The sequence below is a fragment of the Levilactobacillus brevis ATCC 14869 = DSM 20054 genome (genome assembly GCF_001433855.1).
GTDB lineage: Bacteria > Bacillota > Bacilli > Lactobacillales > Lactobacillaceae > Levilactobacillus > Levilactobacillus brevis.
On sequence record NZ_AZCP01000001.1, the window covers coordinates 494,858 to 610,200 of the forward strand.

Annotated in this window: 126 protein-coding genes and 1 other annotated feature (2 of these 127 running past the window's edge); of the genes, 14 read left to right on the forward strand and 112 right to left on the reverse strand. The window is 46.1% G+C overall.

From position 1 onward, the window contains the following. Both FC61_RS02600 and FC61_RS02605 read left to right on the forward strand, forming a co-directional pair. On the forward strand, positions 1 to 4 hold the final stretch of the coding sequence (locus tag FC61_RS02600) for a hypothetical protein (RefSeq protein ID WP_021742604.1). Its footprint begins 227 nt before the window's first position; 4 of the gene's 231 nt are visible here — the last part of the coding sequence; its start codon lies beyond the left edge, outside the window; its stop codon occupies positions 2 to 4. 377 nt (positions 5 to 381) lie between these two features. Beyond that, positions 382 to 1,344, forward strand: coding sequence for a CAP domain-containing protein (locus tag FC61_RS02605; RefSeq protein ID WP_233995618.1), 963 nt, complete (start codon positions 382 to 384; stop codon positions 1,342 to 1,344). Positions 1,345 to 1,445: 101 nt separating this feature from the next. Here FC61_RS02605 and FC61_RS02610 read toward each other — a convergent pair whose 3' ends face one another. The 3 genes from FC61_RS02610 to FC61_RS02620 all read right to left on the reverse strand — a co-directional run bounded on the left by FC61_RS02610 (position 1,446) and on the right by FC61_RS02620 (position 5,418). Beyond that, a complete protein-coding gene (locus FC61_RS02610; RefSeq protein ID WP_021742601.1) occupies positions 1,446 to 3,230 on the reverse strand; it encodes a VaFE repeat-containing surface-anchored protein in 1,785 nt (594 codons plus the stop codon). A gap of 307 nt (positions 3,231 to 3,537) precedes the next feature. Then, positions 3,538 to 3,849 carry a type II toxin-antitoxin system HicB family antitoxin gene (locus FC61_RS02615; protein ID WP_021742599.1) on the reverse strand — a complete coding sequence of 104 codons (312 nt, stop codon included), beginning with the start codon at positions 3,847 to 3,849 and terminating at the stop codon, positions 3,538 to 3,540. Between the two features lie 129 nt (positions 3,850 to 3,978). After that, on the reverse strand, positions 3,979 to 5,418 hold the full coding sequence (locus FC61_RS02620; RefSeq protein WP_021742598.1) for an MDR family MFS transporter: 1,440 nt from the start codon (positions 5,416 to 5,418) through the stop codon (positions 3,979 to 3,981). A gap of 121 nt (positions 5,419 to 5,539) precedes the next feature. Here FC61_RS02620 and FC61_RS02625 point away from each other — a divergent pair, with 121 nt between their 5' ends. From FC61_RS02625 to FC61_RS02635, 3 genes are all read left to right on the forward strand, one after another. Then, complete coding sequence (locus FC61_RS02625) at positions 5,540 to 5,992, forward strand: MerR family transcriptional regulator (protein WP_021742597.1); 453 nt, start codon at positions 5,540 to 5,542, stop codon at positions 5,990 to 5,992. 161 nt (positions 5,993 to 6,153) lie between these two features. Then, complete coding sequence (locus FC61_RS02630) at positions 6,154 to 6,600, forward strand: LytTR family DNA-binding domain-containing protein (protein WP_052471877.1); 447 nt, start codon at positions 6,154 to 6,156, stop codon at positions 6,598 to 6,600. Further along, positions 6,597 to 7,043, forward strand: a complete 447-nt coding sequence (locus tag FC61_RS02635; protein ID WP_021742595.1) for a DUF3021 domain-containing protein — start codon at positions 6,597 to 6,599, stop codon at positions 7,041 to 7,043. Before FC61_RS02630 ends, FC61_RS02635 begins: the two co-directional genes overlap by 4 nt. A gap of 60 nt (positions 7,044 to 7,103) precedes the next feature. On the opposite strand, the gene FC61_RS02640 is transcribed toward FC61_RS02635, so the two are convergent. Both FC61_RS02640 and FC61_RS02645 read right to left on the reverse strand, forming a co-directional pair. Next, on the reverse strand, positions 7,104 to 7,697 hold the full coding sequence (locus FC61_RS02640) for an NADPH-dependent FMN reductase (RefSeq protein WP_021742594.1): 594 nt from the start codon (positions 7,695 to 7,697) through the stop codon (positions 7,104 to 7,106). Beyond that, positions 7,684 to 9,117 carry an MFS transporter gene (locus FC61_RS02645; protein ID WP_021742593.1) on the reverse strand — a complete coding sequence of 478 codons (1,434 nt, stop codon included), beginning with the start codon at positions 9,115 to 9,117 and terminating at the stop codon, positions 7,684 to 7,686. The genes FC61_RS02640 and FC61_RS02645 overlap by 14 nt, the downstream gene beginning before the upstream one ends. Positions 9,118 to 9,225: 108 nt before the next feature. Between FC61_RS02645 and FC61_RS02650 the strand changes: the two genes are divergently transcribed. Beyond that, entirely contained in the window at positions 9,226 to 9,711 is a 486-nt protein-coding gene (locus tag FC61_RS02650; RefSeq protein ID WP_021742592.1) for a MarR family winged helix-turn-helix transcriptional regulator, read from the forward strand. Between the two features lie 89 nt (positions 9,712 to 9,800). Next, on the forward strand, positions 9,801 to 10,205 hold the full coding sequence (locus FC61_RS02655) for a MerR family transcriptional regulator (RefSeq protein WP_021742591.1): 405 nt from the start codon (positions 9,801 to 9,803) through the stop codon (positions 10,203 to 10,205). An 8-nt stretch (positions 10,206 to 10,213) separates the two neighbouring features. On the opposite strand, the gene FC61_RS02660 is transcribed toward FC61_RS02655, so the two are convergent. The 38 genes from FC61_RS02660 to FC61_RS02845 all read right to left on the reverse strand — a co-directional run bounded on the left by FC61_RS02660 (position 10,214) and on the right by FC61_RS02845 (position 47,637). After that, positions 10,214 to 11,050, reverse strand: a complete 837-nt coding sequence (locus FC61_RS02660) for an SDR family NAD(P)-dependent oxidoreductase (protein ID WP_021742590.1) — start codon at positions 11,048 to 11,050, stop codon at positions 10,214 to 10,216. A 323-nt stretch (positions 11,051 to 11,373) separates the two neighbouring features. Next, positions 11,374 to 11,889, reverse strand: coding sequence for an isochorismatase family protein (locus FC61_RS02665; RefSeq protein ID WP_021742589.1), 516 nt, complete (start codon positions 11,887 to 11,889; stop codon positions 11,374 to 11,376). A 311-nt stretch (positions 11,890 to 12,200) separates the two neighbouring features. Further along, complete coding sequence (locus tag FC61_RS02670; RefSeq protein WP_021742588.1) at positions 12,201 to 12,521, reverse strand: MazG nucleotide pyrophosphohydrolase domain-containing protein; 321 nt, start codon at positions 12,519 to 12,521, stop codon at positions 12,201 to 12,203. 246 nt (positions 12,522 to 12,767) lie between these two features. Then, entirely contained in the window at positions 12,768 to 13,289 is a 522-nt protein-coding gene (locus FC61_RS02675; protein ID WP_011667648.1) for a biotin transporter BioY, read from the reverse strand. A gap of 10 nt (positions 13,290 to 13,299) precedes the next feature. Next, the gene (locus tag FC61_RS02680; protein ID WP_021742587.1) at positions 13,300 to 14,091 is read right to left on the reverse strand and encodes a biotin--[acetyl-CoA-carboxylase] ligase; all 792 of its coding nucleotides are present in this window, start codon (positions 14,089 to 14,091) and stop codon (positions 13,300 to 13,302) included. 12 nt (positions 14,092 to 14,103) lie between these two features. Beyond that, complete coding sequence (fabI, locus tag FC61_RS02685; RefSeq protein WP_035464976.1) at positions 14,104 to 14,862, reverse strand: enoyl-ACP reductase FabI; 759 nt, start codon at positions 14,860 to 14,862, stop codon at positions 14,104 to 14,106. Positions 14,863 to 14,892: 30 nt separating this feature from the next. Further along, positions 14,893 to 15,660 (reverse strand): carboxyltransferase subunit alpha, encoded by a 768-nt coding sequence (accA, locus tag FC61_RS02690; RefSeq protein WP_021742585.1) that lies wholly within the window; start codon positions 15,658 to 15,660, stop codon positions 14,893 to 14,895. Further along, the gene (locus FC61_RS02695; protein WP_035464975.1) at positions 15,660 to 16,493 is read right to left on the reverse strand and encodes an acetyl-CoA carboxylase carboxyltransferase subunit beta; all 834 of its coding nucleotides are present in this window, start codon (positions 16,491 to 16,493) and stop codon (positions 15,660 to 15,662) included. Before FC61_RS02695 ends, accA begins: the two co-directional genes overlap by 1 nt. Further along, positions 16,450 to 17,850, reverse strand: a complete 1,401-nt coding sequence (locus tag FC61_RS02700) for an acetyl-CoA carboxylase biotin carboxylase subunit (protein WP_042516774.1) — start codon at positions 17,848 to 17,850, stop codon at positions 16,450 to 16,452. The genes FC61_RS02695 and FC61_RS02700 overlap by 44 nt, the downstream gene beginning before the upstream one ends. 17 nt (positions 17,851 to 17,867) lie before the next feature. Further along, entirely contained in the window at positions 17,868 to 18,278 is a 411-nt protein-coding gene (locus FC61_RS02705; RefSeq protein ID WP_021742582.1) for a 3-hydroxyacyl-ACP dehydratase FabZ family protein, read from the reverse strand. A gap of 14 nt (positions 18,279 to 18,292) precedes the next feature. Then, positions 18,293 to 18,718 carry an acetyl-CoA carboxylase biotin carboxyl carrier protein gene (locus tag FC61_RS02710; RefSeq protein ID WP_021742581.1) on the reverse strand — a complete coding sequence of 142 codons (426 nt, stop codon included), beginning with the start codon at positions 18,716 to 18,718 and terminating at the stop codon, positions 18,293 to 18,295. A 5-nt stretch (positions 18,719 to 18,723) separates the two neighbouring features. Continuing rightward, the gene (fabF, locus tag FC61_RS02715) at positions 18,724 to 19,950 is read right to left on the reverse strand and encodes a beta-ketoacyl-ACP synthase II (RefSeq protein WP_021742580.1); all 1,227 of its coding nucleotides are present in this window, start codon (positions 19,948 to 19,950) and stop codon (positions 18,724 to 18,726) included. Positions 19,951 to 19,966: 16 nt separating this feature from the next. Further along, the gene (locus FC61_RS02720; RefSeq protein ID WP_011667657.1) at positions 19,967 to 20,692 is read right to left on the reverse strand and encodes a 3-oxoacyl-ACP reductase family protein; all 726 of its coding nucleotides are present in this window, start codon (positions 20,690 to 20,692) and stop codon (positions 19,967 to 19,969) included. Further along, on the reverse strand, positions 20,692 to 21,606 hold the full coding sequence (locus FC61_RS02725; RefSeq protein WP_021742579.1) for an ACP S-malonyltransferase: 915 nt from the start codon (positions 21,604 to 21,606) through the stop codon (positions 20,692 to 20,694). The genes FC61_RS02720 and FC61_RS02725 overlap by 1 nt, the downstream gene beginning before the upstream one ends. A gap of 9 nt (positions 21,607 to 21,615) precedes the next feature. Beyond that, positions 21,616 to 21,864: an acyl carrier protein gene (locus FC61_RS02730; RefSeq protein ID WP_011667659.1), complete on the reverse strand. Its 249-nt coding sequence runs from the start codon at positions 21,862 to 21,864 to the stop codon at positions 21,616 to 21,618. A gap of 22 nt (positions 21,865 to 21,886) precedes the next feature. Continuing rightward, the gene (locus FC61_RS02735; protein ID WP_021742578.1) at positions 21,887 to 22,870 is read right to left on the reverse strand and encodes a beta-ketoacyl-ACP synthase III; all 984 of its coding nucleotides are present in this window, start codon (positions 22,868 to 22,870) and stop codon (positions 21,887 to 21,889) included. Then, a complete protein-coding gene (locus FC61_RS02740) occupies positions 22,867 to 23,334 on the reverse strand; it encodes a MarR family winged helix-turn-helix transcriptional regulator (protein WP_015473661.1) in 468 nt (155 codons plus the stop codon). The genes FC61_RS02735 and FC61_RS02740 overlap by 4 nt, the downstream gene beginning before the upstream one ends. A 24-nt stretch (positions 23,335 to 23,358) precedes the next feature. Next, complete coding sequence (gene fabZ / locus FC61_RS02745; RefSeq protein WP_024525322.1) at positions 23,359 to 23,805, reverse strand: 3-hydroxyacyl-ACP dehydratase FabZ; 447 nt, start codon at positions 23,803 to 23,805, stop codon at positions 23,359 to 23,361. 377 nt (positions 23,806 to 24,182) lie between these two features. Further along, entirely contained in the window at positions 24,183 to 25,775 is a 1,593-nt protein-coding gene (locus tag FC61_RS02750; RefSeq protein ID WP_021742576.1) for a TIGR03766 family XrtG-associated glycosyltransferase, read from the reverse strand. A gap of 200 nt (positions 25,776 to 25,975) precedes the next feature. After that, on the reverse strand, positions 25,976 to 26,332 hold the full coding sequence (gene rplS, locus FC61_RS02755) for a 50S ribosomal protein L19 (protein WP_011667664.1): 357 nt from the start codon (positions 26,330 to 26,332) through the stop codon (positions 25,976 to 25,978). Positions 26,333 to 26,445: 113 nt separating this feature from the next. Beyond that, a complete protein-coding gene (gene trmD / locus FC61_RS02760) occupies positions 26,446 to 27,210 on the reverse strand; it encodes a tRNA (guanosine(37)-N1)-methyltransferase TrmD (RefSeq protein ID WP_021742575.1) in 765 nt (254 codons plus the stop codon). Beyond that, positions 27,210 to 27,728, reverse strand: a complete 519-nt coding sequence (rimM, locus tag FC61_RS02765; protein ID WP_021742574.1) for a ribosome maturation factor RimM — start codon at positions 27,726 to 27,728, stop codon at positions 27,210 to 27,212. The genes trmD and rimM overlap by 1 nt, the downstream gene beginning before the upstream one ends. Positions 27,729 to 27,821: 93 nt before the next feature. After that, entirely contained in the window at positions 27,822 to 28,082 is a 261-nt protein-coding gene (locus FC61_RS02770) for a KH domain-containing protein (RefSeq protein ID WP_011667667.1), read from the reverse strand. A 9-nt stretch (positions 28,083 to 28,091) separates the two neighbouring features. Then, entirely contained in the window at positions 28,092 to 28,367 is a 276-nt protein-coding gene (gene rpsP / locus FC61_RS02775; protein ID WP_011667668.1) for a 30S ribosomal protein S16, read from the reverse strand. 87 nt (positions 28,368 to 28,454) lie between these two features. Further along, entirely contained in the window at positions 28,455 to 28,748 is a 294-nt protein-coding gene (locus FC61_RS02780; protein WP_021742573.1) for a hypothetical protein, read from the reverse strand. Continuing rightward, positions 28,745 to 30,058, reverse strand: a complete 1,314-nt coding sequence (locus FC61_RS02785) for a vWA domain-containing protein (protein WP_039104741.1) — start codon at positions 30,056 to 30,058, stop codon at positions 28,745 to 28,747. The genes FC61_RS02780 and FC61_RS02785 overlap by 4 nt, the downstream gene beginning before the upstream one ends. A 2-nt stretch (positions 30,059 to 30,060) precedes the next feature. Next, complete coding sequence (locus FC61_RS02790; RefSeq protein WP_021741242.1) at positions 30,061 to 31,233, reverse strand: ATP-binding protein; 1,173 nt, start codon at positions 31,231 to 31,233, stop codon at positions 30,061 to 30,063. Positions 31,234 to 31,383: 150 nt separating this feature from the next. Beyond that, positions 31,384 to 34,032 (reverse strand): cation-translocating P-type ATPase, encoded by a 2,649-nt coding sequence (locus tag FC61_RS02795; RefSeq protein WP_011667672.1) that lies wholly within the window; start codon positions 34,030 to 34,032, stop codon positions 31,384 to 31,386. Between the two features lie 231 nt (positions 34,033 to 34,263). Continuing rightward, positions 34,264 to 35,712, reverse strand: coding sequence for a signal recognition particle protein (ffh, locus tag FC61_RS02800; protein ID WP_021741239.1), 1,449 nt, complete (start codon positions 35,710 to 35,712; stop codon positions 34,264 to 34,266). Positions 35,713 to 35,731: 19 nt separating this feature from the next. Further along, entirely contained in the window at positions 35,732 to 36,073 is a 342-nt protein-coding gene (locus FC61_RS02805; protein ID WP_011667673.1) for a putative DNA-binding protein, read from the reverse strand. 173 nt (positions 36,074 to 36,246) lie between these two features. Further along, the gene (ftsY, locus tag FC61_RS02810) at positions 36,247 to 37,710 is read right to left on the reverse strand and encodes a signal recognition particle-docking protein FtsY (RefSeq protein WP_021741238.1); all 1,464 of its coding nucleotides are present in this window, start codon (positions 37,708 to 37,710) and stop codon (positions 36,247 to 36,249) included. Positions 37,711 to 37,715: 5 nt separating this feature from the next. Continuing rightward, a complete protein-coding gene (smc, locus tag FC61_RS02815) occupies positions 37,716 to 41,267 on the reverse strand; it encodes a chromosome segregation protein SMC (RefSeq protein WP_021741237.1) in 3,552 nt (1,183 codons plus the stop codon). Between the two features lie 13 nt (positions 41,268 to 41,280). Further along, positions 41,281 to 41,970 (reverse strand): ribonuclease III, encoded by a 690-nt coding sequence (rnc, locus tag FC61_RS02820; RefSeq protein ID WP_011667676.1) that lies wholly within the window; start codon positions 41,968 to 41,970, stop codon positions 41,281 to 41,283. 76 nt (positions 41,971 to 42,046) lie between these two features. Further along, entirely contained in the window at positions 42,047 to 42,298 is a 252-nt protein-coding gene (gene acpP, locus FC61_RS02825) for an acyl carrier protein (protein WP_011667677.1), read from the reverse strand. Between the two features lie 87 nt (positions 42,299 to 42,385). Next, complete coding sequence (plsX, locus tag FC61_RS02830) at positions 42,386 to 43,423, reverse strand: phosphate acyltransferase PlsX (RefSeq protein WP_021741236.1); 1,038 nt, start codon at positions 43,421 to 43,423, stop codon at positions 42,386 to 42,388. A 12-nt stretch (positions 43,424 to 43,435) separates the two neighbouring features. After that, a complete protein-coding gene (gene recG / locus FC61_RS02835) occupies positions 43,436 to 45,469 on the reverse strand; it encodes an ATP-dependent DNA helicase RecG (protein ID WP_021741235.1) in 2,034 nt (677 codons plus the stop codon). A 75-nt stretch (positions 45,470 to 45,544) separates the two neighbouring features. Next, the gene (locus FC61_RS02840; RefSeq protein WP_021741234.1) at positions 45,545 to 47,242 is read right to left on the reverse strand and encodes a DAK2 domain-containing protein; all 1,698 of its coding nucleotides are present in this window, start codon (positions 47,240 to 47,242) and stop codon (positions 45,545 to 45,547) included. A gap of 32 nt (positions 47,243 to 47,274) precedes the next feature. After that, entirely contained in the window at positions 47,275 to 47,637 is a 363-nt protein-coding gene (locus tag FC61_RS02845) for an Asp23/Gls24 family envelope stress response protein (RefSeq protein WP_011667681.1), read from the reverse strand. Positions 47,638 to 47,871: 234 nt separating this feature from the next. Here FC61_RS02845 and rpmB point away from each other — a divergent pair, with 234 nt between their 5' ends. Then, positions 47,872 to 48,057 (forward strand): 50S ribosomal protein L28, encoded by a 186-nt coding sequence (rpmB, locus tag FC61_RS02850; protein WP_011667682.1) that lies wholly within the window; start codon positions 47,872 to 47,874, stop codon positions 48,055 to 48,057. Positions 48,058 to 48,183: 126 nt separating this feature from the next. Here the strand turns inward: rpmB and FC61_RS02855 are convergent, their stop codons facing one another. From FC61_RS02855 to gmk, 11 genes are all read right to left on the reverse strand, one after another. Next, positions 48,184 to 48,858, reverse strand: a complete 675-nt coding sequence (locus FC61_RS02855) for a thiamine diphosphokinase (protein WP_042516729.1) — start codon at positions 48,856 to 48,858, stop codon at positions 48,184 to 48,186. Then, positions 48,858 to 49,511, reverse strand: a complete 654-nt coding sequence (gene rpe, locus FC61_RS02860) for a ribulose-phosphate 3-epimerase (RefSeq protein ID WP_021741231.1) — start codon at positions 49,509 to 49,511, stop codon at positions 48,858 to 48,860. The genes FC61_RS02855 and rpe overlap by 1 nt, the downstream gene beginning before the upstream one ends. A 12-nt stretch (positions 49,512 to 49,523) precedes the next feature. Next, positions 49,524 to 50,420 carry a ribosome small subunit-dependent GTPase A gene (gene rsgA / locus FC61_RS02865; protein ID WP_021741230.1) on the reverse strand — a complete coding sequence of 299 codons (897 nt, stop codon included), beginning with the start codon at positions 50,418 to 50,420 and terminating at the stop codon, positions 49,524 to 49,526. Between the two features lie 116 nt (positions 50,421 to 50,536). Beyond that, positions 50,537 to 52,546 (reverse strand): Stk1 family PASTA domain-containing Ser/Thr kinase, encoded by a 2,010-nt coding sequence (pknB, locus tag FC61_RS02870; RefSeq protein WP_021741229.1) that lies wholly within the window; start codon positions 52,544 to 52,546, stop codon positions 50,537 to 50,539. Further along, positions 52,546 to 53,292: a Stp1/IreP family PP2C-type Ser/Thr phosphatase gene (locus FC61_RS02875; RefSeq protein WP_021741228.1), complete on the reverse strand. Its 747-nt coding sequence runs from the start codon at positions 53,290 to 53,292 to the stop codon at positions 52,546 to 52,548. Before FC61_RS02875 ends, pknB begins: the two co-directional genes overlap by 1 nt. Positions 53,293 to 53,303: 11 nt before the next feature. Then, positions 53,304 to 54,647, reverse strand: coding sequence for a 16S rRNA (cytosine(967)-C(5))-methyltransferase RsmB (gene rsmB / locus FC61_RS02880; RefSeq protein ID WP_021741227.1), 1,344 nt, complete (start codon positions 54,645 to 54,647; stop codon positions 53,304 to 53,306). Further along, positions 54,647 to 55,591 carry a methionyl-tRNA formyltransferase gene (gene fmt / locus FC61_RS02885; protein WP_021741226.1) on the reverse strand — a complete coding sequence of 315 codons (945 nt, stop codon included), beginning with the start codon at positions 55,589 to 55,591 and terminating at the stop codon, positions 54,647 to 54,649. Before fmt ends, rsmB begins: the two co-directional genes overlap by 1 nt. Before the next feature lie 22 nt (positions 55,592 to 55,613). Continuing rightward, complete coding sequence (gene priA, locus FC61_RS02890; protein WP_021741225.1) at positions 55,614 to 58,031, reverse strand: primosomal protein N'; 2,418 nt, start codon at positions 58,029 to 58,031, stop codon at positions 55,614 to 55,616. An 11-nt stretch (positions 58,032 to 58,042) separates the two neighbouring features. Continuing rightward, on the reverse strand, positions 58,043 to 59,254 hold the full coding sequence (coaBC, locus tag FC61_RS02895) for a bifunctional phosphopantothenoylcysteine decarboxylase/phosphopantothenate--cysteine ligase CoaBC (RefSeq protein WP_021741224.1): 1,212 nt from the start codon (positions 59,252 to 59,254) through the stop codon (positions 58,043 to 58,045). 94 nt (positions 59,255 to 59,348) lie between these two features. Beyond that, positions 59,349 to 59,564 carry a DNA-directed RNA polymerase subunit omega gene (gene rpoZ, locus FC61_RS02900; RefSeq protein ID WP_011667692.1) on the reverse strand — a complete coding sequence of 72 codons (216 nt, stop codon included), beginning with the start codon at positions 59,562 to 59,564 and terminating at the stop codon, positions 59,349 to 59,351. A gap of 3 nt (positions 59,565 to 59,567) precedes the next feature. After that, positions 59,568 to 60,182, reverse strand: a complete 615-nt coding sequence (gene gmk, locus FC61_RS02905) for a guanylate kinase (protein ID WP_057717081.1) — start codon at positions 60,180 to 60,182, stop codon at positions 59,568 to 59,570. A gap of 266 nt (positions 60,183 to 60,448) precedes the next feature. On the opposite strand from gmk, the gene FC61_RS02910 reads away from it, so the two are divergent. Beyond that, positions 60,449 to 60,772 carry a hypothetical protein gene (locus tag FC61_RS02910; protein WP_035464266.1) on the forward strand — a complete coding sequence of 108 codons (324 nt, stop codon included), beginning with the start codon at positions 60,449 to 60,451 and terminating at the stop codon, positions 60,770 to 60,772. Positions 60,773 to 60,821: 49 nt separating this feature from the next. Here FC61_RS02910 and FC61_RS02915 read toward each other — a convergent pair whose 3' ends face one another. The 24 genes from FC61_RS02915 to FC61_RS03030 all read right to left on the reverse strand — a co-directional run bounded on the left by FC61_RS02915 (position 60,822) and on the right by FC61_RS03030 (position 81,037). Beyond that, on the reverse strand, positions 60,822 to 61,283 hold the full coding sequence (locus tag FC61_RS02915) for a hypothetical protein (protein ID WP_035464264.1): 462 nt from the start codon (positions 61,281 to 61,283) through the stop codon (positions 60,822 to 60,824). Positions 61,284 to 61,402: 119 nt separating this feature from the next. After that, a complete protein-coding gene (locus FC61_RS02920) occupies positions 61,403 to 63,475 on the reverse strand; it encodes an MSCRAMM family protein (protein WP_021741220.1) in 2,073 nt (690 codons plus the stop codon). 240 nt (positions 63,476 to 63,715) lie between these two features. Then, positions 63,716 to 65,416 (reverse strand): DNA repair protein RecN, encoded by a 1,701-nt coding sequence (recN, locus tag FC61_RS02925; protein ID WP_035464263.1) that lies wholly within the window; start codon positions 65,414 to 65,416, stop codon positions 63,716 to 63,718. Between the two features lie 76 nt (positions 65,417 to 65,492). Then, entirely contained in the window at positions 65,493 to 65,948 is a 456-nt protein-coding gene (locus tag FC61_RS02930; RefSeq protein ID WP_011667696.1) for an arginine repressor, read from the reverse strand. A gap of 92 nt (positions 65,949 to 66,040) precedes the next feature. Beyond that, positions 66,041 to 66,856, reverse strand: coding sequence for a TlyA family RNA methyltransferase (locus FC61_RS02935; RefSeq protein ID WP_021741218.1), 816 nt, complete (start codon positions 66,854 to 66,856; stop codon positions 66,041 to 66,043). Continuing rightward, positions 66,857 to 67,759, reverse strand: coding sequence for a polyprenyl synthetase family protein (locus tag FC61_RS02940; protein WP_021741217.1), 903 nt, complete (start codon positions 67,757 to 67,759; stop codon positions 66,857 to 66,859). Next, entirely contained in the window at positions 67,749 to 67,994 is a 246-nt protein-coding gene (locus tag FC61_RS02945) for an exodeoxyribonuclease VII small subunit (protein WP_011667699.1), read from the reverse strand. The genes FC61_RS02940 and FC61_RS02945 overlap by 11 nt, the downstream gene beginning before the upstream one ends. Beyond that, on the reverse strand, positions 67,987 to 69,342 hold the full coding sequence (xseA, locus tag FC61_RS02950) for an exodeoxyribonuclease VII large subunit (RefSeq protein WP_021741216.1): 1,356 nt from the start codon (positions 69,340 to 69,342) through the stop codon (positions 67,987 to 67,989). Before xseA ends, FC61_RS02945 begins: the two co-directional genes overlap by 8 nt. After that, on the reverse strand, positions 69,329 to 70,195 hold the full coding sequence (gene folD / locus FC61_RS02955) for a bifunctional methylenetetrahydrofolate dehydrogenase/methenyltetrahydrofolate cyclohydrolase FolD (RefSeq protein ID WP_035464261.1): 867 nt from the start codon (positions 70,193 to 70,195) through the stop codon (positions 69,329 to 69,331). Before folD ends, xseA begins: the two co-directional genes overlap by 14 nt. A 149-nt stretch (positions 70,196 to 70,344) precedes the next feature. Then, complete coding sequence (gene nusB / locus FC61_RS02960; RefSeq protein ID WP_011667702.1) at positions 70,345 to 70,773, reverse strand: transcription antitermination factor NusB; 429 nt, start codon at positions 70,771 to 70,773, stop codon at positions 70,345 to 70,347. Then, on the reverse strand, positions 70,773 to 71,213 hold the full coding sequence (locus tag FC61_RS02965; RefSeq protein ID WP_011667703.1) for an Asp23/Gls24 family envelope stress response protein: 441 nt from the start codon (positions 71,211 to 71,213) through the stop codon (positions 70,773 to 70,775). The genes nusB and FC61_RS02965 overlap by 1 nt, the downstream gene beginning before the upstream one ends. Before the next feature lie 34 nt (positions 71,214 to 71,247). Next, positions 71,248 to 71,808: an elongation factor P gene (efp, locus tag FC61_RS02970; RefSeq protein ID WP_021741213.1), complete on the reverse strand. Its 561-nt coding sequence runs from the start codon at positions 71,806 to 71,808 to the stop codon at positions 71,248 to 71,250. A 76-nt stretch (positions 71,809 to 71,884) separates the two neighbouring features. Further along, on the reverse strand, positions 71,885 to 72,949 hold the full coding sequence (locus FC61_RS02975) for a M24 family metallopeptidase (RefSeq protein ID WP_021741212.1): 1,065 nt from the start codon (positions 72,947 to 72,949) through the stop codon (positions 71,885 to 71,887). Between the two features lie 97 nt (positions 72,950 to 73,046). After that, a complete protein-coding gene (gene rpmA, locus FC61_RS02980) occupies positions 73,047 to 73,346 on the reverse strand; it encodes a 50S ribosomal protein L27 (RefSeq protein ID WP_011667706.1) in 300 nt (99 codons plus the stop codon). A gap of 19 nt (positions 73,347 to 73,365) precedes the next feature. Next, entirely contained in the window at positions 73,366 to 73,704 is a 339-nt protein-coding gene (locus FC61_RS02985) for a ribosomal-processing cysteine protease Prp (protein ID WP_011667707.1), read from the reverse strand. A 28-nt stretch (positions 73,705 to 73,732) separates the two neighbouring features. Further along, a complete protein-coding gene (rplU, locus tag FC61_RS02990) occupies positions 73,733 to 74,041 on the reverse strand; it encodes a 50S ribosomal protein L21 (protein WP_011667708.1) in 309 nt (102 codons plus the stop codon). 20 nt (positions 74,042 to 74,061) lie between these two features. Next, positions 74,062 to 74,139, reverse strand: a sequence feature (ribosomal protein L21 leader region). 65 nt (positions 74,140 to 74,204) lie between these two features. Continuing rightward, on the reverse strand, positions 74,205 to 74,813 hold the full coding sequence (locus FC61_RS02995) for a TetR/AcrR family transcriptional regulator (RefSeq protein WP_306412930.1): 609 nt from the start codon (positions 74,811 to 74,813) through the stop codon (positions 74,205 to 74,207). Between the two features lie 57 nt (positions 74,814 to 74,870). Further along, on the reverse strand, positions 74,871 to 75,413 hold the full coding sequence (locus FC61_RS03000) for a dUTPase (protein ID WP_021741209.1): 543 nt from the start codon (positions 75,411 to 75,413) through the stop codon (positions 74,871 to 74,873). 14 nt (positions 75,414 to 75,427) lie between these two features. Further along, on the reverse strand, positions 75,428 to 76,369 hold the full coding sequence (locus FC61_RS03005; RefSeq protein WP_021741208.1) for a hypothetical protein: 942 nt from the start codon (positions 76,367 to 76,369) through the stop codon (positions 75,428 to 75,430). After that, on the reverse strand, positions 76,362 to 77,234 hold the full coding sequence (locus FC61_RS03010) for a hypothetical protein (protein WP_011667712.1): 873 nt from the start codon (positions 77,232 to 77,234) through the stop codon (positions 76,362 to 76,364). Before FC61_RS03010 ends, FC61_RS03005 begins: the two co-directional genes overlap by 8 nt. 252 nt (positions 77,235 to 77,486) lie before the next feature. Beyond that, positions 77,487 to 78,827 carry a type I glutamate--ammonia ligase gene (gene glnA / locus FC61_RS03015; RefSeq protein ID WP_021741207.1) on the reverse strand — a complete coding sequence of 447 codons (1,341 nt, stop codon included), beginning with the start codon at positions 78,825 to 78,827 and terminating at the stop codon, positions 77,487 to 77,489. A gap of 41 nt (positions 78,828 to 78,868) precedes the next feature. Next, the gene (locus FC61_RS03020; RefSeq protein ID WP_011667714.1) at positions 78,869 to 79,255 is read right to left on the reverse strand and encodes a MerR family transcriptional regulator; all 387 of its coding nucleotides are present in this window, start codon (positions 79,253 to 79,255) and stop codon (positions 78,869 to 78,871) included. 106 nt (positions 79,256 to 79,361) lie between these two features. After that, complete coding sequence (gene miaA, locus FC61_RS03025; RefSeq protein ID WP_021741206.1) at positions 79,362 to 80,285, reverse strand: tRNA (adenosine(37)-N6)-dimethylallyltransferase MiaA; 924 nt, start codon at positions 80,283 to 80,285, stop codon at positions 79,362 to 79,364. After that, positions 80,282 to 81,037, reverse strand: a complete 756-nt coding sequence (locus FC61_RS03030) for a glycerophosphodiester phosphodiesterase (protein ID WP_024525349.1) — start codon at positions 81,035 to 81,037, stop codon at positions 80,282 to 80,284. Before FC61_RS03030 ends, miaA begins: the two co-directional genes overlap by 4 nt. 145 nt (positions 81,038 to 81,182) lie before the next feature. Between FC61_RS03030 and FC61_RS12280 the strand changes: the two genes are divergently transcribed. Continuing rightward, positions 81,183 to 81,359 (forward strand): DUF3042 family protein, encoded by a 177-nt coding sequence (locus FC61_RS12280; RefSeq protein WP_011667717.1) that lies wholly within the window; start codon positions 81,183 to 81,185, stop codon positions 81,357 to 81,359. 45 nt (positions 81,360 to 81,404) lie between these two features. Here the strand turns inward: FC61_RS12280 and FC61_RS03035 are convergent, their stop codons facing one another. From FC61_RS03035 to FC61_RS03065, 8 genes are all read right to left on the reverse strand, one after another. Further along, positions 81,405 to 81,821, reverse strand: a complete 417-nt coding sequence (locus FC61_RS03035) for a rhodanese-like domain-containing protein (RefSeq protein ID WP_024855062.1) — start codon at positions 81,819 to 81,821, stop codon at positions 81,405 to 81,407. A gap of 30 nt (positions 81,822 to 81,851) precedes the next feature. Then, positions 81,852 to 82,823, reverse strand: a complete 972-nt coding sequence (locus FC61_RS03040) for an ROK family glucokinase (RefSeq protein WP_021741203.1) — start codon at positions 82,821 to 82,823, stop codon at positions 81,852 to 81,854. A gap of 4 nt (positions 82,824 to 82,827) precedes the next feature. Continuing rightward, on the reverse strand, positions 82,828 to 83,058 hold the full coding sequence (locus FC61_RS03045) for a YqgQ family protein (RefSeq protein ID WP_011667720.1): 231 nt from the start codon (positions 83,056 to 83,058) through the stop codon (positions 82,828 to 82,830). 42 nt (positions 83,059 to 83,100) lie between these two features. Further along, on the reverse strand, positions 83,101 to 83,733 hold the full coding sequence (locus FC61_RS12370; RefSeq protein ID WP_021741202.1) for a rhomboid family intramembrane serine protease: 633 nt from the start codon (positions 83,731 to 83,733) through the stop codon (positions 83,101 to 83,103). Between the two features lie 63 nt (positions 83,734 to 83,796). Beyond that, a complete protein-coding gene (locus FC61_RS12375) occupies positions 83,797 to 84,345 on the reverse strand; it encodes a 5-formyltetrahydrofolate cyclo-ligase (RefSeq protein ID WP_021741201.1) in 549 nt (182 codons plus the stop codon). Between the two features lie 63 nt (positions 84,346 to 84,408). Continuing rightward, positions 84,409 to 84,558, reverse strand: coding sequence for a 50S ribosomal protein L33 (rpmG, locus tag FC61_RS12290; protein WP_011667723.1), 150 nt, complete (start codon positions 84,556 to 84,558; stop codon positions 84,409 to 84,411). A 187-nt stretch (positions 84,559 to 84,745) separates the two neighbouring features. Continuing rightward, positions 84,746 to 86,860: a peptidoglycan D,D-transpeptidase FtsI family protein gene (locus tag FC61_RS03060; protein ID WP_035464258.1), complete on the reverse strand. Its 2,115-nt coding sequence runs from the start codon at positions 86,858 to 86,860 to the stop codon at positions 84,746 to 84,748. Positions 86,861 to 87,126: 266 nt separating this feature from the next. Beyond that, entirely contained in the window at positions 87,127 to 87,336 is a 210-nt protein-coding gene (locus FC61_RS03065) for a DUF378 domain-containing protein (protein ID WP_021741199.1), read from the reverse strand. 303 nt (positions 87,337 to 87,639) lie between these two features. On the opposite strand from FC61_RS03065, the gene FC61_RS03070 reads away from it, so the two are divergent. After that, positions 87,640 to 90,270: a YfhO family protein gene (locus tag FC61_RS03070; RefSeq protein WP_035464256.1), complete on the forward strand. Its 2,631-nt coding sequence runs from the start codon at positions 87,640 to 87,642 to the stop codon at positions 90,268 to 90,270. A 52-nt stretch (positions 90,271 to 90,322) separates the two neighbouring features. Here FC61_RS03070 and FC61_RS03075 read toward each other — a convergent pair whose 3' ends face one another. From FC61_RS03075 to FC61_RS03115, 9 genes are all read right to left on the reverse strand, one after another. Continuing rightward, positions 90,323 to 90,631 (reverse strand): HesB/YadR/YfhF family protein, encoded by a 309-nt coding sequence (locus FC61_RS03075; protein ID WP_011667727.1) that lies wholly within the window; start codon positions 90,629 to 90,631, stop codon positions 90,323 to 90,325. Between the two features lie 314 nt (positions 90,632 to 90,945). Then, positions 90,946 to 91,419 carry a transcription elongation factor GreA gene (gene greA, locus FC61_RS03080; protein WP_024525354.1) on the reverse strand — a complete coding sequence of 158 codons (474 nt, stop codon included), beginning with the start codon at positions 91,417 to 91,419 and terminating at the stop codon, positions 90,946 to 90,948. Positions 91,420 to 91,528: 109 nt separating this feature from the next. After that, positions 91,529 to 92,203 (reverse strand): uridine kinase, encoded by a 675-nt coding sequence (gene udk / locus FC61_RS03085; RefSeq protein ID WP_015473615.1) that lies wholly within the window; start codon positions 92,201 to 92,203, stop codon positions 91,529 to 91,531. Between the two features lie 12 nt (positions 92,204 to 92,215). Further along, positions 92,216 to 93,352: an endolytic transglycosylase MltG gene (gene mltG, locus FC61_RS03090; protein ID WP_021741196.1), complete on the reverse strand. Its 1,137-nt coding sequence runs from the start codon at positions 93,350 to 93,352 to the stop codon at positions 92,216 to 92,218. A 156-nt stretch (positions 93,353 to 93,508) separates the two neighbouring features. Continuing rightward, a complete protein-coding gene (pheT, locus tag FC61_RS03095) occupies positions 93,509 to 95,917 on the reverse strand; it encodes a phenylalanine--tRNA ligase subunit beta (RefSeq protein WP_021741195.1) in 2,409 nt (802 codons plus the stop codon). A 9-nt stretch (positions 95,918 to 95,926) separates the two neighbouring features. After that, the gene (gene pheS, locus FC61_RS03100) at positions 95,927 to 96,973 is read right to left on the reverse strand and encodes a phenylalanine--tRNA ligase subunit alpha (RefSeq protein ID WP_024525357.1); all 1,047 of its coding nucleotides are present in this window, start codon (positions 96,971 to 96,973) and stop codon (positions 95,927 to 95,929) included. 333 nt (positions 96,974 to 97,306) lie between these two features. Then, complete coding sequence (locus FC61_RS03105) at positions 97,307 to 97,681, reverse strand: winged helix-turn-helix transcriptional regulator (RefSeq protein WP_042516727.1); 375 nt, start codon at positions 97,679 to 97,681, stop codon at positions 97,307 to 97,309. Positions 97,682 to 97,715: 34 nt separating this feature from the next. Continuing rightward, positions 97,716 to 98,213: an HD domain-containing protein gene (locus tag FC61_RS03110; RefSeq protein WP_011667735.1), complete on the reverse strand. Its 498-nt coding sequence runs from the start codon at positions 98,211 to 98,213 to the stop codon at positions 97,716 to 97,718. A 124-nt stretch (positions 98,214 to 98,337) separates the two neighbouring features. Further along, positions 98,338 to 99,108, reverse strand: a complete 771-nt coding sequence (locus FC61_RS03115; protein WP_039104807.1) for a TrmH family RNA methyltransferase — start codon at positions 99,106 to 99,108, stop codon at positions 98,338 to 98,340. Between the two features lie 106 nt (positions 99,109 to 99,214). Between FC61_RS03115 and FC61_RS03120 the strand changes: the two genes are divergently transcribed. Beyond that, the gene (locus FC61_RS03120; RefSeq protein ID WP_021741719.1) at positions 99,215 to 99,487 is read left to right on the forward strand and encodes an acylphosphatase; all 273 of its coding nucleotides are present in this window, start codon (positions 99,215 to 99,217) and stop codon (positions 99,485 to 99,487) included. Positions 99,488 to 99,589: 102 nt separating this feature from the next. Then, on the forward strand, positions 99,590 to 100,492 hold the full coding sequence (yidC, locus tag FC61_RS03125; protein ID WP_021741718.1) for a membrane protein insertase YidC: 903 nt from the start codon (positions 99,590 to 99,592) through the stop codon (positions 100,490 to 100,492). Positions 100,493 to 100,640: 148 nt separating this feature from the next. Here yidC and FC61_RS03130 read toward each other — a convergent pair whose 3' ends face one another. The 3 genes from FC61_RS03130 to FC61_RS03140 all read right to left on the reverse strand — a co-directional run bounded on the left by FC61_RS03130 (position 100,641) and on the right by FC61_RS03140 (position 103,487). Continuing rightward, positions 100,641 to 101,045 (reverse strand): YxeA family protein, encoded by a 405-nt coding sequence (locus FC61_RS03130; protein ID WP_021741717.1) that lies wholly within the window; start codon positions 101,043 to 101,045, stop codon positions 100,641 to 100,643. 148 nt (positions 101,046 to 101,193) lie between these two features. Further along, positions 101,194 to 102,804 (reverse strand): HAMP domain-containing sensor histidine kinase, encoded by a 1,611-nt coding sequence (locus tag FC61_RS03135; RefSeq protein WP_021741716.1) that lies wholly within the window; start codon positions 102,802 to 102,804, stop codon positions 101,194 to 101,196. Continuing rightward, complete coding sequence (locus FC61_RS03140) at positions 102,801 to 103,487, reverse strand: response regulator transcription factor (RefSeq protein WP_011667741.1); 687 nt, start codon at positions 103,485 to 103,487, stop codon at positions 102,801 to 102,803. The genes FC61_RS03135 and FC61_RS03140 overlap by 4 nt, the downstream gene beginning before the upstream one ends. A gap of 415 nt (positions 103,488 to 103,902) precedes the next feature. Between FC61_RS03140 and adhP the strand changes: the two genes are divergently transcribed. Further along, positions 103,903 to 104,919: an alcohol dehydrogenase AdhP gene (gene adhP / locus FC61_RS03145; RefSeq protein WP_011667742.1), complete on the forward strand. Its 1,017-nt coding sequence runs from the start codon at positions 103,903 to 103,905 to the stop codon at positions 104,917 to 104,919. A gap of 123 nt (positions 104,920 to 105,042) precedes the next feature. Here the strand turns inward: adhP and FC61_RS03150 are convergent, their stop codons facing one another. The 14 genes from FC61_RS03150 to FC61_RS03215 all read right to left on the reverse strand — a co-directional run. Continuing rightward, positions 105,043 to 105,696: a M57 family metalloprotease gene (locus tag FC61_RS03150; protein WP_021741715.1), complete on the reverse strand. Its 654-nt coding sequence runs from the start codon at positions 105,694 to 105,696 to the stop codon at positions 105,043 to 105,045. A 220-nt stretch (positions 105,697 to 105,916) separates the two neighbouring features. Further along, the gene (locus tag FC61_RS03155) at positions 105,917 to 106,231 is read right to left on the reverse strand and encodes an ArsR/SmtB family transcription factor (protein ID WP_021741714.1); all 315 of its coding nucleotides are present in this window, start codon (positions 106,229 to 106,231) and stop codon (positions 105,917 to 105,919) included. A 14-nt stretch (positions 106,232 to 106,245) separates the two neighbouring features. Then, positions 106,246 to 107,061, reverse strand: a complete 816-nt coding sequence (locus tag FC61_RS03160) for a Cof-type HAD-IIB family hydrolase (RefSeq protein WP_052471876.1) — start codon at positions 107,059 to 107,061, stop codon at positions 106,246 to 106,248. Between the two features lie 105 nt (positions 107,062 to 107,166). After that, positions 107,167 to 107,355, reverse strand: coding sequence for a 50S ribosomal protein L32 (rpmF, locus tag FC61_RS03165; protein WP_011667786.1), 189 nt, complete (start codon positions 107,353 to 107,355; stop codon positions 107,167 to 107,169). Between the two features lie 66 nt (positions 107,356 to 107,421). Beyond that, a complete protein-coding gene (locus FC61_RS03170; RefSeq protein WP_011667787.1) occupies positions 107,422 to 107,976 on the reverse strand; it encodes a YceD family protein in 555 nt (184 codons plus the stop codon). Between the two features lie 73 nt (positions 107,977 to 108,049). Next, complete coding sequence (locus tag FC61_RS03175; protein ID WP_021741712.1) at positions 108,050 to 109,198, reverse strand: nucleotidyltransferase; 1,149 nt, start codon at positions 109,196 to 109,198, stop codon at positions 108,050 to 108,052. 1 nt (position 109,199) lies between these two features. Continuing rightward, positions 109,200 to 109,943 carry a class I SAM-dependent DNA methyltransferase gene (locus FC61_RS03180; RefSeq protein WP_021741711.1) on the reverse strand — a complete coding sequence of 248 codons (744 nt, stop codon included), beginning with the start codon at positions 109,941 to 109,943 and terminating at the stop codon, positions 109,200 to 109,202. Next, positions 109,940 to 110,296, reverse strand: coding sequence for a ribosome silencing factor (gene rsfS, locus FC61_RS03185; protein ID WP_021741710.1), 357 nt, complete (start codon positions 110,294 to 110,296; stop codon positions 109,940 to 109,942). Before rsfS ends, FC61_RS03180 begins: the two co-directional genes overlap by 4 nt. A gap of 25 nt (positions 110,297 to 110,321) precedes the next feature. Then, entirely contained in the window at positions 110,322 to 110,918 is a 597-nt protein-coding gene (gene yqeK, locus FC61_RS03190) for a bis(5'-nucleosyl)-tetraphosphatase (symmetrical) YqeK (protein ID WP_176552745.1), read from the reverse strand. Next, entirely contained in the window at positions 110,908 to 111,540 is a 633-nt protein-coding gene (locus tag FC61_RS03195) for a nicotinate-nucleotide adenylyltransferase (RefSeq protein WP_011667792.1), read from the reverse strand. Before FC61_RS03195 ends, yqeK begins: the two co-directional genes overlap by 11 nt. A 13-nt stretch (positions 111,541 to 111,553) precedes the next feature. Further along, on the reverse strand, positions 111,554 to 111,862 hold the full coding sequence (locus FC61_RS03200) for a YhbY family RNA-binding protein (protein WP_011667793.1): 309 nt from the start codon (positions 111,860 to 111,862) through the stop codon (positions 111,554 to 111,556). A gap of 16 nt (positions 111,863 to 111,878) precedes the next feature. Then, positions 111,879 to 113,021, reverse strand: coding sequence for a ribosome biogenesis GTPase YqeH (yqeH, locus tag FC61_RS03205; RefSeq protein WP_021741707.1), 1,143 nt, complete (start codon positions 113,019 to 113,021; stop codon positions 111,879 to 111,881). Continuing rightward, positions 113,002 to 113,544, reverse strand: coding sequence for a YqeG family HAD IIIA-type phosphatase (locus FC61_RS03210; RefSeq protein ID WP_011667795.1), 543 nt, complete (start codon positions 113,542 to 113,544; stop codon positions 113,002 to 113,004). The genes yqeH and FC61_RS03210 overlap by 20 nt, the downstream gene beginning before the upstream one ends. 250 nt (positions 113,545 to 113,794) lie before the next feature. Then, on the reverse strand, positions 113,795 to 115,343 hold the 3' portion of the coding sequence (locus FC61_RS03215) for a MucBP domain-containing protein (protein WP_080664796.1). The gene runs 68 nt beyond the window's last position; the window shows 1,549 of its 1,617 coding nt (coding positions 69-1,617); its start codon lies off the right edge, out of view; the stop codon is at positions 113,795 to 113,797.

Consider the following 115,343-nt stretch of genomic DNA (forward strand, 5'->3'; position numbering starts at 1 on the left):
TTAGTCACGGCTACCTGCTTCAATTCCTCCCCTATCAGCGCTTACACAAACTATTTTATCTAAAGAGCATCAGCTTTCGGAACACCGTGTCTTCCGGAGCTGATGCTTTTATGTGTAAAATCATTTTATTTGCGAACGCCCTACGTGCCGTATTTTGCCCGTATTAGGCGTTTTAGGTGATTCATGGTTGATTATGCGTGTGTTTGCCTTTGCACCGTACCACACCCGTTATTTGTACACTGTGAGGGGAATAACTTCCGGTAACCTTCTCAACACTTAAAATAGTAACTATTTTAAGGATTTTTTAAAATTCAATTGTATTACTCGTATATATGTTGAATAATATAAGTGTATAAAACAATACGAAAAGGGGAATTCAAATTGTCTACAAAAGCGCAAAAGTTACTTTGCATAGCATTTAGTGCCTTAGTCGGCCTCAGCATCACAGCGGCTGTTCCAACTACATCACAGGCCGCAAAACGAAAACCTGGTAAGGTAGTCCGTACCATGAAGTACAAGACTATGAAGGTTAAAGCCAAGAAAGGTTATGTTTACACCAGTACCAAATTAACCAAACGTGGCGTTCATCTTACGAAGTACAAAAATAAAACAATGACCACTAAGAAGGCATACTTGATTAAGGTTCCCGGCAAACCAGCGGTTTGGTACGATCGTGTAAGCTCAAAGAATAAGAAACTTAACGGCTATGTCTACAACAATTACCTAAAGGTCATCAAGAAAACATCAACTAAAGGAAAAACGTCGACTAAGTCAACGAACAAGGTTCCGGTTGACCCAGATGCAAATGTGCCACTGAAAGACCTTTACAGTTATGGGACTAACAGTAAAAATAACACTACTCAGAAGCTCGGTCTCGACGGTGACCAGTCGTACTTTGATACCGATGTATTCTCAAAGTATCCTGCCAACCTAGACGAGTTTAAATCCATCTTTGTCGAACTGTTAAATCAAGAACGGCTGTCACGCGGGTTATCACCAGTATCTGTTGATTCTGACCTATCCAAGATTGCAGATAAACGAGCGCTAGATTCCCAGAAAATTAATGATCTCGTACATCTTGACAGTGCTGGAAACTCTATCGCTGCTGTTTATGCCAAAAAAGCTGGACTAAATGTACCACCATTTAGTGAGTGTTTAGGCTTTGTAGAAAACGCTCCGGCACGAATGGTAGCACGGGAGAGCCTGAGAGACTATATTTATCAAGATGCCGCATCAGATTGGGGTCACCGTAATATACTATTAAACCCTTCGTATACTCGTATTGGAGTTGGAATCACAACTGCAAAAAATAAAATGACGGTTAATGCTATTGAAATGTATTAGAAAATAGCTTTAAAAAAAGAACCCACATCGCTGTTGATGTAAAACAGCAATGTGGGTTCTTTTTTACTCACTAACGCAAGAGAGTATTTACTTAGAGGAGATTATTTCACGAAGCGGTAGATAAAGTTGTAGAACCAATTGTTACTTAACTTATCAGTCCCACCAGTTTGACCAAATGTTGGACGCGTAACACTTGGACGGACGTAAGTTGTTCCTTGAAGTGGTTGCCCTTGTGAGAACACTGAACGTGCTTGTGAAGGCAATTGACTAGGAACTTGTGTGGTCGTCGTTCCATTTTGACCAGGTTGAGTAGTTGTGTACTGTGATCCTGGCGTTGTGCTACTTCCAGTTGTTGGGTTACTGCCATTCGATAAACTACCACCGTTTGATGGGTTGCTACCATTCGTTGGATTACTCCCATTTGAAATGCTACCACCGTTGGATGGGTTATTAGCGTTATGGCTATCTAGGCTGCCGTCGTTTCCTTGTTTCTGACCATTTTGGTTATTAACCGTCAATCCACCTTGCGCATTATTATCTGTGGTTCCAGCGTTATGCGTAATTGAGATAGTTTGGCCCGTGTCAGAAGCATCCTTATGTTCGGCAACAACATTCCCATCGGCACTTTGTGCCGTTTCATAGGCTACCCATTTAGCTTGGTCGCCATCTGACAATGCCGCTAATGAGTTAAGAGACTGCAAATTGATATTGTACGCCGTTGTGTCGGTTTCGGCATCTGTATCATCAGTCCCTAGACCTAGACCAGCAACTCCTTGATAAGCACCAGTAACGCTTCCATCAGCTTGCTCATCATTAGTTTCGTCACGGTTAACAGCATCTGAGTTGTTATCACTGTCTTGTGCAGATGAAATTCCATCGTTCACAACACTATTGGTAACAAGACCAGCGCTATTCAGTACCGGGGTCATATAACGAGCATTCGGAGCACCATCAAATTCATTGAATTGAACGGTGGCCACACCATCAGAAGTCGTTGGCGTAAGCGACTTACGCCCAATCAAATACTGATTGTCAAGGATTACTGGTTGTTGGGTTCCAGCATCCATTTCAACGGCCGTTAATACCATCTTTTCACCCGGTGCAAAGTCAGTAAACGAAACTTTATCGACGATTGGTTCTTGAACATTTGAGCCATCGCCCTTCAAAACAAAGTTCTTTTTGTTGTTGACGGTTTGCATGGTATGAATTGCTGGATTGGTAACACGAACAGTCTGTTTCGTGTTATTCACATCAACCTCAGAAGTGATCTGGTCTTCCTTGGTTCCTTGCCCAGTAGACATATCTTCAAGCATAACCATCTTCTGACCACGAAGACCAGTTGTATCAATCAGATACTTCTTATCATGTGGGTTAATTGGCGTAGTGTCATAATCTGGCTTGACTGGGACTAACTTATTCTCAGAAAGACGCTTATTGGCGGCCGCCGTTCCGCTTAAATTAGTTGTGTAGCCAGTGTTAGCATGATTAGGATCTGAAGCATTGTCCCCAGTGTTCTGATCGACAGTGTTTTGATCGGAGTTCTGAATATCTTTAATCTTTGAGACCACGTTACTGAATGCAGCAACAATTTCAGCCTTATCAGTTGCTGACATTGGGTCTGACGCCTTAGCAACCACGTTATCTAAAGCTGTAGTGCTAAGGCTGTAACGAGCCGCAATCTTTTCAAGACTTGCAACAGCCTGCTTGATCTGTTCATCAGAATCGTTTGAACTGATTGATACTGAGATACTTGAACTATTATCATCACCAGTGGCGCTTGAACCGTTACCGGTATCAGTGTTGCCCCCGGTACTAGAGCCATCCCCAGTATTGAGACCACCTCTACATATATGCAGAATATGAGCTGATGGATCTTCTTGTTGCAAGCAAGATGAGGTCACCCCCACACCCGTGGGGAATACAACAGGTTCAGCATGACCTTTTGCTCATTACGAGGATCACCCCCACACCCGTGGGGAATACACTAAAGAAACGCCGCCACACCGGCATTTTAAAATTTCAAAACCGGCGTTTTTTATGAGTTTCGTCATGAGACTCATCTATATTTTATAGCATACCGCAGAATCCTAGCGACAGCAATCCGGTTCGTTATCCGACAACTCACTCTCATACATAATAAAAAGCCGATCCCTTTAACCGGGACCGGCTTTTTATGCTTTATTTCATCAATGACTAAGTCAATTGTAGGTCTGCTTGATCAGTTGGTACTGCGTGTTCGATGACTTGGTCTAAATCTACCGCGACAAACTGAATGAATGCCATGGGGTATTGATGCATCAACTCAGTGATGGTCGTCGCTGTTGGCAGTACCATCGGATGATGATGGAGCGTCTGACCGAGAACGGTTGTCGCGTTGACCAGACTCTCGCCTAGGGTTTGGCCGCTGGTCATAGCTTCTTCAATATCGGGGAAAGTTACGATATACCCACCAGCTTCATTATCATGGAACACGGCCGGGTACGTAACGATATTTGCTTTCGTCATTATATTTTGCACCTCTTATTCACATTCGATAGCCGCAATTGTACGCTATTTGGTCTAGACATGGCAATCGCTGGTTAGCCCAATTAATTAAGTTGGCGTGAATCAAACGATAAGCTAGATAATTGGAAATTATGCCTTTTTAGTAGAACGTTTTACCAAAAAGGCCATTAAAAATCCCAAGAAGCTCATGGCGGCAGTCACAATGAAGGCCGCTGTGTACCCATCTAAGTTCGCATTCATGATTAAATGGTGCAATAAAGTTGGTTGTTTAATATACAATCGTACGTTTGGCATATTTCCTTTGGTGACATTCGCCATGATTGAAACGACCAATGCCGTTCCAATTGAAGAAAAAATCTGTTTCACCGTATTATTAACGGCTGTTCCGTGCGCAATCAGCGACCGGTCTAGCGCGTTCATTCCCACAGTTGTGATCGGCATCAAGACCATCGAAACCCCTAACATCCGAACTGCATAAACCAAAATGATCCACCACAAGGCTGTATCACTTTGCAAAAAGCACAATGGCAACGTTCCTAAGGTTAAGCAGGCTAAGCCAATAATCGATAATTCGCGGCCACCAATCCGATCGACGATTCTCCCGGTAATGGGATTCATCAAAGCAATCACAATAGCCCCCGGTAACAATGTCAATCCTGATATTAATGCCGATTGTCCTCGTACAATTTGTAAATACATGGGTAGAACTAATTCAGCACCCGTCATTGCCGTATTAGCAATGGCTCCCAAAATTGTTGCCACTGTAAACTGCCCCTTGGCAAACACACGTAATTCCAAGAACGGTTCACTAATCGTCAGCTGGCGAACTGCAAATAAGGCCACAAAGATAACGCCAACGGCCAAGGCCGTAATCACAGTTGAATCAGTCCATCCATTTTGTCCAACTGTTGAAAAACCATAGAGCACCGAACCAAATCCAATACTCGATAAAATTAATGATAAAACATCCAAATGAGTCCGCCGATTTTCAATCACTGGCCGCATGAAGAAGAAACTCAGTAGAATAATCACGAACGCAATGGGAATCATAATCCCAAAAATATTACGCCATGACCCGTTATCAACTACAAATCCCGCTAAGGTCGGGCCAATTGCTGGGCCAACACCAACCGCAATGCCCACCAAGCCCATTGCTGAACCGCGCTGTTCTGGGGGGAAAATAGAAAACATAATTGTTTGTAGCAGTGGCATAGCCACTCCCACCCCGACCGCTTGAATCAACCGGCCACTAAGCAACATCGCAAATGAAGGAGCTGCCCAACAAAGTATCGTCCCACCGGCAAAAATTGTCATGGCGCTAATCCATAACCACTTACTGTTAAATTGAGTCGACAACCAAGCTGACAATGGAATCATAATCCCATTGACCAATAAGAAACCGGTTGTTAACCACTGCACTGTCGTGGCATTAATACTGAACGCCTTCATTAAATCTGGGAATGCTGTTGCCAAAACAGTTTGATTCAAAACGTTTAAGAAAGTACCAATTAATAGAATCGTCACCATCATGGCGCGATTATAAGGTTTATCTGTAATATCAGTTGTCATTATTTTCCTCCTTGTTCAAGATGCTATTATCACAGTCTGAGAGGATAAAGTCAATAACTAAGATGAAAAATTTGAAATTTGTGGTAAACTTAGGCTACTAATATGTAAAGGAGACCTTACTGTGACAGTAACCGATAACTTTTCTAATTGGCTCAATTTAATTCAACAGGTTTCACAACCAGAAGGCATCACCTTAGGCACCTCGGACCTGGTTAAAGCAACAGGTGTACCAGCTAGTCAGCTTCGTTATTGGGTTGAACAAGGGTATATTAAACCAATCGATGTCCCCAATGAACGGAGCCGAAAGTTTAGCTACCGGGTTGTTTTTCGCGTACGTGCTATTAAATATTTTCTTGATCACGGATATACGCTTTCAGCAGCAATGGATAATGTAAATCAATTTCGTAATCTGGATATTCAATTGCAACGTATTCTGACCGACCATTTAACAGATTTACAGCTCCACGAGGATGGTCAGATTGATATTTCATTAGGCACCGTTCAGGATGGTCAAGAGTTATTAGGCCTCACTATTAAGGATGGTTCCTCACAATTTTGGACGAAAAAAGTCTGAGTGAAATTGTAAATCTTAACGCTAAAAGCCGTGAACCTATTGAACCAGGTCACGGCTTTTGTTAACCAAATATCCGGTACTAACGACCACATGCTCCGCAGAACTTGCTGCCCCCTGTAAAACTGCGTATGCTGAACTTATTAGAAAGGCAGGCGGTAACCATGCACGTAACCTTTAATCTCAAAGCCAGTTTTATTCCCCCCTTCATTACCATTAACGCTCCCGCCGAAACACCGGAGCTTCAGCACTTGGCGGCTAATATCTCACAGTTGACTAATAGCCAACTAATCGCCGGTATCTCTCCCCGGGGGACTCGCGAGCTAGTTCCAGTGAACCAAATCATCCGTATTCATACCGACGCTAAACACGTGGTCATGGAAACCAAAATCACCACCTATACACTTCCCCAGCGGATCTACCAGCTCAAACAACTCTTACCCAGTGACCTATTTCTACAACTTTCGAGTGGCGAACTGGTCAATCGACAGCACATTCGCCATTTTTCCTTGACCCCTTCTGGTCTATATCAGGTCTTACTCTCAACTGGCGCCACCACGTTCGTCTCACGGCGCTGCATGCAACAAATTCGAAAGGAGTTTTTAAAATGAAACGACTAGGTATTCTTACTTCTGGTGCCTTTCTAGGCCTCTCGATTGGATTTCTTTGTGCGCTATTCTTCTCGTTAACCAACCACGCCACGACTTTTATGCCTTCGTCACCAGATTTCGTCGCCCATTTTAGTTCAAACACGATGGCAACCCTAGCCGCGGCCGGCTTGTGGGCGACGATCGGTTTACTCTTTGGCCTAACCAGCCTTATTTTCTTCAATGAGCATTGGAGTATCGCTCGTCAGACCATTTGGCATTTTGGGTTGTCCTATCTCGGGTTTACACCATTGGCCATTTTGGCCGGCTGGTTCCCACTGAATGTGACTTGGTTGCTGCTATACACCCTAATCTTTATTGGGATTTACCTCGTCATTTGGACCTACAGCATGCTGCGCGCCCGCAAAACGGTCCAACACTTAAATGACACACTATCCCATCATTAAACCGCCAAAAAATTACCAGTTAGACTAACTACTTCTAACTGGTAATTTTTTGGCGGTTATTTATGACTGCGGAGTAAATGGATTATCGGCAAATAGTCGGCTGTAAAAGGCAATCTTTTCAACTGTCTGCTGGAGCTTTTGGTGATAAAAATCTTTGGACGGCGCATTTACGAGGAATTCTCCCGCCTCGTTGAAATTCTTTTGTACATTTCCAATGCCTACCAGTGGAGGTAACACTGTCATCCCCAATCGTGTCAAATCAACCCCACCAAATTGACCAGCCCGGGCATTATCCGAATATGACATAATCAATGCCGGCTTCTTAGCTGTCTGAAAGGCCAAATAATCCAACCCATTCTTTAATACTGCTGGAAACGAATGATTGTATTCAGGCGTAATAAAGATATACCCTGAAGCTTGTTCCATATCGTCTAACCAGGCCTGTTGTTGCGCAGGTAAGTGTCGATCCTGATTATTCATCGGTGCTACATCCTCATAGAAGAATGGTAACTGGTAGTCACCAACCGCTATAAAATTCAAGTGCACGGCATTTTGCTGTTCAAAGTCGTTCTGCTGATTTTTAAGGTAATTAAATACCCGCCGACCCAATGACTTTTCTCGTGAACTCCCTAAAACTAAATTAATTTGCATCATCTGATAATGCCTCCATTTTTTTATTTTTCCACGTGTTAAAACTAACTAACCCAATTGCCAGGAGTACCAGTAGGCTACCCAATAAATACACCCAGCTTTGCCCCGTGATAAAGGCCCGCTTGAAGTGACCATCAAAATTAGTCACCTTGCTTCGCGTCAACGCGCTCATAATCACAAATAATAGTGAGGTGGCCAAGGCATTACCAAGAACCATGCCAATGTTACGCGATAAAGCATTAACACTACCGGCAACTCCCAACTGGGTCTGCTCGACCGCCCCCATAATCAAGGCATTATTAGGCGACTGGAATAGCGCATTCCCTAATCCCAATAACCCAATTAAGCCCCCCACAAGTGTCAACGGCGTCTGCTGGTTAATCAAAACGAAACCAATTTGTGCGCTTAAGATAATGAGTAAACCCGTCAAACACAATTTGAAAGGGCCCTGATTATCTGCAATCCGACCAGCAATTGGTGCCATCAATACCTGGACTACTGGTAAAATCATCATGATTAGACCAGCCACGCTAGCGCCAATGACTTTCGCATTTTCAAGATAAAATGGTGTCAAAACCATGTAGAAATTATTTGCCACAAACACTAATAAGGCTGTGCCAACACCTACTGTGAAATCTGTCTTTCGAAAAATTTTCAAATCTAAGAGTGGCTGTTGACACTTGATTTCGTACAGGATAAAGACCAACGTCGCAATCATTGCCACCGCCAAGAGTCCCATCAACAGTGGTTGTCCGTACCCCAGTTGCTGACCTGCATAGAGGTAACCAAAGAAGCCACTGATACCAATCCCGATTAAGCCACTGCCCAACCAATCAAATACTGGCCGGTCATCACTACCAGTCTCTGTCGTCAAAACAGCGTGACCCAATCCCATCAACAACAGGCCGATCGGAACATTGATCCAAAAAATAGATTCCCAAGGTAAAAAACTCAAAAGTAATCCACCAATACCAGGACCAGCGATCATTCCCAAGGCCACAAATGAACCGATCCAGCCCAGCGCACGTCCCCGCTCATTAATCGGGAAACTTTCCGTGATAATCCCGTTATTCGTGCTCATCGTCATTGCCGCACCCAGTCCTTGAATCAATCTACACAGTAATAAACTAATTATATTGGGACTTAAACCACAACCTAGCGACCCCAATACAAATAACCACATTCCCCACTTGAACACACGAACCTTACTAAAGGTGTCACCTAATCTTCCAAATGGCAATAAAAAGACACAGATTGTAATTAAATAAACCGAAACAATTAGCTCCGCTACCCCCATATTAATCGCTAGTGCTCGGTTAATGACGGGTAACGCCACATTAACTATGCTGGCATCTAAATCATCCATAAAGGTCATGATTCCAATACAAGCCAGTACCCACCATCGGATTGCTTGTGTTTTCATTTTGTCGCTTCTTTCATTTTAATTCTAATGAATACATATGCTATAATAGCACTATTAATATAAATGTCTAATTTTAATTCACTTGAATTAAAAAGAAAGGATTAAAAAATGATTTCTTCAGCAAACGCTAAAAATCTAATGGCTTGTATTAGTCAGTTACTCACGCAAGATACAACGGTTGACCAAGAAAAAAAGTGGATGCTCTCACAAGTCGCCACGGATACGACCCTTACCGCCACAATTAAGGCCCTTAGAACGGCCGATTTTCACACGATCGCAACGATTAGTACCCTCACACCAGCGTATTTAAAATCCCTTCCCGAAAAAACGGGCCTATCGCAGCCGACCATATCTCGTATGATGACCCGTCTAAGCCACCATGACTTGGTGGAAAAATATCGCACCGTTACTAATAGTAAAGACATCTTGGTACGGCTCACCCCTAAGGGTACCCAAATTGCTGAGATTCACGCACAACTTGACCAGCGTATTTTAAACAACGTGGCCCAAGTTCTAGAGCCCTATTCACAAACAGAAGTAACCACCACCATTCAAATCTTACAAGAAATTGCTAAGATTGATGTCAATCGCTAACTTAGAGAGTCATCCACAAAGATTCTCCTCAATAAACGCGTATACTAGTCGAGAATACGAGCGACTAATTAAATAAAGGAGTCCTGAATATGGAATATACTATGAGTGATGTTTGTCAAAAATTCAATCTCTCCGAATATACCTTACGTTACTACGACAAAATCAACCTCATTCCTGGCGTTTACCGCAACGAACAAAATCGACGCGTTTTTACTGAGGACGCAGTTGGTTGGTTGCAGTTTGTTATCGCTCTCAGAAGTACGGGGATGCCGATTGCGGATGTCAAAAAATATATTGCCCTCACCACAACCACTGATGATTCGACCATTCAAGCTCGGCTAACTATGTTGCAAAAGCAAGCGGCTAAGGTCGACTCGCAAATTGCCGACATGCACAAGCAACGGCAAATTATTGCCGACAAAATTAATCATTACCAACAAGCTATGAAAACGGCCCCAGATCCAACAAAAAAGTCATACCAACGATGGGTATGACTTTTTTTCTACCGATTTCCGGTTGATTCTGTTAATGACCGATTGGCCATATCATTTTTAGCCAATGTCTCGGCATTTTGTTGGGCTGCTTGCTCAGCATCCTTCCCAATCAATAGATGAACTGGTGCTTGTGGCATTTCGCTTAATGTATGAATAGCTGCTGCGACCTTGTCAGGTTCGCTCACGTAGCGATCACCCGCATGATGCCATTGATCATGAATCATGCTGATGGCTTGACCAACACTATCTTTGTACAGATCACTTGAAGCGGCTTTCATTGAATCGCCTCCCCATTCAGTTCGCATACCACCAGGCTCAACAGTTGTCACTTGAATACCAAATGATTGAACTTCATGAGCCAATACTTCACTTAGGCCATTAACCGCAAACTTGGCACTTTGATAAGCGCTCAAGCCAGCGCCACCGATCCGACCGCCAATTGAACTAATGTTAATGATCCGTCCGGACTTGGCTTCCCGCATCGTTGGTAGAACCGCTCTAATCGTATATAGCGTCCCATAGAAATCCGTATCCATTTGCGCTTTAAAGGTGGCTAAAGGCATCTCCTCAACTGAATCCATATCTGCGAAACCCGCATTATTAACCAAGACGTCAATCGTGCCAAAGTGCTGAATAGCCATTTGAATTGCGGCGTCAACTGCGTCAACATCCGTAACATCTAATGAAAGTGGATAGATGTGCTCACCATACTCAGTAGCCAGATCCGCAAGACTAGCCGTATTTCTGGCGGTTGCTACCACGTTATCACCATTACTTAAACTGTTTTCTACGATTGCTCGACCTAACCCGCGAGAACTTCCCGTGACGAACCAAGTTTTTGTCATTAAAAAAACCTCCTAATTTTTAACTCAAAAAGCAGTATAGTTTCCTAGAGTTACTCTAGGTCAAGCGAAAACTCTTTTATTTTTGATAACTATTAAAAAGTCAGCGTTCCAGAATAACGTGTTCTGAGACGCTGACTTTTTAAATCGACCTAAACTACCATTTAAACCGTAGCCCAAGACCAATATGATTAGGCCAAAGATAATGGTTGCTCCTATGGTGCCCAACAATGTACTGATTGCGAAACTTTAGCTAAAGTTTTGGGACGATATTAATTAGCAATGGTTTTTGTTCATTTAGACCCAAATTTCATGTAACAGACTTTCTATTTTTGATACTCCCCATCTAAATCCGTGTCCGCCGTTACAAACTCTGCAAATCGATGTTCCCAGATATGAGCATGATGCTGTTTAATTTGCGTCGCCGTCAAGAGATCGCTATCAAGCGTCGAAATTCCGGCCATCAATAACTCAATCTGAAACCCTAGATGATAGGCAACCCGGATTGTCGTATCCACGCAATACTCAACTTGGGCCCCACAAATTTCAATCGTCCTTAGCTGATTCATCTTTAAAAAGGCCTCTAGTCCGGTTTGATAAAATGAATCCGGTCGAGTCTTGTTATAGTAGACATCCGATCCTGCAGCATGTAAATCCGGAAATAACTGCCAACCAGCACTAGCAACTTCCATCCCCGGTTCCGTATGTTGGATAAAAATAATCGGTCGCTGGGCCTCCCGATAGCGATCAATTCGCTGGTTGATTGTTGCCACCACCTGATTACGGCGATCAATCTTCGCCAATGCCTGTTGCATGTCAATGACAATTAATGCCTGAGCCATAAAATCACATCATTTCTATTAGGTTAGGGAATCTGTGTCACAAACTAAGCTTAGTACTACAGTAGTCGTTCAATTAGTCATTAACAATAAGAATATCCATGCTCAACCAACAGCCCTTTAGTACGTCTGTATATTACAATAAAGCAAGCATGCTTCACCAAGTAATCAAGCCAAATCTCCTGATATAATAGTCTTTGTACAATACATTATCCAACTATCTTTATAACAGCATAGTTTTTACATATTAACTGATTTAGCCAGAACTAGTCATTTACCACAAAAGGTATGCCAGAATCCACATCGCCTTTTCATTATCTTTGCTTAAATCGCTGGGTCAGCTTTTGTTCACTCGCCGTTAGTAAGTCAGCCGCATCAATATCATACAAACTACTAATCACCAGCACCTGATCCAAGGCGTCTGCCAACTCTTCTTTGAGATTTGCGCGTTTTTCAGCCGTCGTTGCTGGGCGTTCCCCTGGGTGGTCACGGCCAATTTCTTCGGCGCGAATTGCACGCGATACTTCACCGACTTCTTCAGTTAAAAAGTTCAGGTGAACAAAGGGCGAATATTGGTACCAGTTGCGTTGTCGATAAAAATCTACTAACCACTGCTGATGATCACTGATTGACATGTGTCTGCCTCCTTCATCTCTACTCTCAACTGTACCAGATACTGGTCCATTTACAACGACTAATGGCTCACAATCTTCTTAATAGCTGAAAAAAAACGCTCGCCATTCCTACGAATGGGCGAGCGTTTTTCAAATCTAAGAAACTCCGGCTTGCTAATCAATCTCTCTGAATCACTTTATTAGCATCTCTTAAACTCTAATTAGTAACTATACAGGAGTTTGCTTAAAAAGTCAAGGATTTTTTAATTATATCATTTTTGGTGCCCATTTTCGTAACCGCTGAGCCAGCCACCACGCGCCAACCGCTTTGAGCGAATCACCGGGGATAAAGGCCAATGTGGCGACTAGCGCTTGTGGCAGGGACATCGTTGTAACTGTACTCAGCCACACCGCACCCAAAATATCAACACCCATCGCACTAAGCAGAATGGCAACTAACCGTGGTACTCGACCATAAGTTAATCCTTGCAGCATAAGCGGCATGATTAGCCACCCCACTAAATATCCCCCGTTAGGCCCCAGAAATACGGCTGGACCGGCTTGACGGCTAGCCAATACTGGTAGGCCAACCAGTACCAGAAGTAAAAACAGACCAATTGCAGCCAGACTTTGACGCGTTGGCAATAATAATGTGACAACCATCACACCCATATTTTGTAAAACCAAGGGAACCGGACTAATTGCCAGTGGGATTGCTGGAAAAAAACCAAATATAACAATAATAGCAATAAATAATCCCACTAAGGGAATTGACTGACGCTCTTGCATAGCGTTCCTCCTATCCACGATAATCACCGACCGGGGTCATCACCTTAATCGCTTCGCTACTCGCAACGATTCGCCGCTCACCCGACGCGAGTTGAATCACTAACGCTCCTTGATCAGTCAGGGTAACCGCAACTCCTTGTACCCAGTCCGGTCCAACTTGAACACGCACTGCTTGTCCCAACGTGGTGCATAGCTGTTGGTAATCCGCCAAGAACTGTGCATCTTGATAATGTGGTAATCCCATAACCAGCTCATCCAGCAGTCCGGCAACCAACACATTTCGATCAACCCAATTGCCCCCAACGATTGAGGTGGCCTTATTCGCCAATTCTGTTGAAAACCGCGTGGTCACGTTTAAACCAATTCCGATAAGAACCTCTTGCCGATCCAGCAAATTTTCAATTAGAATGCCGCCACACTTTCGTTGATGCAACAAAATATCATTGACCCATTTTAACTGAAAGGTCTGTTTGGGGTAGGTAGCCGCTAGACATCTAACCACCATGATCCCCACTGCCGTTGTCAATCGCCCTGGATTCACTGGTGCAGTGACCGCAGTACGAACGGTCAAATAAACACCTTGAAAGGCTGGCGAAAAAAAGGCACGCTGACGTTTCCCATAACCAGCTGTTTGCTGCTCCGCCAAAAAGGCTTGCATTGGCGAGTCACTTGCCGCCGGTACTCGTTTCGCCCAGGCATTGGTCGAATCAACCGTTGAACGAAGCTGAATCGCGATGGGGCACGTCGTTTGGCGCAGTTCCCTAATCCGATCCACCGCTAATTGATTGCCCTTTGGCTGCATAGAAGTTCCCCCTTACATTAAATGCACACCTTTATCGACGTACAGGATGTCCCCCGTCATCCCCGTAGATAAATCACTCAATAGGAAAGCAGCAACGTTACCAATTTCCGAAGTGGTCACGCTCTGTTGATCGACTGTCAGGCTGGTTGACATCTTCAGTAAGTCGCCATGACCCTTAATCCCCGCGACCGCTAATGTTTTAACCGCACCGGCAGAGATCGCGTTCACTCGAATCTGATCCGTGCCCAGATCCGTTGCCAAATACCGCACACTAGATTCTAGGGCCGCTTTAGCAACGCCCATCATGTTGTAATTAGGAATTGCTCGAGTTGCCCCAAAATAAGTCAACGTGATTAGACTGGCTGGCTTCGTCAACCATGGTCGCGCATATCTGGCAACCGCAATGAATGAGTAGGCACTGATTTCCTGTGCCAAGTTATACCCTGTCCGCCGTGTTTCAACCAGTCCTTGTTTCAACGTTTCGGGATCAGCATAGGCAATCGCATGGATTACACCATCTATTTTTCCATAGCGCTCGCCAATTTGTTGAAAGGCTTGCTGGATAGCTGAATCTTCAGCAACGTCACACGCTACTAACTGAATATCTTCCGGAACGAACCGTTGAATACTCTTTTTTAGTCGTTCATTTTGGTAGGTCAAAACGGGGGTGCCACCTTGTGCTAGGATGGCTTGGACACACCCCCACGCAATACTTCGCTGATTGGCGACGCCCATCACGACAATCACTTTGTCCGTCAAGATTCCGTTCATTCTGTCATCCTCCATTTTTTCATCATGTTCTTAATACTGGTCAAATCGGGTTTGTCGTTGATCGATTAAGGTCGATATTGGTAACTTACCCAGTATTTTAAATTGCTCATGTAAGAAATCGGCCAATTGCGATAACTCAGCGGCCGTGTGCACCTCCGGCAAGATATCATCAATGACTTTTTCACGTTTCAAATCCTGCGGAGTTAATGCCAAGGCCGCTGCCGCTTCTCGCACTCGGCTCGCATCTTTCCACATGATACTGGCATACCCTTCTGGTGACAACACACTGTAAATACTATCTACCGTCATATACACCCGATCACCACAAGCCAAAGCCAGTGCGCCACCACTGCCCCCTTCGCCAAAGATCAGACTGATGTAAGGAACCTTTAATTGCATCCCCTGATAAAGGCATTGGGCGATTGCTTCTCCTTGACCATGAAACTCAGAGGCCACATCGGGGTACGCTCCAGGGGTGTTAATGAGCGTCAAAACAGGTCGGCCAAACTTTTCGGCTTGCTGCAATAACCGCTGAACTTTTCGATAGCCTTGGGGCATCGGGCTTCCAAAATGGCGCGCTACATTCTCCGTTAGATTTCGTCCTTTACGGGTACCAATCACTGTAATTGGTTGACCATTCAGCCGACCGATACCACCAATGATTGTCGGATCATCACCATCTACCCGGTCACCATGGCATTCAAAAAAGTCCGTCACGAGCCCGTCAATCAGGGCTTCAGTCGTGATTTTATCTTGACTACGGGCTGCCTGCACCGTCTGATAGGCTGATTTAACCATTAAGATTCCCCCTTATGAAGTCGTAGCAGATCTGCTAATCGCTGTTTTAATTGTGGACGGGCCACAATAGCATCGATAAACCCGTGCTGTAGAACAGTCTCAGCTCGTTGGAAGTCTGCCGGCGGTGTTTGATGAATAGTTTGTTCAATCACCCGGCGACCAGCAAATCCCACTAAGGCATGGGGTTCGGCCAAGATGAGATCGCCTTGCATCGCAAAGCTTGCCGTCACACCACCAGTAGTTGGATCGCATAAAACAACGATATACAATAAACCAGCTTGACTGTGGCGCGCCACTGCCGCAGAAACTTTAGCCATTTGCATCAGTGAGTGGATGCCCTCTTGCATTCGCGCACCGCCGGAGGACGTGAATAAAATAACCGGCAACTGTTTAGCCGTCGCTTCATCAAATAAGCGGGTTATTTTTTCTCCCGTCGCCGTTCCCAAACTGCCCATCACAAAAAACGCATCCATGACGCCAATCGCTGTCGATTGGTGATCGATTGTGCCAAAACCAGTCAACACACTCTCGTTTAAGCCGGTTAGCTGACGGCCTCTAGCAATCTTGGCCTGATAAGCAGCATCCGTATAACGGTCTGGTACCGTCAATTGCGCATTTGTTTCTTGGAAGGTATCCATCGTTAATTTGATCCGCTGCATTGCCGTTAACCGAAACCCATAGCCACAGGCAGGACATAACCGCGCAGGCTCCCAATGGTCGGTCAAAAAGGTCGTATGACAAACAGGACACCGCCTAACCAATCCATCGGGAATACTTGCCATCCGTCGGTTAAGGCTCTTCTGACTGGGCGTTTTGAACTTCGCTGGTAACATCCGCTTCATCTCCTTTTTGCCGCATCTCGGCAATAAACGTCGTGGTAAACGTTCCGGCCTGTACGGCCCTTTGCGTTAACAACTGCCGCAAAAATTGGCGATTCGTTTTAATCCCCTCAATCTGCATTTCACCTAAAATTCGGTCCATCTTGGCTAATGCCGTTGTCCGCTGTTGGGAACTAACGATTAGCTTGGCAATCATGGCGTCATAATAAGGTGAGATCACACTACCGGCAATGACGCCCGAATCAATTCGAACGCCCAGTGAACCAGCTGGCAAATAAAGCGCCGTAATTTTACCTGGACAGGGCGCAAACTGGTGCTGTGGATCTTCTGCATTCAACCGACATTCGATGGCATAGCCGTTCAATTTGACATCTGCTTGGGTAAACCCCAGTGGCTGATTAGCAGCCACTCTAATCTGGGCCTTAACCAATTCAATGCCTGTAACTGCTTCCGTAATCGTATGTTCCACCTGCAACCGCGTATTCATTTCGATGAAATAAAAGTGGTGATCCTTATCCATTAAGAATTCAAAGGTTCCCGTGTTGGTATACCCCAATTTCCGGGTAGCTCGGGCAACCGTTTGGCCCAACCACTGCCGTTGCTTAGCATCAATCATGCCACAAGGACTTTCTTCGATAACTTTCTGATGATGTCGTTGTAGCGAACAATCTCGCTCTGGCAAATACACCACTTCGCCAAAGTTATCGGCAATCACCTGCATTTCAATATGTTTGGCTTGGCCAATACATTTTTCCAAATATACGGCCGCGTCCCCATAAGAAAGTTTGGCTTCCTGCTGAACTTGCTCAAATGCTGCTGGTAGCTCTGCTGCCGTCTGTACCTCACGAATTCCTTTGCCACCACCGCCTGCTGCTGACTTTAAGAGTACCGGATACCCAATTTCTTGAGCAATCTGAACCGCTTGGTCGGCAGAATCCAGTACCCCATCGCTTCCTGGAATGACCGGTACTTGATTAGCCTGCATAGCCGCACGGGCGTGAGCTTTATCTCCCATTAAATCAATTAAATCAGCATTGGGACCAATAAAAGTTATCTGACACTGTTGGCATAACCGCGCAAAGGTGGCATTCTCCGAGAGAAAACCATACCCCGGATGAATGGCCTGACAGCCGAGTAGCTTAGCCGTACTGATAATTTGTGTCATATTGAGATAAGAATCAGCGGGTTGCGGGCCACCAATGCACACGGCTTCATCAGCCAGCTTGACAAATAAACTCTCTCGATCAGCTTGCGAATAAACCGCAACGGCTGAGATCTGCATATCATGCAATGCGCGGATAATCTGCACCGCAATCTCACCACGATTAGCGACTAATACTTTCGTAAACATCTCATCACTCACTTTCATCATGAAATCGCAAAGATTAATTCTGCTTGGCAAATCGTCTCATGGTTACGTACAATTTGGCCCGTTCCCACTCCCATATTGCGCTTCATTTTTGTCAACGCGACATGGAGCGTTAGATCATCTCCCGGGTAAAAATCTGACATAAATTCAGCTGAGCGAATTCCGCCAAAGAAGACATTACGATCCTGATAGGCTGGTAGCGACAGAATTGCCGCCACGCCCGTTTGTGCAAGTGACTCAATCAAGATTGGTCGGGGAACGACTGGATTGGCGGTTGCCTGACCCGCGAAGTACCACTCATGAATCGTAATTAGTTTCTGAGCAATCGCCTGCTTGCCTGGCTCAACCTCAAGTAATCGATCGATCAACTGAAACGGATATCGTTGCGGAATAATCTCTTGCACATCCATACGTTTAACGCCTCTTAATCTGGTTTAATTTGTAATAATGGTTCATCGTATTCCACCATGCTCCCATCAGTCACCAATACTTTCGTTAAGGTGCCGGTCAGGTCACTCTTCACTTCATTAATCATTTTCATTGCTTCAACCACACACACGACGTCCCCTTTTTCCACGTGATCCCCAATTTGTTTGAACACGGGTTTTTCCGGTGCCGGTGCTAAATACACGACGCCAACTAATGGCGCCGTGATGGTCGGTTCTACAGATTCCTTCGCTGTTTCACCCGCTGGCTCAGGCGTAGGTTGGTCAATCGTTGCCGGTGTTGGAACGTTGGTGTCTTCTCGCTTACTCAACGACAACTGAAAATCATCTTGAACCAAGTGGAAGTCCTTTAACGACGAGTGATCAAATTTTTCTAATAGGTGCTCAATATCTTCGTTTTTCATTCACGTTACACCCCTTTAATGGCCAGTACAGCATTGTGCCCACCAAAGCCAAATGAATTACTAATCGCATAGTGAACGGGCATCTCACGATTCTGGGACGTTACTAGGGTCACTGGGCAAGCGTCATCTTGATGACGAACACCAACGTTGACGGGTAACTGTTGTCGTTGCAAAGCGCCAATCGTTGCGACGGCTTCAATGGCACCAGCCGCCCCTAACAAATGTCCTGTCATCCCTTTGGTGCTGCTAACCTTAATGTGCGTGTTATGGGCAAACACGTTGGCAATGGCCTGGGCCTCTGCACTATCGTTGGCCATTGTACTGGTCCCGTGTGCGTTCACATAATCCACCTGGCTAGGATCTAGTTCGGCTTCGTCTATGGCTTGCTGCATCGCTCGTTGCGCCCCTCTTCCAGTTGGATCAGGTGCTGTCATATGATACGCGTCACTAGTGGTCCCATACCCCACAATTTCTGCCAAAATATTGGCGCCGCGTTCTTGTGCATGCGTCAGCGTCTCTAGCACAAGAGTGGCACCACCTTCACCTAAAACAAAGCCATGTCGATCCCGGTCAAATGGCATTGACGCCATCTGAGCGTCGCTAGCTGTACTTAACGCGGTTAAGGCCGCAAATCCAGCAATCCCGATCTCGTTAACACTCGCTTCAGAACCACCGGTAATCATGACCTGGGCTTTGCCCTGCTTTAAATACTCGAAAGCATTTCCGATTGCATTCGTTCCGGATGAACAGGCTGTCACAATCCCTTGACTCGTGTTCTGTGCATTGAATTCAATGGCTATATCTCCGGCGGCCATATTAACAATGGAATTAGGCACAAATAATGGTGATACTCGTTTAGGCCCTTTATCATGCATCTTAATAACCTGTTCTTCAATCGTGGTCAAGCCACCGATCCCAGAACCATAAATGACTCCCAAATCTTCTGGTTTAACGGTTGTCTCATCTAACCCCGCCATCGTCATTGCTTCATGAGCCGAATATAAGGCGTAATTAGTAAAGAGATCATTTCGCTTAGCCGCTTTTTTAGTCAGTCGCTGTTGCGCATCGAAATCTTTGACTTCACCCGCCACATAGATACCGGTATCGGCTGAAAATTTCGTAATCGGCCCAATACCAACAGCGCCGGTAAATAGGTTATCCAAATAACTTTTTACATCATTTCCGATAGGCGTAACAGCCCCCATACCGGTTACCACAACTCGATTATTCATTTAAGATTTTCCTCCTCTAAATGGTTAATCCGCCATCAACCGTGATCACTTGACCGGTAATATAAGCATTGTTCACTAAAAAGAGTGCTGTCGTCGCAATTTCAGCGACTGTTCCAAACCGTTTTAATGGAATGACCTCGCGAGCTGCTGCTTGTCTTTTCTCGCTCATTGCACCGGTCATTGCCGTTGCAATCATCCCGGGCGCAATCGCATTAACGCGAATTTGCCGCAACGCGCCTTCCTTGGCACTGGCCTTCGTCAAACCAACGATTGCCGCTTTACTGGCTGCATAATTCGCCTGACCAATATTACCGTGTAAGCCAGAGATACTGGATAGATTAACGATGGCACCTTGTCGCGCTTTTTGCATCACTTTCATGGCCGCCTTGGTTAAATTAAATGCCCCAAAAACATTGGTTGTCATCACCGCTGTGAAGTCAGCAGCTGCCATTCTCGTTAATAACTTATCGCGAGTAATTCCCGCGTTATTAATCAGAATGTCTAACCGGCCAAAGTGATTCATGGCTTGCGTGACCAATTCATCAGCTGTCGTTTCCTGAGTCACATCGCCCGTCACAACAATTGCCGTCGAGTATTGGTCAATGATGGTCTGCTCAGCAGGCGCCAATTCATGATGGCTATTCAAAATGACGCGGATACCAACCTTTAGGAATTGCTCAGCAATAGCGAAGCCAATCCCCGTTCCGGCACCCGTGACAATTGCCACACGTTGTTCTGTCATTACTTTCCCACCTTTTGTCGAACTTCATTTAGTGTCTCTAGACTGTCAATATGCCAAGCCGTAACATCCGGCAATGTCTTCTTCGCAAATCCGGTCAAGGCATGCCCCGGTCCCAATTCAATCGTTGTCGTCACCCCCAACGCCGCTAGCTGCTGTAAACAGTCGCGAAAATACGTCGGCTGAACGAGTTGCTGGCAGAGTGTCTGTGGCAATGTTTCAGGGGTGAAGGGCATCTTAGTTGTATTGCTAATCACCGGAAAGGCTGCCGAATGGCTGACAACTGACGCTAATCGCTTCTTCAACAGCTCACTGGCTGGTGCCATTAATGGCGTGTGTGACGCAGCATTAACATCTAACGGGATTATACGTTTGGTCCCGTTATCCTTCAAAAAAGCGCTAGCCGCATCAACACCGGCAATGGTTCCCCCAATAACAACCTGCTTACGCGTATTATAGTTTGCCACCGTGACAATGCCCTGTTGTTGACCTACTTTTAACGCCTGGTCTAGTAAAGCCATATCCGTCATCTTGGGCAAGGCCACTAGCTTTCCTGGTTGTTGAGTACCCGCTAACGTCATATAACGTGACCGATCATCAACCAGTCTAATGCCCGCTTCAAGAGAGAGCATCTGGCTCGCAATTAAGCCGCTGTATTCACCTAAACTCAGTCCACTGACTGCTAGTGGCAGTGGCAACTCGGCAGTCAAAATGTTAAAAATTCCGGTACTCATGGCAACAATACTAGCTTGCAAGTAACGGGGATCATTACTGATTTGCGGATCTGCTAAGTCAACTGATAACGCCGAACTGGCCGCTGAAATGGCCTGACGATAACGCGGCTCCTGGCGATATAAGTCTTGGCCCATATCGGGGAATTGACCACCCTGACCACTAAATAGATACCCTAATTGCACAGTCTCACCCTACTTTGCTGTTGCTTTCAAAATATAGTCAACCAGTCCGCCAACCGTTTCTAAGCCACTATCCGTATCCGCATCAATTTCGATATCATAAGTATCTTCGATATGGTCAATGACTTCAAACACATCCAAACTATCTAATTCCAAATCATTCTTAAAATTGGTTGCCAGCGTAATCTTATCTACGTCCACATCCAGTTGATCGACCAAAATTTCCTTTAATTGATTAAAAACTTCTGCTTGTGTTGTCATTGTATTGCCTCCAAATTTTAAATTAATAGCGTAAAATCATTGTCCCAATCGTCAAGCCACCACCGAATCCAGAAAGCGCCAGTACATCGCCACGTTTAATCACGTGTGAGGTGACGAGTTGGTTCAATAGCAACGGTTCGCTGGCCGCTGCTGTATTCCCATACTGGCCGATATTAACGGGGAATTGCGCCATTGATCCCGTTAAGTCCTCAGCAATCCGCTCAATGATTCGTTGGTTGGCTTGATGTAAGATAAAATAATCAACATCAGTAACTGCTAAATGGCCTTGGTCCAGCGCTCGTCGCAGCGATGCTGGAACCTGTTTGATCGCAAAATTATAAACCCGACGACCATTCATTTTAAAGAACGGGAGCACCGGTTGCGGATCACTGGCAAATGGCGAATCAATGCCATTAGCACCAGCGGTCAAATAACGGCCTTGTTCACCCATGGTTCGATAGTCAGCGGCAATAAATGCCCCATCTTGGGCTAACGCACTGGTCAACACGACACCACCGGCACCGTCCCCAAACAAAACAGCGGTTGAACGATCTTGCCAATCGACTAATCGGCTCAATGTTTCACCACCGATCAATAACGCCGTCTTAGGTGAATCGCCCATTAACAACCGGTGAACGACTTGTAAGCCGTAAACAAAGCCGGAGCACGCCGCATTGACATCTAGGGCAACCGCCTTAGTCGCCCCAATATTGCCTTGCACTTGAGCGCTAACCGCCGGCGTTTGATAATCAGGTGACATGGTTGCCACCACAATATAATCAATGTCCGTAGCCTGTAAACCACTTCGCTGCAAAAGTTGCTGGGCGACGCGTGTGCAGAGATCACTGGTCCGTTCCGCCGTAACGACATGCCGTTGATGGATACCGGTTCGTTGAACAATCCACTCATCAGAAGTTGTCATCATCGTTGTTAACTCTGAATTCGGCACAACCCGTTCAGGTGTATAACCAGCCGTTGCCAAAATGTTAAAATTCTCAAATTTCATTTCAATGAAACCTCATCAATAAATGTTTGTAGGTTAACCATCGCTTGCTTAATCAATTGCACCTCATCTTGGTCAAAACCCTTTAAAAAGCCTTCGACTAGTTGACGATGAAAGGCATCATGGGCACGATATAGCAAACGTCCTTTACTTGTCAGTCCCAGATTAATGATGCGTCGGTCCTGTTGATTTGTCGTTCGGACAATATAACCCTTGCGTTCCAAAACATTCAAGTTAGCTGTCAATGTTCCTTTACTCAGATTCAGTGTCTTCGCAACTTCTGAAGTTGTTTTGTGAGAATGTAGTCCAATCGCGTGAACCAAATGTAACTCCTTAGCAGTAATATCTTTAAACCGACTTTGCTTAATCGACCCCTCTTCAATACGCATGATATTATCATAAATATCGACTAGGGCGTCGTTAATAAAGCGGTAATCTGCTCGTTTGTTTTCTGGTTTAGCTTGCATTGGACTATTTCCTCTTCTTCTGAATTAAATTTTATCGTCAGCAGCTGCTACGATAAAGGTTAAGTCAGCCGAACACGCGACCTTCTCGCCGACGCTTGCGGTACACTTAACCGTTCCCATATTACTCCGTTGCTTGACCATTTCAACATATAATGACAAAACATCCCCTGGACGGACAACTTTTCTGAACTTAGCCTGTTTAATGGCGCCCAGATAAGCTGTCTTTCCTTGAAATTGTTCCGACTTTAAAATCAAAATAGATGCGGCTTGGGCCAGCGACTCAATGATCAAGACGCCTGGCATAACCGGATTACCGGGAAAATGGCCTTGAAAAAATTCTTCGTTGATCGTGACATTTTTCGTACACGTAATGGATTCTCCCGGATTCAATTCGTCCACCCGATCCATGAATAAAATAGGGTAACGATTGGGAATCAACGTCATAATTTCGGCAGCCGTCAAAACACTCATAACCATCCTTCTTTCTTTAGCGAAAGTTCCACCCATTTAATTTGATGTTCAAACTATTAGTCTAAAAAAAGCTAATGACTACGTACCCCGCTATACCAAGGTATATCGATTCATAATATTAGTCGTAATATCAAACTATTAATTCAAAACTAACCAAATTTTTTGAGCAAAGTCATCATATCGCATATTAATTTGAATATCAAACCATTACGCAAAAAATAAATCTTAGGCGTTACGGAAAATAACCAAATACCGTGATTTAAACCGAAATTTACGGTAAATATTAAGATTTTCTTACGCCGGTTCAATTCCCCTCACTTTAATCGTAATGCCGACAAAAAAACTGTGTCTGCGCCAAACGCGCCAGACACAGTTTATCATTTTTCTTGTTCCAAGTTATCCGCTGCTATCGCAGCTACCACTCGCCGGTGATACCCGGCATACAATTGGCGGACATTGGCCACTGCCCGTTCAAACGAGAGAGTGGCTAGTAATAACAAGCATGGTAAATATTGGATCAAATACCGACTTCGGCCGCCTTCAAACAACAGCAAAAACATGAACCCACCAATCAACGATAGCCGTAAAATTTGAATCAGGTTATCCTGAGGTCCAAACCCAATCGCAATTATAACCAACAGGCTAATCCACCACAATTGTGCCGCAAAGCGGAAATCGGCAATGTGTCGGCCGTATAGGTAAATAAAATTCTTTAGCTTATTCGTGATGCCCCGATTATTAGGCTTTTGATTTTCCAAAAAGAAGTGCCCCTCTTTTAGCCAACCAAACGTACCATCTGCCGTATTATTCCGTTGCTTCATCACTAGAAACTTCAAATAACCAACCGGTCCCAACTGTTTGAGTCGTTGCTTGAGTAATTTGATCGAATAGGCCGCTTTGTCCTGCTTACGTGGAATAAAGGTCATTGCTTGGGCCTGTTGCCAACTATAACCTCCCTGACCATAAACACCCATGGCCATGAAGTGAATAGCCGGAATCGCGCGGGTTTTATCCACCTGAATATAGGTCTGATGATCAACCTGCGTGTTCACATAGCGGTAAGTGTAAAAAGCACTTTCACCAGCAAATAGGATAAATGCAAATGCCAAAAATAAATTTTCTGGTCGTAAGTGCTTATGCTGCACCAAAGCCACCAAACTTTCAATCATGACGATTGCAATAACGGGAATGATCGCTGAGGGTTTTGTAAAGTAAGTTATGGCAACACAAAGCCCAAAACCATTGGCCGCGGTCGCCCGAACTAACGGATGTAGTGTCTGATGTCGCATAGCAAAGTAACACAAAAAGTAGCCCGAAACCAGTGGTAACGCCCATGCATCCGTATATGGCATAATAATGCTGGGAAAAACCGCTAACCAAGCGGCTTGAATGTACATCGCGATCCCCAACGCTTGTCTTTTAACCAGTCGCACACTAATCAAATTAAAAATAGCCGATAAATCAACAAAAATCAGTGTCACAAAGTCAAAAAACTCCCAAGTGGTCTGGTGAAAAGTCGTGGATAACCAGTGCATAAACAGCATGATAGGTAAGTTATTAACGTTTAGGCTAAAGTAAGCCGTACTGTCCGGATCGTGCACACTACTTGGATCGGTTGCCGTATGCAGTAACATACCGGAATCAAACCCACTGTTGGGATGAACGAAGGTGATGAAAAAAATCTGACCGACTAACACGATGACAAGTAAAATCGTTCCCGTCCGCAACTGCTCTGTTACCAATACCCGATACAACCACGCATGAATGGTTGGATACGCATAATTCATCACCAATACAGCGACGATTCCGATGACCAAACCTGTCGTCAACATCGTCGTACTTGTTCCGAAAGTTGCATTATCTCCTAGAATAATATTGGGTGACGTTACCGCAAAATATAGGGTCAAAAGGAAGAAACATCGCCAAAATAAATTAATAATGGTTTGACTAAAATTAAAAAAATGACGCATCTCGCTTCTCCTTCTCTCACCTTAGTTCCGATTGTTTCCACATGTCTCTATGATACTGACTCAATCATCGCCATTCAACACCTATTTAGCCCTTTTCGTGCAACCCAACCGACCGATTGTCTAATTCACACTTACAAAAAAAGTATCCGCAAAACCAAAGCAAAATTGCTTTGGACTTGCGGATACTTCTAGTAGTGAAACTAGTTGCGACGGCGTTCTGGAATCCGCGCTGCCTTACCGTTAAGTTCACGGAGGTAGTACAGCTTAGCACGACGTACACGACCTTGACGAATAACGTCAATCTTAGCAACACGTGGGGAGTGTAATGGGAAAATCCGTTCCACACCGACACCGTTACTGATCTTACGTACCGTGTAAGTTGCTTGGATGCCAGCACCCTTACGCTTGATTACGACACCTTCGAACAACTGAATCCGTTCGCGGGAACCTTCAACGATCCGGGCGTGAACCCGAACAGTATCCCCGGCACGGAATTCTGGAACATCGTCCCGTAATTGTTCTTGGTTGATCTTAGCAATTAAATTGTTTTGGCGCATAATATATTCCTATCCTTTCGCCAACATTCATCCTCAGGTTCGACAGCGGAATGTTGTTGCTGTGGCTAAATAGCCAAAAACAAGTGTACCATATTCGCAAATACCTGTAAAGGTTAGTTTCTTGACGCGCGTTCTTCCTCTTCAATTCGAACATCCGCCAATAACCGCTTCTGTTCCGCTGTCAGTTGGTCATGGTCAATCAAGTCAGGCCGTCGTTGATACGTCCGGCGCAAGGCCTCTTTTTGCCGCCATTCCTCAATCTTACCGTGATTGCCGCTGATAAGAACATCTGGCACAGTCATCCCCCGAAAGTCCGCTGGTCGCGTATATTGGGGGTACTCTAACAAGCCAGAGGAAAATGAATCACCAGGTGCCGATTCAGCATTCCCCAGTACACCGGGTAATAAGCGCACCGTAGCATCAATCATCACCATCGACGCTAATTCGCCACCGGTGAGAACAAAATCTCCCAACGAGACTTCATCAGTCACTAAGGTGCGAATCCGTTCGTCATAGCCCTCATAGTGGCCACATAAGAAGGTTAAATGGTCTTCATGGGCAAACTCCTCAGCAACGTGTTGATTAAACGTCACGCCAGCGGGATCAAGCAAAATGACTCGTCCCTTGGGGAGCCCCTCTGCCGCAGCTTGTTCTTCGGTCGCTTTGAGCGCATCAAAGATTGGCTGTGGCTGAAGCAGCATACCAGCGCCGCCCCCGAAAGGATAATCATCAACATTGCCATGTTTATTGGTTGAATAATCTCGGAAATTCGTTACCGGCATAGTCAAATGACCGTTTTCAATCGCCTTACCCACAATTGAATCGTGCATGGGACCAGAAAACATATCCGGAAATAGACTTAAAACATCAATCCGCATTAATCTAATCCCTCCATTAATTCAACGATTACCTCACCTTGATCGAGGTCAACGCGCTTGATAACCTGATCAATCTTCGGCAATAGCAGATCACTCTTGCCAGGCCGAGCCACTACCCAGACATCATTGGCTCCTGGGGACAAAATCTCTTTGATTTTACCCAAATTTTCACCATCAACCGTCACGGCATCCAACCCAACAATCTGGTGGTAGTAATACTCGCCTGGTCGCAAGTCATTGCTCTCTAATTCGTTATCAGTTACCTTCAACGTACTTTGCTTGAAGATTTCAACGTCATTAATGGATGGTTTACCTTCAAAACTCAACAAATAAAAATTTTTATGTTGGCGAACCGATGCTACCGTTAAGGTAACCGGCGTCGCTTGATCCTTTTGAAATGCGTACAACGTGGACCCCACCGCAAACCGGCTTTCTGGAAAGTCAGTGGTGGCGATTACTCGAACCTCGCCCTTAATACCGTGTGTATTCACGATGGTTCCTACCGTATAATAAGCCATCCTAACGGCCTCCTCATTTCACTTAATTTTTTTGATTAGTCATTATCTACGTCAATTTTTTTAGACAAAAAAACTCGAGGAAACGTTACCGCCTCACTCGAGAGTCTTTGCTGGGCGATCATCAATGATGAGTCGTACCCGTTTATTGCCTTGGACCCGCACGCTATAGACGATCGTACGAATCGCCTGTGCGACGCGGCCCTGTTTACCGATCACCCGTCCGATATCATCAGGGTTTACGGCCAACCGATATTCGTAGAACCGTTCCGTCTCAACTGGTGTAATCACCAGATCTTCCGGATGTTCAACAAGTGGGCTAACAATTGCGAGAATTAATCCCTTAAAATCGGTCATGGCTAATCACTACTTTTTAGTGTACTTAGCTTCATGGTATTGCTTCATGATCCCGGCGTTTGAAAGCAAGGTCTTAACCGTATCTGAAGGCTGAGCACCATTGTTCAACCAGTTCAAGATACTTTCTTCCTTCAACGTCACTTGGGCTGGTTCCGTAACTGGGTTGTAAGTCCCAACTTGTTCGATGAAGCGGCCGTCACGAGGGCTTCGTGAATCGGCAACTACGACCCGGTAAAATGGGCGCTTCTTTGAACCCATCCGCTTAAGACGAATCTTTACTGACATGTAGACACCTCCTGTATTTCTTTCAACGTGTAATAATATACCAGTTTCTTGATATGATGTAAAGAGGTTTTTCTTTACACCTTGAAATTATTCGCAATTTTGTTGCAACCAGGCAATATCATCTGCTGTTAATGAGGGCCGATTAATCGCAATCCATTGCTGAACAGCCGCATAATTCGTAAAATCGGGACCCATTTGACTAACCCCTGCTAATTGCAAATCGCGAGCAAACTTTAAATCTGCCACCGTCATTGGGGCTTGAAAGAGTGGATTCTCTGCGGCTTGAGCCGCCCACTCATCATTCAAAATTGCTTGGGCATTGCGATATGCCGGCGTTTGCTGAATCAACGCCCGTAATTCTGTTGCGGTTAAGTAACTCATGACGACCTCCTAAGTGCTTGCCATTGCGGATCATTTGCCAAACTAATGCAGCTTCCCGGCGCTTCTTTAACCGAAAACGCGGTAATCGGGCTGGTTAGTAACCAGACTATCGTCGCCGGTAGGGTTGGTTGCACCTGATTTTCGCCATAACCATCCGTTAAAATAATAACTAAGCTACCGGCCTGACCAGCTAGGACCCGGGGTAAGGCGTCAAAAACCGCTTGGAATCGGGTACCACCACCCCCAGTCCGTCTTAAATCCTGGGGATGTCGTTCCAGTTGAAACCGTTGATCTTCATGAACTTGCGTATCAAACGGATACACGGTAACTTGGGTTGGATACACGGTCAATAAGGCCGCGAGTTGCCCCAATAGATAACGCACTTCGTTATTCCCCATAGAACCAGATTCATCAACAAAAACCGCAATTTTTTGCCACGTTTGGACAATGCTCCCGGGCAGTTCCATTCGTGCGGGTTGCCGCCGATTAAAGCGCCCATATGCTGCTTGTCGTCCCGCTGGAACCTGTCCCAGCCCCCGCTGAATTAACGCACGCCAATCTAGCGGCCGCGTTGCCACAAGTGGCGTGAGTGCCGCCTGAATTGCTCCTGGTAACGTTCCCCGTTGTTTATCGCTCATGGCTGCTGCCACCGTCGTAAAGAGCTGAGAGCGCCACTGCTCACGGTTAGCAGCCGTCTCTGGGTCAGCCAATTGCCAGGTGGCATGACCATCCACTGGCAACTGGCCAGTATTTGTCATCGGTCCAGCCTGTGACAATGGTCGCGCCTGCTGTTCAGGGGTGGCCTGCCATTTTTGCAAGAGCCGCCAATAAACGGCTGAGTCCTGCCAAGGTGATACCCGCTGCTTCAATACCGTCGCAATCTGACGACTTGTCAGGGCTTCTTCGGGTAAATCCGTTAAATAATCGTTAATCGCTGCATCTGTCGCCCAGCAAACCAGTGCCGCTTGCTTAGGCGTTTGCAAAGCCGTGGCATAACGTTGCGGATGATCCCATAGCAGATGTAAAACCGTATGCCGTAACATCGCCAACCAGTTAGCCCCTGTCCAGGTGGTCGCTTGTAGGGCAGCTGGATTAACCGCTAACTGCCATTCATCAGCAACTGGCCGTAACTGTAGCGGGGCCCGATCGTCAGTGATAGTTAAAGTCAGTTGGCTCAAAACGCGCCCATAAAACGCATCATGTTGTAATAGCCACATCACGGCATCCTGATATAAAATGCGTGTCTGCTTAACCCGAGCAGTGTCGCTCGCCGTTTTGACCCGGTGAAGATCTTGCGTCAAACTTACCATGGCTACACCTCGATTTGGCTACCACGTTGTCCGATGGTCGTCAGTAACTGATACAGTGTGGCAACTCCCGGCTGGTCCGTAGCAGCTGACAAGTGTTCAAAAACATCTGGTTGCGCGGCCAACTCACGGGCAATCGCAAACTGACCATCAGCTGGACAAACAGCTAATAACTCACTGAATCGCTGGGCATTGGCATCAGTTGTCAGGGGCCAATCTGAATCCGTCGCGCATTGCCGGAGCACCTGCTGTTGTTGGGCCGCCGGTAACCCGGTTAGCGTTGTGACCGCATCTGCTTGCGTGAACGCCTGAGTGACTGTCAGACCCGGGCGACGCTGCGCCAAATAACTCGCGAACGTCGTCCCAACGGCCATGCCTAGATTTCCCTGCATAATAGCGGCCGTAATCGCGGCATTTTGCAATAATTCCTGACGTTGCAACTCAGTAATTGCTCGGGAGACCCGTTCCCACGCTCGCGGCGTTGGCTGCAAATCATCGTCACTCAGACCATCAGTGCCCACAACGTGCAAATCTTGGGGATGCTCACTTAAATAATCCGTCACTAGCTCATTAATCCGGGGATGACCATCAACAGTGGCTGTCGCCCACGACAGCCACGAACGAATGCCCGCTTCTAAAACCAGTCGTGTTGTCCGATCAGCAATTGCGGCGTCCCCCGGGGTTACCCCGTAATGACTACGGGAAAACCCCGCCATCGTCGCGTCTGGATTCTCTGCCAACACCAAGTGAACTTGCGCTGGTAACTTCAGCGTATTAATTTGACGTTGTAATACCAAGTTCATTAATTCGCTTTGGACCGCTTGACTGCCCCGATTAAACTCATCTAAGAACCAAATAATTTCCTGATCTGGATGCGCTTCAGCATACCGGATCATGGCAACTAGCGTATGCGAGTAGCCAAACTGCACATCCGCCAGCGAACCGTAGGCCTCAGTTTGAATAAAGGAATCCGTCGTTAATGGCGGCACGGGAATAACTAAATCCCCCTTTTCAACTAAACTGACAACGGTGGTGAATAATTTAGCGTGACGCTGCGCAGCTAATTCCGCCACTAACGCCGATTTACCAATTCCTGCTTCACCAACAATAGTGGGCACAGCGCCACTTGCCAATACCACCTGGGTGGCTTCTAAACAAGCCTGATACGTTAACGCCATCTAATCCCTCCAATTTTACATTACTTTAAACAAAACAACGCCCAACTCAGTCGCTGCTACTCACTAAATTGTGAGATGGCAATGATCGAGCAAGGCGCTGCAACTTTCAGTTAATCTTTTATACCAACACGCCTCATGATAAACTTGACGCTATTTTACCACGCGACGCTGGAAAAACTTAACGATTTCCACAATGACAATCATCATGAAGGAAGCCAACAAGACAATTCCCCATTGATAAGCATCTAAGTGAGCAACGTGGAACAGGTCATTTAGGCCCGGTACCAAGATCGTCATCGCTAACAGTGCAAAGGCGATCAGAATTGCCCAATTAAAGAATCGGTTTTTGAACAAGCCGACCGTAAAGATTGATCCATGAATCGACTTTGAGTTAAAGGCGTGGAACAGTTGAATTAGCCCCAATGTGGCAAAGGCCATGGTTAACGCATCAGCGTGCGCCAAATCAGTAGCTGCGTGAACCGGATAAGTTAGCGCTAACCAGTAAACAAACAGCGTGATGCCACCCTCTAAGAGTCCCTGGTAGATAATGCCACCAAAGACGCCACCAGAGAAGAAATTCGACTGACGCCCACGCGGTGGCTGTTTCATAATATTACGTTCCATAGGTTCAATTCCTAACGCAATGGCGGGCAACGTATCCGTCACCAAGTTAATCCAAAGAATGTGCACTGGGGCCAAAATCTGCCAACCAAGCATCGTCATCATGAACAGGGTTAGGACTTCCCCCAAGTTGGCTGATAACAAGTACTGAATGGCTTTTTGAATGTTAGCAAAAACCTTCCGCCCTTCTTCAACCGCAACCACGATGGTTGAAAAGTTATCGTCAGCTAACACCATGTCACTGGCCCCCTTGGAGACTTCGGTCCCAGTAATCCCCATTCCAATCCCAATATCAGCAGCCTTCAAGGCTGGCGCATCATTGACACCATCACCCGTCATAGCAACTACCTTGCCTTGCTTCTGCCAAGCATTGACGATGCGGACTTTATGCTCTGGTGCCACCCGCGCATAAACGGCATAATTCTTTACCTGTTTGGCAAAGGTATCATCGTCGAGTTCATCTAACTCAGCTCCGGTGATAACCGCCTGTTGATCACCCGCGTCAATAATTCCCAGCCGCGCCGCAATTGCTGCGGCCGTGTCTTTGTGATCTCCCGTAATCATCAGCGGCCGAATCCCAGCCGACTTCGCATCAGCAACCGCTTGGGCGACCTCTGGCCGTTCAGGATCAATCATCCCGACCATTCCGGCTAGAGTCAACCCTTGCTCCACTGTTTCACTGGTCAAAGTTGTTGGGACAGCATCTACAAGTCGATACGCAAATGCCAATACCCGCAACGCCTGCGTTGCCAGTTCATGATTGGTGGTCAAAATGCGCTCTTTAATTTCAGCCGTAAAGGGCACAACGTCCGTTTCTGTTGCCACCTGTGTCACCCGTTTAAGCAATTCATCTGGCGCCCCTTTAACCGCAATGAGGAACTGACCATTAGCCAACGGATGAATCGTTGACATTAATTTTCGTTCCGAATCAAAGGGAATTTCTGCCACTCGGGGATGATCCGCCAGAACCTGTTCAACTGGATACTTTTGATCTAACTGATACTGAACCAGTGCTGTTTCAGTGGGATCACCGACTAGTCCATCGGCTGTCATTTTGGTATCATTACTCAAAATCATCGTTTGAGCCAATCGATCGTCCGTGCTAAAGGTTAACTGATGGGCATCTTGCAACTGCCCGAATTGATAGACCCGCTCCACCGTCATTTTATTTTGCGTCAATGTTCCAGTCTTATCAGACGCAATAATGTCGGTACTTCCTAAAGTCTCAACGGCTGGTAACTTACGAACAATGGCATGGCGCTTGGCCATCCGCTGGGTACCCAAGGCTAACGTAATCGTCACAATTGCCGGGAGGCCTTCTGGGATAGCGGCTACTGCCAAGGAAATTGCCGTAAGCAACATGTCAATCCAGGTTTCTGTTTGGCGCCACATACCCATCACGAAAACAATCGCGGCAATTACCAAAATCAGAATCGTTAGTGACTTCCCTAATTGTGTCAGATTTTCCTGTAACGGTGTGGTCGTTTCGTCTGCAGCTTCGATCATCCCGGCAATCCGGCCAACTTCCGTCTGCATACCGGTCGCCACAACGACCCCCGTTGCCCGCCCGTATGTGACATTGCTGTTCATGAAGGCCATATTGGCCCGGTCACCAATCGCCAAGTCATCAGCAGTGAGAACGGCACTCGCCTTTTCCACCGGTACTGATTCACCGGTTAGCGCGGCCTCTTCCACCTTCAAGGTGGCCACATCCGTTAACCGCAAATCAGCTGGGACAATATCGCCGGCTTCTAGCAACACAATATCCCCGACAACCAATTCATCACTCTTAACCGTCATAACGGCACCATCTCGCCGGACCGTCGCATTTGGTGCCGACATCTCCTTTAGGGCATTAATGGCCTCTTCGGCTTTGGCCTCTTGAAAGACACCAAAAATTGCATTTAACACGACCACAATCAAGATGATCACGGCGTCCACGACTTCACCCGTCAAGCCCGCAATCAGAGCGGCGACCAATAGTACAATAATCATAAAATCCTTGAATTGGGCAATAAACTTTTGAACGAGCGTTGTCCGTCGTTGTTGATTCAACGCATTATGCCCATCGCGGGCTAAGCGTTCTTGTGCCTGAGCGGTACTTAGGCCAGCATCGGTCGTTTGTAAATCTTGAAAAAGCGTTGCGACAGTTTGTTGATAAAACGGTGGTTTAGCCATCGTCATTCCTCCTCAGTGTGTGCATCGATCCTTTTCTGTAAAAGAAAATGAGACCCATGCATGCACACAAATAATTGTGAACACACATAAGTCTCACTATTTAAGGCAATCCCGGATTGGCTTCTTGCTGACGGAATTGCCGCAGAAACGTTCTGCTAGTTACTCCCTTATGTTGCTGTAGGGACAGTATAGCGAAAAACAACTCACCTGTCCACTAAAACTCATTAGACGTTACTTGCGCTTCTTACGCTTCAATCGTTTCTTTTTGTTTTTCTTCATTTGCCGGCTCATCCGGTTCAAGGCCATCTTTTGCATCCGGCCACCGATACCGCCACCACCCATGCCCGTGTTGCCCATGAGTTGTTCCATCCCGGACATATTGCCCTTGGACATCTGGTTCATCATTTTCTTCATTTGGTTAAACTGTTTAATCATCCGGTTAACCTCATGAATCGGTCGTCCAGCACCAGCTGCAATCCGCCGCCGCCGTGATGGATTCAGCAAATCAGGATTCGTCCGTTCAGCAGGCGTCATCGAATACACGACCGCCTTCAAATGATTCATGTCTTTGGGATCAACCTGAACATTCTTCATTGCTGGATTGTTAGCCATTCCTGGAATCATCTTCATCAGTTCATCCATTGGCCCCATCTTTTGAATCTGCTCCAGTTGGTCCAAAAAGTCATTGAAATCAAATGAATTTTCTTGAATCTTTTCCGTTAAGGCTTGGGCTTGCTTCTCATCGTATTCCTTTTGCGTCTTTTCAATCAGAGACAGCATATCGCCCATCCCTAAGATCCGTGACGCCATCCGGTCTGGATGGAAGACATCTAAGTCGGTCAGCTTTTCACCTTGCCCAATAAACTTAATGGGTTTACCCGTTACGGCTCGAATTGAAAGTGCCGCCCCACCACGGGTGTCACCGTCTAACTTGGTCAAAACAACCCCGGTCACATCAAGCTTATCATTAAAGCCTTCAGCCGTAGCTACCGCATTTTGCCCAGTCATGGCATCGACGGTCAGCAAAATTTCATCTGGATGCGCAAGATCTTTGATCTCAGCCAATTCGTTCATCAACTGTTCATCAATTTGCAACCGCCCAGCCGTATCAATAATGATGTAGTCATTATGATTATCCGCTGCTTGGGCGAGTCCCTGACGTACAATTTCAACTGGATTGACGTCCGTTCCCAATTCAAAAACCGGTACGTCAATACTACCAGCAACTTGAACCAATTGCTCAATGGCGGCTGGTCGATAAACGTCGGCCGCAATCATCAGTGGTCGCGCATTTTCGTCTTCTTTTAGCTTGCGTGCCAGCTTACCCGCTGTAGTCGTTTTACCGGCCCCTTGTAGCCCGACCATCATGATGATTGTCGGGATCTTAGCGGATTTATTCAGGGGAACGGCTTCTTCCCCCATCGTCTTGGTTAATTCCTCATCAACAATCTTCACAATTTGTTGTGCAGGATTCAGCCCTTCGAGCACATCAGCGCCCATGGCCCGGTCCCGAACTTGCTTGACGAAGTCCTTAACCACCGTAAAGTTAACATCGGCTTCCAGTAATGCCAGCCGAATCTCACGCATCGTTTCTCGCAGGTCACTTTCGGAGACTTTACCTTTCCCACGTAACTTGCGCATTGCGTTTTGTAATCGTTCAGTTAGTCCTTCAAACGCCATTCGTTTTGCCACCTAACTTTCATTGTTCTTCTAGATTTTCAAGTCCCGCAACTAGCCGATTCAACCGACTATCATGCGGATAAGTCGTCGCAACGTAAGCCTGAATCTCATCAGCTTGCCGGTTACGAGCAGTAAATTCTTGGTAGAGGTGCAATTTTTCTTCGTAGTCTTCCAGAATTTTTTCCGTGCGCCGGAGGTTATCATAGACTGCCTGGCGGCTCACGTTGAATTCCTCCGCAATTTCGCCTAATGAATAATCATCACCATAATATAATTGCATATAATTATTCTGCTTAGCGGTCAATAGCGGCTGGTAGAACGCAAATAGGGAATTAATTCGATAATTTTTTTCGATTTCCATGCTGGGTCCTCCCACTTTAGTCACACTCTATTAGAGTACCGATTTTTAGCGGGTACGTCAATTTTTTTCACTGATTATTGGCTAACTCCTGTCAAATATTTGACCAACTATCGCTCACAGTTTAACAAAAAAAACGTACCAATCGCCAGCTAGGCAATTAGCACGTCTGCGCTTTATTTATTATCTAAAGCCTTCACATCAATCAACCCTTTAAATAACCCATAAACAAACTCGTTCGGGTCAAATGGCCGCAAGTCAGAAATCTGCTCACCTAAACCAATGAACTTGACTGGCACGTGTAACTCGTTACGAATGGCCAGAACAATTCCCCCCCGAGCCGTCCCATCAAGCTTGGTCAAGACAATCCCTGTTACTGCCGTGGACTCCTTAAACAGCTTAGCTTGTGTTAACGCGTTTTGACCCGTTGTGGCATCTAACACCAACAAGACCTCATGTGGGGCACTTGGAATTTCTCGCGTAATGATCCGCTTCATCTTTTCCAATTCATTCATCAAGTTGACCTTGTTTTGTAGCCGACCAGCCGTATCAACAAACAAAATGTCATAATCATCTTGCTTAGCCTTTTGAACAGCATCAAAAACAACCGCTGCGGGATCTGACTGTGGCTTTCCCGTCACAATATCAACATCCGCGCGTTTAGCCCACACATCAAGTTGTTCAGTTGCACCAGCTCTAAACGTATCCGCCGCCGCCAGTAAGACTTTCTTGCCCGCCTGATGATAACGATTGGCCATTTTGCCGATGGTGGTCGTCTTCCCCACGCCATTGACCCCAACGAATAGGATCACCGTTGGCCCGGTTTCTGCCATATTGATAGCCGTAGTTTCATGATTACCGGCTGCCTCATAAATCTCCACCAGCTTTTCAACCACTACGTTTTGAACATCCTGTGACTTTTTCGCGTTTTGTAACTTAACCTCGTCACGCAACTCATCGCTGAGTTTAACCGCCATATCAAACCCGACATCGGCTCCGATTAACGTCTCTTCCAAGTCATCAAAGAAACTCTCGTCAACGTGCCGGAAATTAGCCAATAAGGCATTCAGTCGTTGGCCAAAAGTCGTCCGGGTTTTTTCCAACCCTTTGTCATAAAGTTGCTCATCACTTGCTTCTGGTGCCGAGGCGTCAGTTGTCGAAGACTCTTCGACGGTTGTTGTAGGCGTCTCTACCTCAGCAGATGTTGATGAGACCGGCGGTGTTGACTGTGGCGCTTCGGTTGGCGTATCAACCGTCGCTGCTGCGCTAGTTGCCGATGCCACACTATCTAAGACATCAGCTGTTACTGATGCCGAATCTGCACGAGACGTTTCGCTCGTTTCAGTTTCACCCGCTTCAACCGCTGCATCGCTAGTAGCGGTCGCTGCCAGTGATGCATTAGTATCTGCTGAATCGCTGTTAGCAACCGGTACTGAACCAGCTACTGTTGATTCAGCAACCCCGCTGGTTTCTGCTGCGGCAGATGCTTCACTAGCAACTGACGTAGCGTTATCAGCTGCCGATTCGCTCGCTTCACTGGCGGCAGTAGACGTTGTTGCGGTCGACTCAACTGGTGTTTCTTCCGCTTGGCTAGCTGGTGTTTCTTTCGCTCGCCGCCGGAAAATATCAAATAATCCCATACGATTTACTTCCCTTCTGTACGCGTTTCTTCGTGATCAAGATCCACAGCGACCATTTTAGAGACGCCGGATTCTTGCATCGTTACCCCATAAAGAATATCCGCTTGAACCATCGTTTCTTTTCGATGCGTGATGACAATAAATTGCGTTTGATCTTGGAACTGATGAATGTACCGGGCAAAACGCGTCACATTAGCCGGATCCAGCGCTGCCTCAACCTCATCTAAAATGCAAAACGGTACTGGTTGAACTTGCAAGATTGCAAACAACAAGGTGATAGCCGTCAACGCCCGTTCACCCCCAGAGAGAAGTCCCATATTCTGGAACTTCTTTCCAGGCGGCTGCGCCATAATATCAATGCCCGTCGTCAATAGATCATCCGGATTGGTCAATACCAATTCAGCCGTCCCGCCGCCAAACATATGCCGAAAGGTAGCCGTAAATTTCGCGGCAATTTGATCAAAGCTAGCCTTAAAGCGAGTTTTGACTTGACCATCCAGTTCGGTCATGGTCGTCATTAATTGCGCCTTGGCGGTCAATAAATCATCCCGTTGCTGTGTCAAAAAGTCATAGCGTTCCTTAACTTCTCGATACTCGTCAATCGCATTAAGATTAACTGTCCCGATTTCATCCAATCCGCGCTTTAATAATTTTAACTGTACCGCTAAGTCATCAGCTGGAAGATCACTGACATCTTTTTCAGCAGCGGCTAAACTCAATTGATATTTTTCTGACAACTGATTTTGCTGCTGATCAATCAGTGCCGCTAACTGAGTTTGACTGACTTGAGCCTGTTGCAGCTCATCATTAGCTAATTGTAGCAAGCCGCTCGTACGCTGATTAGCTGTTTCTGCGGCTGCTAGATCGTCATTGACCGTTGTTAGCTGCTCATTGGTTGTGGCAAGTTTCTGTTCGATTGTTTGCCGATCAGCTTGGGCCTGAGCCAACTGCGCCTGGGCATCAGCGGGCGTTAACGCCTGCTGACGCTCAAGCTCTGCCAGCTTAGTTGTGGCAGTTGCTTGATCCGTTTGCGCCGCAGCTATATCTGCTTGCAATTGCTTAACCGTTGCCCGCTGTTGTTGCTGACGCTCTTTAGCTCCTGCCAACCAAGTCTGTTTGGACGTCAGCTCACTTTGCTGTTGGGCCTGAGCGGTCGTTACTTGCTTAATCTTAGCTTGAAGTGTCTTAACCGCTGCCTCAGTTTCAGTGATTTGCGCTTCACCTTGAACAATTTGTTCTGCCAATTGATCCGCTTGTTCATCGGTTTCACCCGCATGGGCCTGTTGGATTTCCAACTCAGCCGCCTTAACGCGCCGGTTAGCTTGCTCCAACGTTGTCTGGGCGTTAGCCAACTGATCGTCTAACTGCCGACACTGCGGTTGAAGCTCATTGATCGTTGCTTGAAGCGCTTGGCTGCGCTGTTCACTGGCCTGTAAGGCTACACGTTGGGCCTTAATCTTAGTCTCTTGGTCCGTCAACTGTTGCTGCATCGTGGCAATAGACGCCTGTAATTGCTGTAACTCTTGTTGTTGCCGTAACACACTGCTATGGCTTTGTGTAGACTGACCACCCGTGATCGCACCGCTTGCACTAACCACGTCCCCGGCCAAGCTCACCACTCGATACCGATGATGAATCCGCTGGCTAATGGCGACAGCTGTATCTAAATTAGCCGCAAAAATCGTTGTTCCTAACAGATACTGGAGAATCACTTGGGCTTGGTCATTGATGGTCAAAAGCTCACTACCAACCCCCAAATAGCCCGTCATACTGTGCAACAGCTGCAGCGTTTGTCGGTCAATCTGGCGGCCCCGAACGGTACTTAAAGGTAAAAAGGTGGCCCGACCGGCTCGGTGATCCCGCAGATACCCGACCGCCGCCTTCGCGGTCGTTTCATCGTCAACGACAACTTGTTGGAGCTGACCACCCAAAGCATACTCAACGGCTGTGGTATAACGTTGGGGGACGTCAAGTAATTCAGATACCGCTCCCAGTAACCCACGAAAATGTTGCCGTTGCTTCAAAATAGCCCGAACACCTTGATAAAAACCGCCATATTCAGCCGATGAAGCTTGTTGATTAGCCACTTTCGTTTGCGCTCGCTGATAGACTTCTAATGCGGCCTGCCAGTTGTGCTGCAATGCTTGGTATTGTTTTTGATGTTGCTGATACTGACCCGCTTCTGCATCTAATGCCTGTTCCGCTTCGTTCAACTGAGCTTTATGAGCCGTCGCTTTAGCCTGAATCTCAGTGACCGCTGTCTGCGCGGATTGGGCCGTTGCTTGTAATTGCGTCAACTGTTGGGCGACCCGCTGCCCTTGTTGCTGTAATCGCTGCTGATCCTGTTGACGATATTGCCGTTGATTGCGCCAATTGGCCACTTGCTGTTTCTGGTCAAAATAAGCGGTCCGCTGGTCTTCCAACTGTTGACGCAAATCAGTTACCACTTGAGGATCCGTTGCCGCTGTTAGCTGGCGAATCGCATCTTGGGCATCCTTCATTGTAGTCGCAAGCTGGTCAGATTCAGCCTGGACTGCTGCCAAATCGGTCTGGTTAGTTGTTAACTGCTGGGATAGCATCGTGAGCTGCGCTTGTAACTGCTGTCGCTGTTCATCTTGGTGCCGTTGTTGCTCACCCGATAAGTTAACTTGTCCCTGACTGTGCTCCACTTGCTGTGTCGCCGTAACCAATTTTTCTTGTAAAGCATCCTTTTGGGCCAATAGCTCAGTTTGTTGCTGCTTTAACGCTTGCACCGTTGCTGCTTGCTCTTGTGCTGCCGCCTGATGCGCTGCTACCTGCGCCTGTTTGGCAACAACTTGTGTGTCGGCCGTTTGCTTCTGCGCCATTTCCGTATGCAATTGCCGCACTAACTGTGTTCGATCAAGCAACGCAAATTTTTGCTGTTGATCCAGGTAATCTTGGGCCAGGTTACTCTGTTCTTCTAGGGGCTCAACGCGCCCTTCCAGTTCAGCAATAATGTCTTCGACCCGGTGTAGATAGGCCATGGTGTCGTCTAACTCGCGTTGCGCTTTTTCCTTATGTTTGCGGTACTTGTAGACTCCCGCAACCTCTTCAATAATATTTCGCCGATCTTCAGGCTTGCTGTTGAAGATGGCCTCAACGCGCCCTTGTGAAATAATTGAAAACGAGTCTTGTCCCATACCAGAATCCATCAATAGCTCGGTAATATCCTTTAACCGGCAACTCTGACCGTTTAATTGATACTCTGAGTCACCCGATCGATATAATAGTCGGCTGATGGTTAACTCTGTATAGTCGCTTTTTAAATAATGATCGCTATTGTCCAAGGTAATTGACACCGCCGCACGATTTAACGGGTGGCGATCTGCCGATCCAGCAAAAATCACGTCTGGCATTTTACTTCCCCGCAAGCTTTTGGCGGACTGCTCCCCCAACACCCAGCGAACGGCCTCGGAAATGTTACTCTTCCCACTACCGTTAGGGCCGACGATGCCAGTCATTCCGGGCAAGAAGTCAATTCGAGTTTTATCCGCAAAGGATTTAAACCCACTAATTTCTAATGTCTTTAACCGCATCGTTTGTTCATCCTTACTTCAAGTTCTCTAACGCATGTCGCGCCGCATTTTGTTCCGCATGTTTCTTAGAATGACCATGCCCCTCGCCTAACAGTTTGTCATCCACGTAAACCGCTACCTTAAAGGCCCGATCATTATCAGGGCCTTCCTCATCCAATAACCGGTAGTCAATATCAACTGGTCCATTTTTTTGAACCAATTCTTGGAGCTCCGTTTTATGATCAAAGAACTCATCAAATCGGCCCTCATCCAACTTAGGAAAAACCACCGTTGTCACAAATTCAACAACTTTATCCAGGCCCTGATCCATGTATAGGGCCCCGATAAATGATTCAAAAATATCGCATAACAGCGAGTCACGTTGCCGGGCTTGCGCCTTTTCCTCACCACGACCTAACCGAATATACTGATCGAAGTGACACTCACGAGCAAAACTGGCAAAACTTTGTTCGTTAACCATCGCTGCCCGTAGTCGGGTCAACCGACCTTGAGGCATAGCCGGGTAACGGCGAAAAATATAATTAGAAACAACTAACTGCATCACTGCATCCCCTAAGAACTCAATCCGTTCATAGAACTTTAAGCCCTGGTGGGGATGTTCATTCACATAAGACGCTTGGGTAAACGCCTCGTCAAGTAATGATTGATCCTTAAAATGAATATCGAACCGATCCTTTAATTCCTGATTTAATCCAGCAATCACGTCTGATCCCTCATTTCTGTATACTTAGATTGAAAAAGCCCGGGACGACAGGTTGCGGCCCGGACTCGCTCAATGTTTACTTGTCACCTGGCTGATGCGCATTGATATAATCAACCACTTCACCAATTGTGTTTAACTTTTCAGCGTCTTCATCCGAAATTTCTGCGCTGAATGTATCTTCCAATTCCAAAACAAACTCAACAAAATCAATTGAATCAGCATCCAGATCTTGTTTGAAGTTCAATTGATCATTGATAGCGTCTCTGTCGACTTCAAATCGGTCGGCAATAATATCCGCAATTTTATCAAAAATTTCTGCTTTAGTCATTCTTATCCCTCACTCACAGTATTCAATAAGTAGTCTAACCGTTTTAGTCCACCATGTCTAGCGTTTCAACGAAAACATCCCCGTCAATTAGGCCTTTAGGTTCTCCTTCAAAGCCGCCATTTCATCACTATGTTCGGCAAAATAAGTCCCTAACTGATCGGCACTGTGACTCGCCAGCAATTCCTGAATCTGGCCAATCGTATTCTTAACGGTTTCCGCTTTGGTGGAACCGTGAGTTTTGACAACTGGTGCTTTTAATCCTAATAAAACAGCGCCGCCATACTGTGAATAGTCCATCGCACTTCGCACCTGACGGAAGACGGGCTTCAACATGCTGGCTCCAATTTTACCGCCTAGGCCGCCGCTCATAATCTCGCCTTTAATTAGCTTTAACATGGATAAGGCTGTGCCTTCAACTGCTTTTAGCGTCGCATTTCCGGTAAAGCCATCCGTTACCACCACATCAGCAGCCCCATTTAACAATTCACGTGACTCGACGTTACCCACGAAATTAATTTCCGCCATATTAGCCAAGGCGTCATGAATCGCACGGTGCGCCATATCACCCTTATCGGCTTCCGTCCCATTATTTAATAGACCGATCCGCGGGTTGTCAACGTGCATGACTGACTGCGCGTAATACTGGCCCATGATCGCGTATTGCACGACATTAAATGGCTTCGTGTCCGCATTAGCACCGACATCGAGCATGACAAAACTAGATTGATCTGGCTGTTGCAAAACAGGTAGCGTCGTCGTCAACCCTGGTCGTTCAATTCCCTTGATCCGCCCAATGATTAACAACCCGGCTGCTAACACTGCCCCCGTATTGCCGGCAGAGAAAAACGCATCTGCTTGGCCCTCACGAACCGCCGTTGCAGCTAACACAATACTTGATTGCTTTTTTCGTCGAACCGCACGTACCGGTTCATCCTCCATAGCAATCACTTCAGGAGCATCAACGAGTTCAATCCGCGTTGTATTCTGTAACAGCGGTTGCACCTTTGCCGTTTGCCCATACAATAAAAATTCCAAATCTGGATAAGCATCGCGTGCTAATTCAATCCCTTTGACAATTTCATCAGGGGCGTAGTCGCCACCCATTGCGTCTACTGCAATCTTCATTTTCCGTCTCCTTTAATCCATCGTTGTTGTCTGGTGCGCTGTCGTGCTCAAGAAGGCTGCTAAAGCCAAATTCGCATCCTTTTCCGCCCAATTTGGGGCAGCCACGGTCTCTTTAGCTGCCTGTTGAGCCGCACTCAAGATATTAAGATCAGCCACTGGGTCACCGACCTTAAAATCCGGTACACCAGATTGCTTTCTTCCCAGAATATCACCTGGGCCTCGTAACTCCAAATCTTTTTGCGATAAAACAAACCCATCATTGGTACTGGTCATCGTGGTCATCCGTTCAATCGCCAACTGATTCTTCGGATCAGCAATCAAAATACAGGCAGAGGCCCGAGTGCCTCGACCAACCCGTCCTCGTAATTGGTGAAGCTGAGCGAGTCCAAAATGATCGGCATCATAAATCATCATCAATGTGGCATTAGGAACATCCACGCCAACTTCAATGACAGTTGTCGCTACCAGCACTTGGAATTCATTAGCCTTAAAGGCGGCCATAATCGCATTTTTCTCGTCATCTTTCATCCGACCATGTAAAAGACCCACTTTATAAGTCGGTTCAAATTCGGTTTTAAAGCGCTCATAAATTGCTTCGGCATTTTTCATATCGACCGCTTCGGACTCCTCAATCAGCGGTGTGACAACGTACGCCTGTGAACCCGTGCTCAATTCTGCCTTAACCTGACGCAACGTGGCGTCAACTTGGTTACTTCGAATCCAGGTCGTCTTGATCGGCTGACGACCAGCCGGCAACTCATTAATGACTGACACATCCATCTCACCATAAGCTGTAATGGCCAAGGTTCGTGGAATAGGTGTCGCGGTCATTGCCAGCACATCGGGCTGCTGACCTTTCTCACGCAGTGCTTGACGCTGATTAACCCCAAAACGATGTTGCTCATCAATCACGGCCAGTCCCAGCTGATGATACGTTACCTCCGGCTGGATTAACGCATGGGTCCCAATTAACAGGTCAACGCCGCCCTGAGCAATCTGTGGGAGTAGCGTTTTTCTAGCGGCCGCCTTTGTCGCCCCCGTTAACAGCGCCACATTAACGGGAAAGTCTGCAAACAATTTCGCTAAGTTATTCGCATGTTGTTCCGCTAAAATTTCCGTTGGGGCCATCAGTGCAGCTTGAGCTCCCGCCGTAATGGCCGCATACATCGCAATTGCCGCAACGACCGTCTTACCACTCCCGACATCCCCTTGCAGCAAACGGTTCATATGAATCGGCCGCTTTAGATCAAAACAGATTTCGTTAACCACGCGTTTTTGCGCGGTTGTTAATTCATATGGCAATGACGCGATAAACGCTTTGAGCTTCGACAAATCATACGCCAAAGGTTGCCCGTGCAACGTGTGATCTTGCAACTTAACGATCTGTAACCGCAGTTCGAACAGATAGAACTCCTCAAACTTAGCCGTCCGTCGTGCTGCTTGCGCCGCCGTCTCGTCAGCTGGGAAATGCATGTCATGAATCATTTCGCGCCGATGTAACAGCCGGTAGTGTTCTCGTAAGGTTTCCGGTATTAAATCAACAATCACTGGCGCATACTGCTCATACGCCTCGGCCACTAATTTTTTAACGGTTCCTTGTCGAATCTCCTTGTTGGCTGGGTAAATGGACCCCATCCCACTATCTGCGCTAGCCAAAATCTTCATCCCCGCCAGGCTTTGTCGTTTCGCATCAAACCGCCCATAAACGACAATTTCATTCCCCACTTCTAATTGATCTTTCAACCAAGGCTGGTTAAAAAACGTGACGGGCATCGCAGTATGTTCATCGACGAGTAGCCGAAAGTTCAATCGATTTTTCTTGCGCCCGAAACGGGTGAGTACTGGTGCTCCGGCAACTGTCCCCTTTAACGTCACTTTCGCTTGGTCAGTCAACTCTGCTGGATCTTTTGCCTGTAGGTCTTCATAACGGAAGGGAAAATAAGTCAACAGATCATTCATATTCTCAATTCCTAGACTTTGTAGTGCTTGAACCCGCTTGGGGCCAACGCCTGCTAGCTGACTGACTGCATCACTTAAACTTGCCATCTTATCGTCTCCCTCCCGTCATAAAAAGCGAAAAAAGACTGGACAAGTGCCCAATCTTTCTTCGTTAAGTGACCGTTATTCTACCGAAATCAAGAATGGGTAAACCGGTTGGTCCCCTTCATGAACTTCCGTTTCTAGGTCATCATCTAATGATTCAACCGCTTGTTGAAGTTGTTCTGCAACATCAGCCGTCGTATCAGCGCCATAAATAATTGTAATAATTTCACTATCATCATCCAACATGGCCTTAACCGTTGCAACAGCTGTCTGCAAGAGGTCTGCATCAGTTACTTTGATGGTGCCATCCACGATTCCCATGAAGTTGCCTTCCTTGATGTCAAAACCATCTAGTTGGGTATCACGAATCGCGTGCGTCACTTGACCACTCTTAACAGCACTCAAGTTTTCTTCCATTGACGCTTGATTATCTTCTAATTCAGCATCCGGATTGTAGCCCAACATGGCCGTCATCCCTTGAGAAACGGTCTTAGAATGAACAATGACACTTGGAATATCCGCAACCTTAGCAGCCTGTTCAGCAGCTAAGAAAATATTCTTGTTGTTAGGTAGCACAATCGCCCGTTTAGCTTGGCTTTGATTAATAGCATCCACAATATCTTGTGTGCTTGGATTCATCGTTTGTCCACCGTTAACCACATGTGTCACACCTAGGCTCTTAAAGAGCGTCGCTAAACCATCACCGGCAGCAATCGCAATGATCGCCGTATCCGCTGGTGCCTCGTCAGCAGTCGCCGTGGCCACACCAGCATCCGCAGCTGCTTCTTCATCATGTTCCATGATGGTTTCTTGTTGCATCCGCATGTTGTCCACTTTAACTTTTGCGAGATCACCAAATTCCTGGCCCCAAGCAATCACTTTTCCAGGGTGTTCCGTATGCACGTGGACTTTAACAATTTCATCATCGTTGACCACTAACAGAGAATCCCCTAAATCAGCAAGGTATTTGTAAAATTCATCATAATCAAAGTCATGATCGACTTGCTTACCGCGACCAATACGCACCATGATTTCTGTACAATATCCATACTTGATACTGTTAGGATCAAGCTTTCCTTGCACACTTTGGTGGTGGGCTGCGTCGATCATTTCGTCCATTTCAGCATCATCTGGCTTGTATTCGCCATCTTCGGCAACCCGACCATTCAATGAGTCATTAAAGGCCTCTAAGACAAAGGTCAATCCTTGACCACCAGAATCGACAACGCCAACTTGTTTCAAAACCGGTAACAGGTCGGGCGTGGTGGCTAGTGCTGCCTTGGCAGCCTCATAAATAGCGTCCATGACAGCTAAGACATCATCAGATGATTTAGCTGTGTTTAATCCCGCCTGAGCCCCCTCACGAACTACCGTTAAGATAGTTCCTTCAGTGGGCTTCATAACGGCTTTATACGCCGTTTCTGCCCCGGCTGCAAAGCCATCGGCCAAATCCTGGGCCGTCAACGTTTGCTTATCCGCCAGCTTTTTGGAAAATCCCCGAAAAATCTGCGACAAAATCACTCCAGAATTTCCCCGGGCCCCCATCAATAGACCTTTGGCTAAAGCAGTCGCTAGAACACCAACGGCGGTACCATCGGCATCACGTTCATACTTAGCACCACTAGCTAAGGACAAGCTCATATTCGTCCCCGTATCCCCATCAGGCACTGGGAACACATTCAATGAGTTGATAAAATCAGCGTTTTGGTTTAGTTTTTGCGAGGCGGCCTGAACCATCTTACCAAACTCAAGATTAGTAATTTCTGTTACTTTCAACTAAGTATCCTCCTTGATTTCAGTACGTCTGGCTAATCAGCCAACACCCGCACCCCTTGAACAATGACATTAACTGAGTTTGCAGTAACTCCCAGCATCGTTTCTAGGTTGTATTTAACTTTAGATTGCACGTTACGTGACACTTCAGAAATCTTCGTGCCATAGCTAACAATGACATAAACATCGATTGCCACACCATTTTCTTCTTGGCGAACAACTACGCCACGGGCATAATTCTCCCGTCGCAAAATATCATTGACGTTATCTCGGATTTGATTCTTACTTGCCATGCCCACGACACCATAATTATCAGTCGCGGCACCCCCAACTACGGTCGCAATCACATCATTGGTGATATCAATTGTTCCGTACTGAGTCTTAATCTTTACGGCCATGGAAATAGCCTCCTTATCTGGATATAGAATCTTAACAGAGATTAATCTTACCACAACCCACGCAAAAATAGAAATAGGAACTCCGAAATGCACGCCCTAGCGGTAAATAAGTGTCAAGTAAATTTCCTTGAAAGAAACCATTGCGTTCAGCAAAAGAGTATGGTAAATTAGTCAGGTGAGTAAAAAGCACTGCTTTTTTAAAAAGTAACGAAACCACAAAGGAGGGTTTACGCCATGGCAAAGGATTTTCTCAACGGCAAGCGGACGCACTTCGGTAACAAGCGTTCTCACGCTTTGAATTCAAGTCGTCGCGCTTGGAAGCCGAACTTACAAAAGGTTCGCATCTTAGTGGACGGTAAGCCAAAGAAGGTTTGGATTTCCGCTCGGACTTTGAAATCAGGTAAAGTAACCCGCGTCTAGTTAACGGACCCGGTTATATAAAAAACACGAACCCAGCATGCTGGTTCGTGTTTTTTTGTGTCCTGCTGTAATCATTTGAAATTTTTGATGCAAAAAAGCCCGGGAACTTTATCCCAGGCTCTTAATTTATTCATGACGCGCCTCATACGTGTCACGACTCTGGATCACACCGAGTAGTCCTGTATCGAATTGAAAGGTTCCCGTCTCCCCAACAAATTCATTGCTGGCAAAGGAAATCGGATACGGAATTGGCTCATTGTGCAATTGATACTTTTCATCTAGCAAACTTAAATGGTCAATTGGCGTTAACGGAACAAATGCCAAATACTTTTTGTCTGCCTCTTTTTGAATCGTATGGCGCCCAGGCAAATAAAAACTGACTGTATTTTGACGGTCAATCAACCGAATCTGCCCCGCATAACGCTTAAACCGCGGTTCCAGCACCAAAAAAAGATTGGCTAAAAAGTGGTCTAACCGGCCGCCTGTTGCTCCGTAAATGTCTACCCGTTCGGCCCCGTAGTCATTAAACGCCACAGACACCGCCATTTGCGTATCCGTAAAGTCCTTTTCAACTTGCGCCTGACGAATATCCTTTACATTGCGACGAACGCGCTGCAACTCGGGCGCTGCCAACGAGTCAAAATCACCAATTGCTGCGACGGGCTGAATGTTAAGATCGATCAAACGTAACGTTCCCCGATCAACCCCAATCCAAGATCCATCAGTTTCTGCGGCAAAGTCTTCCGGCCAGTTGGCCTTCGGACCACCAACTAATAAATTAAACGTCCCGCCGCGTGGCATTATTTCGTCGCGTCCTTTAAGGCGTTGATTCGTGACACTGGATCATCAGCATTGAAGACGTATGAGCCAGCAACGGCTACTGTTGCCCCAGCATTGGCACAATCAACAACCGTTTGGTCATTCACACCACCATCAACTTCGATATCAAAGTCGTAGCCCTTTGCCTTTTTAATGGCATCTAACTCAGCAATCTTTGCAACCGTGCTGTGTAGGAACTTTTGACCACCAAAGCCAGGGTTAACCGTCATTACTAAGACTTGGCCGACCATGTCAAGAACTGGTTCGATTGCGGAAACAGGTGTCCCAGGGTTAATCACAACTTCTGGTGTCACACCAGCATTTTGAATCATCTGTAAGGCCCGGTGAATATGTGGTGTCGCTTCAACATGCACCCCAATAATATCAGCGCCAGCCTTGGCGAAGTCTTCAACGTACCGTTCTGGGTTTTGAACCATCATGTGGACATCTAAGACCATCTTGGTAATGGGCCGAATAGCTTTAACCCAGCCTGGACCATAAGATAAGGCGGGCACAAAATTACCGTCCATAATATCAATGTGTAAAACTTCAGCTCCGGCCTTATCAACCATTTCGATGTCTGGCTGAAGGTTCACATAATCTGCACTTAAAATTGAAGGCGCTACTTTAATCATAAATTCTCTTCCTCATTTCTTCTTGTTATAAATTGGTTTTTGGTTCTTTAACAATGTCAGCAACTGGAGGTAGTTGTCATATCGACTTTGCATAAACTCACCCGCAGCTAGCCGATCTTTAACGGCACATCCCGGCTCGTTCACGTGCACACAGCCACGAAAACGGCATTCACTCGCAACATTTAGGAATTCTGGGAAATATTGTCCCAATTCCCGATAGTCAATGGTGAGCGTATCATACGAAGAAAATCCCGGTGTATCAGCTACTAGACCATTTGCTACCGGCATCAAACTGACTTTTCTCGTCGTATGACGACCCCGGTTCAAGGCCGTCGAGATTTCACCAGTTGCTAACGTTAATTCTGGTGACAAATGATTCAATAACGTTGATTTTCCGGCACCCGTTTGACCCATAATAACGGTTTCTTTACCCGCTAATGTGTCGCGTAACTGATCCAAGCCAGTTGATGCAAAAGGTTCTCGCGTCAAACACACGGGATAACCAATTTTGCGGTAACCGGCAGCCAATGTTTCAAACGTCTGATAACGATCATCATCGATAAGATCAGTTTTCGTGAAGTAAATGACCGGGGCAATGTGACTCACCTCTAACGCAATCAATTGTCGATCCAGTAGATTAGTTGAAAATTCTGGCGCCGCGACCGCTGTCACGACCACTCCTTGATCAATGTTAGCTACTGGTGGTCGGGTTAACGCATTATCCCGCGGTAAGATCTCTAAAATGTAGCCCTCTTTGGGTGATGAACTATCAAATTTGACGCGGTCACCTACTAACGGCGTAATCTTCCGTTTACGAAAGTTCCCCCGGGCGCGGGTTCGATACATTTTACCTTCACTATAAATGTCATAAAACCCACTGAGTGATTGTCGAATCTGTCCTTCCGCCATGCAGCACCTCCCTTACAAGATTAGTTGAGCCAATCTAGCCCATTTGCTCGTCACCATTAAAAAACTCAGTTCCCCTTTATTATAAAAGAACTGAGTCAGAATTGCAGGTGTTTTCCTTAATTTTTCGTCACATGACTATCAGATGCAATCACGTGGCCGTCACGAACCACTTTATAAGCTCCTGCTTTCCCTGATACGACCGTAAACGGTAACGTCACTGTTGTATCAGCGGTAATCGTCATTTGCTTATAAACGGTGTTTAGCGAATGATCCTGATCCTTTAAATAAATCTGAACCAGGTTGGACGTCGATGAGCTTGACGTGCTGTCATCAGTGCTATCACTACTACTGTCCGAGTCCCCCTCATCAAAAGGAATTTTTAGGGTGACGTTGAACTGATCCGTACTAGAACTGCTATCGGTCTGTTCACCACGTGACATAGTTAAGGTGACCTCATCACCCTCTTGAACGACGGCACCTTCACCCGGTGACTGGCGAATGACATGGCCCTTGGTCACATCACTGGAATACGTGTATTGAAAGGCCAAATTCAAGTTGTGCGCCGTTGCATAGTTTTGCGCTTGAACCTTAGTTTTATCCGTTAAGTCAGCCAATGTGACCGTTGCCGATCCCGTTGAAACCGTTAGCGTTATCGAGGTCCGTGAGGGTACCACCTGTTTACCAGCAGTCACGCTCTGCTGCATGATCTTTCCTGCTGGCACACTTGTTGAGTGCACAGACTCGCGATGAACGGTGAAGCCCAACGCTTCTAGTTTAGCTGCGGTACTGGCATACGAATCGCCTTGATAATTTGCTAGCTTATAGCGCTTAGGTCCCGTACTGATCCACAGATCCACGATGGTCTGCCGTTTCAACTGCGTCCCAAATCGCGGTTCGGTTTTCACGGCCCGGTTTACTTTGACCTTGGCACTTGCAGTCTTATGAACCGTTCCGACAGTCAAGTAAGCATCCCGCAAACGGCTCTTGGCTACCGCTTCCGTTTTTCCAGTGATGTTTGGCACATTGGTCATTTGCGGACGAAAAAGTCCCACACCAATCAAGACACCTAACAAAACCAATAACACCACTAGCCCAGCTAGTAAAAATTTTCGCCGGCGCGGGTGCCGCGTCTTCTTTCGCCCCTTGGGGGTTACCTTATGCTCAGTTGCCGGCGTGGCCGGAGCCGATTGGGTTGTCGTTGCTTGCTCAGTATCTGGCGCAACCGAGCTTAATGCATTGGCTGGCAAAACCTTGGTCTCCCCATCCTCTTCAACCGCTGGTGTAAATCGTACTTCACCCGCACGTTTAGGCGATAGTGCTGTCCGCAAGTCATCCGCCATGCTTAAGCTATCCGTATATCGATCGCTAGGACGCTTGGCAGTCGCTTTGAGCACCACATTCTCCAATGCTTGAGGAATCCGCGGATCAAGATCACGAACTGACGGGATTTCTGACTGGAAATGTTTCAAGGCAATGGACACGGCGGTCTCGCCTTCAAATGGCACCGTTCCGGTCAAAAGTTCATATAGAATAATTCCCAGCGAATAGATGTCAGATTGCTTCGTCACCATTCCGCCACGAGCTTGTTCTGGAGATAAATAGTGCACTGAGCCTAAAACCGTATTGGTCTGTGTCAGGTTATGCTCCGACAAGGCCACCGCGATCCCAAAATCGGTAATTTTAGCGACTTGATTCCGGTCAATCAAAATATTTTGCGGTTTCAGATCCCGATGAATAATATTATGCTCGTGAGCCGTTTTCACCGCACTTAGAATCTGCTCCATAATTTGAATGACTTCTTGATACGGAATTGGAAAGTGTTGCTTGATATATGCCTTGAGGTCAGTTCCTTCAACATATTCCATCACCAAATACTGCATCCCATTTTCTTCGCCCACATCGTAGACTTGTACAATATTGGGACTAACCAATTCGGTTGCCGCGAGTGCTTCACGCTGGAAACGCCGGATTGTGCCCGGATCATCCCGTAAGTCTAACCGCAACAATTTGACAGAAACATCCCGATTCAAAATAAGGTCGCGTGCTAAATAGACATTTGCCATGCCCCCCTCGCCCAGTGCTCGGACAATTCGGTAACGGCCATTTAATGTGTACCCCGTCCGCATTAGTCCACCACCTCCTGAGAGATGTTGGCAATGATTAAGACGGTGATGTTATCTAACCCGCCGGCTGCATTGGCTAATTCAATTAAGCGATCGCATTTTTCTGCCACCGACAGTGAACTCGTCAAGACTGCTTTAATCTGTTGGTCTTCTACCATGTTCGTCAGACCATCTGTACATAAAACCAATTGATCATCTAAGACCAAGGGGTAGGTTTTAAGATCAAACCGCGCATCATCAGAGATCCCCAAAGACCGAATAATCACATTTTTTTGTGGATGGTGGCGTGCCGCCTGTCGGCTAATTTCGCCGCGTTTTACCAGCTCATTGACCAACGAGTGGTCTTCTGTTAATTGACGCAGTTGGTCATCGCGGAGAAGATAGGCCCGTGAATCACCGATACTGGCAATCACCACTTCCTCAGCAAAATAAAGTGCCGCAACCAGTGTCGTTCCCATCCCATTGAGGTCAGCAAATTGATTAGATTTATCAATAATCGACTGATTTTCTGCCGTAATCTCTTTTGAAATCCACGTTCGAGCCGCTTCAGGAGTCGTTAAATCAGTCTGGACAAACTCATGGCCCAAGTGAGAAACCGCCATCGCACTAGCGACGTCGCCCCCTTGGTGCCCACCAATGCCATCGGCAACAATTGCCAGATGTTGTCCCGCCTGATTGGTAAAAACATCCACATAATCCTCGTTATCTGCCCGTTGCTGACCAATAGACGTTCGATACGCCACTTCCATTGTTGTCACTCCTATTTTTGCCGCCGAAAGGCACTGACAAAGAACCCGTCCGAATCAAAGTCATCTGGGTAAATCTTTAGCGTGTCAGTCGACCGATCGCTCTTAATATTCTGGGCAGTCGTCACCCGCATAGGCGAAAACTCTGGGTGGGTGGCTAGAAATTGGGCCACAACCTCATCGTTTTCAGTGTTCAGGATCGTACACGTGCTATAAACCAAAATACCATTGGGTTTTAACTTCTTGCTGACCGCGTTCAAAATATCCAATTGAACCCGTTGTAACTGCTGAATATCTTGGGGCGTTTTTTCATACCGGATTTCTGGTTTACGCCGGATCAATCCCAATCCAGAACAGGGCGCATCAACCAGAATACGATCAAATTGCTTCTTTGGAAATTGGTCATCAATCTTACGGGCATCCAAAGCTACGGCATCCACGCGATCAGTCACATGTAACCGTTCGGCGTTGGTCTCAATCAGCTTAACTTTCTTTTCATGCAGATCCAGGGCTGTCACCTTACCCCCGGAATGCGCATCCAGTTGTGCCGCAATTTGGGTGGTCTTACCACCTGGTGCCGCACACGCATCTAGGACCTGATCACCCGGGCGTAACTGTAAAGCCTCCACAGGCAACATAGCACTTTCATCTTGAATCGTAATGGCCCCATCAGCGAACAATGCACTCTGGTTAGCCGCTTTGTCGTCCAAACGAAAGGCATTGGCCGCTACCTGACTAGGCGTGACCTGATACCCTTCCGCTGCTAATGCAGCTTGTACCGCTTCAGCCGTGGTCACAGCCACGTTGGCGCGAATGGATTGGGCGGCAGGTTGATTGATCGTTGCTAAAATTTGCATCGTTTTGTCTTCGCCAACCTGTTCTTGAAGGGCTGTGATTAGCCAGGTTGGTACTGAATACTGCAAGCTCAGCCGTTCAATTGGGTCTTTAATTTGTGCCAAGTCTGGTAATCCCTGTCGATCAATGGCATGCAATACCCCGGTGACAAACCGACGGATACCTTCGTGTCCGCGATCCTTAGCTAATTGAATTGCTTCGTTAAAGATGGCGCGCTTGGGCACACGATCTAAATACAGTTCCTGATAGAGGGCCACCATTAGCGTCATCTTGACCCATGGCAAAACCTTTTGCTGAGGCTTAATAAATTTTGATAAATAGTATTCTAACGTTAATTGATGCTGGATCGTACCATACACCAAATTCGTCACGAACCGCCGATCAACATCACTTAATCGGTGGCTTTCCAAGGTTTGTTCGAGTTGCAAGTTAGAGTAAGCCCCACCGGCAACTCGCGTTAAAGCTTCTACTGCTAACGCTCTGGGCGTTTGATTTTTAGTCATTATTCTGCCACCTGTTCGCCGACGGTCAATGCGTCGGTCGTCCCATTCAAATAATCCGTAATACTGAGCTTAGGCTTTCCCGCTGGTTGGAGTTCATCTAAGCTTAAAACACCCTGTTCGCCAGTTGCAATTGCCAAATGATGCTTATCACGACTAACGACTGCGCCGGGCTGTAAGTCCGTTTTTTGGTCCAAAACGGTCACGTGCCAAAGTTTGGTCCGCACACCATTTAGATAAATATGTGCCGTTGGAAATGGACGTAAAGCCCGTACTTTACAGTCAATCATCCAGGCACTCAGGTTAATATCAACTCGCTCTTCTTCTGGTTTGATAGTCGGTGAAAAGCTCACTTGTGACTCGTCTTGTGGGACGGGGGTCAATTCACCAGCCAGTAGCTTAGGTAACGTTTCTAACAGTAAGTCACGGCCTAAATCACTAAGCTTGGCAAACATCGTCCCCACATCATCTTGATCCGTAATTGGGATGGCCCGTTGTGCCAGCACCGCCCCGGCATCCATTTTCTTTTCCATAAACATAATGGAAACCCCGGTCTCAGAATCGCCATTCATAATAGCATAATGCACCGGCGCACCACCGCGATACTTGGGTAACAAAGAGGCATGCACATTCACTGCCGCCACCTTAGCTGCTTTTAGCAATTTAGTCGGTAAGAATTGTCCAAAAGCGGCCGTCACGATTAAATCGGGAGCCAGCTCAATTGCCCGCGCCATTTCGGGACTACCGGAAATTTTTTCCGGTTGTAACACCTCAATGTCATGAGCGACGGCCACCTGTTTAACCGGAGAAGCCGTTAAAACGTGTTTTCTCCCAACACGACGATCGGGTTGGGTTACAACCGCTAACACATCATAACCGTTATCAATTAAGCTACTTAAAATGGGCGCCGAAAACTGAGGCGTTCCCATAAAAATTACTGAAGTCATCGTTCCACCATACTTTCTATCTTTACATAAAATTCATTGGTTCTGGATCAATTGTGACCGATAAGCCGTGACGGGCCGGAATCTGGGCCGCCTGACGAATCTGTTCCAAAACCGATTTTAATTGTGGTTCGTGTTTATACTTGATTACCACTTGATAATAATACTTCCGTTTAACCCGCGCAATTGCCTTAGGTGTTGGCCCTAGAACAATCGCGTTGGCACTGAGCCCCTTTTTAACCGCCGCCACAATTTGATACATCGCTTTAGCCGCCGTCGCTTCATCTTCATGACTAGCCGTGACCTGTACCGCAAAGTAATACGGCGGATAATTGCCCTGATGGCGCATATGCATTTCCGTGACAAAAAAGCGCTCGTAATCCTGGTCCTTGGCTAATTCAATGGCATAATGATCCGGATTAAATGTCTGAATGTAGACCTCTCCGGGTTTATCTGCACGACCGGCGCGGCCACTAACTTGCGTCAATAGCTGAAAGGTACGTTCACTCGCCCGGAAGTCCGGTAACCCCAATGCCGTATCGGCATTCAAAACACCAACGAGCGTAACATCCGGGAAGTCAAGTCCCTTGGCAATCATCTGCGTGCCCAACAAAATATCGGCCTCATGCTGGCCAAACTGCCGGAGAATCTTCTCATGAGCCCCTTTGCGACGCGTAGAATCAACATCCATTCGTAAAATCCGTGCAGTTGGTACCAACTGCTGTAAGGCCTGTTCCACTTTCTGTGTCCCGGTCCCATAATAACGAATTTTTCGGCTGTGACAGTTGGGACAGACGTGAGGAATCGCCTCTTCATGCCCACAGTAATGACACTTCATCGTGTGTGTATCCATGTGTAGCGTGAGTGAAATATCACAGTTAGGACATTTCAACACAAAGCCACAATCTCGACACATTACAAACGACGAGTAACCACGGCGATTTAGCATCAAGACCACTTGCTCATGCCGGTCTAATCGGGCTTGAATTGCGGTGAGTAGCGGTTCTGAAAAATCACTTTCTCCTTGTTGCTTTAGCGCCTCTCGCATGTCCACAACGTGCACCGTCGATAAGGGATGGTCATTGACCCGCTTAGCTAGCAATAGGCGCGTATACAACCCCTTAGAAGCCCGCGCTCGCGTTTCTAAAGAAGGGGTCGCACTTCCCAATACAACCGGGCAATGATGATAACGTCCCCGCCATAAAGCCACGTCGCGGGCATGGTAACGTGGATTTTCATCTTGCTTATAACTACTCTCATGTTCCTCGTCCATAATGATAATACCCAAATTCTTAACGGGCGCAAATACCGCCGATCGGGCACCAACAACAACTGTGGCTTCGCCGCGGTCAATCCGGCGCCATTCATCATACTGTTCGCCCTTTGATAGACCACTGTGTAAGACCGCCACTCGATGACCAAATCGGGCTTTAACCCGATTAACCATCTGCGGGGTTAACGCAATCTCAGGCACCAGCATGAGTGCCGTTCGGCCTTGATCTAAGGCTACCGCAATGCTTTGCAAATAAACTTCAGTTTTACCGCTGCCAGTGACACCTTCCACTAAAAAGTTTTGCGACTGTTGTTCATCAATTGCCTGCGTAATCGCCGTCACTGCAGTCTGTTGTGCCGTATTTAACGTTAATGGTGCCGTTGGGGTTACTGGCCGTTGGAATGGATCGCGGTACACCTCGATCGGTTGTTTGACCAACCAGCCCTTTGCTTCTGCTGCCGTAATCACGGCAGCACTCACGCCCGTATCATGACTCACACGACTTTGCGCGACTGGCGTCGTTGGCGACAGGGTTTGCAGGTAGGCCAACAGTTTAGCTTGCTTAGGGGCGCGTTTAACTACCGCGTCCTGATGGGCTTTCAGTTCATCAATTGACTGGGCCGGTAAAATGCCAGTCACCGTCTTAGCGGTTGCCTTGCTAGTCACTTGATACGTAACCTCAACCTTTCCAGCACGCTGCAACCGCAATAATCCAGCCATCGTCTTATCATCTAATTTACTCGTATCAAATTCGCGAGGAGCACCATCCGGAAAATACTGCGCCATCTCGGCCGGACTGAGTTCAGTTGTCGGCTTAATCTCGCGCGCCGTTTGGGCCTTGAGTAGATTCGGAAGCATCGTTTGAATACACGTGATTCGAAAGGCATACGTCTGGTCCGCCAACCAGTCCGCTAGTTGACGCAATTCCTCATTTAAAACCGGAGCTAGGTCTAAGACCGATGCAATCGGTTTTAACTGCCCATCAAAGTTCGTCCCATCACTAAGGCCAACCACAACCCCCGAAACAACCCGGTGTCCGCGACCAAATGGCACGGTTACGCGCATCCCTAATTGGACTTGTTGTTCCAATTCTGCCGGAATGGCATATGAATAAGGGTCGTTGGTCTGCATGGTGGGCACATCAACTAATACTTGACCAATTTGAGCCACGCGTTGTCACCTCACTTTGCTGCTAAAATAGTTGCGACCCGTGACACTAAGGCTTGGGCAATCACTCGTTTGCTGGTCTTAGGTGTTTGGTCCGTTACGCCGTCTGGCATGATGAAGGTCACCTGATTATCGTCACTGTTAAATCCAATATCTTGGCGAGAGACATCATTGGCAGCCAAAAGATCTAATTGCTTATCAGCCAGTTTCTTTTGACCATTAGCTAAAACCGCTTGGGTCTCAGCGGCAAAGCCCACGGTCACTTGATGTGGTTGTTTAATCGCCGCCACTTGCTTTAAAATATCAGGCGTCTTTTTTAACGTTAAAACCATCTCATCATTATCGGCCGTCTTCTTAATCTTCTGATCGGCTACCGTGACTGGCTGAAAATCAGCCACGGCAGCTGCCATGACTAATACATCCGCATTAGGAAACCGATCCAGTACAGCCGTCGCTAGTTCCGTTGTGCTTTGAATGTTTACGATGTCAACACCACTGGGAGCCGACAGTCCCGTTGGCGCTGTAATTAATGTGACTTTTGCGCCCGCCTGCTGGGCGGCAGCAGCCACAGCATAGCCCATCTTACCAGAAGAGTCATTCGTTAAGAACCGAACTGGATCTAATCGCTCGCGCGTCCCACCAGCAGTCACGATCACCCGCTTGCCAGCCAAGGTCTGGGGAGTAAATAGCGGTAGATCCGCTAGTTGCCGCACAATCTCAGCCGGGGCTAAAAATCGCCCTTGCCCAGAATAGCCTTCCGCTAACACACCAGTTGCTGGCGTTAATACGTGAACCCCATCTGTCATTAATTGCTGCCGATTCCGTTGTGTCGCTGGCGCTTGCCACATATGGGTGTTCATTGCCGGAACCACCACTTTCGGTGCCGCTGTAGCCAGCCACGTTGCACTCGCAGCATCATTCGCCAATCCATTCGCCAATTGAGCCATCAAATTGGCCGAAGCAGGTGCCGCAATCAGTAAATCTGTCCAATCGGCCCACTCAATATGCCGAATCTGACCATCCGCTTGCCACCAATTATCATCCGTCAACACGGTAGTTTTCGTCAGTGCCGCAAATGTTGCTGCCGTGACAAACTGGGCCGCCCCAGTCGTCAAAATCACACGCACCTGGGCACCAGCTCGTTGCAACTCTCGGGCCAGCGTTGCCGCCTTATAACTTGCCACACTCCCACTTACAATTAGTGTTATATGCTTACCTTCAAACATCGCGTTCCCTCCTACTACTCTGCTGACTATCTAGTGTCTTGATAAAAAAAGCCAGATTACCCAATGGCAACCTGGTCTTTACCGAACGCTTAAATTAAGCGTCTAAATCCTTTTCATCCGGATCAATCATCAATGCACCGGCCGCAATTTCTTCAAGCGCCCGACCAATTGTCTTGGGCGACTTGTAGTCGGTCAATAATGGCTTCGAACCAGCATCTAATTCATGTGCCCGTTTGCTAGCCAACATAATCAATGAATACCGTGAATCCACTTGTGCTAATAAATCATCAACTGAGGGATATAGTAACATTTTTTATTCGTCTCCAATCATTTGTTCATAATCTGGCATCACCCGTGTCACCCGCAGTCGTTCACTCCGGATGATCATTTGAATCCGTTCAACGGCCTGACTAACCTCATCATTGACAACGGCATAGTCATAGTTGCGCATCATTTGAATTTCACCAACCGCTTTTTTAATGCGCTTGTTGATGACATCCATTGCGTCCGTTCCCCGACCAATTAGACGATGTTTTAATTCCATCAAATCCGGTGGCGTCAAGAACACAAAAACAGCATCGGGACAATTAGCCCGCACCTGCATCGCACCGTTAACTTCGATCTCCAAAAAAACATCTTTGCCTTGGTCGAGAGTCTCATTAACATATTTTAACGGGGTACCATAGTAGTTGTCAACATACTTGGCATCCTCCAACATCTGTCCAGTCCGAATATTTTCTTCAAACTCTTCTTTCGAGACAAAGTAGTAGTCAACCCCGTTGACCTCGCCCTCGCGCGGTTGCCGCGTCGTCATCGAAATCGAATAGGAAAAATCCGTTGCTCCCGTATCGAACAAAGCCTTTCGCACCGTTCCTTTACCTACACCGGAAGGACCAGAAAGCACAATGAGCATTCCACGTTTAGCCATCGTTTAAAAATCCCTTCATCATAAAAATTAATTAAGTGTGTGATTGGAAATGACTCATCAGTCAAACCTACCACACCTATGTAACCGAAATAATCACGCAAACTTTAATCTATAGGATACTATATTACCACTATTTGTTAATAATTACTGCATCTCCTTCCCCATTTTCGTAAAAAACTGTTAAAAAGTTTTTACGGAAAAAGGCTTGCATTTACAAACGTGTGTTCGTATAATAAAAATACAAACAAATGTTCGAGGTGATCAACATGCAAAATCCAATCGTTAATCGGCCCACCCTCTCTGATCGGGTCGCCACTGTTTATCAAGAAATGTTTAGTGCTTTGCCCGTCATTAATGGGCAGCTCGTTTATCCACAAATGCCAATGACTCAGCTTAGTTACTTTTCTCAACAGGCGATTACTCGCCACTATTTGGTGCAGTTGCAATTTAAAGCGGCTACCAACGTGGCACCCACAACCGTTGTTGGTCACTTACAACAGGATGCTTTCGGTCATCTCATTTTAAGACAAACCAATCAGGTCACTACAATTGTCACCCTTGAGCTATTGCGCTCGATTCAACGGTGTTAACCCAAATTGGCAGCTAAGCCCCGTGAGACTTAGCTGCCAATTTTTGGTTCTAATGAACATCCCCCGACAACACCTGAGCAGCGTGAGGAATCTGGTCAAACGTTAAATCATAGCCGTTGATGTCATGGCCTTGACGAATTTGTTTAACAAACAGGGTCCCTCGATTCTCCTTCACATAGAAGATACCACCCCGCACTTTGACGCTGTGATATCCTTGTGCGTTTCGTTTTCCCCAGGTAAAAGTTCCTGCTGTTACGTGGGAACTTAGTCGATAAGTCACCTGGTTGTGTGGCTGCCAATGTTCGTGTTCGTAGTATCCACCACCAAAAGTGAACGTGGTTGCTGTCATTTTAACGCGGTACTGTAAGGCCTCCGGTTGAAACCAGCTTCCACGATAGACATTCGGTATGACGGTCGTCTGCGATTGTGCAGTTACCCCAATTGACAACGCCGATATCCAAATCAGGCCCACCATCAAGAGTAATCCCAAGCTTAGTTTACGCCACTTCATTATTAACATCCCCCAATGCTTTATCATTCATATAATGAAGTGTACTCGTCATTGTGGGGTACCATAGACTAAAGGCTGCTGGTTCGATAAATAACCGAACCAGCAGCCTTTTTTGTTAGTTATCCGTTATGTGTCCGCCGCCATTGCCAAATGCTTAAGCTGATTCCAAAAAGGCCTAATCCAATTAACATCACAAATAGGCTCTGTTCTTCATTAGTCTGTGGTAAAGACCGATTGGTGGAACGTCTCTTTTGAGGCGCAGTCCTGGTTAACCTAGTTGCTGAAGAACTAGATGTGCTAGTGCTCGACAACGCATCTGCCGCTAAACCTGACTGAAGTAATGCCGCCCGCTCACTAGGTGTCGTTGAGCTAATTTTCGCAACCGATTTAGAACTAGTAGATGAGTTGGCTACTGATCCCGACTCGAACGAGCTAGAAGATACTGAGCTCAGTTCTGAGCTAGAAGTTGAGCTGATATTTGAATTGGAAGTCGAACTCGGTTCAGAACTAGATATCGAACTGACACTTGAGCTCGAAGTCGAGCTTGGTTCCGAGCTAGATGATGAGCTAACGCTCGAACTCGGCTCCGAGCTAGACGATGAGCCAGCGTTTGAACTTGAAGTTAATTCCGAGCTGTTTGAAGAACTACTGGAAGTCACCGCTCCGTTGGTTACATCTGTCTGACCCACCGTAATCGGTTCAGTCTCATTTCCAGTCACTGTGAACGAGACGGGATCAGTGTTAACCGCATATCCGTTAGGCGCGGTATCTTCCAAGAATTTATAGGTACCTGGTGCCAAGTTGCTAACCGTGATCTGGCCATTACTATCCGTGCTCAACGGCCCCTGATATAAGGAACCATCATTATTTAGTAGGTTATAGCTAGCCCCCGCCAATACTTCTCCAGAAGTTGCATCCGTCTTGGTTAAAATCACCGAATTTTTCTGGTCACTTTGTGTCACAGCATGGTTAGTCTCAAGATCCGAAGTCGCAATCGAAAATTGAACGGGGTTTTGATTTATCAAATAACCGCTAGGTGCTTTCGTTTCCACAAACTGATAATCGCCGGTCTCCAACCCAATCGCCTTGATTTGCCCGTTACTATCCGTGGTTAACCCAGTCTGATAATCTTCAAACACCCCAACACTATTCTTCTTTTGTAATGTATAAACAGCACCACTCAACATCTTGGCTGTGTCCGTAGCATCTGTCTTGGTTAACGTCGCACTGCCAATATAACTCCCGTCTACTGTGGCACTGCCGCCCCATTGAACATTCTTTTGGGCATCTCCGGTCGTTCCAGTCGTCGTTCCAGAACCACCGCTACTTGCATTACCACTATCTCCACTCGTTGCATTTAAGCCAACGTAATTGCTAAAGTTACCCTGCGTTAATCCCGCTAAGTTAGCCGTATTCACTGAAACTGGATACGTGAGTGAAATCTCACTGGTCACATTTTTAAAGACCATTGTAACCTCTGAACCATTAACTGTCACCGTTGGCGTAACCGTCTTCCCCGCTGCATCAGTAGCACTCACTGGTCCAACGTATGTCTGATTGCCACCAATATCATCAGTCAACGTAACCGTACCTAGATCCTTGTTCTCAGAATTAAACGCGATATTCCATATGACTTCTTCTGGTATTCCGTCACTATTGTAGTTAGTAACCCACCCATTCTTCGTTATGATCGGTGTACTGCCACTATTATCGTTGGTGCTGTCGCCAGTTCCTGTAACCTGAAAGGTCATTTCACCAGAACGACCAACGTTCGTACTTGCCAGTTTATTGTTAAAGGTGATAGTCCCCGCTGAACTTTTATCCTTTTGGAGTTCGAAATTACCAACGGTCGTCGGTAATGTCTTGGTTTTCACCGGAAAACCCACATAACCATGTGCCGCAGTGGTTGGCAACGTCACACTAGCCGTATCCCCATCCGTAACCATCACATTATCATCGATCGACCACGTATAAGTTAACCGATAATTTTGTCCCTCTTCAAGCTTGCTATCAAGCGCAATTTTGGTCCACACATTGTCGCCCGTTTGTTCTTCAATTTTACTTGGCGCATTTAGCCCCGTTGTTTGATCAGTAATATTAGTTGCTGCTTTAGCGGCTGGCAATTGCCCACTAAAGAGTATCAAAAAGGCTAAGACAAGTCCCAGTCCGCCTAGTCCCAATTTTTTCCACATATTTTACACCTCTCACTCAATCTGTCACACACATTAATTCTAGTATAACTCAAATAACGAATAAATCGACGTAAATTATAAGATTACTTTTACATGCTGTGAACTAACAAAAAACGAATCCACGAAAAGGGTCTGAGACTAGTATCTCAGGCCCTCAACTAGCATATCTAATTTCTAGGCAACATCTGTTGCTCCCACAACGACAGGTCTTTGATAAGCGAGTCAATTGTTTATAACCCTTTAACCATCTGCTTGCTGTTTCGTTTCTGCGGCCAATGCCAACAATTCATTAGCATGCTCCAAAGCGAGCTTAGTGACTTGGGTCCCCGCTGACATCCGTGCTAGCTCGTGAACGCGATCGGCTTCATTTAGCCGCGCTAATTTCGTTTCAGTCCGATCACCCACGATTTCCTTAGCAATAAAGTAATGATGGTCCGCCATTGCGGCCACTTGTGGCAGGTGCGTAATACATAGAACTTGTGACGCCCGCGCAATACCGCTAATTTTTTCGGCAATCGCCTGCGCAACACGGCCACTTACCCCAGTATCTACTTCGTCAAAGATAATGCTGGTGATTCCTTGTGACTCGGAAAAGATGGTCTTAAGGGCCAACATAATCCGTGACAATTCCCCACCGGATGCAATCTTGGCCAGTGGCCGCATAGCTTCTCCCGGATTGGTTTGCAGATAAAATTCCACATGATCCAACCCCGTACTCAAAATGGACTTTGATCGCGTAAAGTGAACAGTAAACACCGTCTTATCCATATAAAGATCCGCTAATTCACCATGAATGGCGGTTTCCAATTGTTCCGCAGCTCGCTGGCGTCCTTGACTCAACTGTTCGCCCAGCTTTAATAGCGACGATTGTTGAGCAGCCACTTGACTCTCCAAACCATCAGCCGTTTCATCAGTCGCCTGCATTTGCTTCAATTCAGCAGCAATTTTATCATAATATCGCAAAACTTGGTCCTCAGAATCGCCATACTTACGTTTTAGCTGATTGATAACATCTAATCGCCGTTCAATTTCATCAAGGCGTCCCTCATCCCACTCCAATAAGTCTAACTGAGAAGAAACGTCGCCCACGGCATCGCTTAGCGCATAATACGCGGTTTCTAAGCTACTAGCAATCTGATTAAAGGCCGGATCAAAATCCGCAATGCCTTGCATCGCCTGCATGGCTTCACCAATCTGATCATTGGCACCCGGTGCCGCGTCCTCACCGGTCAAGATGACCTGAGAACGCTGCAAGGCATCATTGATTTTTTGAAAGTTATCTAATCGGTCTCGTTCAGCAACTAACTCATCTTCTTCACCAGAACGTAACTGCGCAGCCGCAATTTCTTTAACCTGAAATTGGAGCATGTCTAAATGCTGGGCCCACTCTTTTTCGTTGGCTCGCTTGTGTTCAAGCGTCGCCTGCAGTTGTGTGTAGTGTTGATAGATTTTCTGATATTGGGTTCGTAATTTGGCAACGTTGGCCCCCGCAAACTCATCCAACATCCCCAAATGCTTTTCTGGTTGCATCAGTTCCTGATGTTCATTTTGACCATGAATATCCACCACGGTCTCGCCAATTCGTTTCAACGTATTCGTATTGACTAACATGCCATTCACTCGACACGTATTGCGCCCGTTTTGATGAATCTCGCGTTGTAAGATGACATTACCATCATCATGGTCAATTCCCAGTTCATCTAAGACCTGGTAAGTTGTCCCATCAGCCGGAAAAACAAAGCTCCCTTGAATCACTGCCTTATCAGTGCCCGTCCGTACAAAATTCGCCGAACCGCGACCACCGGCTAATAAACCAACTGCATCAATAATAATGGACTTACCAGCCCCCGTTTCACCGGTCAGTACCGTCATGCCATTCTTAAAAGTCACATCTAAATGGTCAATAATGGCAAAATTCTTAATGGACAATTCTTGTAACACGTTTCGCCCTCCTAGAATAAAAGACCACAACTGCTTCGTCAGCATGTGCTGGTCAGTCAGTCGTGGTCTCAAATCATCAATCCGCAAGCATACGGTCGATTGTCTTTTCCAATTGTAAAGCACCTTGATGAGAAACACAAATCGTCAGAACCGAGCTATCGTCACCCACCGTTCCAAATACAAACTCGTACCGCATCTGATCAAGTAAAGACGCAATGACCGGACCGTTACCTGGTAACACCTTCAAAATCGTAAACTGATCTTGCACAGCAAAGGATATGTAGGCATTTTGGAGTGTTCGCTGTAATTTCTTTTGTGTATCAATCTTTTTCTGGACGGGTAAGCTGTAACGGTACCCACCTGATTCGGCTGGCAGTTTAACCAGCTGCATCTCTTTGATATCCCGTGAAATTGTGGCCTGCGTGACGTGAATACCATCTTCACTTAATAAGCGCACAAAATCCTCTTGGCGTTCAATTTCCCGTGATGTTAATAATCGTTTGAGTAGCTGCTGGCGTTCTTGCTTCTTCATACCTAGCCCCCCTTATGTGATAAAAATGCATAATCTTATCATATACCAGAGCTTAGGTTTTGGAAAGTAAATTCTCATAAATTTCTCATAATCTAGTGTTTTAGGTCTTTATATGCTGCATCAATGGTCGCAGCCACCGAGACTGTATTTGCACAAACTGCATGTTTATCAACTGATTGTAAGTGAACCAAGAATTCAATATTACCTTCGCCACCACGAATCGGCGAAAAGTCTAAGCCCAATACGCTATATCCCGTTGCTACTGCAAAATCAATGATCGTTTGGACCACCTGCTCATGCACCGCGCGGTCACGTACAATTCCATGGTTCCCGACATCCTCACGACTAGCCTCAAATTGTGGCTTAATCAAGGCCACGACATCGCCGCCCACCGCTAAAATTTGTTTTAATGGTGGCAGAATAAGCTTGAGTGAGATAAAGGAAACGTCAATTGAGGCAAAGGTCGGTTGACCTTTCGTAAAATCAGCTAACTGACTATACCGAAAATTAGTATGTTCCATCACAATGACCCGTGGGTCCTGCCGTAACTTCCAAACTAACTGATTACTGCCCACATCGAGCGCGTAACTCAATTGCGCACCGTTCTGTAACATGACATCGGTAAACCCACCCGTTGAAGAACCGATATCCAAAACAGTTCGGTCAGTGACGTCAATTTTAAAGACTTCTAAGGCCTTAGCTAACTTAAAGCCACCGCGAGACACATAGGGCAATGGGTGACCCTTTAAATGTAGTTCCGTATCAATTGGGATTAATGAGCCTGGTTTATCCAACCGTTCTTCATTTTTTCCTAGAATCTCACCGGCCATAACCGCCCGTTTAGCTTCATCTAATGACGTGAATAGGCCCTGTTCTAATAAGAGATCCGCAACCCGCTTTTTTTTCATTTAGTTCACCCGTTCCGTATCAAAATAACTGAAGAAAGCCGATAAATCATCCCGCTGAGTTGACGTGGGTAAGCCTTGTAACGCGGCTTGACCACTGTGGATCGTATCAATTAGTGCCTGATTGGCGCCAATCAATCCCAGCTTACCAGGATACGTATTCTTAGCTTCATCCGCATCCTTTTGCGTTGCCTTACCCATTTCAGCAGGTGAACTGACCACATCTAAAATGTCGTCATAGATTTGAAAAGCTAGGCCGAATGCATCCGCAAATTGTAAATAGGCGGGCCACTGCGCTTCAGGTGCTTGACCTAGAATCAAGCCGGCTTGCACCGCATAGTGTAAAAGCGCACCCGTCTTTTCCTTGTGCAAAACACGCAATTGGGATAAAGGCAAATTAACGTGCTCAGATTGAATATCTTTGGCTTGTCCAGCAACCATCCCACTAGGACCAGCAGCTGTCGCTAAGGCTTGTACCAAAGCCGCCTGCATTGTCGCCGGTAGGTCAGTAGCCGTCAACCACTGAAACGCTAGCGTCAACAAACCATCACCCGCTAAAGTCGCCATACCAGCTCCAAATTTAACGTGATTAGTTGGCTCTCCTCTGCGTAATGCATCATTGTCCATCGCAGGTAAATCATCGTGGATCAACGAATACGTATGCAACAACTCTAGTGCCATCACTGGTCGCCAATGGCGTTCTGGCACAAAGGTCACGCCCAACGACCGCATCGTTGCCACGGTTAGTAACGGTCGCAGCCGTTTGCCCCCAGCTAAAACTGAATAGGTCATTGCCGCCGCTAATTGGGCATCCTGGCTATCGGCCAAGATGGCCTGCTTTAACGGTGCATTTAATGCTGGCACCCATTGATCTTCAAATGCGGTTAACCGTGCATTAATCGGCATCACCCGTGCCTCCTTGTGGCGTTTCAAAAGCCACCTCTTGATCGGAATCATTCATCATCGTCGTTAACGTCTTCTCGGCATCCTGCAAGGTTGTTTGTAACTCCTTACTCAGAGCCACGCCCTTTTGAAATTGGGTTAAGGCCTGTTCCAACGGGATATCACCTTGTTCCAACTGAGCGACAATCGTTTCTAACGTAGCTAAATTTTCTTCAAAGGTTGGTTGTTCTTCACTCATGTGTCTTTTCCTCCGATGCTGGTGTAATCGTCTTAATCTCTGCGCTGGCCGTTCCATCGCTTAGATGGACCATTGCCGGCCCCGGCTGTAATTGCTGAACGGATCGGACCACGTGGTCATCTTGTGTCACATAACTATAACCCCGGCCCATGATTTTTAACGGACTCAAATAATCCAAGCCATTGATCAGCTGACCCACGTGTTCTTGTTTAGCGGTCACATACCGTCGAGCCTCCGTTGCTAACCGCGTTGCCGTTTGTTGCACCACTAGTTGATTGCGTTGAACCCGAGCCAACGGTGATCGGCTAGCTAAGGCCTGCTGAGCTAACTGGAACTGCTGTTGCCGTTGGGTAACTAGGTCTTGCATATTCCGCCCCAGCGCCTGTTGTGCCCGATCAAGCCGCTGTACGTACGTTTCATATAACCGTTGTGGTTGCCGGAAAACATAAGCCGTCATTAACTTATTGAGTCGTTCTTGCTGAAAATTAATGCGATTAGCCATGGCATTTAAAAGCCGGGTTCGCTGCTGCTGTAACTTGAGCAACTCATCGCTAAGAACGGGCACTGCCAGCTCAGCTGCCGCCGTCGGAGTCGCCGCCCGGACATCTGCCACCAAATCTGCAATGGTCGTATCTGTCTCATGACCCACCGACGAAATGACCGGGAGTTGGCTCGCTGCAATCGCTCGGGCCACCCGTTCTTCATTAAATGGCCACAAATCTTCAATTGAGCCACCACCACGACCAATAATCAACGTGTCAAATGACTGAGCCGCATTCGCCCGTTGAATCTGCCGAACAATATCATCGGCCGCCGCATCTCCCTGCACAACCGCCGGATACAAGACAATCTGTACGATGGGAAACCGTCGCCGGGTCGTGGTGATAATATCACGAATGACTGCCCCACTAGGACTGGTCACCACCGCAATTCGTTTAGGAAAACGGGGTAATGGCCGTTTAGGTGCGGTGAACAAGCCTTCTGCGGCTAATTTGCGCTTTAACTGTTCATAGGCTTGATACAACTGACCAACACCATCTGGCTCCATTCGTTCCACATAGATTTGGTAACTACCACTGGGTTCATACAGTGAAATTCGCCCCGTAACTAAGACTTTCATGCCCGTTTCCGGCGTGAATTTTAATTTTTCAAATGCTGATTTAAACATAATCGCACTAATTTTAGCGTGGTCATCCTTCAAACTAAAATACTGATGCGCATGTGGTCGTAACCGAAAATTTGAAATTTCACCGGTTAGATAAACTTTACCCAAATACGGGTCCACATCAAATTTGCGCTTTAAATATTGGGTCAGTGCTGTGACCGTTAAATAATCAGTTGTTGCCACGTTGCTCACTCCACTCACATAAGTCGACCGTTTGTTGCATCAAAGTCGCAATTGTCATTGGGCCAACGCCGCCGGGGACTGGTGTAATCGCGGCCACTCGTGGTGCGACATTGTCAAAATCAACATCCCCAGTCAATTTGCCATTCTCATCGCGATCCATCCCGACATCAATAACGACTGCACTCGGCTTCACATCAGTCGCCTTAATCAGATGAGTCACGCCCGTTGCCACAACGAGTACGTCAGCTGTGCGTGTTAAATCACTCAAGTGTTGGGTATGCACGTGAGCCACGCTAACCGTCATATCAGCATTCAGGAGCATCGCAGCCATTGGCCGACCCACAATTAAACTACGCCCCACCACAACTGCTCGTTTTCCGCGCAAGTGCATGGGCAAAGTCGCTAACATGGTCATAATTCCACGAGGCGTGCACGATACGGGATACTTTCCGGGTAAGTTAGCAAATAGCCGGCCAACATTTAAGGGATGAAACCCATCGACATCCTTTTGGGGATCAATCGCCGCTACAATTGCTTGTTCATCCAGTCCTGCCGGTAATGGCGACTGAACCAGAATACCGTGAATCGTGGGATCAGCGTTATACGCCATAACGATTTGTGTCAATTCCGCCTGGGTTGTCGTGGCTGGTAGCTCCCGAACAACTGACTTGATCCCTAATTTCAAAGCTTTCTTATGCTTATTACGAACATAGATGGCACTGGCAGGATCATCCCCCACCACAATAACGGCCAATCCTGGTACGATGTCACGTTTCTTAAGTGCCGAAACTCGTGTAGCTGTTTGCGCATTTAGGTCTTTTGCTATCTGCTTTCCGTCAATGATGGTCGTCATAAAGCGCGTCCTCCCACTGTGTTTTAAAATTATCTTCCATTTTAGCATAGTTACTCTGAAAACGGGAATGCCGCTAATGGTTAAATCACACATTCTCCCTGACAACTAAAAAAAACCGCTTGCTCATTACCAGCAAACGGTTTGATCAATTAAGCTTGTGTGTCGGTTTCGTCATCCAACGTGTGCGCTAACACTCCGTTGATAAAACGACGAGAACGATCGTCGCTAAAGTTCTTGGCAAGTTCCAAGGCTTCGTTAACAGCTACACGATTAGGGACATCGTCCACATGCTCAATTTCATAAAATGCCATGCGTAAAATGACTAAATCAGTCTTCGCAATTCGCTTCAACTGCCATCCGGTACTCAAGTACTGGTCGATTTGCGCATCTAGTTCACTCTGATGGGCCAAAACGCCATTCACTAAAGTTGCCAAATAGTCTGGCACGGGAACAAGTTGGTTCGGGTCATCCGTCAAAACACGTTGGTATAACGCATCATGATCGGCTTCAGGATTGGCATTTAATGCAAACAACATTTGAAATGCCCGTTCCCGAATTTGATGTCGTGTAAGTGTCACTATTGGTCACTGTCTCCTTCATCGGTCTGGTTGAACAGGTTATCAGGGTCAACCTGTTGCGCCGTCTTTTCGGGAATGACGCCTTCCACGTGAACGTTAACTTCACGCAAATCGAGGTCCGTCATGAACAGCAATTGTTGCTTAACGCTATCCTGAATGGCCAAGGCAACCTTAGGAACTGCAACCCCGTAGTCCAAATAAACGTACACATCAACTGCCAATTCGTCGCCGTCAAAGACCAGTTTCACGCCCTTGCCATGTTGTTCCTTGCGACCAAATAATTCCGTGACGCTATTGGCCAAAGAGCCACGCATCCGGGCAACACCCTCGGTTTGGCTAGCAGCAATCCCTACAATAATTTCTAGGACTTGCGGTGCCACCTCAATCTTGCCCAAAGCTGGTTCTTTAGATTCTAAAATAATGTTAGTATCTTCCGCCATTCATTGACCCTCCCTTACTTAAACGTGTGATAACCTAGGCGCGAGAAATATACGTCCCGTCAGTTGTGTTGATGGAGAGCTTGTCGCCTTCATTAACGAAGAATGGGACTTGAACGACTAAGCCGGTGTTCATCGTTGCTGGCTTAGAACCACCAGAAGCGGTGTTCCCCTTAATACCAGGTTCAGTTGCCGTAACTTCTAGGACAACCGTGTTAGGTACTTCAATGCCGAGAACTTCTGAGCCAAATTGAACCAAATCAACATTCATATTTTCTTGTAAGTATGAAAGTTGATCCTTGATTTGTTCTTCGGGTACTTCGATTTGTTCAAAGTTGTCGGTATCCATGAAGACCCGGTTATCACCATCTTCATATAGATATTGCATGCTACGCGTTTGAATATCCGCCCGTTCCATCTTAGCACCGGCACGGAAAGTCTTTTCTTGAACAGCACCAGTCCGTAAGTTCTTAAGCTTTGAACGAACGAAAGCGCCACCCTTACCAGGCTTGACGTGTTGGAACTCAATGATCCGCCAAATTGCGTTATCAACTTCGATGGTTAAACCGTTTTTAAAATCAGCAGTAGAAATTGCCATAATGTTATAGCCTCCTAAAATATGTCCTCTTTATAATATCAATTCTTACCCCTAAAAAGCAAGACAGGGGTGCCATTTACAGAATAATTAAATTCCGTGGCACGGTAGTTAAGACTTCGTGACCATCTGATGTGACCAAGATATCGTCTTCAATCCGGATACCACCCCGGCCGGCCAAATAAACACCAGGTTCAATCGTAATGACTTCATTAGCCTTCATGACATCTGGCCAACCACGACCAATATTAGGGCCTTCGTGAATATCTAGCCCAATTCCGTGACCCGTTCCGTGAATAAACGCCTCACCGTAGCCTCGTTCTGTCAAAAAGTCGCGACCAATCCGATCTAATTCATCGCCCGTTACACTGGGGGCAACGGCAGCCACAATGGCGGATTGTGCTGCTTGAACTGCTTGGTAAGCCGCTTTCAATTCTGATCCCGGATCGCCCAACGCCACCGTACGGGTAACGTCGGATGTGTAATCGTCCACGTAAAAACCACAGTCAATCGTGACCAGCTCACCGGTAGCGAGCTGTTTATCACTTGCCTGCCCGTGAGGCCAAGCCGAACGGACACCACTGGCCACAATAGTCGGGAAACTGGTCCCAGTAGCCCCATGTTCTTGCATCCACTGTTCAAGCCATTGAGCAACTTGACGCTCCGTCATCCCCGGCTTTAGTACCGTAAATAACGCCTCTAATCCAGCACTAGTTAATTGCGTAGCGCGCCGAATAGCCGCTAGCTCATCCGCTTCTTTTACCTGTCGTAACTCATCAGCCACATCGGCCAGTGGGACGATATCGGTCATTAAGTGCTCATCTAACCACTCGAACTCACGAATAGTTAGCTGATCCTCAATCCCCAATACGGTTGCACCATCGGCCTCTAAGACATCATTAACGGCTTGCAAGTAGCTCCGCGTAATCACTAACGGTATTTGGGGTATCACCTGGGTCAATTCCGTTTGGTAACGTGCATCCGTGATAAAAACCGCTCGTTTAGCCGTCACCAATAAGTAGCCATCACCAGACATCACACTAGCGCCAACCAAATATTGCTGATTACTAGGTGAAGACACCAAAAAACTATCAATGCTCAGTGGCGCAAATAGCGCCTGTAGCCGTTCAACTCGTGTCGCCATTGACCCAACCCCCCGATCTAATTTTCCGAAAAAAAGAAGAACCCAAAGCGAATTGGTCTCGCCTCAAGCTCTTCAGTCGTACGAGGAAAACCTCGTGTTATTTAGCTGCTTCTTCGGCAACTGGGTAAACAGATACTTGACGCTTGTCACGGCCAAGACGTTCGAATTTAACGACGCCAGCAACCTTGGCAAACAACGTATCATCACCACCACGGCCAACATTGACCCCAGGGTAAATGTGCGTACCGCGTTGACGGTAAAGGATTGAACCACCAGTTACAGTTGAACCATCAGCAGCCTTCGTCCCAAGACGACGACCAGCAGAGTCCCGACCGTTAGCAGTGGACCCACCACCTTTATGGTGAGAGAAGAATTGTAAGTTCATGTTCATCAGCATAAGTTTCACCTCCGCAAATTTAATTGTTGGTTTCAGCGAATTCAACAAAATCCGCGTAATTGTTGGCAACATCTCGTAACCCATCCGCAAAACTCTGGAGGAGTGTCTGTCCCTTTAATTCGGCCGTTGCTTCCAGCTTTGGTGGGAGGTGGACTTCCAGAAAGCCACCTTCCTGATCATGATTGTCGACTTGCACCGGAATCTGAGCGATTCGTTGTAAGCCATTAACAGTCGTGATCGCAAGCACCGAAACCGCAGCACAAACAATATCTTGGCCATATTCGCCAGAATCGGCATGACCGGTGATTTGGAATGAATCGATTCGGTTAGTTCCATGATGGAACGTCGCATGAATCATCGAGATCGCCCCTTCTAATCTTTAGGCTTTAGGCGTTGATAGCATCAACGACAACCTTGGTATATGGTTGACGGTGACCCTTCTTCGTGTGTTGGCCCTTCTTGGCCTTGTACTTGAAAGTAACGACCTTCTTTTCCAAGCCCTGCTTTTCAACAGTCCCAGTAACAGTCGCACCCGCAACAGTTGGTGTCCCGATCTTAGGCGTATCGCCACCGACAAAGACAACTTGGTCAAAAGTAACCTTTTCACCAGCTTCAACATTTAACTTTTCAACGTAAACAGCTTGGCCTGCTTCGACCTTGTACTGCTTGCCGCCAGTTACAATAATTGCGTACATGAATGTGCACCTCCTTATAATTTTAGACTTAGACTCGCCGAAGACAAGTGCTCCGCAAGCGGAAAACTTAAACTCGTTCCGAGCGGTTGCAGCTGTGGAAGTCCACAAATACAACATGAAAATTATACTTGATAGGCAGCAAACCGTCAAGTCTTTTTTATTGTCAGCGTTTTTCCGGATTAATTGGCGCAAACCAGGCCGCTACCGGGAGACTTTCCAGTGGTAGCAATTGCTGAAACGCCTGAGCCAAATAATCCGGGCGATAACGCCGATCATCTGCTAACCAGTGATCAATCACCCCAATGAATCCCGTTGCCAAAAAGCTCACTTGTACGTCTAATGGTGACGTTGGCACATTTGACTGCGGTAGCTGTTGACTAAATACTAGTAGTTCTTGTTCCAAACGTTGCTGTAACTGCGTACGAAAATGGGCGAACTGTGGTTGGAGTAACACCATCAAAATCTGATGATGGTCATCCACATATCGAAGTGCTGGGCCTAACGCAAAACCATTCACTGGATGACCGTATGGTGCCAGTAAGGTTTTGCCGGCCGCTAACCATTCATCAATAACCTGCTGCTCAGTCTGAGCTAAAAAATCAGCTTTATCCTGATAATGCAGATAAAAAGTTCCCCGTGTAATTGCTGCCGCCTGAGTGAGCTTTTGGACCGACACCTGTTTGAACGACATTTCTTGTAATAGCGTGCTTAATGCCTGACGTAAGCGTTCGTTGGTGCGGACAACCCGTGGATCTGTTGGCTGACTGATGATTCTTCACGCCTTTCCTAACAAAAGGCTAGTCCGAAAACTCGAACTAGCCCCCATTTGCTAATAATTATTTGCTTGTCGATCCAAATTAATTTGCCGTTTAGCCTCGTAAGCTGCTTGGATTTGATCCTGCGTAAAACCAAAATCAACCAGCCCCCACTTCAAAAACAAGCGCCACGCGTGACGAAAGTCTTCTTGACGATGGGCAAAATGACTATTGAATAGCATCCGCTTTAAGATCAAATACTGTTGATCTAAATCCTTGGCCGGTCGGCTCTTTTCTAACGTTACGAGGTCTTCTTCTTTCAGCATAATGAGATGGGTCCACGTTTTCTTAGCTGAGACTAAAAAGAAGAAATCCATTGCATCCGTATATTCTGTTAGCAACGTTTCCATTGGCGTTTGTCCCGCATCGGCTTTACCACGATGGGTTTTCCAAACTTTAAACCATTCAGACGTGTTGGCAACTTCTGCCAATTCAACATCTAAGGCAACGTAGGCATTTTCAATTTGCTGCTGCCGCGACATTTCAATGTCACGGTCTCGTGTAATCTGTTCATCTAGCGCAATCGATTGCCGCACTAATTTAGCCAATTCTAGCACGATTAGACTCCCTTCTAACCGAAAATCAATGGATCTGAGGTAATTTCTAACTCTGTTAAGTTTTCCAAATACCAATCTCGCATAAAGTCGAAACGTAGCAAAACATCAAACCATGAAATCTTCTGGTCATCATCGTGAACTGTCAACACCCATTCAGGCTGGCCTTCCAACTGATTGTTAAAAATATCAACCACAATGCCACGGCCTAACGCAATTTCTGCACCATTACCGTTGACGCCATTGGTTAACATATAATCATTTTGCGCAGCCATCACAAATAGGCGATCAACAACACCGGCTGGTAGGTCGGTCGACCGAACCGCATAGTTTTGACGGTTAGCCGCATCCAAAATATTGAAGTCCACGGAGTAACCATAGTCTTCTTTTAGGTAGCGCGCAAAATCAACCAAAATACCAACCGAGGCCTTAATCGTATCGGCCGGTACGGAATCATGTAAATCAATGATAAATAACTGAGTCAAAGCATGACTGTTAAACCGGAACATTTTCCGTTCCAAATTCAAATAGAACAAGGACTGTCCTGTCGCCCGTTCCCGGTAGTAAACACCGCCATTTTCTGATGTCTCTACCCGAAAGTTGAACGTTCCCCGATCGCCTAATGGGGTTAGTTGCTGAGTCAATTCTTCATGGTGATCACGCGACTGTAAAATCACATGTTTACCTTGGTCATGGAGTTCCAACATCCGCGACATAAAGAGAAGATAATAGTCAGCATGACTATATTGATGGGGGAACGTGACGAAGTCAGAATCTAACGTAAAATCAGCCAATTCTGTTGCAGCTGTGACTAACTCATCAGGATCCGTGGTCTTGATCAGTTGATCCATTAATTCCGTAAAGCGTAGCCCCGTTTGCAAGCCATCCTTAATTGCATTGTTATAGTTTAATAAACGACCACTGGTAGTCAACGTCGATGGATCATTCTCGTTAATCATCGATCGTCACCTCACTTTTGCCAATTAAGCTATTGATGTAGTCGGCATACAGGCTGGCATTGTGTGCTTCGAAATGTTCAAAATCATCGAAAGCATCCCGAATACTTTGCTTTTCATAATTTAAAATCGTGTCTTCCTTAGACAAAACCAAAATTCGATCATCATTTTCTTTAATCGTCTTGTGGGCATTTAAGGCCCGTTCATCTTCATCAGCCAGCTTGGTTAGTTGGTCAATAATAGCTTGGCGTTCTTCCTTGAGTTTGCCAGAATCCCAAGGCATACTACTCTTGGAACTATTTTCCTTTAACTGTTCCCGTAACTCCGCCTTTTGGTTGTCACGTTGCGTCTGGGCATTGACCAATTGTTGTAGTTCCTCACTTTGCGCGGAGATTGACTCAATCTTGGCCGTATTCAGGCGTTGATTTTGGGCTTCCAACGCAAAAGAGTCACGTAGCTTTTGATATTCCGTCTCATCAAACTGGAATTGCACATTTATAACATCTAAATCGCCAAATAATCGCCGGTCCCACCAGTTACCAAAGTAAATATGGAACAAGCCGGTTGTATATTCTTCGTAGTAGAAAAATGGGTAAATATGTCCCAAGTAATCAATTAAATTGTCACTCAAATAATGGCTGATTTGGGGGTGAATATTGTCGACTAATTCAGCGAGGTGATTAACGGCTCGCGGTGACCGAGTCTTCTTGACCTCTTGGTAATACCGCCCTTCATCAAGCAATTCATAAACCTTTCGATCATCATTGTGCTGTACTGCCGCTTGTAACGTGCTTAAATAATCTAATTTACTGGCGATCGCCTGTGTTAACACGTCGGCTGCACTAGCTTGTTGTTCTTGATTTTCCATGAATTTATCCCTCATTCTGATGTTCCCTAGCGCTTGCCGTGAACATTTGGTTATACGTTCATGTTACCAAAAATCCGTTCAGAATAAAGCAGTTTGCGTGAAGTTTTGTTGGAAAATCCTTAATTTTTTATTATTGCGGGGTTCATTCGTCATTTACACGATCCGGCAAATTAACGATAAGTAATCCGCCGCTGTATACTAAAAACTGGTCATCAACTATTTAAGTGACGACCAGTCTTGACGTGCTAATTTTTAATAAAGTTCTAGATATTGATCGCGTTCCCATTCGGAAACCTGAGTTCGATAAGAGTTATACTCTAAGTTTTTGGCTTCAATGAAGCTTTGGTATAAGTGATCCCCCATCGCATTACGCATCACATCATCAGCCGCCAAGTCCTTCAACGCATTGTGTAACGTATCTGGCAAATTGGTAATGTGATTTTCCTGCCGTTCTTCTGCATCCATCCGGTAGATGTTACGGTCAATCGCTTCACGTGGTTCTAACTTATTCCGTAAGCCATCCAAGCCCGCTTCAAGTACGGCGGCAATCGCCAAATATGGATTAGCAGCTGGGTCAACGCTTCGAACTTCTAGTCGGGTCGACAGTCCCCGTGAATTAGGAACTCGGATTAATGGCGACCGGTTAGAGCCAGACCAAGCAACATAGACCGGCGCTTCATAGCCAGGAACTAACCGCTTATACGAGTTCACGATTGGGTTACAGATTGCTGTAAAACTCCGCGCGTGTTTCAGCAGTCCGCCTAAGAAATGATAGGCGTCTTCAGACAATTCCATTTCACCATTTTTATCATAAAAGGCATTGCCTTGATCATGGAATAAGGACATATTCAAATGCATACCAGATCCATTAATTCCGGCCAATGGCTTCGGCATAAAGGTCGCATACAACCCATATTTCCGTGCAATGGTCTTTACCACCAGTTTAAACGTTTGAATGTTATCTGCCGCGGTTAACGCATCGGCATATTTGAAATCAATTTCATGTTGACCAGGAGCAACCTCATGGTGCGCTGCTTCAACGTCAAAGCCCATTTCTTCCAAGGTCAGAACAATTTCACGCCGGCAATTTTCACCTAAATCCATTGGAGCCATATCAAAGTAGCTCCCCTTATCGTTAAGTTCCGTCGTCGGTTTACCGTTTTCGTCCATCTTAAACAAGAAAAATTCAGGTTCTGGTCCAATGTTAAAGTCCGTAAAACCGGCTTTACGCATATCATCTAACACCCGGATCAAATTATTCCGCGGATCACCCGTAAATGGTTTGCCTTCAGTTGTGTAAACCTCACAGATGACACGAGCAATCTTTCCCCGTTCCGTACTCCATGGGAAGATCATCCACGTCGACAAGTCAGGATAAAGATACATATCACTTTCCTCAATCCGAACGAACCCGTCAATTGAAGACCCATCAAACATCAACTTATTATCCAATAACTTGCCTAGTTGACTAATTGGGACTTCAACGTTCTTAATCGTTCCAAATAGGTCTGTAAACATTAACCGTAAAAATTTGACGTTTTCGTCTTTTGCCATCTGTCGAATGTCATCTTTAGAATATTCCGGTTTTGCCATCAAAATCGCTCCCTGCGTATTTGTCTCGTCTCATCAATATCTTAAAGCGGCCGCTGTTGCTGTATTCCTGGTGTTGGATGGCCCAGCCCGCCTTGACGAATGAACTCGTCTTGCAAGATTCGCCGCACGTCTTCATCTGTCAATGGCTGTCGCTGAGCCGCTGCTTTTTGCTGAGCGGCTTGGTGTTGCTGGTCATAAATTGCCTTAATTCCAGCAATATTAATGCCATCAGCCAAGTAGTCCTTAATTTCCAGTAATCGGTCAACATCATTCAATGAATACATTCGCCGATTACCATCATTACGCTCAGGAAAAACCAACGCCTGGGCTTCGTAGTAGCGAATCTGTCGCGCCGTCAAATTAGTCAGCTTCATCACCGTTCCGATCGGCAAAACTGCTAATGATCGCCGTAATTCTTTTTCTTTCACCACTACCGCCCCCTTCAAACTATGCTGTTATCATACCACGTTGACAGCTGACGTCAAGAATTCATGTTAGGTTTTCTGACATAAGCAACGGATTGTTAGAAATTCTTTAGTTCTTTTCGGTTAACCACGCCGACACATCCTGTAAAATCTGAGCATCAACTTCTGGATGCTGCACTAAATCATACCAGTTCGCAGTTGTTTGGTGTCGGAACCAAGTCAGCTGGCGTTTGGCATAATGACGTGAGTCCTGCTTAATCTGGTCAATTGCCGCTGCAAGTTTTTCCGGTTGGTCAAGAACCGGTAATAACTCCCGATAACCAATTCCGCTTGCCGCCGGCAGTGTTGCCCCACCGCGCTTAGCTAACCAACGAACTTCATCTAGCAACCCCGCTTGCACCATGTTATCAACGCGCTGATTAATCCGTTCATACAAGAGCGGTCGCGCTGTATTCAGCCCAATATAATATTCATCGTATTGGGGACCCGCATTTTGCTGATGAGAAAATAACTGTCCCGTAACTTGAATGACTTCCAGCGCCCGGACCGTCCGCCGAATATTTGTTGGTGGAATCTTACTAGCCGCAACGGGATCTTGAGCCGCCAATTGTTGCCACAAGATTTGTGGTCCTTGTTCGACTGCTATTTGCCGGAGGTGCTCACGAATCTGCGGGTCACCTGGTGCGTCGGCTCCTAATTTCAAGCCATCAAATAGGGCCTGTAAATAAAAACCGGTCCCCCCAGCTACAATTGGCAAATGCCCCCGCTCATGAATCGCTTGGATTAATGGCTGAGCCGCCGCAACGAACTGAGCGACCGTAAATTGTTGATCGACATCCTGAATATCAATCAGATGATGGGGCGCTTGCGCTTGTTCCGCGGCCGTTGCTTTGGCAGTACCGATATCCAGATGCCGGTAAACCTGCATAGAATCTCCTGAGATAATCTCACCATTAAGGACTTGGGCTAATTTAATGGCCAGTGCTGTTTTACCGACTGCCGTGGGACCCACAACTGCCACAACTTTAATCATACCCGTTCACTTCCCTGTATTTTTTCTCTTAATGCAACCGCCCGTGCCGGATAATCCGTAATGATGCCCGCAAAGTGGCGACGGAAACAATACGCCATGTCTGCCGGGCTATTTACCGTCCACGGCCGTAGTTGCATATGCGGTAACCAAAAGCGGTGCGCCTTAACCCATCGAATATCCGGATGGAGCCCCGCGACTTGTTGGTGGCGCTCCATTTGTTTCGCCTGACGGCCTGCCGTTTTAAATAATTTCGCATACTCCGCCTGTGGGTACAGTTTTCGTAGCGTAATTAATGACTGCGCGCGAAAACTTGAAAAGACTAACCGAAACGGCACAGGTTGTTGAGTAAAGTACGTCGCTAATTGCTGTTCAATCCCTGGATACGGGATCTTATTTGTTTTCAGTTCCAAGTTAAACACGCCCGAAAAATGGTCGGCAATTAAGAGTTGAATCACTTCATCCAGCGTTGGAATCTTGGTGCCCGCGAATTCCCGTCCAAAATGACTACCAGCGTCTAACTGTTTCAATTGCGCCAACGTCAGATCTTTAATTAATCCGCTACCGTTAGTCGTCCGATCAACCTTTTCATCATGCATGATAACCATCTGACCATCACGCGACAACTGCACGTCAGTTTCAATACCATCGGCACCCGCATCCAATGCCGCTTGAAATGCCAACAACGTATTTTCCGGTCGTGTGCCTTTACTTCCTCGGTGTGCAATCACCTGTGTCGTTTGTCGTTTAAACACCCACGTCAGTCCTTTCTCCCAAATCCTACTAGTAAGATTACCACAGAATCCCCGCATTTCGCTGTAAATCGCTAGCAATTTCATCAAAAAACAAGCATAATGGAAGCGGATAATCAAAATCCCACGATAGAAGGAGTCGAATGTTATGAAGAACTTCACCAAAGGCGTTTTGTTTGGCGTTGTCGCTACGGCTAGTGCGGTTGCCGGCGCAGTTTTTTCTTTTAAGAAAAAAGTCGTTCAACCTATCGAAGACCAAGAAGCTCGGTTTGAAGAAAACCGCAAGTTAGCTAACCGAAAAAGTCACGCTGCCCACCATGGGTAATTTAGCCACCAAAAAAGGTCCGGAAATTTTTCCGGACCTTTTTGTTTAGTCTTTAGTTTTTTTGGTTTTACCATCCCAGCGAGCATAGCCGGTTTTTAAGATCGAAATATCCGTGTAGCCTTCTTTACCTAAGAGAATCGCTGCGCGTGTGCTCAGTGACTTCCCTTGATCATATAGGTAAACGGGTAAGTCAGCTCGCAATTGCGTGTGGTAGGCCTTAAACGTCGAATAAGGAATGTTACGGGCGCCTAAGATGTGACCCGCATCAAAATCCTTTTTCTCACGTAAATCAACCACCTGGGCCTTACGTTGTCCTTCTTGGAATGTTGCTTCGTCAATTAGCTTGGCAACGCGATTTCGACGCATCACCGTTGTTAACGACCAGCCACCCCACACGATAAGTAAAACAATCAGTACGATCATGTAGACCGTCCATCCCGAGATTTCTGCAGCAATTACCAAACTAAATCGTCCTTCCTAAACCTGTTTCTCTTAATTCGTTTTTTGGAATCGTAAAGCGAGCGATGCCGCGCCAATGACCCCTGCATCATTTCCAAGTTGAGCCAATCGCAGTTTGGTTGAATCCCGAACTGCTGGAAAGGCATTTTCTTGGAAATACCGCGTCGTTGGTTGTAATAACGTGTTCCCAGCATTAGAAACCCCACCACCAATAATAATGTTAGCTGGATTTAAAATGTTGGCAACGTTGGCCAAAGCCAACCCTAAATAAAATGTGACCCGGTCAACCACTTGGTTTGCCAAGATGTCCCCATTATCGGCTAGATAAAAGACCATCTTTGACGTCACACTTTCCTGGTTGTCTTCCATTTCTTTCAATCGGGAAGTTCCCATAAAGTCCTTAGCCATATCGGCGGCAACGTGGACAACCCCGGTTGCGGAAGCGTATTGTTCCAAACACCCACGTTTGCCACAAGTACATAGATAGCCATTCGGTTGAACGGTTACGTGACCCAATTCACCGGCCCCGCCGTTAATCCCGTGCAAGAGGTGGCCGCCAGCGATAACACCACCGCCGACACCCGTTCCCAGGGTTACAAAGACCACATCGCTATCCTTTTCGCCAGCACCTTTCCAGTACTCGCCTAATGACGCCACGTTAGCATCATTATCCAAAATAAACTGAAGCCCCAAGCCCGCTTGAATTTGGTCACGAACCTGTTGCCGCTTTTTCCAGTTCAGGTTAAAGGCACCAATAACGGTCCCATTCTCAATATCTACTGAACCCGGCGTCCCCATCCCGATACCCAAGAAATCGTCTTTACTGAATTCTGAGTTCGTAATGTGTTGACTGATCGAGTCGATAATGTTTGGAACAATGTGGCTCCCCTCGTCGGCGATATCAGTTGGAATACTCCACTTGGTCAAGATTTCTCCAGCCAGTGATAGAAAGGCCATTTTAGTGGTAGTCCCACCTAAATCGATTCCAATTAAATTCCGTGCCATAACGCTAAATCCCTCCAATGGATTGATGCTTGAATTTTGCTCGTTGTTCTTCTAAGCGGTGTTCATGCGTGAGCACAAGTTTGGCCGAAACAAAAACCTTATCATCGACTACCCGCGCTTGATGCAGGTGATCAAGTTCCAAAGCCATCACTTCAATGTCCCAAAGACGCTTGCCAACGTACACATAAATACCAAAGTTTTTAAGTAGCTGCTGAACATCATATAACGTTTTCATTGTGCCACAACCTCCATGAAATTGCACGAGACTTTTCGCCGCTTACTGCGCCATTCCGTGTAAATATAACCAGACCAATCCCAAAATCAAGACAACCGTTGCAACAACACGTTTGGTCGCGCTTACTCGACCAATTTGGGGAACACCAACTGTATACGCTACCAGAAATCCAGCGATTAACCCACCTAGGTGACCAGCTAAATCAATTCCTGGTGTAAACAAATCAAAGGCGATATTCATCACCACAAAGGCCAAAAAGGTCCGAGCTAACTGGCGAATAACTGGATTTTGCCAAAAAGATTCCCCAAGCATCATAAACGCCCCAAATAGACCAAAAATAGCGGTACTGGCGCCAGCCGACAAACTATTTGAAAAACAAAAACTGGCAACATTTCCACCAATTCCAGCCACTAAAAAGATCATTAGAAACCGTGCATGACCAAAAGCCGCCTCCAACTGGGTCCCCACAAAGTATAACGTCACCATGTTTAAGAAGATGTGGGTAAACCCAATATGCAGAAACATCGGCGTAATCAGCCGCCACCACTGACCCTGCTGAATCAGCGGATTGACCTTCGCACCAAAAGCGACCAAAACATTTAGACTAGTGCTACCACCAGCTAACGTCATCGCAATAAAGACTAACACCATAATGACAACTAATCCAGTCGTCATATAGGGTGTCTGGTTCAAATTTCGTAATCGGTATTTAAAGTTTGCCACCGTTAGGCTCCTTCCTTATGGTGTGACCTGAAAGATCTCATCTAATAATACATCATATTCGGCCACTGGCCACGTCGGCGTTGCTACCCATTGTGCTGGCAACGCTAAAGCGACCTTAGTCCCTGTCGTTTTCACCAAATAACGGTCATAATAACCACCGCCGAATCCCAACCGTTCACCAGACGCTGCAAAGATTAGCCCGGGAACAATTAGTAAATCGAATGTAGCTGGGGCAATAATCTCCCCATTCGTAGGCTCCTGCAAGCCAAAAGAACTGGTGGCAAAATTTGTTTGATTATCAACAACATGGAACGCCATCTGTCGATTAGGAAGCGTCGTGGGAACGGCTATCGTTTTTCCCTCGGCTTGTGCACGGGCAATAATAGGCGCCGTTGCTAATTCAAAATCACCACTAATGGTGGTGGCCACCGTTTTGGCCCGTTGCCAAGCTGACGATGACCATAATTGTTGGTGCAGGTCACGTGTAGCTTGTTGCCGCTGATCGGCAGGCATTGCCATCAACGCCCGAATCGTTTGTTGACGTAAGTGTTTTTTAGTGATCATGGGCCTACCCCCTCAATCCATAGAAAAATTCAACAAAAAAAGGTGCGGACTCTCGCCCGTACCTTACTTAGTTTCACGATGCAAAGTTACTTTCCGATCACGCGGGCAGTATTTCTTAAATTCAACCCGGTCCGGGTTATTACGCCGGTTCTTGCTGGATAAGTAATTGCGTTCGTGGCATTCTGTACATTCTAAAGTGATGTGTACACGCATAGTGGGTAACCTCCCAACTTGTTCATAATTACAGGCTAGAGCCCTTAACTCGTAATATATTACCATTAATCCTGGGCAATTACCAGTCATTATCCCAAATATGTTAAGGAAAAATACTTAACACGTGTTTTTAGCCACGAAAAAATCACGCTCTGCCCAATGGCTTCACGTGATTTTTAAGCTGCTTTTAGTTCGCAGCACTCGTATTAACTGCTGAGCCAGATGATGTCGCCTTGGTTGGGTTAGTCAACGTTGACGTTGATTGAACCGTCTTCCAGTAAGCTGCATAAATCTGTTTGGCCAACTTCATGTTGTTATCTTCATCGTTGGTACTCAAGTTTGGCATTGCTAAAGCGACCACGACCTGAGGGTCATTAGATGGCGCGTAAGAGGCTAAGCTCAACGTAACGGTTGAATGCCCTTTATAATACGTTTCGGCCGTCCCCGTCTTAGCAGAAATTCCTGGTGAGATGGAAGCTAATTCCGCCCCAGTCTTATACGTGTTGGTTCCGTGAACCACATCATACAGACCTTCAGTCACCAGTTTCTTCTGCGCAGCCGTCATATCAATCCGGTTCAAGACCTTAGGGGTGACCGTTGACTTAACGGCGCCCAGCGTTCCATCGGATTTGGTCCCGCGGATTGACTGAACCACGTGTGGCGCAATCCGTGTGCCACCATTGGCAACGGTTGACATGTATTGGGCGATCTGCAATGTCGTATAAGCATCGTAGTTCCCAAAGGATAGATCCAATGCGTTCCCAATATGCGAGAAGGCACTTGATCCTTTCAGCCCAGTACTTTCGCCTGGCAAATCAATCCCGGTATTGACACCTAAGCCAAATTGGTTAAAGTAGCCCCGTTCCTTATCAAAAATGCTGGTATTCATGGTCAAGGCTGCACCAGGAACATAATTAAACTTGGCTTCCTTCATGGCTAATTGCATCATATAGGAGTTAGAAGAAACTTCCAACGCCGTGGACGCATTTAACCCAATGCTGGCACTACCAGATTTGTTAAACCACGAAGCTTTCTTCACACCACCAACATTGATAACTTTATCAGTCAACGTATTATTGCTTGGCGTGATCACACCGTCCATTAGGGCACCCGAAACCATCGCGCCCTTCACAACAGACCCCATTACAATATCACTATTGATGGTTCCTAGAGCATTCGTTGTGATCTTACCAGTCGATGGATTACGGTCAACTCCGGCCATCCCAACAATCCCACCAGTGTTAGGATTCATTACAATGGCATAGGTCCCCGTTGAGTAACCACCGGCACCGGACTCTGCTGAATGAACCAATGACTGTAGCTTCTTTTGGAAGGTCGAGTTGATAGTCAACTGGAGATTGTCGCCCTTTTGCCCACCATACTTCTTCGCTTCTTTGGTAATCGTGGAACCAGAAACCTCGACTTGCTTTTCAGCCTTGGTTCCCCGTAAGACAGATTCATACTCTTGTTCCAAGTAGGATTGTCCCACACTGTCATTTCGCGAATACCCTTGAGCCAGCAGTTCATTAACCCGATCACTCGGTAAACCAGTCTTCTCGGATGAAACCGTCCCAATAATGGACTTAATTGAAGACCCGTTCGGATAATCCCGTGACCAACTAGTCCCAACTTTAACACCCGGCATTTCTGAAAGATGTTCACCGATTTCGGCAATTTCTTTGTTGGAAACCCCGGAATCTTTAATGTAGGTCGTCGATAACGAGTATGCGCCACTCATCTTAGCAAAAATCTCTGCCGCATTCTTTTGCGTTTTAGTTAATTTGAAAGATGAGTCATTTTCCAAATAGCTTAACGCCTTGTTGTACTTTTGGGTCGTCGACATCCCGCTGGTCCCACTCAACTTGTTCTCAACGGCTTTCAACCGTTTAGGGTCCGTTAAGTAGTAATCAATTGCCTGACGCGGCGTCAATGAGCTCGTCGAGACCGTCAAATACTTTCCTAACCGATTGGCAATTTTATACATATCCGTAGATAGCACACTAACGCCCTTCGTGTAGGAAATGGCTTGGTGTGATTTATTACCAACCAGCACCTTACCATTTGAATCATAAACCATCCCCCGTTGAACGTTGGTGGTTTCAATCGTGGTATCAGTCGAATTGACCTCTGCCTTCAATTGTGACCCATAAATTATTTGCAAATACGCCAATTGACCAATTAACGCCGCAAACAACAGGGCAACAATAATGAAAAGAAAGTTCAACCGAAAGGGAATCAGTGACTTACTCGGGCCACTAGATCGCTGGTTTCGGTTACTAACGCGATTATAAAAATTCTTCACAACAGCTCTGCTCCTTATTATACAGCTACTATTTTACCAAACTTCGCCGTCGGTCACTATCCCGCTACCGAAATTTAATCATTCTATGCTATTCTAGAGACCTAATTCGTGAACGTCAACTGGTATTTTAACCTTTTAATGATTGCTTAAAGTCCCGTTAAATCAACATTTACCAAATTATATATTTTAAGTACCGTCAAGCACACTAAAACACGGATCAGAGATTTCCCTCTCATCCGTGAGATACCTCGGCAACAAGCGATCAACTAAGCCGTTTTCCGGTGGGTAATCAGCCCCAAAAACCGTAAACAGTATACTGCGCTGATTCCCACTAAGATATACACAATTCTTGAAATCAGTGCCGCTTGACCGCCAAACAAGGCCGCAACTAAATCAAAATTAAATGCGCCAACCAACAACCAATTCAATCCACCAATGACTAATACAATGAGAGCTACGATGTCCAAAGTTTTCATGTCGTTCACTCCTTAATTAGCTTAATTTATGGTGCATCTGAATAGTAACAAAGTTCGGACAGTTATCCCAATTAACTGCCTATAGTAAAATCGTCATCGTCAGATTATCTCGAAATTTTTACCAGTTTTAACCGCATCTTCAGAATAAATCTGATAAGATTATAGCTGAACGGTCGTCCGCAACTGTTCCTATCGATTCTTGCGGGGAAAAGATACACTTGGCTGATCGGTAATCCGTGCCGTCCCCCCAATGAACAATTCGATGATCTATGCTTAAAATTAAAAAAATTGAGGTGGCTTTCTTTGCAAGTACGAAAACGACGCTGGGCGCTTTCCCGACGTCAACTCACCCTCTGGGGGGCCTTTTTAGTACCCTTCATTTTGATGACCGGTTATTTTATCTATCGTCAAATGGCGCCATTTGGCACCAGTAGCTTGTTAACTGTCGACTTAGGGCAACAATATATCGACTTTTTTGCCTATCTACGCCGGGCAATCCTCCATGATCCTAGTAGCATTTTTTACTCTTTCTCTAATGGCATTGGCGGCGAAATGTTAGGTACTTGGTCTTACTATCTTTTAAGTCCCTTAAATTGGTTGTTATTGCTATGCCCCGGAACCAGCTTAACCACGGGCGTCTTCCTTCTGACTGTCTTCAAATATGGCTTGGCCGGTTTGAGCTTTGCTTGGTTACTGGAGAAAACAACCCAACAACGCGGGTTTAAAGCCATTATGTTTGCAACAGCTTACGCCTTAATGGGGTGGTCAGTTGCCAACCAGCTTAACGTTATGTGGCTGGATGCCGCCTATCTATTACCCTTGATCTTCTATGGCTTATATCAGCTCATGCACACCGGAAAATGGCGCACTTACGTCATCTGGCTAACGCTCATGTTAGTCGTTAATTACTACATGGCTTACATGATCTGTTTGTTCATGGTTCTAGCCTTTTGTTGGTTAGCCGTTGACCGCTTCTCCACTTGGCGTCATTTCGGGAGGCAAGCTGGTAAGTTTGTCCTTGCATCAGCAATTAGTGGCTTGTTATCTGCCTTTATTTTACTGCCAACCTGGTGGTCACTGTCACAGAGTAAGGCCCAATATACCGTCACCACCTTCAAATGGCATTTTGATTTCTTTCCACCTAAGATGCTCGCCAAATTTTTCTTGGGCGCCTTTAACTTTGATCAAATGCCCGATGGCACAGCTAACTTATTTATTGGTGCCATCGCCCTATTAGGCAGCCTCTTTTACTTCAGTGATCGGCGAATCAAACTTCGTAGTCGGATTGCTTCCGGCGTTTTAACAGCCTTCTTAGCACTATCACTTTGCTTTCAACCACTAGATTTACTCTGGCATGCCGGCCAATTTCCGGTTTGGTATCCTTATCGTTTCTCCTTTATTGTTAGTTTCTGGTTAATTTGGCTCGCGGCACAAACCTTGACCGCCGATTTTCAACCAGGATGGTTAGCCATCGGCTTAGTGACCCTCATCGTTATTGCCGGTAGTGCTTACGTGGGGATTAACTTAGCCAAGTTCAAGTTCTTGACGTTAAATCAATTACTGCTAGGGTTACTGTTCGTCATCCTCGCCCTTGCCCTAATTACCCTGCCAATCAAACATCATTGGATCTATCCCCTAACCTTCTTAGTTATCGGGGTGACTGAGGTGGCAGCTAACGCATTCATCTCTTTGAACAATATTAGTTACGTGTCTCAAAGTGAATACGGTAACTACACGAATGAACTTCAACGACTCGTTAATCGCGTACAGAAGCGCGATCATGGTTTCTATCGCATCGGTAAAACCTTCTTGCGCACCAAAGGAGATGCTTTCCAAACTGGTTACAATGGTGGTGGCGTCTTTTCATCCGTATTGCCCAAAGCAGTTCCCACTTTCTTTGGCAATATTGGTAATCCTGACGGTGACGGCTTTGTTGAGTACAGTAACGGCACACTAGTTACTGATTCCTTGCTCAACATGAAATATTATTTCCAGCAGAACCAATTAGCAGGCGCACTCAGCGGTACCAGTATCTTACCGGCTTCATCTAATAAGGCAGATCTCGCCGATTACCAAAAAATTAGCAGTGACCACTGGGCAACAACCTACAAAAACCAGTATGCCCTTCCTATGGGCTATGCAGCCAATCAGCAAATTCTGACTCTAAAAAATAAAACCGCTGATCCAACACAGTATCAGGCTAACTGGCTAGCCGCTTTAACCGGCAATTCCCAAGACAAGCAGTTATATACCGCTGAGAATTTTGATCAAGTCACCTTCCAAAATATTAATCAGCAGACTAAAATAACGGGCGCCGTCTTGCAGAAGAAAAACTTACTAAAGCCCGGCAAGATTACCTTGACCTTCACGCCGACCACCAATGATGCCTACTACTTCACTTTCGGATCAACTGTAAATCCAGACAACGCGACCTTTATCTTGAATGGCAAGACACTCAACCAATACAAGACTTACCGAAATACCATTTTGGTTAGTGCCGCAGACCACGCCAAGGGACACCAACAAAAGTTAACCATTCAACTTAGTAAAGGCTCCCTATGGTTGGATAACTTCACGCTGTATCGTTTAAACACCCCCCGTTTCCAGGCTGCAATCAATCAACTGAAGACGCAGCCTTGGCATTTGACGACGCATACTAGTCGTTACTTCAAGGGCACGATTACCAGTAAACACGCTGGGCAGGTCCTGAACACGTCTATTCCATATTCCCAGGGGTGGCATGCCACAGTCAACGGTCATGCCGTCAAGACTTATAAAACGATTGGCATGTTTACCGCGGTCAAATTACCCAAGGGTAACAGTACCGTCACGCTCGCCTATTGGCCGCCTCTGCTTAATGTAGGACTGCTAATTAGCGGTGGAACGTTCATTATTCTTCTCGGCGGTTGGTGGTTCTCTCGCCGCCACCAATAATTTAGTCCATTATAAAAACGCATGACCGCAAAAACGGGTCATGCGTTTTTTACTAGTGATCTAATTCCCCATTTTCCGCATACCGATAAACGGGGCCATCCGTTTGTGCATCGTAATCGACCGTCAGATCATAACCAACAAAGAACCATTGGTCACCTTCCGTAATGTAGTAGGTTACGTCGTCCTTTTTTTCTGCAACGATTGGATGGCGGGGGTGATCATCCGGGGTCATTCCCAGAGAAAACCCTTGATGGACCGGCGTTTTTCCGTAAACTTTACCGAAAAAACGAATGCCGCGGCCGGTCATTCCCATATCCTCACGAAACCACTTACTTGCTGCATCAGTCACCGTAATTTTCATATTGATAGGACTCCTCTTTAGCAAACTATGAATCCGGTTTCAACCTTATTTATACCACTTTTCCCGGGTATCTGGCAAGCAGCTTTTCACAAACTCTTGTCGTACTTTTATTATGCCTGATTTCATTCTAGTTAGCGACCTATTTGCTCAGCTGACCGCAACACCATTGATAAGTTACCGCCAACTAACCAGCAAGAAGGCCCTTAATTCAACCAATTGTATCTAGCAAATAACGATTCTTTCGCGGTTGCATACATCAAAGGTATAAAAAAAGATTCAGCCCCTTTAACTAGGGCTGAATCTCTTAAATGCTTTTAGTCGACCGCAATCACTTTCACGGTCATGTCACCACCAGGTGTTGGGAAAGTCACTGTCTCACCCACACGGTGCCCTAATAACCCCTTAGCAATTGGCGAATCGTTTGAAATCTTACCAGACATAGGATCTGCTTCAGCAGCCCCTACAATGGTATATTCTTCTGGTTCATCATCGTCTTCTTGGAATGTTACCTTTTTACCAACGGTGATTTCGTCTTTGTCCGTATCATCATTGTCAATAATCTGCGCGTATTGAAGCATTCGTTCTACCGTACTAATCCGCGTTTCTAACATACTCTGTTCATCTTTGGCTGATTCATATTCAGAGTTTTCTGATAAATCACCATATGATCGGGCAATCTTAATCCGATCGATCACCTTTGGGCGTTGCACCATTTTTAAATCTTCGAGTTCGGCTTCGAGCTTTTCCTTACCCTCTTCAGTCATTGGATACATTTTTTCTTGTGCCACACTGGCCACCCCTTTTACTTATCTTTTTTATTTTTGAACGAAACGTTCCGTCCAACTTAACTTATCACTTGTAGAAAAGGTTAGCCACGCTGGGCTAACCTGTCTTATTCTATATGCTTGTATCAGGATTGTCAAAAACTTCTTTATTACCGCTAGCTTCTAGAATTGCACGAATTTTTGTAACCAATAAGTCAATGGCAACTTGGTTCTCGCCACCCTCAGGAACGATTAAATCAGCGTAACGTTTGGTTGGCTCAACGAATTGGTGATAAGTTGGTTTAACTGTCGCCAAATATTGCTGAATAACTGAGTCCAGCGAGCGGCCCCGTTCATTCATATCCCGTTCGATTCGGCGAATAATCCGAATATCATCATCCGTATCAACAAATACCTTAATATCCATCAGGTCACGTAGTCGCTCATCATCTAAGATTAAGATACCTTCCAAAATAATCACGTCACGGGGTTCCTGATGAATCGTCTTATCGCTTCGCGTTGACAACGTGTAATCATAGACCGGCTTTTCAATTGGCTCATAGCGCAACAATTGCTTGAGCTGCTTAATCAACAGATCCGTATCAAAGGCCAATGGGTGGTCATAATTAACTGCGGCCCGTTCCGCCATTGTCATGTCTGATTGATCATTGTAGTAAGAATCCTGCTGTAAAATCATAATAGAGTGGCCAATTAATTGATTAAAAATGGCCCGACTAACAGTCGTCTTACCACTACCAGACCCCCCAGTAACCCCAATAATGATCGGTCGTTTCTTCTCTGCCAACACTGTCGCCGTCCTTTACTTATTATCACTCGCAAGTGAACTTGTCTTTTCTTGATGCTGTGCGTAAGTCTTAGAGAAGTAAACCTTCCCCGTTTTGGTGTTCGCAATGAAGTAATAGTACCCTTTGCTCCGATCCGTTGGATGCAAGACCGCTTTAATTGACGAAACACTTGGGTTGTCAAATGGACCTGGCCCGTATCCTGTATGAATATACAAATTATATGGAGACTTCACTTTTAAATCTTTATACGTTAACGTCTTTTTCGTTGTCTTTAACGCATACTGGACAGAAATATCAGATTGAATGGCCATCCCCGCTTTAATCCGGTTCAAGAACACACCCGCAATCTTATTCCGATCTGCTTGGGTAACCCCTTCGCGTTCCACTAATGAAGCCAACGTTAAGACTTCTTGAACTGAGCGCTTCTGTTTCTTAATTGTGGCATAGTTCCCTTGCAGGTTTTCATCCGTTTTAGCAACCATTTCTGTAATCAATTGCTTCAAGGTCATCTTTTTACCAGCCTGATACGTCGCTGGTGCCAGGTAACCTTCCAACCGATACCGAACATTTTTCGCCTTTTTAGCGGAACCTAATAGTTGCGGATAGCGAGTTGCTAACTGATTGAAGAAAGCTTTATCCTTCATTAGGCTCAAGAATTCTGCCTTGGTGAAGTCCGTTTGAACTGGAATTGCTGTCGCAATCTGATCAATCGTTTCACCCTCACGCACCAACACGTTGCCGGATGTACTTTGGATAGGTTCTGAAGAACCTCCCTTTTGTAATTGCATGGCAATTTGTTTTAGTGTCATTGATGGCTTTAACTGATAATACCCGGCACGAAAATTAGTGTATTTATTGGACTTCACGTAATAGTTAAACACCATTCCGCTTTTAACTACTTTTTTATCCTGTAAGATTTGCCCAATTTTATTTGATGTTGCACCCATGGGAACGTGAACTTGCACCACTTGGTTATTGCTGCTGTCCATCGGCTTTAACGACGATTGGAAGTAGTGATAACCAATAACGCCAATCGCCACCGCCAAAATAACCAGTAGACTAGCTACCCCAATAATGATCCGACGACCAAACGAGCGCTTTTTTCCCGAATCTTGTCGTGATGGAATAGGATCCTTACCATTATCCAACATATTTCCTCCGTTCTATGCCATAATCTTCTCTATTATACAGAAATTTACAGTCCGCGGGAATACGTAAACGTGACTTTGATGAAATTGTAATCTTTCACTTGCATGCCTCGTAAAAACGCGGTTAGCCCTCAGGCCAATCGCGTTTTATTACCAGAATTAACGAATTTCAGCACCTAATTCATCTTGAAGTCGCTGGGTAACCTTGTCAAAAGCTTGGTTCACCGCATCGTCCACTAACGTCGCATTCTTATCCTGATACGTTAAGGTGTAAGCCAAAGACTTTTTGCCTTTAGGAACCTTCACACCACCGTAAACATCAAACAATTTGACGGATCTCAGGTAAGCACCGCCACGTTTTTCAATCAACGCCATAATTTGTTCGTTGGTAACCTGATTGTCTACCAGCATGGCAATATCCCGTGTGATTGCTGGATAACGGGAAATGACGTCGTACTGATTTTCCTGCTTAGGCATGTCAATAATTGCCTGTAGATTCAGTTCAAAGACATACGTAGCCCCAATCTTAAACTGTTTGGCCACAGTCGGATGAATTTGCCCCATAAAGCCAATTCGATGGCCATGCACCAAAATGTCTGCCGTTCTTCCGGGATGCATATCAGGCATATCTGAATTAGCAACGTAGGTAACGTCGCCGTTAACCGCCATATCTTTCAGATAAGCCGCAACGATACCCTTGACTTGATAGAAGTCAACTTCTTTTGCTGGCTGGTCCCAAGCTGCTGGTAGCAGTGTCCCCGTAATTGCACCCGCAATGTGTTCCTCTTCGCTAGGACGCTCTGTATCCGCTTCACGGTAAAAGACTCGGCCCTGTTCATACAACGCCACATCTTTAACTTTGCGGGCCGTGTTATAAGCAATGTCATCTAATAAGCCCGTAATAATATTCATCCGCAATACCGCATGATCCACACTCATTGGCCAAGCCAAATGGGTGGGTTCGCTGGCCCGCATCATGAACATATTCGCTTTATCTTCCGTTGTTAACGCGTACGAAATCGCCTGATTTAATCCCAGGCCCTCTAGCGAGTGACGAGTGGCCCGCATCAGTTTTTGTGCTGGCGTCAGGGCCCCCATGGTCATCCGTCCCGTTGGCAAAGTTGCTGGCAACTGGTCATAACCATAGATCCGGGCAATTTCTTCCAAAAGATCAGCCGGAATATGAATATCATTGCGCCGAACCGGTACCGTCACGGTCAATGTCTCTCCGTCAATCGCCACCGTACAACCTAGACTTTCGAGAATATGACTAACTTGTTCCATAGCCAAAGTCGTACCCAAAACAGCATTGATTCGACTGAGCGTCAATGTAATCACAGCTGGTGCTGGAATGTTAGCAGCCGCAACCACGGTTCCACTTTGAACCTCACCATCGGCCAACTCGGTCATCATCTGTGCAGCTGCATCTAAGGCTTCTTGTACACCCGCTTGATTCACACCACGTTCAAAGCGTTGTGACGCATCCGTGTGTAAATGGTGCCGTTGCGCAGCCTTACGAATGTGGTCATGCTCAAAAACAGCCGATTCAATGGCAACCGTGACCGTTCCTTCACTAATTGCGGTGTTCAGACCACCCATGACTCCAGCCAATGCGATTGGCGCGTGTTCATCAGCAATGACAATATCTTGTGGATCTAACTCATGTTCGCCTTCGTCTAGTGTTATTAAGCTTTCACCGGCTTGCGCCGTCCGCACATAAACATCTTGCCCGGCAAATTTATCATAGTCGAAAGCATGCAAAGGTTGACCATACTTCAACATAATGTAGTTCGTAATATCTACAACGTTATTGATTGGCCGATAGCCTGCATTCCACAGCCGGATCTGCAACCACATTGGACTAGGCGCTAATTTAACTTGCTTAACCAAACGCATTCGATATTGCGGTGCCAACTGGTCATCAACATGAACCGTCAATTGATCGGCAACTGCCTGACCAGCTTCTTTAACCGCTGGTTGTTCTAACTTAACGGGTTGATCGTAGATAGCTGCCAAGTCATGTAGCGTGCCATAAAGACTTAACATGTCCCCACGGTTAGGCGTCACATCCAAGTCAATCAAGCTGTCGTTCATGCCTAAGTAATCGTAAACGTCATCCCCAGGCGTCGCGTCAGCTGGTAAAACATAAATACCATCAGCGTAAGCCTTAGGCACAACATCTTCGGAAAACCCAATTTCCTGTAACGCACAGATCATTCCCGCAGATGGAACTCCCCGCATCTTGGACTTTTTGATCTTAACGTTGTTGGCAATTCGTGAACCTGGTAAGGCCACGATGACGTTCTGACCCGCGGCAACGTTCGGTGCCCCACAAACAATTTGTAAGGGATCGTCTTCACCAACATCCACTTGGCAAATGTGCAGGTGATCGGAATCGGGATGGGCTTCTAAGGACAAGACGTGTCCTACCACGATCTTCTTCAAACCATCACTAGGGGTGGTCACGCCATCGACTTCCACGGAAGTGCGTTCGATTTTTTCCGCCAAATCAACGGGTGAAACATTTAAATCTAGGTATTCTTTAATCCAATTATATGAAATCTTCATAGTTGGCGGTTATCCTTTCTTCGTGAATTGGGTCAGGAAACGAACATCATTTAAATAAAAGTTACGGATATCATCAACACCGTACTTCAACATGGCAAACCGATCGGGACCAACCCCAAAGGCAAAACCACCATATACTTCTGGATCAACGCCGGCCATCTTTAAGACATTAGGGTGCACCATACCGGCACCTAACACTTCAATCCAACCAGTGTTTTTGCAGACGTTACAACCCTTTCCACCACAATTAAAACAGGTAATATCGGCTTCCACAGAAGGCTCCGTAAATGGGAAATAGCTTGGCCGTAACCGCACGTCAAACTTATCACCAAATAATTCGTGGGCCAAAACCTGGAGCGTTCCCTTTAAATCAGCCATCGTAATGTGCTTATCAATCACTAAGCCTTCGACCTGATGGAATTGATGTGAATGGGTCGGATCATCCGTATCTCGCCGATAGACAACGCCTGGAGAGATCATCTTTAATGGTCCCTGACTAAAGTCATGCTTTTCCAACGTCCGGGCCTGCATTGGTGAGGTCTGCGTCCGCATCAAAATTTCCTTGGTAATGTAGAACGTATCTTGCATATCCCGTGCTGGATGATTTTTCGGCAAGTTCATCATTTCAAAATTATACTTGTCCTCTTCAACTTCTGGACCGCTCAGCACTTGATAACCCATTCCCAAGAAGAGGTCCTCAATTTGATCAATGATTTGCTGAATAACGTGCGGCTCACCTTTAGCAACCGGCGTGCCTGGCAAGGTAACATCGATAGCTTCCTTAGCCAGACGGGCATTTAGTACAGCATTTTCCAATTCTTCTCGCCGTTTAGTCAATGCTGCCGTTAAGTCATCCCGAATTTCGTTGGCAAAAGCACCAACCTTAGGTCGTTCTTCAGCGTCTAAATCCCGCATACCACGCAACACCTCGGTAATTGGACCCTTTTTACCTAATAACGATACCCGCACTTGATTGACGTCTTTTAGGTCAGTTGATTTTTGAATCTCGGCTAACCCACGTTCATGCAGTTCGTTTAATTTATCTCTCAACGACATAACGTCATCCTCCATTTCTAACTTACTTTTTAGACAAATAAAAAAGCTCCGTCCTAAAACTAGGGACGAAGCATCGCGGTACCACCCTGATTCAGTTAAGGATTTCATCCCCAACCACACTCAGTCGTGATAACGGTCACGTACCGGAACACCTTTCCACAACAACTAAGTTGCGTCCTGGCGACAACTCAAGAACTGAATTCACCTATCGCTTTGAAGTCTGCTCACAGTCTAGGCAGACTCTTCCTGACAAACCGTTCCGGTTACTACTTTTCTATCATCGTTTTTAACTATTACTTCAATTAGCCTAGCGGATTTGGCCGCAGAAGTCAACTACTTCTGGTTCTCCTCAAGCGGACAAGACCACTTGTCAGACCAAGCATGAACCGCCGCCATCACGGGAGCAAATTCTTGGCCCTTCTCAGTTAACTCATATTCAATCAAGGAACTATCAGGAAAAGTTCGGCGTAAAATGACGCCGTTGTCCTCTAATTCCTTTAGTCGCTCAACCAGCACGCGATCACTGCATCGCGGCACGTTTCGCGCTAAATCCCGAAACCGTTGTGGTCCTTCATGCAAGAGGACATCGATAATCAAGCCATTCCACTTCTTTCCCAAAAAGGAAAAGGTTTGTTCAAAGCGGGGGCACAATTCAAAATCGATAGCCGTGTCTGGTGCTTCTGTCGTCTTCTTTGACATCATTTGCATATTTGTCTTGCCTCCCATCCAGATTCCTTGGAAACTAGGCGTTAGGCGTTACCTTGTCCATCAAGGCTTCCATTCGCTTACGGGCTGGTCCACAGAATTCGTAAACAGCTTCATAATCATCCACCAACGATACAATCGCGCTTTCTCGATACTTCGGCATCGCCAGCGTCGCTCCCCACATGTGTTTAAGGATAATATCCTTTTCCATAGGGCTTAGATCCGTTAACTTTTCGGCATTGCGCAAGGCAACCCGAGGATGAATAAACGCATGCGAGCCTAAATTAAACTTCGTCGTTCGCCAATCATAATAAAACAAATCGTGTAATAACCCACCCCGTGCAGTGGCCCGGGTATTCAAACCAAGTTTCTTCGCAACTAAATAACTATTATACGACACCGAAATGGAGTGATCCAATCGGTTAGAGTGATGATGCTGGGTGTAATTCGCCAGGCGTTGGACCGGCTCCTTTGCCAACAAGTCAGAAACTAAAGCAAGGTACTCGGGGTCATCACGCCAAGTAAGTTTGGTCATAGAATGCTTCCTTTTCATTAAAATTATGATTTTCAGTCTCTCAATTACCCTATATCATACTGTCTTTTAGACAAAATGCAACCAAAATGGCCTATTTCTCATCGGGTTTACCTTTTCTTTATGATTAACCCACTAATCGAAACATCACAACACCGGCAGCCACGGCAACATTTAAGGACTCTGCCTGTCCTTTAATAGGGATATAGAGATTTTGTGTCGTTAAACGTTGCAAGTCCGGTGCCATACCATTTCCCTCGTTGCCCATAACAATCGCGCCATTCGTTAGGGCTGGCACATCACGATAGTCTTGTGCCTGTGGATCTAAATTAGTTCCGTACACTGGCAATTGTCGGGCCGTAAAAGCGCCAATCCAATCATGTAAATCGGCTTCTACCAATTGAATGTGAAACTGACTTCCCTGCATGGCCCGTAAAACCTTGGGTAAGAAACGACTGGCTGTTCCCTTCCCAAACACAACGCCGGTTAGGCCCGCAGCGTCGGCCGTCCGCACCATCGTCCCAATATTACCAGGATCTTGTACGTAGTCTAAGAACAGCCAAGCCCCCGTCGCAGTTTTAGGATCAATCGCAGTCTCATCTGGCATCGGGGCCGTCGCAAAAATGCCCTGAGGCGTACCAGTATCCCCAATTGTCTTAGCCAGACTATCCGTTAGTTCGTAAATGGGAACGTCAGTAGGCAAGCCATCTGCATGGGCACTTAACTGCTCAGCAGTCCCCATAATTGCCGTTAAAGGTTGTTGCGCCTTAATAGCCTCTTGAACAAGATGCCAACTTTCCAATAAATAAGTCCGCGTGGCCTTACGCCCTTTTTTGCTGGCTAAGGATCGCCATTCCTTGACGCGCCTATTTTGACTAGACGTAATTTTTTCTTTCACGATAGTCCCTCGCTTTAAGTTATTTCATCTAGTTTACCATATCCGATCAATAACCGGCAGTTGTATAATGGGATAAACGCATTTTTAATCGGGAGGGCATCGTCTTATGGAAACACAAAAAATTCTGGTCAGTGGTCAAGTACAAGGCGTTGGGTTCCGCTGGTCGGCCACACGACTAGCCAAACAGCTGACGCTAACAGGTACTGTCCGCAATCTCACTAACGGACAAGTTGAAATCATTGCCACTGGTGAATCTGCGACCCTACAACAATTCTGCCAGCAACTCAAACATGGCTTATCCCCCTGGATTAACGTGATGACGCTGACAACCCACTCAATCCCAACCCACCAATTTGCCGACTTCCGGATTATTATTTGAAAATGACCGGTAAATCAAGTAAGATGTTTGATGTTAACGGCGTTCGCGCCGCTGGGAGCAATTAGGCTCTACATCGTTATTTAAAGGGGTTCAAAACAACATATGAAAATCTCCAAAAAAGTTACGGTTACGACCGCCTTGGCGGCCATGGCCCTCTTCTTGAGTGGCTGTGTGCAAACCAAGAATGGTAAACCTTATGGCTTCGTTTACGATTATCTGGCCGTACCTGGACAACACGTGATGGATTGGCTCGCCCACATCTTTGGCGGTAGCTATGGTTGGGCCATTATTATCTTAACCGTGATTGTACGAATGGTCTTATTGCCAATCATGGTTCGTCAAATGCGAAGTGCTACCGTTCAGCAGGAAAAGATCTCAATGATCCGGCCACAGATGACCGCCTTACAGAAGCAACAAAAAGCTGCTAAGACACCGGAAGAACAGCAGGCTGCCAGTCAGGCTATGATGGCTTTGTATCGTAACAATGGCATTAGCATGACCGGTGGAATTGGCTGCTTACCGCTCCTGATTCAAATGCCGATCTTCGCCGCACTATATGCAGCTATCCGGTACTCACCAGAACTGTCCAACACCGTTTTCTTAGGAATTCCATTAGGAAAATCTAGCTGGATTCTTGCATTATTGTCTTTCCTCTCTTATCTACTACAAGGATACTTGTCCATGTTGGGGATGCCAGAAGATCAAAAGAAACAAATGCGCATGACATTATTGCTATCACCAGTCATGATTCTCTTCTTCACAATGAGTTCTCCAGCTGGTCTTGGTCTATACTTCTTCGTTGGTGGGTTGTTTGCCTGCCTACAAACATTGATCATCAATTTCTATCGACCACGAATTCGTCGCGAGATTAAGGAAAAGATGAAAGACCAACCTGCTCCGGTTGTTGCACCTGTCGTCAAACCAACACCGACAGCTACAACCCCCAAACCCGTTAGTCAAAAAAATCGTAATCGTAACGCCGGAAAACAACAGCGTCATCGATAATCAAAAAAAGATCGCCGACTTTTTGTCGACGATCTTTTTTATGCTTTCTGATATGATTGTTAATAACAATAAGCCATTTCAAAGGTATTAAATCTGATCCCCAGCCATTCACCAATACAACGATTGTTAGTAACAACAAGCTTAAACACTAGCTCATCAACAGATTTTGTCGAACACCACTCGGTACTTCTTGTCGCGCCGTTGCTGTCCAAGACTCAACATTTTGGCCTTTCGTCTTAATTTTCAAAAAACGTTGTGGTTTTAACCGCCATTGGGCATCGAACATTACAATACGGGTCTGTCCTCGATCATTATAGGTTGTTAATCGATAAGTGTATTCCTTTTCACCAGCACCCCCAGTAAACTGGCGAACTGGCTTTGTCGTGGTGAGTGCATAAACCGTTTCTGGTTTAACCACTGGATTAATATTATCCAAAGCCATTACCAATTCTGAATGCTTATTCTTCGTAAATTGTGGTAACCAAAACAAACTTCCCCCAACAACGACCACGGCACCGACCAGTAACCACAAAAAGCCTTTGACTAATTTCATAGTAGCTCCCCCTATTTAGTTAGTTACTATAGCAACTAACCTGTTGTTAACAGCATACTTGAATCGTCATTACCTGTCAATCTCTTTACGCTTTTGTCGCATAAAAAAACCGGTTTAAGTCAACTAAACTCAAACCGGATTTTTTATTTTATTCAGATTTCGTTGAATCTTCACTATCGTCCACTAACAATTCTGATTGGATTCCTGGAATGTCATTGGCCGCTTGCGTCTGTTCTTTTTTAGCATTAAGTGCCTGTGCCGCTTCCGGTGACAAGATTGGTAATGAAATTCGGAAAACAGACCCATGCCCCAAGGCACTCTCAATTGTGATTCGGCCATGGTAAGCTTCGATTAACCGTTTAGCAATCGCTAAGCCGAGGCCATTGCCCCCTTTGGTACGGGAACGCGCCTTATCCACACGATAGAAACGATTAAAAACCCGCTTACGATTCTCTTGCGAAATGCCCTCACCGAAGTCCTGAACGGCCACTTCAAGGTTTCGCAAATCACTTTCATACGTCAGATGAACTTCCTTACGTGTTTGTGAGTACTTAACCGCATTATCCATCAAAATAATAAGAATCTGTTCCAAATGGTTTCGATAAATTTGCGCTTGTAGTGGTTGGTGAACGTCATCATCCAAGATAAACACATAATCAGGGTGAATCATCTTGAAATTATCGAAGACCTGCTCAACCACTTCGCTGACATCCGTCACTTCATTGGGGTAATTAACCTCAATTTGTTCCGCTCGTTGGAGATCCAGCATCTCTTGAACCAAACTCTTCATACGCTTGGTTTCTTGTAACGAGGCCTTGATCGACTCATCCAAAACTTCTGGATCTTCTTTACCCCAACGATCCAACATCTCCATGTGTCCCTGAATGATCGCCACTGGGGTTCGTAACTCGTGCGAGACATCTTCCACAAATTGTTGCTGCTGATCCATATAGCGCTGTGTCGTATCCAGCATGTCATTAAACAAGCTGCCTAGATCACTTAGCTCATCTTGATGATGCATCTCGGGCACTCGCTTATCTGTTTGTGGATCTTCACGTACCGCGTGAATTGTCTCACGAATTTCTTCAACTGGCCGTAGTAAAAAGGTTGCTAGACTATAACTCAGCACTGCAGCGGCTAAGCCCGCCATCAGCCCTAAGACCACCTCAACCTGTAACAATTTGACTTGCGTGGCACGATAGTCTCGCAAATTATCGGTCACTTGAACATAGCCCAAGATGCGATTACCTTGCTTAGATCGAATTGGTGACCGTCCCACTAAATTCTTGCGCCCGGACACCGTCTGAGTAGAAATTGACTGTTTACTAGCCCGTCGGAATGAGACATCCCCTTGCCGTGTTGCAAAGAGTGACTGTCCATCGGCATCATAAACCGTTACGGCCTGACTATCACGGGCTAAACTAGCAATCACGGCATTGTTATAGGGCGTCGGCTGCTTGGTCGCTGACACAACTGCTTGGGGACGCAACAGCTGGTTAACATTAGTACTTGTCAGTTGTTTTTGACTGTTCAACTTTTCTACAACAACGTTCAGTGTGTCCGATACGTGAGTTTTTTCCTGGCGCATCAGCACCGTCATAAAGCTGTTAAAAATCAAAAAAACAATCGCAGCAAAAATAACCAAAACACCAAATGCTGTTGATAGCGCCCACTCCCACTTCAAAGAAAACCGAAACCCGGCCTTCTTAGGCGCAACACTATCACCAGTTAACTCAGGGGTTTTATCGGTTTGGGTCACGACCGCATCACGTACCCTGTTCCACGGACCGTTTGAATGTAGCTCTTCTGGCCAGGAACATCAATTTTATTGCGAAGATACCGCACGTAGACATCAACCACGTTGGTTTCTACCTCTGATTCATAACCCCACACCTTGGTTAACAGGACATCTCGAGCCAAAACAACATTGATATTCTCCATCAAGGCTAATAACAATTCATATTCACGTTTAGTCAGGTTAATGACTTCATCGCCCCGACGTACGATGCGGTTTTCCTTTTCAATTGTAAGATCCTTGAACTTAACCGTCGTCTGCTTGGTACTCTTCTGCTCACCCTCCAGGTGAATTCGCCGCAATAGCGCCCGAACACGCGCTAACAGTTCTTCAATTGCAAACGGCTTAACGATATAGTCGTCTGCGCCATGATCTAATCCAGAAACCCGATCAATCACAGAATCACGCGCCGTCATCATAATGATTGGCGTACTCTTAACCTCACGCACGCGGCGAGCAACTTCGATCCCATTCAATTCAGGCAACATTAGGTCTAGCAAAATCACATCAAAATCCTGTGACAAGGCTGCTTCCAGGCCGGTTCGACCATTAAACTGCACGTTGGTTTCGTACCCTTCATGCTTTAACTCCAATTCAACGAACCGGGCTAGGTTTTTTTCATCTTCAATAATTAAAATTCGGCTCATTACACGTTAACTCCTCTGGCTAATTCGCGGCACCCACTGTCAGCAAAAACACTAACAACGGACGTCCGATTCTCATTTCAACATTTAATTTTATCATATTTTCTCATAATTGTATGCCAAAACTCCCTCCCCACTCACATTTAACTGAAACATTACCTATTCATCACTGTTAGTCACTGTCTTTTGAAAAATTAACAACCGGTTGCATTCGAATGACAATATTGCTTCTGAAAAAGTGATTAGTCATTTGCTTCACATTTATATACTTTTCAGATCAACCAATAATTGCTGTTATATAAGCTTTTTTCATTCATCTTAGGAAAAACGTAATACTTTTTGTGCAAAATTTCACTTGAATATTACTTCCTTTGCAGTATACTGATTCTTGTAGACGAAAAGAAAAGGAGTTTTTTTCATGAAAGCAGCAGTTATTCGCGATTCAGTTGACGGTTACGTTGATATTAAAGATGTTACGCTCCGCCCAATTACTCACGGTGAAGCTTTAGTTAAAATGGAATATTGTGGGTTATGTCACACCGACTTACATGTGGCTGCCGGAGACTTCGGTAAGCAACCTGGTCGGATTATCGGCCATGAAGGTGTTGGTAAAGTCATTCAAGTCGCTGACGACGTCGATAACTTGAAGATTGGCGACCGGGTTTCTGTTGCCTGGTTCTTTAAGGGTTGTGGCCATTGTGAATATTGCCTAACCGGTCGCGAAACGCTTTGCCGGAATGTTCAAAACTCTGGTTTCACAGTTGATGGTGCGATGGCTGAAGAATGTATCGTTGATGCCAACTACGCCGTTAAGGTTCCAGAAGGTTTGGACCCAATTGAAGCCACTTCATTAACCTGTGCTGGTGTAACCATGTACAAAGCCTTGAAAGTCGGCGAAACTAAGCCTGGTCAATGGGTGGAAGTTGTTGGTGCCGGTGGCTTAGGTAACCTGGCTATTCAATACGCTCACAATGTCTTTGGTGCCCACGTCGTTGCCGTTGATGGTAACCCTGATAAGTTAGCTGCTGCTAAGGCTAACGGTGCTGAAGTATTAATCAACCGGCATGACGGTAATGTCGCCGAACAGATTCAAGAAAAGGTCGGTGGCGTGGACAACGCGCAAGTAACTGCTGTTAACAAGGATGCCTTTACACAATCCGTTAACGCCTTGAAGCCAGATGGTAAATTAGTTGCCGTTGCCCTTCCTCAAGGTGACATGGAATTAAACATTGCCAAGACCGTCTTGGATGGTATTTCCGTTCGCGGTTCACTGGTTGGAACTCGTCAAGATCTTGCCGAAACTTTCCAATTTGGTGCTGAAGGCAAGGTTCACCCGATCGTTAAGACCCGTCGTTTGGACGAAGTTAACGATATCATTGATGAAATGAAGAATAACCAAATCGTTGGCCGAATGGTCGTTGATTTTACGAAGTAATTTCGACTTAAATTAATATTTGAATTAAAAAAGCAATTCTGAAAAAGTCATTTTCAGAATTGCTTTTTTAGTTGTTGGTCCTTAAAAGATAATGACGTGTCGTGGCCTTCTTTACGCGGCATCCTAATACAAATACTTCAGTGCCTTTAAATCACCAGCAGACAGCTGGGTTAGCCCCTGATCAATTGGATACATCACTGATTGCCGACTCGAACTGTGATCGAGTCCTAACGCATGGCCCAATTCGTGGATCGCCACAGATTCCTTAATGCTTTGACCGTACTTCACGTTTAGTCCGGCACGTGCATGATTAGCCGTGTAACCTTGAAATCCCGTTAGTTGTTGAATCTCCGGACCACCCTTACCTAATTCTAAATAATTAACTTGTTTAGCCGTCATCGTTTTCTGATAAACAAAAATCGTAATTTCATTTTGTTCGGCAGTGGCCTGACCTGCCACTAAGTCAACAATACCGGTCTCATTATAAACAGCGATGGCCCGTTCAAATACTTGTTGAACTTTTACTGGAACATCCGCCGAAAAATGATAATAGTACGTTTTCTTTAACGTTTGCGGACGAACAATCGACTCGACTGGCGTGGCACCAGCCGCCTCTTGTCGGCCGACCAGCGGCAACTGAACCCCGATGTTTTTAGCCGCTTGGGCAACGGTCAATTGCGATTGCTTTAGAATCTTTGGAGGCTCAGTTTGTACTTGGGGTAAGAAAAAGCAGGCCCCTAGCGCCAGCAAGAACAGAAAACCCAAAAATTTGCGCATTATTTTTGCTCCTATTTTGAATGATTAGGGTTAGTTTACTGGTCCCATTCATTAGAAGCCACTAAAACGCCTGAAATTCTTGAAATGCTACGTTTTTTTAATAACTAACTGCTCAAACAGCGCTAGCCTTCTTTCACTTTCGATAATTGTCAGTCATGTCATGATAGGATTTACCACGCCAATAAAAAACGGTCGCGACTAAGTTAGTCCGACCGTCTGTTTAATCGTGATGCGGTTCTCCTTTGATCTCATGAGAGACATGTCCCAGCATTGCATCAACCATCTCAAGAATGTGGGGATCATCCAAACAATAATAGACATGCTTACCGCGCTTGTGACGTGTCACCAATTGATATCGATAGAGAATCGCCAACTGGTGAGACACAATTGGCTGTGACAACTGAACGTGATCAACAATACTCGACACGTCAGCCTCGTGATTCTCCAAGAAATAAAGAATCTTGATTCGGTTCATGTTACTCAATACTTTATAAATCTTAACGGCTTCCGCTAAGATTGCATCATTAACGGGCATTGTGGTGCTCCTCTCTAGTCTGCAACTAACAAGGCAGCAATTGTACGGAGTACCCCATCACGATCGTTGTCCCAAACGGTAACGTGCCTAGCCTGCGCCTGAATATCGACGGGTGCATTCTTCATGGCGTAGCTTTGCCCTGCATAGTTCAATAGCGGCACGTCATTGGCACCATCACCAAATGCAACAATTTCAGTAGCCGGAATCTGCCAATGCTGAGCCAACCACTGAACGGCTGGTAACTTACCGACGTGTAAACTGACGACATCAACGACACCATAACCACTGTCATGGGCCCTTAATTGACCCGCGAACCGCTGGTTTAAGTGCTGAACTAGCGCGGCGGCCTGTTCAGGCGCTGTGGAGACACTAATTTTTTTAATACGATCGGTGACGGTTTCGAGGGACATCACCTGTTGCAGATGGTCGTAGAACTTTTCCGCGGCTGCAATTAGTGGTGCTGGTGCCCCAACCCTTGTATAAGAACCTTGTGCGCCGACTAAAATCAAATAGGCATTCTGCAAAAACTCATCTTGTGCCGTGGCCGACAAGAACATCCGGATTTGCTGGGAGGTCAGACTCCCATCAAAGACTAGCTCATCACCCAGATAAATTGAAGCCCCGTTTTCAGCAATCACTGCCAGATCTGTGGACCAGATTTCTCTAAAGACCTCTTTCAAATGGGCGTATTGGTTACCAGAAGCCAACACGAGTCTTATCCCTCGCTGCTTTAATTGCGACAGCGTTTCTTTGAGCAAAGGTTGATTAAATCCCTGATCTTGATGCAACAACGTCCCGTTCAAATCAGTCGCGATTAATTTCATTGCCACAATTTCACTCCTTCGTTAATCCTTGTCGTTTCATTATACGCGATTTTATTGGAAACACAAAAAAGCCCCTAGAAGCCGCGGACTTCATAGGAGCTTTTTATCGATTTAGTTGTTTGCGTTCTTAACCGCAACGACCTGACGGCCATCGTAGAAACCACAACTTGGGCAAACTACGTGAGACTTCCGTAATTCACCACAGTTTGGACATGGTGCTAAGTTCAGGGTAGCCAACTTAATGTGACCCCGACGCATACGCTTTTTCGTCTTAGACGTTTTCCGTGCTGGTACAGCCAAAGAAAACACCTCCTTTAAATAAATTATATCCACTAGTGAAAAAATTTTTAAGGCTCACAAAGGCGATTATTGATCATCCTGATCAGGGAAGAAATCTTTTAACTTTGCAAGACGTGGATCAACTGGTTGATTTTCTTTCTCAACGGCTTCTAAGTCAGCTTCTGCAACAACTTGCCAGTCTTGACCGGCAGGCATCGCTTCACCTTGCTTTTCAGCGTCAGAAAGAATGTGCATCGGAATTTGTAGAATAATGTTATCCCCAACAGCTTTGTCTAAAACAACTTGGTCATCGGAAACGACCATCACAACGTCAGTTTTTTCAAACCGTTGCGTTGCGGCTGGGTCAGACACATAAAACTCCGTCATACTGAAGTTGACGGGTAAATCTACCGGTGCTAAAGATCGGCTAGATGGTACCGTCAAATCCGCAATTACCTGTGCTGTTACGACGACGTCGCCACCGTCAATGACGGACACTGTGCCCGTCACGTGAACGGGACTTAAGTCTAAGACCTCGTCGCCATAACGCGCCATTAAATCCGCCTTCAAATCGAGTGTTTCATCGAACAAAAGCGGCTCACTGCGATGGTTCTTCCGCAGCTCGGTCAACGACCATTTCATCGTAATCCCTCCAATGCAACGTGATAAATTATACCTGTCAAAAAATGTGATGTCAAGGTAATTTCCTTGATAGTCACTCAGAATCCGGTTTTTTTATGGGAATCCGGCCATAATCTTGTGGAATTCCCGTCACCAAGGTTCGGAGTGCCCCCAACCGATCGTCAAGGGCCCCAACGCCCTTCTGCCAATCCCGATTTGCCCGACTAACGAGCGGTAAGGCGACGTGTTTCTTAATCTGGTGTAAGTAGGCCTGCCCTTGCTTGGAATAGCCGAGAACCCGCAAATATTGCGGCTGTGGCCGCATCTCCTCGGGCAGCGCCTGTAACAGTAGATAAGCCGCTTGCCGTTGGAGTCGCGTATACGTATACCGTTTGGTTTTTACGATACGCATAAAATCTGCAAACGTTGTTGCTTCTAAAGCTGCTCGCTTCAAGCGATATTCAACGCCCTCCGTTATTTGATAACGTTGTCGCATATCCGTAACGGGGGCACTAATCAACTGATATCGGAGTAATGGCCAAAAATCGGCCCAGCTTATTAATGATTCTTGCTGCAATAATGCCAACGTCTTGGCCGGCACAACTGGCTGAACCGTCGCCCAATCACCAGCCAAGGAGGCCGCACGAATTGCGGTTGCACTGGCGTAGTTTGTACCTTGCATGACTGCAGTGTCATTATGTTGGCTCCCCCGTCGTGCTAATGGCACTAACTGTAAGGGTTGTCCTTGCTGCTGATTAGCCACGGCGTAGAAGAAGCCGAGGATATCATTTGCCGCACTCAACGTAATCCCCGTTTGCTCCCGCAAATAACCTTGAAATAGTGAGGCATACGTCTGATCAAATCGTTTAAAGATCACTGGATCACTCGGCAAATGGGCCATCAGGCAATCATAATCCATGTCCGGATGTTCGGTGCCAAAGACGAGCCACTGACACTTCAAAGTAGCTAAAACCGCTATAGCTCCTTGGGCAAATAGGTGGGCCGGCTGTAGCGCCGCAGCACCCGACAGTTCAACAACGAGGTCAACGCCACCGGCAAGTGCCGCTTCAGTCCGCTGCCACTTGTCCATAATCGCTGGCTCTCCGCGTTGAACCCAATTACCACTCATTGCGGCCACAATCACGTCAGCACCCGTTTTTTGTCGTGCTTGTGCAATCTGATAGGCATGACCATTGTGAAAGGGATTGTATTCTGCCACAATCCCGGCTGCTCTAAGTGTCATATTAAGCCTCCCGTGTTACCTCAAAGAACCACCGGGTCGTTTCGCTAGTAACTTCATTCGCACCGAAGTCGGCGCTTACCCGTTTCAACGTTAAGCCAGCCTGCTTGAGGGCTGTCTGGTAGTCAGCTAACGGGTAAGTCCGTTCATGATGCAGTTCTGTCACCTTTCGATATTCACCCGTCTTAGGGTTTTGCGTAAAGAATGTCAAATCGTGTTCAGCCGCATGGGTCTCGTCTTCAATTCCATAACTCGTCCAAACAAAGGCTCGGGTGTCATCGACATAGTTATACATGTACCCTGGATAGACGTCATCTGTTTGGTGGGGTGTGATCACATCAAACAGAAACTGTCCTCCAACTGCCAAATGGTCGTGTACTTGTGCAAAGGCTTGCGTCACCGCAGTTAAGTCTGGTAAATAACAGAATGAATCGGCAAAGCACGTCACCGTCTGATACTCACCCAGCACACTGAGGTCCATCATATCACCAGCCACTAATGGCAAAGCAACATCCGCTTCTTCAGCATGCTTAGCTGCCAATACCAACATATCTTCACTGAGGTCCAAGCCGCTAACTTGATACCCATGTTCGGCAAGTAGTACGCCCAACCGCCCACTACCACAGGCCAAATCTAATAATTCGCCACTAGTGGGATCAACACGGTCGGTCACAAAATCCAGCCACTGATCATACATGGCTGGATCAAAGAGTTCATCGTAAAGTTCAGCAAATGATTGATAAATCATGCTTCAACCCACTGACCTAAATCAACCGTTGGGGCATCAGACCACAATTTTTCCAAATTGTAATGGCTCCGTTGTTCTTTTTGGAACACGTGAACCACAACGTCGCCTAGATCAATTAAAATCCAGTTGGCTTCATTCTTACCTTCAACATCGCGAATCTTAACGCCGTTAGCGGCCATCTGATCCGTAATTTCATCGGCAATCGCTTGAATTTGACGGCTAGAATTAGCCTCCATGATTAAGAAGTAGTCGGCCATTAAACTCACCTTGGTCATATCTAAGGCAGTTAAGTCCTCTGCTCGCTTGTTTTCAGCTGCCTTTACGGCAATTTCTAAAATCTCTTTGCTTTCCATGCATTTTCTCCTCTCGCACTTACAACTAACGGGAAATCCACGCGTTATAAGTGTCAATTGACTTCGGATAAACCGGCTTGCCATTAGTCACCAAATACTGCAACGTCTGTTTTGCTTGAAACGCCACACCTTTAGCTAAATCAGCCGTTGTGACTTTCCGAGCTTCGTCAACGCCAGGAAAGTCACGTTTCGGTTCAATATAGTCTGCCATATAGATAACTTGTTCTAATGGCGACATGTAAACCGCACCGGTTGTATGATGGCGCACCGCATTCAAAATATCCTCGTCAAAAATTTGTAGTTCATGTTTAATTAATTCAGCACCAACAACGCCATGCCAAATGGCATTTCCATAGTCCAACAGCATGGGATCTAAATGATAACGTTGAATGGCGGCAATAAAATCTTCATCTGGCCGTTGTTTGGCATAATCATGGACTAAACCGGCAATACTGGCTTTTTCCACATCCACTTGATTAGCTGTAGCCAATTGAATAGCCGTTTGTTCGACCCGCAAAACATGCCGAAATCGATGTGGCTTCAACGCTTGCTCCAGCTTGGCCACTAGTTGCTCGCGGGTACCCGGAAAAATATGTTCTTGATAATTCAGTTCAGTCACGATATAACAGATGCTCCTTTATATAAAGATCAACCATGGTTGGAACCAGATAACGAATGGACTGCCCACGGCGAACTTGATCGCGAATCATCGTGGAACTAATTCCAATCTGTGGGACGTCCACCCACAAAACAGGATACGGCGACGCGTGGGTAAATCCTTGACGGCAAACCCCAACGAATTGAACCAGCTTTACCAGTTCATCAATTCGGTACCATTTTGGTAAATAGGCAACCATGTCCCCACCAATAATGAAATAATATTGATTTTCGGGGTGGGCTTGTGTCAATTGCAACATCGTATCGTAACTATAGCTCCGACCACCACGTTCAACCTCCGTTAACTCCAAGTCAAAACGTGGATTGTCTTTAATCGCTGCTTTAACCATGGCTACCCGGTCTGCGGCAGGAATGGTCAATTTTCGATCGACATGTGGGGGTTCCGCATCTGGCATAAATAAGACACGGTCCAACCCTAGCTGGGTGGCAACTTGATCTGCAATCACGAGGTGACCCAGATGTGGTGGATTAAAGGTGCCACCAAGAATACCAATCCGCCGTTTTTTGGCCGTCGCGGCCATCTCCGTTGCGACTTGCGTACTCGTTCGTTCCAGAATTTTTACCACGACTTAGACCTCCCTACATGTTTTCCACAATTGGTGAAATCTTTTGATTATCTTCGTCGGTTGCGACCCGGTACAAAACCAGCACACGACCAATCGTTTGAACCACTTGAATATCCGTATTATCTTCAATGAACGCCTTAGTCTCAGCAACTGTGACGTCAGCACTTTGTTGTAAATTAATTTTAATCAGTTCGCGCTTTTCTAGCGCGCCGGTTAATTGGTCCAACCAAACCGTGGTTAAACCATTCTTACCGACTGAAAATAATGGACGCATCACGTGCGCATGAGCGCGTAAATAGCGCTTTTGTTTCCCTCGTAACAAATTGTTATCCTCCAATTTAAATCATTGCGTGACGAATTAAAACACCAACACCAGCAGGTGCCCAACCGGTCACATTAATCCCAGCAGGAACCGTAATCCAACCCAAGCCTTCAAAGACCAAATCGCTCTTCGCGGTCGTCTTGAATTCATGAGCAACTAATGGTGGAAAATCATCTTTGTCCACTGCTTGTGGTGGCGTCAATAACTGTCCCAACTGACGCGCATAAAAATCATCAGCGTTTTCTAACTTCGTCCGATGAATGTACAGATTGTTTTCAAAGTATGCCGTAACCCCTGACTTAGGACCCTTATTAAAATCAAATCGGGCAACCCCGCCTAAAAACAACGTCTGCTGGTCATTTAGCTGGTAATTTTTCGGCTTAACCTGCTTTTGTGGCGTCACGATCTTTAAGTCTTTCCCAGTTAAGAAATGGGCCATCTGCTGATTTTGAATGATCCCTGGTGTATCCACCAAAACATGGTCATCGTCTAACGGCAATTCAATTTTATCTAGCGTGGTTCCAGGGAATTTAGAAGTGGTGATCAAATCTTTTACCCCAGTATTTTGCCGAATAATTTGATTAATCAGCGTGGATTTACCGACGTTCGTCACACCAACCACGTAGACATCTCGGTCTCCGCGATACTTATCAATCAATTGTAATAAGCCATCGACAGACTGGTTGGTCTTAGCACTTAATAATGTCACATCAATTGGCCGCAACCCAGCTTCATTTGCCCGTTGACGTAACCAGTCACGTAGCTTACTACGCTTCAGTGAGCGTGGTAGCAAATCTTCTTTGTTACCCACCAGTAAAATCGGATTGTCACCCACAAATCGGTGCAAACCGGGAATCACACTACCGTTAAAATCAAAGATATCAACGACATAAACAATCAAGGCGTTAGCATCTTGAATTTGGGTTAACAAATTCAAAAAATCGTCATCCGTTAAACCAACGGGCACAATTTCATTGTAGTGCCGCAATCGGAAACAGCGTTGACAATAGACCTCTTGCTTTTCAATTCCCTTATCCAACGCCGACTGTGGCGTATACCCTGGTGCTGTTGGATCAGTCGTCTGAATGGTGGCGCCACAGCCAATACAATGAAGTGGTTCACCATCAATCAAAACAGGTTCAATGTGCTTTTCGTTCATCAAGATCCTCCTGCCAAGTTAATTCTGGATAGTTGTGACGCAACCGCCACATGACTACCTTTTCCATTAAACGATTACCCTTGGTCACCCACGCATCCGACTTTAAAATCGGCTTGACTAAGACACTGCGTACGCCACTGTGGTGAGCCGCCCAAACATCCGTCAAAAGCTGATCACCAACCATGACGACTTCATCACGGTTCAAATGCCAACGCCGTAACGCCCGCAAAATCCCCCATGATAATGGCTTTAGTGCCCGGTGAATATAATCCAAGTTAAAAGGTGCCACCGCACGATCAACCCGCTTACGGTTGTTATTTGACACGACAATTACTCGAATCCCTGCCAACTCCAATAAGGTTAGCCAATGCCGTAGCTCCGGTGTCCCATCAGGATTGTTCCACGCAATTAACGTATTATCGAGATCCGTTAAAATCACTTTGATGCCGTTGGCACGCAGTTGTGCCGGTGTCAAATCATAAATATTTTTAACCATCCACGTTGGTTTGAATTGAGAAACCATGCGGGTGACAGCCCCCCTTCGTTTTTTTGCCATCCTTGGCATGTCTAGCATACTATTATACGCAATTCTGCGTAATTTTACCACTCGGAAGACCGATAAAGATTGGCCTTTACCTAAATATTTTCTCCACAATTGATCTGCCATTCAAAACATGTGCTTCTGAACTAAAATCGATTAATCTTTAGTGATGGAAATAACAAAAAAACAATACCCATCGGAAATTTGTTCTCACGGGCATTGTCTTTAGTTATTATTTTACGGTCATAACCAACTTTTTATTGGCGGTCACATAGGTACCATTGCTCAAAACGAATCGGGTTGTTAAATTGTGTGACACAATCTTTTTCACTTTCAACTGTTGACCATAACGGTAGTGAGCACGTTTGCCAGTCAGATTTTTCTTCTGATACGCGTTAACGCCTTTCGCATTGATTACTTTAATCTTTACGTGACGTTTCGCATAATACACCCGTACCGTGTAGTCTGTGTTGGTGGTCACGTACCCCGTCTTACCGGCAGTTTTACTGTGATGATTGACATCTTTTACGCGATAACGTTTAACACCATTGACTGACTTGGCATAGCCCGTCACCACAAACATCGGTCGGTTCGTACGCTTTTGCTTGGCATACCAGACCAAGCGCTGCTTAGTGGAAAAAGTTGGCGTCTGATACAAGCCAATTTTCTTTATGGCATAAATGACACTGCCCTTCGGCGCTATTGTGGCAGCTGCACCATTTTGAACGACCTGTGGTTCGTAAACGTATGTGACTGTCTGGGCTTCAGTGGTAAATGTCCCAATCGCATTTGCTGGCGTCTTAGTGACCTGGTAGCCATCAATCTTAGCAGCCTGCGCGTGATAGGCGCCTCCTAATTTACCAGTAAGCGTTGCAGTTGGTGCCAACGCCTTTCCTTGCTGATCAACATACTTAACCGTCACTGCCTGACTAGTACTAGGATTTGGGTCAGGTGTTGGCGTCGGATTAGGAACAATTGGATCTGGCATTATCGTACTGTAGGCCATTAACCCCGATAACAGGAGTCCATCAATCTGAAGTGTACCATCAGCCTGCGGATGTAAATACTTTGAAAGTGGTTGTTGCAATATTTGTGACATTTGAGCTGCCGAGGCATCCGGATCAATCTCAGCTAACTGTGCGTCACTATAACTCGATAAAAACATTCCCGTCTTAAACATAGAAATAAATCTTGAAGCATTAGTATCCAAGGTACTTTCTTCCGTATTAAACAGGAAATCCGATTGTTGTAACAAATTTTCCTTATTACCATCTTCATCATCCGGCAACGCTTCAATCAACGGCCGAAAGTTCTCCTGATAATCCTTTTGAATTTCCTTAAATGTCTTGGCATTCGTTTTGTACTGCGCCAATCGGCTGACGATCCAAGACTGCTGCGTAATACTCTGAACAATTCTCTTAGCATAATCGCTGGCACTAAGCCCATTATCATCAGACGTACTGACAACGAAATCTATCAAGCTATCCTGTCGATTAGCCCGATTCACCTTATCCATCAACTCGTTTAGTGTTTTCTGCAAGCCTGGATCTTGAAATAAATTGCCCAATGTTGGATAATCCGAAACAAATTTTGCAACAAAGTCGGTGTCATTAATCTGATCACTTGTTAACGACTGTGGTGCCTTTGATTCCCAATAAACACGTTGTGGACCATCCTTGGTAGTCACCAGCGTATAGGGCATTTCAACCGACCCAACCTTTTCTCCCTGTTTAACGTTTGCAGTGATTGTTGCCGCTTGTACTGGCAAAACAGCGATGGTG

What these genes read in the sequence shown, in the direction of transcription:
- FC61_RS02790 (WP_021741242.1), bottom strand. Translation starts at nt 31,233, where the DNA reads ATGGCGTTAACGTATCAGGCTTGTTTAGAAGCCACCCAGGTGGTATTG.
- gmk (WP_057717081.1), bottom strand. Translation starts at nt 60,182, where the DNA reads ATGGCTAAACGTGGAATGCTCATTGTGCTTTCTGGTCCTTCCGGTGTA.
- rpsP (WP_011667668.1), bottom strand. Translation starts at nt 28,367, where the DNA reads ATGTCAGTAAAGATTCGTCTTAAGCGGATGGGTTCAAAGAAGCGCCCA.
- rsgA (WP_021741230.1), bottom strand. Translation starts at nt 50,420, where the DNA reads ATGGCGGAAGGACAGATTCGACAATCACTCAGTGGGTTTTATGACATT.
- miaA (WP_021741206.1), bottom strand. Translation starts at nt 80,285, where the DNA reads ATGATTAAAGTTGTGGCAGTTGTGGGTCCCACGGCAGTCGGTAAAACA.
- FC61_RS02945 (WP_011667699.1), bottom strand. Translation starts at nt 67,994, where the DNA reads ATGAGTGAAGAACAACCAACCTTTGAAGAAAATTTAGCTACGTTAGAA.
- FC61_RS02650 (WP_021742592.1), top strand. Translation starts at nt 9,226, where the DNA reads ATGATTTCTTCAGCAAACGCTAAAAATCTAATGGCTTGTATTAGTCAG.
- FC61_RS02875 (WP_021741228.1), bottom strand. Translation starts at nt 53,292, where the DNA reads ATGGAAGTGGCGTATCGAACGTCTATTGGTCAGCAACGGGCAGATAAC.
- FC61_RS02675 (WP_011667648.1), bottom strand. Translation starts at nt 13,289, where the DNA reads ATGCAAGAGCGTCAGTCAATTCCCTTAGTGGGATTATTTATTGCTATT.
- FC61_RS03040 (WP_021741203.1), bottom strand. Translation starts at nt 82,823, where the DNA reads ATGGCACGGAATTTAATTGGAATCGATTTAGGTGGGACTACCACTAAA.
- FC61_RS02940 (WP_021741217.1), bottom strand. Translation starts at nt 67,759, where the DNA reads ATGCCGATTAATGCACGGTTAACCGCATTTGAAGATCAATGGGTGCCA.
- ftsY (WP_021741238.1), bottom strand. Translation starts at nt 37,710, where the DNA reads ATGGGATTATTTGATATTTTCCGGCGGCGAGCGAAAGAAACACCAGCT.
- FC61_RS02750 (WP_021742576.1), bottom strand. Translation starts at nt 25,775, where the DNA reads ATGCGTCATTTTTTTAATTTTAGTCAAACCATTATTAATTTATTTTGG.
- pknB (WP_021741229.1), bottom strand. Translation starts at nt 52,546, where the DNA reads ATGCGGACGGGGTACACATTAAATGGCCGTTACCGAATTGTCCGAGCA.
- yqeH (WP_021741707.1), bottom strand. Translation starts at nt 113,021, where the DNA reads ATGAACGAAAAGCACATTGAACCTGTTTTGATTGATGGTGAACCACTT.
- FC61_RS02740 (WP_015473661.1), bottom strand. Translation starts at nt 23,334, where the DNA reads ATGCAAGCTAAACCAGAAAACAAACGAGCAGATTACCGCTTTATTAAC.
- FC61_RS02845 (WP_011667681.1), bottom strand. Translation starts at nt 47,637, where the DNA reads ATGGCCGTAAAGATTAAGACTCAGTACGGAACAATTGATATCACCAAT.
- FC61_RS02705 (WP_021742582.1), bottom strand. Translation starts at nt 18,278, where the DNA reads ATGGATGTGCAAGAGATTATTCCGCAACGATATCCGTTTCAGTTGATC.
- fabF (WP_021742580.1), bottom strand. Translation starts at nt 19,950, where the DNA reads ATGAATAATCGAGTTGTGGTAACCGGTATGGGGGCTGTTACGCCTATC.
- acpP (WP_011667677.1), bottom strand. Translation starts at nt 42,298, where the DNA reads ATGACTAAAGCAGAAATTTTTGATAAAATTGCGGATATTATTGCCGAC.
- FC61_RS02915 (WP_035464264.1), bottom strand. Translation starts at nt 61,283, where the DNA reads ATGAAGTGGCGTAAACTAAGCTTGGGATTACTCTTGATGGTGGGCCTG.
- pheT (WP_021741195.1), bottom strand. Translation starts at nt 95,917, where the DNA reads ATGAAGATTTCATATAATTGGATTAAAGAATACCTAGATTTAAATGTT.
- smc (WP_021741237.1), bottom strand. Translation starts at nt 41,267, where the DNA reads ATGCGGTTAAAGACATTAGAAATTAGTGGGTTTAAATCCTTTGCGGAT.
- FC61_RS12375 (WP_021741201.1), bottom strand. Translation starts at nt 84,345, where the DNA reads ATGATCACTAAAAAACACTTACGTCAACAAACGATTCGGGCGTTGATG.
- rplU (WP_011667708.1), bottom strand. Translation starts at nt 74,041, where the DNA reads ATGTACGCAATTATTGTAACTGGCGGCAAGCAGTACAAGGTCGAAGCA.
- FC61_RS02785 (WP_039104741.1), bottom strand. Translation starts at nt 30,058, where the DNA reads ATGGTAAGTTTGACGCAAGATCTTCACCGGGTCAAAACGGCGAGCGAC.
- FC61_RS02930 (WP_011667696.1), bottom strand. Translation starts at nt 65,948, where the DNA reads ATGAAGAAGCAAGAACGCCAGCAGCTACTCAAACGATTATTAACATCA.
- FC61_RS03005 (WP_021741208.1), bottom strand. Translation starts at nt 76,369, where the DNA reads ATGATTAACGAGAATGATCCATCGACGTTGACTACCAGTGGTCGTTTA.
- FC61_RS03155 (WP_021741714.1), bottom strand. Translation starts at nt 106,231, where the DNA reads ATGCCCGTTAATGATGCAATCTTAGCGGAAGCCGTTAAGATTTATAAA.
- FC61_RS02920 (WP_021741220.1), bottom strand. Translation starts at nt 63,475, where the DNA reads ATGTGGAAAAAATTGGGACTAGGCGGACTGGGACTTGTCTTAGCCTTT.
- FC61_RS02780 (WP_021742573.1), bottom strand. Translation starts at nt 28,748, where the DNA reads ATGAGTTACTTAACCGCAACAGAATTACGGGCGTTGATTCAGCAAACG.
- trmD (WP_021742575.1), bottom strand. Translation starts at nt 27,210, where the DNA reads ATGCGGATTGATGTTTTAAGTCTATTTCCGGATATGTTTTCTGGTCCC.
- FC61_RS03105 (WP_042516727.1), bottom strand. Translation starts at nt 97,681, where the DNA reads ATGCAAATGATGTCAAAGAAGACGACAGAAGCACCAGACACGGCTATC.
- FC61_RS02730 (WP_011667659.1), bottom strand. Translation starts at nt 21,864, where the DNA reads ATGACAACACAAGCAGAAGTTTTTAATCAATTAAAGGAAATTTTGGTC.
- FC61_RS02665 (WP_021742589.1), bottom strand. Translation starts at nt 11,889, where the DNA reads ATGGCTCAGGCATTAATTGTCATTGACATGCAACAGGCATTGGCGAAG.
- mltG (WP_021741196.1), bottom strand. Translation starts at nt 93,352, where the DNA reads ATGTTGGATAATGGTAAGGATCCTATTCCATCACGACAAGATTCGGGA.
- rplS (WP_011667664.1), bottom strand. Translation starts at nt 26,332, where the DNA reads ATGCGCCAAAACAATTTAATTGCTAAGATCAACCAAGAACAATTACGG.
- FC61_RS03170 (WP_011667787.1), bottom strand. Translation starts at nt 107,976, where the DNA reads ATGAAATGGTCGTTGACCGAGCTGCGGAAGAACCATCGCAGTGAGCCG.
- FC61_RS03120 (WP_021741719.1), top strand. Translation starts at nt 99,215, where the DNA reads ATGGAAACACAAAAAATTCTGGTCAGTGGTCAAGTACAAGGCGTTGGG.
- FC61_RS03130 (WP_021741717.1), bottom strand. Translation starts at nt 101,045, where the DNA reads ATGAAATTAGTCAAAGGCTTTTTGTGGTTACTGGTCGGTGCCGTGGTC.
- FC61_RS02770 (WP_011667667.1), bottom strand. Translation starts at nt 28,082, where the DNA reads ATGACCGATTTTAAGGGATTAATTCTCGCAATTGTTAGCCCACTTGTT.
- FC61_RS02975 (WP_021741212.1), bottom strand. Translation starts at nt 72,949, where the DNA reads ATGGCGACACGAGTTGAACGGCTACAGGCGCTATTTGCGCCACTGAGC.
- fabZ (WP_024525322.1), bottom strand. Translation starts at nt 23,805, where the DNA reads ATGAGTGTTTTGACGGCTGCCGAAATTATGACGTTGATTCCCAATCGT.
- rsfS (WP_021741710.1), bottom strand. Translation starts at nt 110,296, where the DNA reads ATGGAAAGCAAAGAGATTTTAGAAATTGCCGTAAAGGCAGCTGAAAAC.
- fmt (WP_021741226.1), bottom strand. Translation starts at nt 55,591, where the DNA reads ATGACTTCAGTAATTTTTATGGGAACGCCTCAGTTTTCGGCGCCCATT.
- FC61_RS12370 (WP_021741202.1), bottom strand. Translation starts at nt 83,733, where the DNA reads ATGACGACTGGATTAGTTGTCATTATGGTGTTAGTCTTTATTGCGATG.
- coaBC (WP_021741224.1), bottom strand. Translation starts at nt 59,254, where the DNA reads ATGTTTGAAGGTAAGCATATAACACTAATTGTAAGTGGGAGTGTGGCA.
- rpmG (WP_011667723.1), bottom strand. Translation starts at nt 84,558, where the DNA reads ATGCGTGTACACATCACTTTAGAATGTACAGAATGCCACGAACGCAAT.
- FC61_RS02855 (WP_042516729.1), bottom strand. Translation starts at nt 48,858, where the DNA reads ATGCCACGCGGCGGGACGTTTAATTTATTAGTTGGTGGTCCGAAGGCC.
- accA (WP_021742585.1), bottom strand. Translation starts at nt 15,660, where the DNA reads ATGGTTAAATCAGCCTATCAGACGGTGCAGGCAGCCCGTAGTCAAGAT.
- FC61_RS02660 (WP_021742590.1), bottom strand. Translation starts at nt 11,050, where the DNA reads ATGACAAAAACTTGGTTCGTCACGGGAAGTTCTCGCGGGTTAGGTCGA.
- ffh (WP_021741239.1), bottom strand. Translation starts at nt 35,712, where the DNA reads ATGGCGTTTGAAGGACTAACTGAACGATTACAAAACGCAATGCGCAAG.
- FC61_RS02635 (WP_021742595.1), top strand. Translation starts at nt 6,597, where the DNA reads ATGAAACGACTAGGTATTCTTACTTCTGGTGCCTTTCTAGGCCTCTCG.
- FC61_RS03110 (WP_011667735.1), bottom strand. Translation starts at nt 98,213, where the DNA reads ATGACCAAACTTACTTGGCGTGATGACCCCGAGTACCTTGCTTTAGTT.
- FC61_RS02720 (WP_011667657.1), bottom strand. Translation starts at nt 20,692, where the DNA reads ATGACAGAACAACGTGTGGCAATTGTCACGGGTGCCGGAACGGGGATT.
- FC61_RS02695 (WP_035464975.1), bottom strand. Translation starts at nt 16,493, where the DNA reads ATGTTACCAGCGAAGTTCAAAACGCCCAGTCAGAAGAGCCTTAACCGA.
- FC61_RS03010 (WP_011667712.1), bottom strand. Translation starts at nt 77,234, where the DNA reads ATGGAAAATCAAGAACAACAAGCTAGTGCAGCCGACGTGTTAACACAG.
- FC61_RS12280 (WP_011667717.1), top strand. Translation starts at nt 81,183, where the DNA reads ATGAAGAACTTCACCAAAGGCGTTTTGTTTGGCGTTGTCGCTACGGCT.
- FC61_RS02910 (WP_035464266.1), top strand. Translation starts at nt 60,449, where the DNA reads ATGCAAAATCCAATCGTTAATCGGCCCACCCTCTCTGATCGGGTCGCC.
- FC61_RS02645 (WP_021742593.1), bottom strand. Translation starts at nt 9,117, where the DNA reads ATGAAAACACAAGCAATCCGATGGTGGGTACTGGCTTGTATTGGAATC.
- FC61_RS02620 (WP_021742598.1), bottom strand. Translation starts at nt 5,418, where the DNA reads ATGACAACTGATATTACAGATAAACCTTATAATCGCGCCATGATGGTG.
- FC61_RS02655 (WP_021742591.1), top strand. Translation starts at nt 9,801, where the DNA reads ATGGAATATACTATGAGTGATGTTTGTCAAAAATTCAATCTCTCCGAA.
- rpmA (WP_011667706.1), bottom strand. Translation starts at nt 73,346, where the DNA reads ATGCTGATGAACATGAACTTACAATTCTTCTCTCACCATAAAGGTGGT.
- FC61_RS02630 (WP_052471877.1), top strand. Translation starts at nt 6,154, where the DNA reads ATGCACGTAACCTTTAATCTCAAAGCCAGTTTTATTCCCCCCTTCATT.
- FC61_RS03150 (WP_021741715.1), bottom strand. Translation starts at nt 105,696, where the DNA reads ATGCGCAAATTTTTGGGTTTTCTGTTCTTGCTGGCGCTAGGGGCCTGC.
- plsX (WP_021741236.1), bottom strand. Translation starts at nt 43,423, where the DNA reads ATGAAGATTGCAGTAGACGCAATGGGTGGCGACTACGCCCCTGATGAA.
- FC61_RS02680 (WP_021742587.1), bottom strand. Translation starts at nt 14,091, where the DNA reads ATGCAGCCAAAGGGCAATCAATTAGCGGTGGATCGGATTAGGGAACTG.
- FC61_RS02985 (WP_011667707.1), bottom strand. Translation starts at nt 73,704, where the DNA reads ATGATTCATGCGACGTTCCATCATGGAACTAACCGAATCGATTCATTC.
- FC61_RS03175 (WP_021741712.1), bottom strand. Translation starts at nt 109,198, where the DNA reads ATGACACTTAGAGCAGCCGGGATTGTGGCAGAATACAATCCCTTTCAC.
- adhP (WP_011667742.1), top strand. Translation starts at nt 103,903, where the DNA reads ATGAAAGCAGCAGTTATTCGCGATTCAGTTGACGGTTACGTTGATATT.
- FC61_RS03065 (WP_021741199.1), bottom strand. Translation starts at nt 87,336, where the DNA reads ATGAAAACTTTGGACATCGTAGCTCTCATTGTATTAGTCATTGGTGGA.
- rpoZ (WP_011667692.1), bottom strand. Translation starts at nt 59,564, where the DNA reads ATGTTACTATATCCCTCAGTTGATGATTTATTAGCACAAGTGGATTCA.
- FC61_RS02735 (WP_021742578.1), bottom strand. Translation starts at nt 22,870, where the DNA reads ATGAAATTTGAGAATTTTAACATTTTGGCAACGGCTGGTTATACACCT.
- FC61_RS02640 (WP_021742594.1), bottom strand. Translation starts at nt 7,697, where the DNA reads ATGATGCAAATTAATTTAGTTTTAGGGAGTTCACGAGAAAAGTCATTG.
- FC61_RS02795 (WP_011667672.1), bottom strand. Translation starts at nt 34,032, where the DNA reads ATGGCTAAACCACCGTTTTATCAACAAACTGTCGCAACGCTTTTTCAA.
- rsmB (WP_021741227.1), bottom strand. Translation starts at nt 54,647, where the DNA reads ATGACTAAAAATCAAACGCCCAGAGCGTTAGCAGTAGAAGCTTTAACG.
- fabI (WP_035464976.1), bottom strand. Translation starts at nt 14,862, where the DNA reads ATGAACGGAATCTTGACGGACAAAGTGATTGTCGTGATGGGCGTCGCC.
- FC61_RS02965 (WP_011667703.1), bottom strand. Translation starts at nt 71,213, where the DNA reads ATGGCGGAAGATACTAACATTATTTTAGAATCTAAAGAACCAGCTTTG.
- FC61_RS02700 (WP_042516774.1), bottom strand. Translation starts at nt 17,850, where the DNA reads ATGTTTACGAAAGTATTAGTCGCTAATCGTGGTGAGATTGCGGTGCAG.
- FC61_RS02935 (WP_021741218.1), bottom strand. Translation starts at nt 66,856, where the DNA reads ATGAAAAAAAAGCGGGTTGCGGATCTCTTATTAGAACAGGGCCTATTC.
- FC61_RS03210 (WP_011667795.1), bottom strand. Translation starts at nt 113,544, where the DNA reads ATGGTTTCTCAATTCAAACCAACGTGGATGGTTAAAAATATTTATGAT.
- recG (WP_021741235.1), bottom strand. Translation starts at nt 45,469, where the DNA reads ATGGCAAGTTTAAGTGATGCAGTCAGTCAGCTAGCAGGCGTTGGCCCC.
- rpe (WP_021741231.1), bottom strand. Translation starts at nt 49,511, where the DNA reads ATGATTAAAGTAGCGCCTTCAATTTTAAGTGCAGATTATGTGAACCTT.
- efp (WP_021741213.1), bottom strand. Translation starts at nt 71,808, where the DNA reads ATGGCAATTTCTACTGCTGATTTTAAAAACGGTTTAACCATCGAAGTT.
- FC61_RS03180 (WP_021741711.1), bottom strand. Translation starts at nt 109,943, where the DNA reads ATGATTTATCAATCATTTGCTGAACTTTACGATGAACTCTTTGATCCA.
- folD (WP_035464261.1), bottom strand. Translation starts at nt 70,195, where the DNA reads ATGACGACCATCATTGACGGAAAGCAGATAGCAAAAGACCTAAATGCG.
- yidC (WP_021741718.1), top strand. Translation starts at nt 99,590, where the DNA reads ATGAAAATCTCCAAAAAAGTTACGGTTACGACCGCCTTGGCGGCCATG.
- rpmB (WP_011667682.1), top strand. Translation starts at nt 47,872, where the DNA reads ATGGCAAAGGATTTTCTCAACGGCAAGCGGACGCACTTCGGTAACAAG.
- pheS (WP_024525357.1), bottom strand. Translation starts at nt 96,973, where the DNA reads ATGTCGTTGAGAGATAAATTAAACGAACTGCATGAACGTGGGTTAGCC.
- FC61_RS02615 (WP_021742599.1), bottom strand. Translation starts at nt 3,849, where the DNA reads ATGACGAAAGCAAATATCGTTACGTACCCGGCCGTGTTCCATGATAAT.
- FC61_RS02710 (WP_021742581.1), bottom strand. Translation starts at nt 18,718, where the DNA reads ATGAAAAACGAAGATATTGAGCACCTATTAGAAAAATTTGATCACTCG.
- FC61_RS02805 (WP_011667673.1), bottom strand. Translation starts at nt 36,073, where the DNA reads ATGGAAATCGAAAAAAATTATCGAATTAATTCCCTATTTGCGTTCTAC.
- FC61_RS03045 (WP_011667720.1), bottom strand. Translation starts at nt 83,058, where the DNA reads ATGAAAACGTTATATGATGTTCAGCAGCTACTTAAAAACTTTGGTATT.
- FC61_RS02670 (WP_021742588.1), bottom strand. Translation starts at nt 12,521, where the DNA reads ATGTCAATCAGTGATCATCAGCAGTGGTTAGTAGATTTTTATCGACAA.
- rimM (WP_021742574.1), bottom strand. Translation starts at nt 27,728, where the DNA reads ATGGCTTATTATACGGTAGGAACCATCGTGAATACACACGGTATTAAG.
- glnA (WP_021741207.1), bottom strand. Translation starts at nt 78,827, where the DNA reads ATGGCAAAACCGGAATATTCTAAAGATGACATTCGACAGATGGCAAAA.
- FC61_RS03140 (WP_011667741.1), bottom strand. Translation starts at nt 103,487, where the DNA reads ATGAGCCGAATTTTAATTATTGAAGATGAAAAAAACCTAGCCCGGTTC.
- FC61_RS03075 (WP_011667727.1), bottom strand. Translation starts at nt 90,631, where the DNA reads ATGAAAATTACGGTGACTGATGCAGCAAGTAAGTGGTTTCGTGAGGAT.